The sequence below is a fragment of the Mesorhizobium sp. P3_A8 genome (genome assembly GCF_056402995.1).
Map to the genome: position 1 here is coordinate 166,429 of NZ_JBFUGI010000007.1, position 110,093 is coordinate 276,521.

The window sequence follows — 110,093 nt, forward strand, 5'->3', positions numbered from 1 at the left end:
TGATCCGCTGGCCTCTGGCTGTCCCAGATGCTGGCAAGATTGGCGACGGCGAGCATGAGCTGGAAGTCTACACGACGCGGCCCGACACCATTTTCGGCGCCTCCTTCATGGCCGTCGCAGCTGATCATCCGCTGGCCAAGAAAGCCGCCGAGAACAATCCGGAACTGGCGAAGTTCATAGAAGAGATACGCCATATGGGCACTTCGGTGGCAGCGCTGGAGACGGCCGAGAAGAAGGGTTTCGACACCGGCATCCGCGTCGTCCATCCTTTTGACGACAGCTGGACGCTGCCTGTCTACGTCGCCAATTTCGTGCTGATGGAGTACGGCACCGGCGCTATCTTCGGCTGCCCGTCCGGCGACCAGCGCGACCTCGACTTCGCCAACAAATACGGCCTGCCGGTGATTCCGGTGGTGATGCCCGAGGGAGCCGACGCGAAGACCTTCCAGATCACCGAGGAAGCCTATGTCGACGACGGCGTGATCATCAATTCACGCTTCCTCGACGGCATGGAGCCGGACCGCGCCTTCGACGAGGTGGCGAAGCTGCTGGAGCAGAAGACGATCGGCAACCGGCCTATGGCCGAGCGCAAGGTGAATTTCCGCCTGCGCGACTGGGGCATTTCGCGCCAGCGTTACTGGGGCTGCCCGATCCCGATGATCCATTGCGAGGCTTGCGGCGTGGTGCCGGTGCCGAAGGCCGACCTGCCGGTCAAGCTGCCGGACGATGTCGATTTCGACCGGCCGGGCAATCCGCTCGACCGGCATCCGAGCTGGCGCCATGTGAAGTGCCCGCAATGCGGTGGGGATGCGCGGCGCGAAACCGACACGATGGACACGTTCGTCGATTCGTCCTGGTATTTCGCCCGCTTCACCGCGCCCTGGGCGCATGAGCCGACCGATCCCAAGGCGGCCAATGAGTGGCTGCCGGTCGACCAGTATATCGGCGGCATCGAGCATGCGATCCTGCATCTACTCTATTCGCGCTTCTTCACCCGCGCCATGCGCGAGACCGGCCATGTCGATCTGGCCGAGCCGTTCAAGGGCCTGTTCACGCAAGGCATGGTGGTGCACGAGACCTACCGCGTCGGCTCGGCTTCGAATGGCCGCTGGCTGGCGCCGACCGAGGTCAGGCTGGAGGGCGTCGACGGCGAACGCCGCGCCTTCGACATCGCCACCGGCGAGGCGGTCACCATCGGTCCGCTCGAGAAGATGTCGAAGTCGAAGAAGAACACGGTGAGCCCGGAAGACATCACCGACGGTTACGGCGCCGACACGGCGCGCTGGTTCATGCTGTCGGATTCGCCGCCCGAGCGCGACGTCGAATGGACCGACGATGGCGCCGCCGGCGCGCATCGCTTCATGCAGCGCATCTGGCGCCTGGTGTCGACGGCGGCCGAGACGCTGGCAGGCGTCAAGCCGGTCGCCGCTGATGCCGGCGAGGCGGGAGCGGTCTCGAAGGCCACGCACAAGATCCTGAAGGCAGTCGGCGAGGACATCGAGAAGCTCGGCTTCAACCGTGCCATCGCCCGCATCTATGAACTGGCCAATTTGCTGACCACGCCGCTCAACGCGGTGGCGGAAGGCAAGGCCGATCCGGCACTGCAAGGCGCCTGCCGCGAGGCGGTGGAGATCCTGGTGCATCTGGTCGCGCCTGTCATGCCGCATCTGGCCGAAGAGTGCTGGGAGACGCTCGGCGGCACCGATCTGGTCGCCGAACGGCCGTGGCCAGTCTTCGATCCGGCACTGGTCGTCGACAATGAAGTGACCTATCCGGTGCAGGTCAACGGCAAGAAGCGGGGGGATTTGACAATTGCCCGCGACGCGGACCAAGGTGCGGTCGAAAAAGCGGTATTGGCTCTCGACTTCGTGCAGAAAGCGCTCGAAGGTAAGGCTCCGCGCAAGGTGATCATCGTGCCGCAGAGGATCGTCAATGTCGTTGCCTGATCGGGAAAAGACAGAGCTGAGCCGTTTGCTGCGCCGCGCCGCGCTTGCCGGCCTAATCGGCTCGCTTGCGCTGGTTTCGGCCTGCACGGTGCGGCCGCTCTATTCCAACGCGCCTTTGTCGCCCGGCTCGAACGCGACAGCCAATTCCGAACTAGCGTCGATCGCCATCAAGCCGGTCAAGACGCGCTATGCCCAGCAGGTGCGCAACAATCTGATCTTCGGCTTCGGGCGCGGCGCCGGCGAACCGGCATCGCCGGTTTATTCGCTCGACCTCACCGTGACCGAGGCGGTCGAATCCTCGGCCCTCGTGCAGGTCCAAACCGATCAGGACGAGCCAACCGCCGGTTCGGTGACGCTGACCGCCAGCTATTCGCTGACGGACATGAAAACCGGCGCCGTCGTCACGGTCGGCAAGCGCGCGATCACCTCGTCCTTCGACAGGCCGCGGCAGGAATTTGCCTCCTACCGGGCGCAGATCGACGCCGAAAATCGCGCCGCGCGCGAGCTGGCCGAAGCCCTGCAACTGTCCATCGCCCAGGATCTGGTCCGGCACGGCAAGAAGACTGGCTAGCGCCACTTTTCCTGTCACGGAAGACGCCATCTCGGCCCGCTTTGCGCTGGCCGAGAGCTCCTTCTTTTTAGCCTCACGCATGTCGATCAGTGGATGATCATGGGTGAGGATCGTCGGCTCGAATCCGGCTCGTCCGCCGTCGCTGCGAAAGATGCATTTCGGTCGCTCCAAAGGCGCTGACGGGAAGCAACTGTTAACCACTCGCTCCCTATTGCTCAGCAGACGGTTCAGCGTGAGTCTTGAGAATGGAATCCAAGCGTTTTCCTCGGGTCAATTCATTGACAGTTTCGCCCGATAATCCCGAGGGTGAGCGTTTGAACAACAAGGCGGATGGCCAGCGGGCCGGCGCGGCCAGGGCTGGCAATCCCCCGCCGCCTCTCGATCTCGGCGGCAACGAAAGCCCGGCCTGGCAGGACTATTTCTTCCTGGCGCCCAATGTGCGGTTCACGCGCACGCCGGACTATGAAGCCAGCACACGTCAGCCGCGCCAGATTACCCCCGAGCAAGGCGAACCGCCGGCGCGGCAAGCAGTCGCACAGCCTGCTGCGGCGCCGTCGTCCGCAGTCTCGCCCCCGTCATTGTCGGCGGCGGTGCAAAGCCGGAATTCGGCTTCGGTGGCCGCTCGGCCACCTGCGGACAACAGAGCCGCGACGCATGGGAGGCCGCCAGCACCGGGTGCGGCAGCCGTTCCGCCAAGGCATGTTGGCGAAGATGCACGGGCTGCTGCGCCGGCGGGTGCGAGAACAGCGGTCGCGGCACGTGCATCCGCACCGGCATCGTCTGCCCAGGCAATGGCGGCGCCGGTCAAAACAACAGGTCGCGAAACCGTACGCTGGCCCTATCTGTCGAATCACGTCTTCTTCGAACTCATGGCGCCTTACATGATCGAGAGCCCGTTGCCGGCGCCGCGGGCGGTTCCGGCTTCGCGCCCGGCAGCGCCGGTTGTCTCCCCACGGGTCGACATCCGCGCCGCCACGGCCGATCCGACCGCGTTGTTCCGGATCATTGAATGCCTTCCAGGCCAGCAGGCTCCGTCGACCTTGCCGGAAGTCCGCCCTGCCAACTCGAACGAAGCGGTGGTTCAACCGGCAGCGAGCAGCGCACCGCAACGGACCCGGGTGAAGGTGGCAATTCCGTCTGCTGTCAGCAACGGCGTTCCGGCGCAGGTCACGCAAGGCGCGGAGGAGACCGTGTCTGCTCCGGCAGCACGCGTGTCTTCGCCGCTGCCCGTGGTCGGCAAGATCGTGCCGGCCACGACAGGCGAGGCGTATGAACTTCCCTCGGAAGAGCTGCTGCAGCGGCCGCCGGAGGGACAGGGTTTCTACATGTCGCAGGAGCGGCTTGAGCAGAATGCCGACCTGCTGGAAAGCGTCTTGGAAGATTTCGGCGTGCGCGGCGAGATCATCCACGTTCGCCCCGGTCCGGTCGTCACGCTCTATGAGTTCGAGCCGGCGCCGGGCGTCAAATCCTCGCGTGTCATCGGGCTCGCCGACGACATCGCCCGCTCCATGTCGGCGGTTTCGGCGCGCGTCGCCGTCGTGCCCGGCCGCAACGTCATCGGCATCGAGCTTCCCAACGAGACGCGCGAGACCGTCTATTTCCGCGAACTGATCGAATCGGAGGGTTTCCGCAAGACCAGCTGCAAGCTGGCGCTTTGCCTCGGCAAGACGATCGGCGGCGAGCCTGTCATCGCCGAGCTGGCGAAGATGCCGCATCTGCTCGTCGCCGGCACCACCGGCTCGGGCAAGTCGGTTGCCATCAACACCATGATCCTGTCGCTGCTCTACCGGCTGAAGCCGGAAGAGTGCCGGCTGATCATGGTCGATCCCAAGATGCTCGAACTCTCGGTCTATGACGGTATCCCGCATCTTCTGACCCCCGTCGTCACCGATCCCAAGAAGGCGGTTACCGCGCTCAAATGGGCGGTGCGCGAGATGGAGGACCGCTATCGCAAGATGGCGCGGCTCGGCGTACGCAATATCGACGGCTACAATGAGCGCGCCGCCCAAGCCCGCGACAAGGGCGAGGCGGTCGTCATGACCGTGCAGGCCGGCTTCGAAAAGGGCACCGGCGAGCCGCTGTTCGAGCAGCAGGAAATCGACCTTGCGCCGATGCCCTACATCGTCGTCATCGTCGACGAGATGGCCGACCTGATGATGGTCGCCGGCAAGGAGATCGAAGGCGCCATCCAGCGCCTGGCGCAGATGGCGCGCGCCGCCGGCATCCACCTGATCATGGCGACGCAGCGCCCCTCGGTCGATGTCATCACCGGCACGATCAAGGCCAACTTCCCAACCCGCATCTCCTTCCAGGTCACCTCGAAAATCGACAGCCGCACCATTCTGGGCGAGCAGGGCGCCGAACAACTGCTTGGCCAGGGCGACATGCTGCACATGATGGGTGGCGGCCGCATTTCTCGCGTGCACGGCCCCTTCGTGTCCGACGCGGAGGTCGAGCATGTCGTGGCGCATCTGAAGGCGCAGGGCCGCCCGGAATATCTGGAAACCGTGACAGCCGACGAGGACGAGGAAGAGATCGAAGACGACCAGGGCGCGGTCTTCGACAAGGGATCCGTTGCCGCCGAAGACAGTGATGCCGCCTATGACGAGGCGGTCAAGGTGGTGGTGCGAGACAAGAAGTGTTCGACGTCGTACATCCAGCGCCGCCTCGGCATCGGCTACAACCGCGCCGCATCGCTGGTCGAACGCATGGAAAAGGAAGGGCTGGTCGGCGCGCCCAACCATGTCGGCAAGCGCGAGATCATCATGGGGCGGCGCCCGCCGGTAGCCGCGCCTGACGATGACGGCGCGGAATGATCGGCGGCCCTTTCGGCGATAGGGCTTCTTCTGACGCGTAATAAAAAAGGCCGGTTGCCCGGCCTTTTCTCATTGAAGCAGTGCGACCTCAGCCGATCTTCTGGCCGGTCTTTGCCCAGTCTGCGGCGAACTGGTCCAGGCCCTTATCGGTCAGCGGGTGCTTGACCAGCGCCTTCAGCGTCGCCGGCGGTGCGGTCACGACGTCGGCGCCGATCAGGGCGGCCTGCTTGACATGGTTCACCGTGCGCACCGAGGCGACGAGGATCTCGGTCTGGAAATCGTAATTGTCGTAGATCTGCCGGATCTCCTGGATCAGCTCCATGCCGTCCGAACCGGTGTCGTCGACGCGGCCGACGAAGGGCGAAATGAACGAGGCGCCGGCCTTGGCGGCGAGCAGCGCCTGGTTGGCCGAGAAGCACAGCGTGACGTTGACCATGCGGTTCATCTGGGTGCGGATCGTCTTGCAGGCCCTCAGGCCGTCCAGCGTCAGCGGCACCTTGATGCAGACATTGGGGGCGATCTTGGCCAGCACCTCGGCCTCCGCCATCATGTCCTTGTACTCGCTCGCCACGACTTCGGCCGAGACCGGGCCGGCGACGATATCGCAGATCTGTTTGGTGACGTCGGCGATCTTGCCGCCGGATTTGAGGATCAGCGACGGATTGGTGGTGACGCCGTCGAGCAGCCCCAGATCGTTGAGCTCACGGATATCCTTGATATCGGCGGTGTCGACAAAAAATTTCATGGCGGGTCTCCTGACGATTTCGTCGTGCTTGGGAAGGCACGTTCAGCGTTGCTCTTTGATCTAGACCAAAGTCGGGGCAAGGTCACGCCTCATGATCGAAGATTCGCCCTTTGTCGCAGCCGCACCGGTGCTGGTGCCGATGCCTGCCGAACGCCCCTACACCTATGCCGTGCCGGCCGGCATGCGCGTGGTGCCGGGCTCGATCGTGCGCGTGCCGCTCGGGCCGCGCCAGGTTGCCGGCATCGTCTGGGATGGCGCGGTCGAGAATATCGACGCGAAAAAGCTGCGCCCGATCGAACAGGTTTTCGACTGCCCGCCGATCGACCGCGCCATGCGTCGTTTCGTCGATTGGGTGGCGCAGTACACGCTGTCACCACCCGGAATGGTGGCGCGGATGCTGCTGCGTGCGCCGGAGGCCTTTGATCCGGAACCCTGGATCGAGGGGCTGCAGCGCACGCTCATTGTTCCCGACCGCATGACCGATGCGCGGGCGCGCGTGCTGGAAACGGCCGAGGGCGGGCTGGCCTGGACACGCTCGGGTCTGGCGCACGCCGCCGGTGTGTCGTCGACGGTGATCGAGGGGCTGAAAGCGCAAGGCGTGTTCGAGACGGTGATGATCCCGCCGCGCCCGGTGGTGGCCGCGCCCGACTCGAGCTATGCCATACCGGAATTGATGCCGGATCAGAGCGACGCGGCGCTGATGCTGCGCGCCAATGTCGCGGCTGGCGTGTTCAATGTCGCGCTGCTCGACGGCGTCACCGGCTCCGGCAAGACCGAGGTTTATTTCGAGGCGGTGGCGGCCGCGCTCGACCAGGGCAAGCAGGTGCTGATCCTGCTGCCGGAAATCGCGCTCACCCACGCGTTCCTCGAACGCTTCCAGCAGCGCTTCGGCGCCAAGCCGGGCGAATGGCATTCAGACCTGCCGCCCAGGATGCGCGAAAAAGTCTGGCGGCAAGTGGCGGAAGGCAGCGTGCGCGTCGTTGCCGGTGCCCGCTCGGCGCTGTTCCTGCCGTTCAAGGAGCTTGGCCTGATCGTCGTCGATGAGGAGCACGACCCGGCCTACAAGCAGGAAGACCGGGTCTTCTACAATGCGCGCGACATGGCAGTGGTGCGCGGTCACATCGGCAGCTTTCCGGTCGTACTGGCGTCAGCGACACCTTCGGTCGAAAGCCGGGTCAATGCGAGCCAAGGCAAATACAACAGAGCCGTTCTCTCTGCCCGTTTCGCCGAGGCCGCACTTCCGCAGCTGAAGTCGATCGACATGCGCCGCGCGCCGCCGGCGCGGGGCGGCTTCCTGTCGCCGGTGCTGCTCGACCATATGCGCAAGACGCTGGAAAGGAAGGAGCAGTCGCTGCTGTTCCTCAACCGGCGCGGCTATGCGCCACTGACGCTGTGCCGGGTCTGCGGCCACCGTTTCGGCTGCCCGGTCTGCTCGGCCTGGCTGGTCGAGCATCGCTTTCGCGGGCAATTGGTCTGCCATCATTGCGGGCACAATGAGCGCCGCCCCGAAGCCTGCCCGGAATGTGGCACGCTCGATCATCTGGTCGCTTGCGGGCCGGGCGTCGAGCGCATCGCCGAGGAGGTCGTCACGCATTTCCCCGACGCGCGCACCATCGTTTTGTCATCCGACCTGATGGGTGGGGTGCGGCGGCTGCGGCTGGAACTGGAGGCGATCGCCGATGGCGAGGCTGACATCGTCATCGGCACGCAGCTGGTCGCCAAGGGGCACAATTTTCCCAATATGACGCTGGTCGGCGTCGTCGATGCCGACCTTGGCCTTGCCAATGGCGACCCGCGCGCCGCCGAGCGCACTTTCCAATTGCTCAGCCAGGTCACGGGTCGCGCGGGACGCACCGGCAAGAAGAGCCTTGGCCTGCTGCAAACCTTTCAACCCGAGCATCCGGTGATGCGGGCGATCGTCTCGGGCGATGCCGAGGCCTTTTACGAGCGCGAGATCGCCGAGCGCGAACGGGCGGCCTTGCCACCGTTCGGCCGGCTGGCCGGCGTCATCGTCAGCGCGGTGACGCGGGCTGAGGCCGAGGGCCATGCACGCGGCCTGCGCCGCGCCGCGCCCGAGGCGTCAGACCTGTTCGTGCTGGGGCCGGCCGAGGCGCCACTGTCCTTGCTTGGCGGCCGCCATCGCTTCCGCCTGCTGATCCAGGGCGAACGGCGCGCCGACATGCAAGGCTTTATCCGCGCCATGCTGGCCAACGGACCAAAGCAGCGCGGCTCGGTCAGGGTCCAGGTCGACATCGATCCGCAGAGCTTTTTGTAAGGTCGCGATATCGGCGATACGGTGCAGGCCAGCGAGAAACGGAAGATTACATGAAAACCCTTGGCCTTCTGGGCGGCATGAGCTGGGAATCGACGGCCATCTACTATCGCCTGCTCAACGAGATCGTGCGAGAGCGCCTCGGCGGGCTGCATTCGGCGAAACTGCTGCTCTGGTCGTTCGACTTTGCCGAGATCGCCGAGCGCCAGCATCACGGCGACTGGGACGGCGCCGGCGTGCTTCTTGTCGAGGCCGCGCGCAAGCTCGAGGCGGGTGGTGCGGAAGGCCTGCTTCTGTGCACCAACACCATGCACAAACTGGCCGACCAGGTGCAGACGTCCGTCTCCATCCCGCTGATCCATATCGCCGACGCCACCGCGATCGCGGTCAAGCGTGCCGGCATGCAGCGCCCGGCGCTTTTGGCGACGCGCTTCACCATGGAGCAGGATTTCTACAAGGGCCGGCTCGCCGATAAATACGGCCTGTCGCCAGTGGTGCCCGATGCCGCAGGCCGCGACATGGTGCATCGCGTCATCTATGACGAGTTGTGCCAGGGCATCGTCACCGACGCCTCGAAGACGGCTTACATAGAAGAGGCCGAACGCCTGCGCCGGGAAGAGGCTGCCGACAGCATCATCATGGGCTGCACCGAGATCACCATGCTGATCGGACAGGGCGATTTCGACATTCCGGTTTTTGACACGACACGCATCCATGCCGAGGCGGCAGTGGAATTCGCTCTGGGTTGATGCGGCTTTCCTAAAGTGCCCGGAGCCATCTGGCGCGGCTTTTTTCCTCCGCTAGAATGCCCGCAATTTCAAAACAGGCATTTTGAGGGGATAGTATGGATTTTGCGCTTCCGTGGCCGACGAGCCAGGGCGAATGGCTGGCCTGGTCGAGCGCCGTCTTCACCGTGCTGCTTGGCCTTCTGTTTTTTCTGGCGCCTGGCCTCGCCTTCCGCATCCTGCGCCTGCAGGCCAAGCCCGAGAAAGCAGCGGCGATTGCCGAGGGGCGGGGCAGGATGTCGGGCTTTTATCTCGGTGTCGGCCTGTGCTGCATCCTCTTGGCGCAGCCGCTGGTTTACATGGCGCTCGGCTTCTCCTGGCTGTTCACCGCCTTCGGCCGGCTGCTGTCGATGATGTCGGATGGCGCCAACACACCTTTCAATTGGGTTTCCATTGTGGTGGAATTGGTCTTGGCGGCATTGCCGCTCGCCTTTGCCTTCGGCTTTGTGCCTTGAATCCTTAGCTATTCCGGGGCGCAGGGCGAGACTCTTTTGCCGGATGCGACAATAGTGCCTGAAAACCATGCGGAACGACGCATTGCGGTCTTAAAATGCCTGTGCTAGACGGCAATCGACTTTCGGCCGGGGATAGCGGAAGCCGCGCCTCCGTGCTTGAAAAAATGCAGTAAGGTCAAAGATTTAGCCAGAGTTTTTGCTCGCGCCAACAATCTGCGGCCTGTCAGACAAGAGAAAAGACGGTCCGTGGCTCAATCGTCATCGCCAATCTCAGGTGTTGCAGAACGCTACGCGGGTTCGCTGTTCGAACTCGCGCGGCAGGCAAATTCGGTCGCCAAGGTCGAGGCCGACCTCAACAGTTTCGAAGCCATGCTCGAAGGCAGCGCCGACCTGACCCGCCTGATCAACAGCCCGGTGTTCTCCAGCGAGGACCAAGCCAAGGCTATCGCTGCGATCGCCGACAAGGCGGGGATTACCGGCCTCGCCGGCAATTTCCTGCGCGTCGTCGCCCAGAACCGGCGGCTGTTCGCCGTTCCCGGCATGATCAAGGCGTTCCGCCAGATTGCTGCCGAAGCGCGTGGTGAGACCACTGCTGATGTCACGTCGGCACATGAGCTGACGGCGGCCCAGCAAACAGAACTGAAGGCCGCGCTGAAAAGCGTTGCCGGCAAGGACGTGGCCATCTCCGTCACCGTCGATCCGTCGCTGCTCGGCGGGCTGGTGGTCAAGATGGGCTCGCGCCAGATCGATACGTCGCTCAAAACCAAACTCAATTCGCTCAAGCTTGCACTGAAAGAGGTCGGCTGATGGACATCCGCGCCGCGGAAATTTCCGCAATTCTGAAAGACCAGATCAAGAATTTCGGCAAGGAGGCCGAGGTCTCCGAAGTCGGACAGGTGCTGTCCGTCGGTGACGGTATCGCCCGCGTCTACGGCCTCGACAATGTCCAGGCCGGCGAAATGGTCGAATTCCCCGGCGGCATCCGCGGCATGGCGCTCAACCTCGAAGCCGACAATGTCGGCGTCGTCATCTTCGGTGCCGACCGCGACATCAAGGAAGGCGACATCGTCAAGCGCACCGGCGCCATCGTCGACGTTCCGGTCGGTCCAGGCCTGCTCGGCCGCGTCGTCGACGCGCTCGGCAACCCGATCGACGGCAAGGGCCCGATCAAGGCGACCGAACGCAAGCGCGTCGACGTCAAGGCGCCCGGCATCATCCCGCGCAAATCGGTGAACGAGCCGATGTCGACCGGCCTCAAGGCCATCGATGCGCTGATCCCGGTCGGCCGCGGCCAGCGCGAGCTGGTCATCGGCGATCGCCAGACCGGCAAGACCGCCATCATCCTCGACACCATGCTCAACCAGAAGTCGGTGCACGACAACGGTCCCGAGAAGGAAAAGCTGTACTGCGTCTACGTCGCCGTCGGCCAGAAGCGCTCGACCGTCGCGCAGTTCGTCAAGGTTCTGGAAGAGCGCGGCGCGCTCGAATATTCGATCATCGTCGCCGCCACCGCTTCCGACCCGGCGCCGATGCAGTTCCTGGCGCCGTTCGCCGGCGCCACCATGGGCGAATATTTCCGCGACAACGGCATGCACGCGCTGATCAGCTACGACGATCTGTCGAAGCAGGCCGTCGCCTATCGCCAGATGTCGCTGCTGCTGCGCCGCCCGCCGGGCCGCGAAGCCTATCCTGGCGACGTTTTCTACCTGCACTCGCGCCTGCTCGAGCGCGCCGCCAAGCTCAATGACGATCTGGGCGGCGGATCGCTGACCGCTTTGCCGATCATCGAGACGCAGGCCAATGACGTGTCGGCCTACATCCCGACCAACGTGATCTCGATCACCGACGGCCAGATCTTCCTCGAAACCAACCTGTTCTTCCAGGGTATCCGCCCTGCGGTGAACGTCGGCCTCTCGGTCAGCCGCGTCGGCTCGGCCGCGCAGATCAAGGCGATGAAGCAGGTTGCCGGCTCGATCAAGGGCGAGCTCGCGCAGTACCGCGAAATGGCGGCCTTCGCGCAGTTCGGCTCGGATCTCGATGCCGCCACGCAGCGCCTGCTCAACCGCGGATCGCGCCTGACCGAACTCCTGAAGCAGCCGCAGTTCTCGCCGCTGAAGACGGAAGAGCAGGTCGCTGTGATCTTCGCCGGCGTCAACGGCTATCTCGACAAGCTGCCGGTCAACCAGGTCGGCAAGTTCGAGCATGGCCTGCTCAGCCACATGCGTGCGGCGGGCAAGGACGTTCTCGATGCCATCCGCAAGGAAAAGGCACTGTCGGACGATCTGCGCGCCAAGCTGAAGGCCGAGATCGACGCTTTCGCCAAGACCTTCGCCTGAGCGAAGCGACAAGACGGGATCAGGTTTGAAGCATGCCTTCATTAAAAGACCTTCGTAACCGTATCGCCTCGGTCAAGGCGACGCAGAAGATCACCAAGGCGATGCAGATGGTCGCCGCGGCGAAGCTGCGCCGTGCGCAAGAGGCCGCGGAAGCGGCGCGCCCCTATTCGGAGCGCATGGGTTCCGTGCTGGCCAACATCACCCAGGCGATCGGCGGCGGCGGCGATGCCCCGGCGCTGATGACCGGCACCGGCAAGGACAACGTGCACCTGCTCGTCGTCTGCACCGCCGAGCGCGGCCTGTGCGGCGGTTTCAATTCGCAGATCGCCCGTCTTGCCCGCGACCACATCCGCCGGCTTTTGGCCGACGGCAAGCAGGTCAAGATCATCTGCGTCGGCAAGAAGGGTTTCGACATCCTGCGCCGCGATTACGCATCGATGATCATCGACCGTGTGGATCTGCGCGAGGTCAAGACGCTCCGTTTCGTCAACGCCGACGCGATCGCCAAGAAGGTCATCCACCTCTTCAACGAGGGCGGCTTCGACATCTGCACGCTGTTCTATTCGCAGTTCAAGTCGGTGATCAGCCAGATCCCGACCGCACAGCAGATCATTCCGGCCGGTGTGGCTTCGGCTCCAGCCGAGGCGGTGGATGGCGGTAACGCCGTTTACGAATACGAACCGGAGCCGGGCGAAATCCTCTCCGACCTCATCCCGCGCAACATCTCCGTGCAGGTTTTCCGGGCGCTGCTCGAAAACGCCGCCGGCGAAATGGGCGCCAAAATGAGTGCCATGGACAATGCGACGCGCAACGCCGGCGAGATGATCAACAAGCTGTCGATCACCTACAACCGCCAGCGGCAGGCGCAGATCACCAAGGAACTGATCGAAATCATTTCGGGCGCCGAAGCGCTCTAGGCGCGGTCCGCGGGTCATCGACCCGCGACCGGACCGCGTTAGAAACAAAGGACGAAAAAGGGTAAAGACGATGGCGAAAGCAGCGACCCCCAAGACGGCGGCCCCCAAGGCAGCCGCCGCAAAGACCGCAGCCCCGGCGAAGGCAGCCAAGGCTCCGGCGGCAGCCGCGAAGGCAGCTCCGGCAAAGACGGCGGCAGCGCCGGCCAAAACCGCGGCGGCCAAGACTTCGGCTGTTGCCACCAAGGCAACCGGCGTTGTCGGCAAGGTTCGCCAGGTCATCGGCGCCGTCGTCGACGTGCAGTTCGGCGATCACCTGCCGGCGATCCTGAACGCGCTCGAGACGACCAATGTCGGCAACCGCCTGGTGCTCGAAGTTGCCCAGCATCTCGGTGAAAACACCGTGCGCTGCATCGCCATGGACTCGACCGAAGGTCTGGTGCGCGGCCAGGAAGTGCGCGACACCGGCGCGCCGATCACCGTTCCGGTCGGCCCGGGCATGCTCGGCCGCATCATCAACGTCATCGGCGAGCCGGTCGACGAAGAAGGCCCGGTCGATGCGACCGAAATGCGCTCCATCCACCAGCCGGCTCCGACCTATGTCGAGCAGTCGACGGAAGCACAGATCCTGATCACCGGCATCAAGGTGCTCGACCTGCTGGCGCCTTACGCCAAGGGCGGCAAGATCGGCCTGTTCGGCGGCGCCGGCGTCGGCAAGACCGTGCTGATCCAGGAGCTGATCAACAACATCGCCAAGGCGCATGGTGGTTATTCGGTGTTCGCCGGCGTTGGCGAGCGCACCCGCGAAGGCAACGATCTCTATCACGAATTCATCGAATCCGGCGTCAACAAGAAGGGCGGCGGCGAAGGTTCCAAGGCCGCGCTCGTGTACGGCCAGATGAACGAGCCGCCGGGCGCGCGCGCCCGCGTCGGCCTGACCGGTCTGACGGTTGCGGAATATTTCCGCGACCAGGGCCAGGACGTGCTGTTCTTCGTCGACAACATCTTCCGCTTCACGCAGGCGGGTTCGGAAGTGTCGGCTCTGCTCGGCCGTATCCCGTCGGCCGTCGGCTATCAGCCGACGCTCGCCACCGACATGGGCGCGCTGCAGGAACGCATCACCACCACCACCAAGGGTTCGATCACCTCGGTGCAGGCCATCTACGTGCCCGCCGACGACTTGACCGATCCGGCGCCGGCGACCTCGTTCGCTCACCTTGACGCGACGACGACGCTCAACCGCGCGATCGCCGAAAAGGGCATCTACCCCGCGGTCGATCCGCTGGATTCGACCTCGCGCATGCTCGACCCGCTGGTCGTCGGCGACGAGCATTACGGCGTCGCGCGCCAGGTGCAGTCGATCCTCCAGCGCTACAAGTCGCTGCAGGACATCATCGCCATCCTGGGCATGGACGAGCTGTCGGAAGAGGACAAACAGACCGTGGCCCGCGCCCGCAAGATCGAGCGCTTCCTGTCGCAGCCGTTCTTCGTCGCCGAAGTGTTCACCGGCGCGCCGGGCAAGCTGGTCGACCTCGCCGACACCATCAAGGGCTTCAAGGGCCTCTGCAACGGCGACTACGATCACCTGCCGGAAGCCGCCTTCTACATGGTCGGCGGCATCGAGGAAGCGGTCGAGAAGGCACAGCGCCTGGCGGCTGAAGCAGCTTAATCAAGCGAATAGCGGATAGGGAGTAGCGAATAGGGCAAGGTGAGCCGAGCGAGTTTCTTCCCTACTCGCTACTCACTATTCCCTACTCGCTAAAGTGATCATGGCTGAAGCTTTCAAATTCGAACTGGTCTCGCCGGAACGCCTGCTGGTTTCCGAGCAGGTCGAATCCGTCGTCATTCCGGGCGCCGAAGGCGAGATGACGGTGATGGCGCATCACGCGCCGGTCATGACAACGATCAAGCCGGGTGTCGTCACGGTGAAGACCGCGTCGGGCGGCGAAGAACGCTATGTCGTGTTCGGCGGTTTCGCCGACATTGTTCCAGCCGGCTGCACGCTGCTGGCGGAATCGGCAGTAGCGGTGAAGGATGTCGACCGTGCCGACCTCACGCGCCGCATCCAGGAAGCCAAGGAAGACGCCACTGATGCCAAGGACGATCAGACCCGCAGCAAGGCGGAACAGTTCCTTAGCCAGCTCACTACACTGGAAGGCGCGCTCCTGCCGGCGTAAAAGTCGGTTTGGATGACTTGATGAAAAGCGGGGCCTTGCCTCGCTTTTTTGTTTGTTGGACAGTCCGGCTGACTTGGCGTGGGGGGACAGCCGATGACGCAGGAAGCAGACCAACCAGAAACGGCTTCCAGATCCCGGTGGTCGACGGCGCTGGTGTCGGCCTTTGGCGGACCGTTCGGCGGATTTCTGTGGATCGGCGCCGGCAGGCTGGCGCTCGCCAGCCTGGTGGCGGTCAGCGTCCTCAGTCTCGCGATCATCTACATCGGCTTTCCGGTGCTGCCCGGCGTCGATCTTACCTGGCTGGCCAATCTTTCAAGTATCGGCTTGATGATCTTGTGGGTGGCGCTTGTCGTGCCCTTCGCGTCCCGGTTCAAGCCGGACAAATGGTACGCGCACGGGTTTTGGGTGCTGGTGCTCGTCTTTCTCTCCTCACCCGTGCCCGCAATGGTGATCCGTTCGTTTCTATTCCAACCGTTTTCGATTCCGTCCGGCAGCATGGTGCCGACATTGCAGGAAGGCGACCATCTCTTCGTCTCCAAATTCGCCTACGGCTACAGTCGCTACAGCGTGCCATTCAATCTGCTGCCGATAGAAGGACGCATATTCGGCGCGGAGCCCAAGCGCGGGGATGTCGTGGTGTTCAAATTCCCGCCAGACCCCAGCGCGGATTACATCCAGCGGATCGTCGGTCTTCCCGGCGACAGGATTCAGATCGTCGACGGTGTGCTTCACATCAACGATGTGGCCGTCGGCCTTGAGGATGCCGGCACGTTCTCGTACGAGGAGAGGCCAGCCAAGCTTCAACGGGAGACCCTGCCGGGGGGCGTCAGCCATTTCGTTCTCAACCTGACGGACAACTCGATTGGTGACAATACGCGTGTGTTCGAGGTGCCCGAAGGCCATTATTTCGTACTGGGCGACAACAGGGACAATGCCTCCGACAGCCGGTTCACGGTAGGCTTCGTTCCCTACGAAAACCTTGTCGGCAAGGCCGTGCGATTGTTCTGGAATTCGCAAGGCACGGATTACGCGTCCCGGCAGACGTTGGACGGTTCGGCTGCCAGATAGGCCCAAACCACATTGGGTCCGACTCGACTACTCGCTTCCTATGCCGAGCGCAGCGAAGGCCAGGGTGGGACCATCCCGTCGCAGGTGGACGAGATGCACGGCCACGAGTTCGATCAGCGTCTGGCGCTCGGCGTGCTCCCCAGCGAAGCCGGCAAGGTCGAACACCGCCGTCACGGTCTCATTCGCCGGTAGCTGTTGGCTCAAAAGCGCCGTCAGTGCCGCGTCGAGCGGATCGGTGAAATGGTTTTCGGGCAAGGTGTTTCCGCGCGCGGCGCAGGCGGCGATCCAGGCGGCAACCACCAGAGTGAGATGCACGAACTCGGTACCGGCTTCGAGGCACTCGAGGGCGGACGCGATGATGCGCTGGGGCAGCTTCTGGCTGCCATCATTGGCGATCTGCGCGGTGCGGTGGGCGAGCGCGGTGTTTGAAAAACGCTCGGCAAGCTCGGCTGTATAGGTTTTTGTGTCGAGTCCGGCATCCTCCGGCAATGTCGGGATGGCTTCGGCCCAGAGCCCGTCGACGAACTGCCGGATCGCCGGATCGGCGAAGGCGCGGTCGACCGTGGCGTGGCCGCTGAGCAGGCCGAGATAGGCGATGCCTGAATGCGCGCCGTTGAGCAGCCTGAGCTTCATGTCCTCGAAGGGGGCGACATCCCCAACCATGGTAACGCCGAATTTCTCCCAAGCCGGCCGACCCGCCGGAAAATTGTCTTCGATGACCCATTGGCGGAAGGGTTCGGTCATAACAGGCCAGGCATCCTCGACGCCGAGTTGTCCCGCGATCCGCGCCCGGTCGGCATAGGTTGTCGCCGGCACGATGCGGTCGACCATGCTGGAGGGAAACGCGACTGCATCGGCGATGTGACGGGCGAGCCCGGCATCGCGCAACGCCGCGAATTCGGTCAGCAGCCGGTGCAGTGTGGCGCCATTGGCCGGCAGGTTGTCGCAACACAGCACGGTAAAGGGCGGTGTTCCCGCGGCCAGCCTTCGGGCAAGCGCTTCGGTCAGAAAACCATGCGCGGTCTTTGGCATCCGCGGATTGGCCAGATCGTGGATGATGTCGGGATGGCTGGCGTCCAGTCCGCCGCCCGCCGCCCTGAGATAGGCCTTCTCGGTGATCGTCAGCGTGACGATGCGGGTGCGAGGATCGGTCAGCGCGGCCAGCACCGCACCGGGGTCTTCCGGGGCCACCAGCAGCGACTGGATCGAGCCGATGACGCGCAGCTCCTCCTCGCCACTGCTGCGGATCGCCAGCGTGTAGAGCCCGTCCTGCGGCGTCAGCGCGTCGCGCGTGTCGGGGCTGCGCAAGGAGACGCCAACGATGCCCCAGTCCGTTTCGCCTGCAGCCAGGCAGTCGTCGACATAGGCGGCCTGATGGGCGCGATGGAAGGCGCCGACACCAAGATGCACCATGCCTGGGGTAACCTTGCCGCGATCATATAAGGGGATTTTGGTCCCCTCGGGCAGCTGTTGTAGCGTGGCGTCGGACAGATGGCTTCTGGTCATCACGATACCGGGGCTGAGGGCTTGGGGACGCGGCGGATGACAGGCGGCGTAACACCTGTTTGCGCCTGCCGCAAGGATGCCGCTTTGCCAGCGCACATTGACTTCGCCTTGGCCCGAACGTACCGGTATCCAGACTGGAAGGAGCCGCTTTCCCCATGGTCGCGCTGACCGATCCGGACCTGCTGTTTCCATCCGAAGCGCATTCGCGCTCGCTTGCCCGCGACCTCTATGCCGGCATCAAGAACCTGCCCATCGTCAGCCCGCACGGCCACACCGATCCGCGCTGGTATGCGCTCAACGAGCCGTTCCCGGATCCGGCGCAATTGCTCATCGTGCCCGACCACTACATCTTCCGCATGCTGTTCAGCCAGGGCGTGCGGCTCGAGGATCTCGGTGTGGCGACCCTGGACGGCGCCCCGGTCGAGACCGACGGCAGGACGATCTGGCGGCGCTTTGCCGAGCACTATTATTTGTTTCGCGGCACGCCGACCCGGCTGTGGCTCGATCATGTGCTGGCCGATCTGTTCGGCATTGAAGAGCCGCTGAGCGCCGAGACCGCCGACCGCCATTACGACACGATCGCGACGCTGCTGCAGTGGGAGAATTTCCGCCCGCGCGCTTTGTTCGAGCGCTTCAACATCGAGGTCATCGCGACGACGGAAGGCGCGCTCGACGACCTGAAATGGCACCAGATGATTCGTGACAGCGGCTGGGAGGGCCGCGTCATCACCGCTTATCGGCCGGACGCGGTTGTCGATCCCGATTTCGAAGGGTTTGCGGCCAATCTCGACCGGCTCGGCGAGATCACCGGTTGCGATACCGGCAGCTGGGCTGGCTATCTCGACGCGCATCGCCAGCGCCGCGCCTTCTTCAAGAGCTTTGGCGCGACCTCGTCCGACCACGGCCATCCGACGGCCGAGACCGCCAACCTTTCCGATGCGGCTGCCCAGGAGCTGTTCAACCGCATCCGCCACGGCTCGGACGATGAGCGCGAGCGAAAGCTGTTCCGAGCCCAGATGCTGACCGAGATGGCCAAGATGAGCCGGGATGACGGGCTGGTGCTGCAGATCCATCCTGGCTCCTGGCGCAATCACTCGCCTGGCATCTTCCAGAAGTTCGGCCGCGACAAGGGTTTCGATATTCCGACGCGGACCGACTATGTGACGGCGCTGAAGCCGTTGCTCGACTGCGTCGGACTGGAGCGCGACCTGACAATCATCGCCTTCACGCTCGACGAAACCAGCTACGCACGCGAATTGGCGCCATTGGCCGGCGTCTATCCGGCGCTCCGGCTCGGGCCGGCCTGGTGGTTCCACGACAGTCCGGAAGGCATGCGCCGCTTCCGCGAGATGACAACGGAGACGGCCGGCTTCTACAACACTGTCGGCTTCAACGACGACACCCGCGCCTTTCCCTCGATCCCGGCCCGCCACGATGTGGCGCGTCGCGTCGACTGCGCCTTCCTGGCGCGGCTCGTCGCCGAACACCGGCTGCGCGAAAACGAGGCGCATGAGCTGGCCGGTGAATTGGCCTATACGCTCGCCAAGAAAGCCTATCGGCTCTGATGCATGCCGATGCGATTACCGTTGGCCAGCCGTCGACGATGAGGAGATGACGATGACAAAGATCTTCGCCCATGCCGGCGAGAGCGACTGGACGCCGACGTCTGACGGCAACAGGCGGCGGGTTCTCCTCTCCACCGATGAATTGATGCTGGTCGAATTCGGTTTCGACAAGGGCGGTGTCGGTGCCCTGCATTCGCATCCGCATGTCCAGTCAAGCTATGTCGCCGAGGGCCGGTTCGAGGTGACAATAGACGGCCAAACCGAAATCCTCGGGACAGGCGGCAGCTTCATCGTGCCGTCGGGTCTGGTGCACGGCGTCAAGGCGCTGGAAGCGGGGCGGCTGGTTGACAGCTTCACGCCGCACAGGGCCGATTTTCTCACCTGAAAGCGCGAGCGCCCGCATGGTCACGGCGACCGGCGGCGAGCAAGCGATGCGTGGCCTCGAGAATGGCCTCGACCGGTGCGTCGGCGACGTCAGCCCTGCGTCCGCGTCTCGGCGCCGTCACCACCTCGACCATGTTCGACAGCGGCCGCCACCGCTCCAGATTGGCGCCGTTGTTGACGATCACCGTCGGTGTCATGACCGTGGCGAACAGGTGCCCCAGACCGCCTTCCATGCCGACATAGGCAGCCGCCATTTCGCCGAGCGCCAGCAGGAGATCGCCGAATGCCTCGACATCGAGCCCAAGGTCGGGACCGATCATCGTGAGCCGGCTTTCCCTGGCGGCCAGGCTCTGTGGCGTCGGTCCCTTGCCCGGGGTGACCAGATACAGCACGTGATAGCCGGCATCGATGAGATTGCGGGCAACGGCTGATATCTGGTCCTCGCTCATGAACTTGTTGCCCCTGGCGTTGCCGCCAAGCAGGACCAGCGGACGGTCGTCGGCGCCGACGAGCCGGCGCGCCATGGTCCGGGCGGCCGGCGGAACATCGAGCCTGTGGTCGAAGGGCAGGTGGCGGCCGGCGAGGCGCTCGATCAGCCTGTGGTAGCGCCAGGCGTTGTGTTCGGGCCGCAAGGTCCATCGGGTGCCCCGGCGCAGCGACAGGAGATAGCCGGCAAAATTGGGCTCGTAGTGAACGCCGCGGCCGAGAAGCTGCAATCCGGTGACCATCAAGCCGGGCACGCCCGTCCGGAAGTCGACGACCGTCTTCTGTCTGCCCGGCCGTGCGAATTCAGCGAGAATGTCGGAAAGCGGCTTCAGCCTGAAGTCGTCGACCAGGGGAGCGGCATGCTTGTGCAACATGCCCATGAGCGAAGACTTGCCCTGGCAACCATAGACGATATGGCTTTGTGGGAAGGCCGTTCTCGCCGCCCGCAAGGCCGGGATCCGCAGCAACCCATCCCCGAGGGCGTCGTTGCGGACGTAGAAAATCAGCAGCGGCGCGGGCAAGTCCATGGTCGGGCGGATCCGTTAGGGCTATGGCGTCGAGAGGGGAGCCAGCTTCGGAAAAAATGCAAGAAGACAGCAAACCCCGGCTGAATCCAGAGGGAATATGCGCCAGACGTAACATTATGAGCGATAGCCGGTATCGCCGCCGCCCCGCCTCGTCATTTCGGCATTGATGTCGGTCAGGTGATATGCCGGAGCAGGCCGAAGAGCCGCTCGAACGTCTTGCCATAGGGCGGGCGCAGCAGGGCGCCGGCGCTCAAGCGCGACTGCAGGAAAACCGGCTTCTCCTTGCTGAAGGTGCGGAACCCCCATTCGCCGTGATAGGCGCCCATGCCGCTGGCGCCGACACCGCCGAAGGGCTGGTTTTCCTGCACCAGATGCAGCATGCAGTCGTTGATGGTGACGCCGCCGGCGACGGTCTCGCGCAGGATGCGCTGGCGGTTGCCGCTGTCGTTGCCGAACCAGTAGAGCGCCAGCGGCCGGTCGGCCTGGTTCACATGGCTGATCGCCTCGTCGACGGTGGCGTATTCGACGATCGGCAGCACCGGTCCGAAAATCTCCTCGCGCATCAGCCGCAGGTCCGGGCCGGCATTGCGGACCAGGGTCGGTAGCAGCTTGCGGCTCGTGGTGCCGAGATCTTCGCCGGCTGGGTTGATTTCGATGACATCGGCGCCGGCATCGCGGGCTTCCGCGATCATGGCGTGCAGGCGCTGAAAGTGCCGGTCGCTGATGATGGCGGTATAGTCGGGGTTGTCGCGCAGGGTGGGGTAGAGCTTCGCGATTGCCGTTGCGAGCTTCGCGGCGACCGCGCTTGCCTGTCCCTTCGGCACCAGCAGATAATCCGGCGCGATGCAGGTCTGCCCGGCATTGAGCAGCTTGCCATAGGCGACGCTGGCTGTTGCCGCATCGAGATCGCAGGAGGGGTCGAAGATTGCCGGCGACTTGCCGCCGAGCTCGAGCGTAACCGGGGTCAGGTTGGCGGCAGCGGCCATCGCCACATGGCGGCCGACCGCGGTCGAACCGGTGAACAGCAGATGATCGAAGGGCATCGATACGAAGGCCTTGCCCATCTCGGCATCGCCGGTGATGACGCTGAGCTCATCCGGGGCGAAATGCTCGCCGACAAGTTTGGCGAGCAATTCCGAGAAAGCCGGTGTCAGTTCGGACGGCTTGACCAGCACGCGGTTGCCGGCGGCGAGCGCTGCCGTGACCGGCGCGACGGCGAGCTGAAAGGGGTAATTCCACGGCGAGACGATGCCGACCACACCAAGCGGCTGCGGCAGCAGGCGATTTCGACCCGGCAGGAACGGCAAGGTGGTGGCGACACGACGCTCCCGCATCCAGCCTTTCAGATGAGACAGTGTGTGGCGGATGCCGGCGCGTACGACAAACAGCTCGGCAAGACGCGTCTCGTGTGTCGAGCGGCTGCCAAAGTCGGCGTTGATTGCGGCGCAGATCTCCGCCTCATGCTGCTCGGTCAGCGCCTGCAGGCGCTTCAGGCGGTCTTTCCGAACGCTCAGGTCCGGAAAGGGCCGCTTCTCGAAGGCGGCGCGCTGCAGCTGGAACCGTTCGCCGAGGACGTCCTGTCTCACCTGCAGCATCGTGCCCTCCCTGGCTCGTCTGGCCAAGCTTACATCCTAGCGCGTGAAGGAATCCAGCGGGGGTGCAGGTGTCGTTGGGGAAGGTGAGCCTTCGCTAGCCATGGCCAATCAGTCCTCCGTCGAGATGGAGTGGCCGTTCCGGTTGTGTTCCGAGACCAGCTGCGCTACTCCGAAGGCTCACGCGGAGAGTCTCTTGACCGGTTTCCACATCCTCTCCAATCCTCGCAAAATCGCTTCCCGTCCGGTGTCCGCCTGATGTCGGCGCAGGCAGCTAGCCTTCGGACCGAGGATCCCAAGCGGCGCGTCCTGAAGGACGTGTTCGGCTTCGACGATTTCCGCCCCGGGCAGGCCGATGTCATGGACGCGCTGCTGGGTGGGCGCCATGTGCTGGCCGTCATGCCGACGGGTGCGGGCAAATCGCTCTGCTACCAGGTTCCGGCGCTGGTTCTGGGCGGGCTCACCCTCGTCGTGTCGCCGCTGGTGGCGCTGATGCAGGATCAGGTCGCCGCCTTGCGGCTGGCCGGAGTGTCCGCCGACACGATCAATTCCTCGATCGACCGCGAGGCCAATGTCGCGGCCTGGCGGCGCGTAGCGTCCGGCCAGACGCGGCTGCTTTACCTGGCGCCGGAGCGGCTGATGACCGAGCGTATGCTCGAGGCGCTCTCGAGGCTCGAAATCAGCCTGATCGCCATCGACGAGGCGCATTGCATCTCGCAATGGGGACCGGCGTTCCGGCCCGAATATGAGGATCTGTCGCGGCTGCGGCACGTCTTTCCCAACGCGCCGATCATCGCGGTGACGGCGACGGCGGACGAGAGCACGCGCAGCGATATCGTGGCACGGCTGTTCGCCGAGCGCGTCGAGACCCTGGTGCTGGGTTTCGACCGGCCCAACATCAAGCTGGCGATCGAATCCAAACAGGACAGCAAGCGGCAATTGCTGCGTTTCATCGAACGCCATGCCGGTAAGAGCGGCATCGTCTACTGCCTGTCGCGCAAGAAGACGGAAGAGATGGCGGCCTTCCTCGAGAAGAACGGCGTCACCGCGCTCGCTTATCATGCCGGCATGAGCAAGGAGGCGCGTGAAGCGAATCAGAACGCTTTCATGACGCTGTCGGGCGTCGTCATGGTGGCGACCATCGCCTTCGGCATGGGCATCGACAAGCCTGATGTCGCCTATGTCTTTCACACCGATATGCCGGGCAGCCTGGAAGCCTATTATCAGGAGATCGGGCGTGCCGGCCGCGATGGGCGGGATGCCGAGGCGCATATGCTGTTTGGCCTCGGCGATATCCGCATGCGGCGGCTGTTCATCGACGACGAGGACGCATCAGCCGAGCACAAAAAACGATCGCACCAGCGACTCAACACCTTGATCGGTTATTGCGAGACGGCGCAGTGCCGCCGCCAGGTGCTGCTCGGCTATTTCGGCGAGGAGGCGCAGCCTTGCGGCAATTGCGACAACTGCCTCGACCAGGTGCCGCGCGCCGATGGTGCGGCCGAGGCGCGCATCATCCTGGTGGCCGTGGCGCAGAGCGGCGAGCGCTTCGGCGCCGCCCATGTCATCGACATCCTGCTCGGCCACGAGACCGAGAAGGTGCAGGCCAGAAGCCATCAGAGGCTAGCCTGCTTCGGCAGCGGCGCGGCGCAAAAGAAGGATTTCTGGATGTCGCTGATGCGGCAGCTGGTCGCGAACGGTTTCCTGGAGCCGGACCCGAGCGGCCATGGCGGGCTCGCCATCGCCGAAAAAGGTCATGCGCTTGGCCGCGGCGAGATGCCGTTCCGCTACCGTGTCGAGATGCGCAGCCGCGCCTTGCGCAAGATGCGAGCGGCCGAAGGTTCGGGTGCCGAAGGCGTCGACGCTTCGCTGCTGGCCACGCTCAAGACACTTCGCTTGCGCCTCGCCAAGGAGCGCCAGGTGCCGGCCTATGTGGTGTTTTCCGACCGCACCTTGATCGACATGGCCGAGCGCTGTCCGCGCGACCTCGACGCCTTCGCCGAAGTGAATGGCGTGGGGGCGGCGAAGCTCAAGGAGTTCGGGCAGATCTTTCTGAGCGCCATTGCGGCGCACCAGGCGGGTGGATCGGCCTGAAGGCCGTCCGCGCAATCGTCACATCTGTATCGACATGCCGCCATCGACGGTCAGGACATGCCCGTTGACGAAAGACGCCGCGTCGCTGGCGAGGAAAAGCGCGGCACCGGCGATCTCCTGCCATTCCCAACTATGAGGGCCACCAGCGGGAGCGCGTCCGCGACGGGAAGCTTACGTTTGACCGAAGTGCACCGGAACATAAGTGATCGACAAAGGTTTGAATTCGGCGGGCGGTTCCCTTATTTCGCCTGCCCGAGATCGCGCTCAAGAGGCTAGATCGATCCGCAGCTGCCGTGAGTGGGGCGGCGGGATTCTTGTGTTGGAACTTTAGAAAGCGGCCCGGCATCCTTTGTTGGGATCTAAACGAGACACCGGGCCTAACCCGACGGAGCGGTTTGTGAGGAACGGCGCCGTGGGCTGGCGAATATATGCACCCAGGCTGATATTCTTGAAGTCATACGAATGAAGTACAAGAGCAGCAATTCGGGGGCCAACCGATGGCCCACAAGCCCCGCCGTCCCTGTGGCGGCCCCCCGTCGTCATCTGTCACTTGAGAATGAAATAGAGCGGGACAAGCATTGCGGCGACCGCGGTGAGAAACAGGTCTGTGGTCATGAGCCCCCGCTCGGAATTCCATGGCCACTGACACAATCAATTTAGCCAAGATGCAAGGAATCAAACCATGGTTTTGCGCAGTGGCAACCAACCCCTCCGCTGCTCGTTGACCTATGCTGGGATGATCCCTAGCCACCTCTTGGCCCGCCCTTGATCCCCATTCCGGGCGGGCTCTTTTTGCCTATTGGGCGGCAGCCGATCGAACCTCGCGTCGCAGTAAATGTTCCGGAACTATTTTAGCGTATGCTAATTGAATGGCGATTGTTGCGGTCAGTTTATGCGCTTGGCTGCGAGATTTTCGGGAGGAATAAAAAAGATGAGCGGTAACCCCGATGATCCACCAATTGAACGACGCTCACATCCCCGGGCGGCCGTTCTAAAGGATGGGACCATTGTCACCGAGGATGTGACAATCGCTTGCTCCGTCAGAAACCAGCACGCTCATGGGGCGGAGCTACGGGTGGAGCCGGGCGTGGTGGTTCCCGAGCGGTTCGTCCTGCACATCCATGCCGATGGTGTCGAATATCGTGCCGTGGTGCGGTGGAGGAAGAACGAGCGGCTTGGCGTACAGATCTATTGAAACAGCATGCCATTGGCGAACCGGACGCCGGAACCTAAGCAACTGGTCGAACTTATCGCGTCATGACCTTGCATGAGGTGCTGTTGAGGGCCGTGCGGGAAGTGACCGGTGAAGCAGGTCCCCTACGCTACTTCATAGCTTCAGGCGCAGGAATGGCGGAGAGGGAGGGATTCGAACCCCCGATGGGCTTGCACCCATGCCGCATTTCGAGTGCGGTGCATTCGACCACTCTGCCACCTCTCCGCGGTCATGGTCGGCCGTTGCCGGCGCGGCGCACTAGATAACGGCTGAACGGGCAGGTTACAAGGCCAAATCCGCCGATATTTGGCTTGCCATCCGGCCTGCCGGGCAAGCAGCGGATTCAAGGCGGTATTTGCCGGTCACTGGCCCGGCACGGTATAGGCGGCCTTGGCGGTCATCACCGCCCTCACGCTTTTTTCCAAGGCACCGTAGACCTTGCCGTCGTTCTCGCCGGAAAAGATCACCACGGCGGCGTAGCCGGCTTCGTTGACGAAGAAGAAAGAGCCGCCGGTCTCGGGGTAGTCGGGCATGTGATGATGCAGCAGGCCATCATGATAATACTGGGTGCCACGGGCGGTGCGCTTCATGTAGGCGCCCAGGCCATAGCTCACTTTGCCCGGCAGAGCGTCCAGCCATTGGCGTGTCGTCGGGCCGAGAACGCCGGATTGTTTGTCGAAGGCATAGAGGAATTTGGCATAATCCTGCGCCGAAATATCCCAGCCGCCATTCGGTGTCCGCGCCACCAGCGTGTCGTCGATGACGCCGGCATTTGCGGCCAACCCAAGCCTTGTGAAGACCTTGCCGCAGACGTTGCTATAGGCGTGGTTGGCGAGCACCTGTGCGACGTAGCCCAAAATGAGGTAGCCGCTGTCGCTGTAGGAAGTCGTGCTGCCCGGAGCAAACTCGAGCATGGTCTGTGTCGCCGTCTTGAACGAGGCGCTGACCGAATGGTCGTTCTTGTCGTCGAAGGCGTTCTTTACCAGCCCGGCGCGATGGGTGAGCAATTCGTCGATGGTGATCGCGGTGAAACGCGGATCCTTCGGGGCGTTGGCGCCGTTGTTGCGCCTGAAATAGCCGACGAGCACGCTGCCCAGCGTATCCGTGAACGCCAGGCGCTTGTCATCGACGAGACCGGCGATGCAAACGCCGGTGATCGCTTTCGACAGGCTGGCGATCGGGTGCCGCTCGGTCGGTTTCCAGCCATGGTCGTAGGAGCCGACGAGCGTCTGGTGCAGCGCCACGGCAACCTCGGCATCGGCGATGTGATAGTCCTTCATCCAGGCGGTGACGGCGCTGTCGACGCTTTCGGCGACCGGGTTGGGCGCCGATAGAGCGGGCTGCCATGCCAACAGCATCAAACTCAGGCAAAGTCCCGACCAGCCACGCATCCTCGCCTCCCCCGACGGCAAACGCCTGTGCATGTTGACACGGCCGGTTCGCGCCGGCCAATAACAGTCTCGGCAACGGCTGTTTGCCTTGACTCCCACGCAACCTTCGGTTAGGGACAGCGCGCAATCGGCGTGGAGGGTTCTTCCACGCCGCTTGTTTTTTGAACCCGCAGACTGACAAAAAGACGGCCGAACCGCCTCAGGCGGTTCATCAAGGCCGACCGAACAGCGAAAGGCAAAAAATGTTCGCAGTCATTAAAACGGGCGGTAAGCAGTATCGCGTTGCCGCCAACGATCTCCTGAAGATCGAAAAAGTCGAAGCCAATGTCGGCGATATCGTCGAGATCGGCCACGTGCTCGCGCATGGCGAGGGCGAGAATGTCACGTTCGGCGCGCCGTTCGTCGATGGCGCTCTGGTCACCGCCGAAGTCGTCGAGCAGGGCAAGAACCGCACGGTCATCGCTTTCAAGAAGCGCCGCCGCCAGAATTCGCGCCGCAAGATCGGCCATCGCCAGCTTCTGACCACCGTGCGGATCGCCGAGATCCTGCTGGGTGGCGCAAAGCCGACGAAGACGGCAGCGGTGAAGGCACCGAAGAAGGAAGCCAAGGCCGAGGTGGCCGCCGAGCCGAAGGCCGAGGCCGCACCGAAGGAAGCCAAGGCCAAGAAGGAAGCTGCCCCCAAGGCGGAAGTGACGGCCGAGACGGCTGCAGCGCCGCTGTTCAAGGCGCCGAAGGGCGAGCCGGACGACCTGACCGTGATCAAGGGCATCGGCCCGGTCGCCGCCAAGGATCTCGCCGAGCAGGGCATCATCACCTTCGCGCAGCTGGCCAAGCTGTCCGACAAGGATGTCGCCAAGATCGACGAGCACATGCCGTTCAGCGCCGACCAGATCAAGGACTGGCGCGAACAGGCCAAAGAACTGGCGAAGAAGTAATTTTTCCGGCGATCAGGTCGCCGGATCGGACTTGAAACGGAACGCGAACGCGTTCATAAGGCCTTTTAGGCGCCTTGCGGCGCAACGGAGTTAGTTAGATGGCACACAAGAAAGCTGGCGGCTCGTCGCGCAACGGTCGCGACTCGCATTCCAAGCGTCTGGGCGTGAAGAAGTTCGGCGGCGAAGCCGTCATCCCGGGCAACATCATCATTCGTCAACGCGGCACGACCTGGCATCCCGGCGTCAATGTCGGCATGGGCACGGACCACACCCTTTTCGCGCTCGAATCCGGCGCCGTGACGTTCAACAAAAAAGCCAACGGCCGAACCTACGTATCGGTCAACCCGATTGCCAAAGCCGCGGAGTAGCCGGTTCCGCACTAGAACACCGGCGCCCATCTCGGGGACCGGTGTCTGGCAAAGCCAGGAAAAGGATCAAGGGAGATGGGTTTCCATCTCCCTTTTTCTTTGCCTGGAGGACTTCAAATGGTTGCCGAAGCAGAAGACTCAGAAGACGAAAGTTACGCGATAGACTGCCCGGTGCTGGTCACCGAGCGGCTGGTGATGCGGGCGCCGCGCGAAAGCGACATCGCGCAACTGGTCGAGCTTGCCGACAACCGCCATGTCGCCGAAATGCTGGCGCGCATGCCGCACCCGTATGGCGAGGCCGAGGCGCGCGCCTTCCTGGCCATGACCAAGTCGCGCCGCGCCGGCATTGTCTATGCGCTGACGCTGGCCGGCACCGACACCTTCGTCGGCTGCGCGGGCTTGAACACCACCGATCGCGGGCTGGAGCTCGGCTACTGGATCGGCGAGCCCTTCTGGAAGCGCGGCTATGCGACCGAAGCCGCCCACGCGCTGGTCGACCTCGCCTTCCAGAAGACGTCGATCCAGGTGCTGCAGGCGTCAACGCGGGTCATCAATCCGGCCTCTCGCCGGGTGATCCACAAATGCGGCTTCCAGTATGCTGGCCAAGGCATGCTGAACTCGATCGTCGCCGGCCAGGTGCCCGTCGAGCGCTACCGGCTCGACCGCAAGACTTGGACCAGCCTCAGGAATTGGGTTCACTTCTGATGTATGGCGTTGGTGAAGCCAATGGTTGAGGACAGCAGCGAAATTGAAACGGTCGCGATCGTGCCGTTCGCACTTGGGCATATCGAAAGCTTTCATCACGCGCTCGATGTCGTTTCGCGTGAGCGAAAGTACTTGTCCTTTCTCGAGGCGCCACCGCTGGATCAAGCCAGAAGATTTGTGATGGACCGAATCGCAAGAGGCGATCCAGGCTATGTAGCAGCTGTTCGTGGCGAGGTTGTCGGCTGGTGCGACATCACGCGCCATGATCGGCCCATACACGCTCATCGCGGCGCGCTTGGGATGGGCATTGTCCCGTCTTATCGGGGGCGTGGCCTTGGACGGAAGCTCATCAAGGCAACCGTGGCGCAAGCGCGCAAGGACGGCTTTGTCCGTATCGAGCTTTTCGTACATGCCGACAATGCCCGCGCCATCGCGCTTTACGACAAGGTCGGATTTGTCAGGGAGGGCGTGCAGCGCGACGCGGTCTATATCGATGGGGAATATCGCGATGCGATCATGATGGCGATCGTCGAACGCGAAAACGCAGGCGGATAAAGAGCCATCAGCCCAGTTCGGCCCACACCGGCAGGTGGTCCGAACCGGTTGCCTGGTGGTCGACCCACAGGCGCTGTAGCGATCGGGCAAGCGAGGCGCTGGTGAAGACGTAGTCGATCCGCTTGTGGCGGTCGGTGTTGGCGGGGTCCTTGGGGTCGACCCAACTGACGAGATCGTCGCCGGCGACATCAAGGCGCACGGCGGCATCGACTGCGAAGTCGGCGGTCAGCGGCATGCCGAATTGGTGGTCCGGCCGGCCGGCGAGTTCGACATATTCGGGCGAGCCGGCCAGCATGTTGAAATCGCCCAAGGCCACAAACGCCTCGGGGTGCGGCAATTCCGGCAGGCCGATCTCGGCGACGCCGGACAGCGCGCCGCCCTCAAGCGCATAGTTCAACAGGCGCCGGCGCAGGAACTGGATCTGGCTGGCGCGTTCGACCGGGCTGCGGTGATCGAGATGGATGGAATAGAAGCGGATGAAGCCAAGCGGCGTCTCGATCAGTGCCTCCAGCGCACCGCGCTGGAAGTTCATCATCTCGAAGCTGCGGCTGCGCGGCAAAAGCAGGTTGCGCGACAGATGAATTGGTGTTTTCGACAGCATCATGTTGCCGAGCTGGAAGGTCGTGGTGATGGCGCGGCCGTTCTCGATGCGCGAGCCGATATTGGCCTCGAAATTGCTGCCGTAGACGGCGAAATAGTCGGGCAGCGCCTCGCCGATCTCGGCGACCATGTCACGGCTGCCGTTTCTCGGATTGTTGCGGGTGACCTCCTGCAGCGCGATCACGTCGGCGCCGCGCACGGAATCGGCGATCCGTCCGACATCGTACTGCCCATCAAGACCGATGCCGTACTGGATGTTGTAGGTTACAAGCTTCATACCAACATTTCTCCGGCCGACCCCAAGCGGCCATTGTCACAAAACGGCCTCGCCCTTGGCCGCGCCTTGGTTTAGAGCAAGGCCCAAGGTTTAGAGCAATGCCGCAAGGCCAATAAAAGAAACTGCAATCCCATGAAATTTCTCGATCAAGCCAAGGTCTATGTCCGCTCCGGTGACGGAGGCGCCGGTTCGGTGTCTTTCCGGCGCGAGAAATTCATCGAGTTCGGCGGGCCGGATGGCGGCGATGGCGGCCGTGGCGGCGATGTCTGGCTGGAAGCGGTGAACGGCCTGAACACGCTGATCGACTATCGCTACCATCAGCATTTCAAGGCCAAGACCGGTGTCCACGGCATGGGCCGCAACATGACCGGCGCCAAGGGCGCCGATGTGACGCTGAAAGTGCCGGCGGGAACCCAGGTCTTCGAGGAGGACAACGAGACGCTGATCTGCGACCTCACCGTGGTCGGCCAGCGCTTCTTGCTCGCCAAGGGCGGCAATGGCGGCTTCGGCAACCAGCATTTCAAGACCTCGACCAACCAGGCGCCGCGCCGCGCCAACCCCGGCCTTCCCGGCGAAGAGCTCAACATCTGGCTGCGGCTGAAGCTGATCGCCGATGCGGGGCTGGTCGGACTGCCCAATGCCGGCAAGTCGACATTCCTCGCGGCTGTTACAGCGGCCAAGCCGAAGATCGCCGACTATCCGTTCACGACGCTGCATCCCGGCCTCGGCGTCGCGCGCATCGACGCGCGCGAGTTCGTCATCGCCGATATTCCCGGCCTCATCGAAGGCGCGCATGAAGGCGTCGGCATCGGCGACCGCTTCCTTGGCCATGTCGAGCGCACGCGCGTGCTGCTGCACCTGGTTTCGGCGCAGGAGGAAAATCCGGGCAAGGCCTACAAGACCGTGCGTGCCGAACTCGACGCCTATGGCAATGGGTTGGTCGAGAAGGTCGAGATCGTGGCGCTTTCCCAAGTCGACACGCTCGACGCCGATGCACGCAAGAAGAAGGTTGCTTCGCTGAAGCGAGCCGCCGGACGCGCGCCGATGCTGCTGTCCGCCGTCACCGGTGAGGGGGTCGAGGCGGTGCTGCGGGCGCTGATGAGGGTGATTGCCGAGGCGCGCGCGGAGGCTGCGCCGGTGGTCGAGACGCGCTGGGAAAAGTAAGGCATGCAGTCGCTCAGGAAATACCGGCGCATCACCGTCAAGATCGGCTCGGCGTTGCTCGTCGACCGGGCGAGCGGCTTGAAGCGCGATTGGCTGGCCTCGCTGGCCGACGATATTGCCGTGCTCGCCCAAGGTGGCGCTGAAATCCTCGTCGTGTCCTCCGGCGCCATTGCGCTTGGTCGCACCATTCTGGGGTTGGGCAAGCGGGCGCTCAAACTCGAGGAAAGCCAGGCCGCCGCCGCCGTCGGACAGATCGCTCTCGCCGGCGCCTGGTCGGATGCGCTCGGCAAGGGCGCGCTGAAATCAGGCCAGATTCTTTTGACCCTTGGCGACACCGAGGAGCGCCGCCGCTACCTCAATGCGCGGGCGACGATCTCGACGCTGCTCAAGATGAAGGCGGTGCCGGTCATCAACGAGAACGACACGGTGGCCACCTCCGAAATCCGCTATGGCGACAATGACAGGCTGGCCGCACGCGTGGCGACGATGATGGGGGCCGACCTTTTGGTCCTGCTCTCCGACATTGACGGGCTCTACACGGCGCCGCCAGCCAAGGATCCGGGAGCAAAATTCATTCCGGTGGTCGACCGCATCACGCCCGATATCGAGGCGATGGCGGGAGCGGCCGCGTCGGAGCTGTCGCGCGGCGGCATGCGCACCAAGCTCGATGCCGGCAAGATCGCCACCGCCGCCGGCACGGCTATGATCATCACATCGGGCACGCGGCTGTCGCCGCTGATGGCGATCGAGCGCGGCGAGCGCGCCACCTTCTTCCGGCCGAGCAGCAATCCGGTCAAGGGTTACAAGACATGGATCGCCGGCCAACTTGAACCGGCGGGCCGGCTGACGGTCGATGCCGGCGCTGTCGGCGCGCTCACGTCGGGAAAATCGCTGTTGCCGGCCGGCGTCAAGCTGGTCAGCGGCAATTTCTCGCGCGGCGATACGGTGGCGATCCTGTCGCCCGAAGGCCGCGAGATCGCGCGCGGGCTGGTTGCCTATGATGCCGCCGATGCCGTAAGGATCGCAGGCCTGAAGACGGCCGAGATCGAAACCGTGCTCGGTTACGAAGCGCGTTCGGCGATGATCCACCGCGATGATCTGGTGGTGAGTCATTCCGATGAACAAGTACGGGCTGGAAGCGACATAAGCGGAGGGTGAGCCATGCTGAAGCTGCATGAAAAATCCGGGGACGACACCGTGGCGCTGATGGCCGATATCGGCCGCCGCGCCCGCGCTGCCGCCCGACCGTTGGCCATCGTCACCACCGCGGCCAAGAATGCCGCACTCCGTGCCATGGCAGACGCGATCCTTGCCCGGGAGCAGGACATTCTCGACGCAAACGCCATCGACGTCTCGAATGGCCACGAATCCGGGCTTTCCGGTTCTTTCATGGACCGGCTGAAGCTCAATCCGGCGCGCGTTCGTGCCATGGCCGACGGCATTCGCGAGATCGCCGAACTCAAGGATCCGGTCGGCGATGTGATCGCGGCCTGGGAGCGGCCGAACGGCTTGCAGATCGAGCGCGTGCGCACGCCGCTCGGCGTCATCGGCGTCATCTATGAAAGCCGGCCGAACGTCACGGCGGATGCCGGCGCTCTCTGCCTCAAAGCCGGCAATCCGGTGATCCTGCGCGGCGGCTCGGATTCGCTCAATTCATCCTCCGCCATCCATGCCTGCCTGGTCGAAGGCCTGAAGGAAGCCGGCTTGCCTGAAGACGCCATCCAGTTGGTGCCGACCACCGACCGCGCCGCGGTCGGCGAGATGCTCAAGGGCCTAGGTGGCACGCTCGACGTGATCATTCCGCGCGGCGGCAAAAGCCTGGTCGGACGGGTGCAGAGCGAGGCGCGCGTGCCGGTCTTTGCTCATCTCGAAGGCATCTGCCATCTCTATATCGACCGTTCCGCCAATCTCGACATGGCGGTGAAGATTGCCGTCAACGCCAAGATGCGGCGCACCGGCGTCTGCGGCGCCGCCGAAACGCTGCTGGTCGACCGCGCCGTGGCATCCACCCATCTGGTGCCGATCCTCGACGCCCTGCGCGCCGCCGGCTGCGAGATCCATGCCGACGCCGAGGTGCTGAAGGTGTTTTTCGACGCCAAGCCGGCGACCGATGCCGACTGGGTGACCGAATATCTCGACGCCATTATCGCGGTGAAGCTGGTCGATGGCATCGGTGGTGCGATCGAGCACATCGAAACCTTCTCCTCGCATCACACCGAGGCGATCATCGCCGAGGACGCGAAGGCCGTGGAACGGTTCTTCAACGAGATCGACTCGGCGATCCTGCTGCACAATGCCTCGACGCAGTTCGCCGATGGTGGCGAATTTGGCATGGGCGCCGAGATCGGCATCGCCACCGGCAAGATGCATGCGCGTGGGCCGGTTGGCGTCGAGCAGCTGACCTCGTTCAAATACCGCGTGCGCGGCTCGGGACAGGTGAGGCCTTGAAGCTTTTCGTCCTAAGGGGCTGAAGCTTGCGCCCGGGCACCCCCCTCTGTCCTGCCGGACCCGGCCCTTCGCTGTCGCTCCGGGCGTTCGTCGTTCGGAAAGCCAAGCAATTGGCTTCCCGTCCGCTTCGCGGACCACTCCTCACCCCCCGCAAGGGGGGAGATTGGGTGGCATTTCGGGTTTCGCCAATCTTCAACGTTGCAAGATCTACGCCTTCGTCGAAACTGCTGATCTCCCCCCTTGCGGGGGAGATGCCCGGCAGGGCAGAGGGGGGTGCCTAGCGCGATGCTATCTCCTTCTCCACCCCCCGCCCCCTCGGCCTATCTCCGCATGCCGCACGCCGAAAAAGGCCTCGCCGTCGGCCTGTTCGGCGGTTCGTTCAATCCGCCGCATGCCGGCCATGCGCTGGTCGCGGAGATTGCGTTGCGGCGCCTGGCGCTCGACCAGTTGTGGTGGATGGTGACGCCGGGCAACCCGCTGAAGAGCACGCGCGAGCTGGCGCCGCTGACTGAACGGCTGCAGCTGTCGGAGAAGATCGCCAAGAACCCGAAGATCAAGGTCACCGCCTTCGAAGCAGCGCATCATGTGCGCTACACCGCGGACACGCTGGCGCTGGTCAAGGCGCGCAATCCCGGCGTCGAGTTCGTCTGGATCATGGGCGCGGACAGTTTGCGCGATTTCCACCGCTGGCAGCGCTGGCGTGAGATCGTGCTGACCTTCCCGATCGCGGTCATCGATCGGCCGGGCGCGACGCTGTCATTCCTGTCATCGGTTGTCGCCAAGACCTTCGACTATGCCCGCATCGATGAAGGCGATGCGCCGCTGCTTGCGCGCATGAAAGCGCCGGCCTGGACCTTCATTCACGGCCCACGCTCCTCGCTGTCGTCGAGCGCGATCCGCAAGATGGCGAAGTCATGATCGATCCCGGCCTGCCCTCGGTTCATGCTTTCTGGATCGGCGGGCCGCTCGGGCCGATGCAAGTCGCCTGCCTCAAATCCTTCGTCCGCCTTGGCCATCGTACCGTGCTGCACGTCTATGACGATCCCGGCGACGCGCCGCCGGGCGTGGAGCTTGCGGACGCGACGAACATCCTGCCGCGCGAGCGTGTCATCGTTCACCGCAACGGCAGCTATTCTCTGTTCGGCAATATCTTCCGCTACAAGCTGCTGACCACCGGGGCCGAGATCTATGTCGACTGCGACATGTATTGCATCAGGCCCTTGCCGCGCCGGCCCTACATGTTCGGTTGGGAGAGCCAGACCCGCATCAACAATGCGGTGCTGAGCCTGCCCGCCGGATCGCCGATCCTGGGGGATCTCGCCGACATGGTCGACCATCCCGAGCGGTTTCCGGAATGGTATTCTTGGAGCAAGCGGCTGCGCTTCGGTGTTCGGCGGGCGTTCGGCCGGCTCAAGGGATTCGAGAACCTGCCGCATGCCTCGCTCGGGCCGCCTCTGCTGACTTATCTGGTGCGCAAGCACGGGCTGCTCGACCAGGCGTCGGCTCAGAATGTGTTTTATGCCAATGTCGAGGGTGAAGGCACGTTGCTCGATCCGCAGCGGTCTCTCGCCGACCTGGTCGGTCCAGACACACTGGCGATCCACCTCTGGCGCGGATCGCTGCGCAAGCTGTCGTTCGCCGATGTGCCTGCGACCTCGCCGCTAGGCGAAATTCTCGCCATGTGATCGGCGCCGTCATCTGTCCCAAGATGTCGCTTTTGCGGCGGCTTTTCGCTTTGGGGTGGGCGATGCTGCGCGCATGCTGGATAAGAACCGCACCACGATCGACCCAGAGCATGGCAGTCAGCCCACGCCGCTGATCGCGATTGCCAGCGTCATCGTGTCGATGGCGCTGATCGCCATCGGCAACGGGTTGATGTTTGCCTATATCCCGGTCCGGCTCGGTGCAGAAGGGTTCGATCCGACCTGGGCCGGGTTGATCATTACCGGGCTGTCGGCCGGCGGTCTCGCAGGCTGTATCCTGACCGGACCACTGGTGCGCCGGGTCGGCCATGCCCGCGCCTTCATGGTGCTGTCGGCGCTGATTGCGCTGGCCAATGCCGCCGTTGGTGCTGGACCGCATCCGATTCTGTGGATCGCTGCCCGCGCTCTGTACGGCTTTGCCATATGCGGCCTGTTCATCGTCGCGCAGAGCTGGCTGAACGATGCCGTGGCCAACGCCATACGCGGACGGGTGATGGCGTTCTTCTACGTTGCCTATGTCGCTGGGCTCGGTGTTGGCTATGCGACGCTGGCGCTGGTCGATATCAGAACCGCGGATGCGCCCTTGATCGGCATCGTCTTTACTGCCCTGTCGATCCTGCCCGTCGGCATGACACGGCTGGCGCAGCCGCCGGCGCCGCAGGCGGCCTCGGTGGCGCTGCGCCGGGCCTGGCGGATTTCGCCGGTCGGCGTTGCCGGCATGCTGGCGGTCGGCGGCCTGTCGATGTCGATTGCCGGCTTTGCGCCGATCCATGCCACCGCCAAGGGCTATAGCCAGGCCGATGTGGCGCTCCTGCTTTCGGTGATGCCGCTCGGGACGCTGATCCTGCAGCTCCCATTCGGCTGGATTTCCGATCGCACCGACCGCCGCTATGTGCTGATCGGGGCATCCGGGCTTGCCGCGTTGGCCGGCATTTTCGCGCTCGGCTTCGACGGCGGCGCGCTGCCGGCGCTGCTGGTGATCTATGTCTTGTGGGACGGCGCGGCGGAATCGATCTATTCGCTGTCCAGCGCGCATGCCGCCGACCGTGCCGGCAAGGACGATATGGTGGCGCTGTCCAGTTCGCTTCTGTTTGCCTGGTCGCTGTCGGGCTTCATCGTGCCGGGCATCGTCACCGCGCTGTCGGCCGTCTTCGGCACACAGGCCTTCATCTATGTGGCAATCGTCATTGCCTGCGCCTTCTGCCTGTTCGTGCTGCTGCGCGTGTTCACCACACAGGCCGTGCCTGCCACCGAGACCGGCAGCTTCGCGCCGATGACGGCGCAAGCGCCGCTGCCGGTCGAGCTTGCTTATGCGCCGGACGAGCCTCGGCGCGCGGGTGATTGATTACTGCCGGCGCGCTTCGGGCGTCGGTGCTTCCGGCGGCGGCAGCGGGATCGAAATGCCTTCGCTATCGAACTCCTGCTTGGCGCGTTTGGTGAGATCGATCTGGGTGGCGAAGAAATCGGCTGATGACGTCCAGTAGCGCAAGGTGATGGAGACGGTGCTGTCGCCCAAGGTCGCGACGAAGGCGATCGGTGCCGGTTCGCGACGGATGCGTTTCTCGGCGCCGGCTATGGCAAGCAGTGTCTTCTGGGCGCGGTCGATGTCGTTCCATGAGCCGATCGAGAGGGTGATATCGGCGCGACGCACGCCATTGCGCGAGAAATTGCGCACCGGCTGGTTCCACAGCGTCGAATTGGGCGCCAGGATATAGACGCCGTCGGCGGTCCTGAGCTTGGTGGCGAACAGGCCGATTTCCTCGATCGAGCCTGATATGGAGCCGACCTCGACGGATTCGCCGATGCGGAACGGCCGCAGCGCCAGAAGCATGATGCCGGCGGCGATGTTCTGCAGCGTGCCTTGCAGCGCCAGGCCGATGGCAAGGCCGATGGCGCCGATCGCGGCAATGATCGATGCGGTCTGCACGCCGAACTGGCCGAGCACCATGATGACGACGAGCACCAAAATGGCGTAGCGGACGATCTTGGAGAAGAAATGCCGCAGCGTCTGGTCGAAACCATGGATGTGGCCGAGGCCAGCGAAAATGGAGCGTTCGGCGAGCCCGGCGACGATGTAGCCGACGACAAGCAGAATGACGGCACCAATGGCCGAAAAGGAGTACGAAACAATCAGCGTGCTGAGCTGGGCCAGGCTGGCCTGAACGGTAAGAAGAGCATTTTGCGGGTCGATCGGCATAGTGGAATCCCGGTTGGTCGATGAGCCGATAACCCATGCGGGCGGCCTGAGTTCCGATCTTTTAAGGGGTGCGGCGGAACCACAGGACCAACAAGACGTTAGTGCGCGGCGCGGCTGCGTCTTGAAACTGTCAGGGAACTCTGCCTATCTAAGCAGTGTCACCTGCTTTTGGGGGTGATTTGGTTGTTCTTGCTGCGAAAGGAAATACACTGAGAACAGCACTGCGGAAGAAGGCCGATATCATGCCTTCGCCGGCCAGGATCAGCGTAGACGACGCCGTGTCCCGTGCCATCAAGACAGTCCTTGCCAGTCTGGAAGACTCCAAGGCCGAAAATATTGTCTCAATCGACATTCAGGGGAAATCGAGCCTCGGCGACTACATGGTCGTCGCGTCGGGCCGATCGCACCGTCATGTCTCGGCTGTCGCCGATCATCTCCTCAAGGCGCTCAAGGATGCCGGCCTCGGCACGGCGCGCGTCGAGGGGCTGTCAGGCGCCGACTGGGTCCTGATCGATTCGGGCGATATCATCGTCCATGTCTTCCGCCCCGAAGTCCGCGAATTCTACAATCTTGAAAAGATGTGGCAGGCGCCGGATCTCGAGGAAGAGACCCTTCATTAAGCTGCACTGTGCCGTTGCCCAGAATCGGATTTACCCTTTGGGTGACATGCATTAGCGGCTTATAGAGGCGAGGATGAAGATTTCAGTTCATGCCGTGGGCCGAATGAAAACCGGCCCCGAGCGGGAGTTGGCCGACCGCTATTTCGAGCGCTTTGCCAAGAGCGGGCCAGCGGTCGGGCTTGAATTCTCGGGGATAACCGAGATCGCCGAGGGCCGCGCGCAGAGCGCTGCCGAGCGCCAGCGCGACGAAGGCTCCAGGCTGCAGACGCAGCTGCAGCCTGGCACCGCCCTGATCCTGCTCGACGAGCGCGGCAAGAGCCTTTCCTCGCAGGATTTAGCCAATCGCATCGGACAGTTGCGCGATGGCGGGCGCAAGGCGCTGGTGCTGGCCATAGGCGGCGCCGACGGTCACGATCCGTCACTGCGCGACCAGGCCGATCTGGTGCTGTCGTTCGGCGCGCTCACCTGGCCGCACCAACTGGTGCGGGTGATGCTGGGGGAGCAGCTCTACAGGGTCTCGACGATCCTCTCCGGCCACCCCTATCATCGCGCGTGAGCCTGCCGCTACAGTTGCCGGAAGCTGTGATTCGTCGCCCGTTGCCCGGATTTCCGCCCCAATGCCGCGTAAGATCGAAATCTCAGGTTTTTATGCATGTCGTTTCCCAAAATCGGGACCACTTTTGGGTGACATGCATTCGGGCGGGCTGTTCAAACATGGTTGATGGTTCGTTAACGAAGCCGCGGATAGTATAGATCGCGAATGTCTGAAGGCTGGAAATCGACACCGAGCCCAAAAGGGGGCTCCTGGCGCGCGCGCTGCGGCATCGCGGCAGCGGCGATCCTTCTGTCGCTCCACGCAGCGCGGGCCGAGAACACGCTCGACATGACGCCTGATCCGGACCAGAGCCGTGCCGAATACGAACAGGTTTCCAAGGAAATCACGCTGTCGTCGGAACGGCTGGCCAAGCTCGCCGCCGATATCGCCGCGGTCAAGAAGGACCATGCCTCGATCACCGCCGCACTGATCCAGTCGGCGATGACCGAGCAGAAGCTTGGCCAGGACATCGAGGACATCGGCGCCAAGCTGGAGGGGCTCAAGGCCCAGCAGCAGAAGATCCGTGCCTCGCTGATGGCACGGCGCGACGTGCTGGCCGAAGTGCTGGGCGCGCTGCAGCGCATGGGGCTCAACCCGCCGCCGGCGATCCTGGTCAAGCCGGAGGATGCGCTGTCGTCGGTGCGCAGCGCCATCCTGCTCGGCGCCGTGGTGCCGGAATTGCGCCAGCAGACCGATAGCCTGCTGGCCGACCTCAAGGAACAGACCCGGGTGACGGCCTCGATCGAAGCCGAGCGGGCGCGGCTGACGGAGGCGGTCGGCGAGCAGACGGCGGAAAAGAAGCGGCTCGGCATGCTGCTGGAGGCCAAGCAGAAGCTCGAGGCCGATACGCAGGCGCAGATGGCGACCGAGCAGCAGAAATCCGAAGCGCTGGCGGCCAAGGCCTCCAGCCTTAAGGATCTGATCGCGTCGCTCGAAGCGCAGGCCGACAAGACCCGCAAGGCCGCGGATGCCGCAAAGGCGGCCGCCGCGGGCCAGGGGGGTGACGGTCGGACGGGTGGCGACACAACGGCATCGCTGGCGTCATTGCCGGTTCCCGAAGGCAACAGGCTCACCGCGACGGCGCCCTTTTCAGCGCTGCAAGGGCAGATCGCGTTGCCGGTTACCGGCCGCATCAAACGCCGGTTTGGCGCCGATGACGGTAACGGCGCGGTGATGCTTGGAGACATGCTTGCGACACAATCGGGAGCCATCGTCACCGCACCGGCGGATGGGAATGTGCTTTATGCGGGGCCGTTTCGCTCCTATGGTCAACTCTTGATCCTCAATGCCGGGGACGGCTATCATGTCGTTCTGGCAGGGATGAGCAGAATCAGCGTCGTGACTGGCCAGTCGGTGCTCGCAGGAGAGCCGGTCGGCGCGATGGGAGAGGCCCGGGTGGCAAGCACCTCGGCTTCGAAGAATGGAAATGCCACACCGGAACTCTACGTCGAGTTTCGCAAGGATGGAAAACCCGTCGATCCGGCCCCATGGTGGGCGGACCGTTTTTCTGGAAGGACGTGAAATGATGCGGAAACTGTCGCTTCTGTTTGCCGGTGCGCTGATGGGCGCGTCCGCCATGAGCCTTGTCTATGGCGCTCCTGGCTCGTCGGCGAACGCTGCGGGATCGGAGACCTACAAGCAGCTGGCGATCTTCGGCGACATCTTCGAGCGGGTGCGGGCACAATATGTCACGCCGCCCGACGACAAGTCGCTGGTCGAGAACGCCATCAACGGCATGCTTTCGTCGCTCGACCCGCACTCCTCCTACATGAACGCCGAGCAGGCGCAGGACATGCGCGTGCAGACCAAGGGTGAGTTCGGCGGCCTCGGCATCGAGGTCACCATGGAGAACGACCTGGTCAAGGTGATCACGCCGATCGACGACACGCCCGCTGCCAAGGCCGGCGTGCTGGCCGGCGACTATATCGCCAAGATCGACGGCGAAGAGGTCCGCGGCCTGACGCTGAACGACGCGGTCGAGAAGATGCGCGGCCTGGTCAACACACCGATCAAGCTCACCATCCTGCGCCAGGGCGCCGACAAGCCGATCGAGCTGACGGTGGTGCGCGACATCATCAAGGTCAAGGCGGTCAAGTTCCGGGTCGAGAACGACATCGGCTACATGAAGATCACCTCCTTCACCGAAAAGACCTATGACGACCTCGAGAATGCCATCGACACCATCAAGAAGCAGGTGCCGGACGACAAGCTCAAGGGCTATGTGCTCGACCTGCGCCTCAATCCGGGCGGCCTGCTCGACCAGGCGGTGAGCGTGTCCGATGCCTTCCTGAAGCGTGGCGAGATCGTCTCGACGCGCGGTCGCGATCCGAAGGACGTCACCCGCTTCGACGCCAAGCCGAAGCAGGTCGACGATGTCAACGGCAAGCCGATCATCGTGCTCGTCAATGGCGGCTCGGCCAGTGCTTCCGAAATCGTCGCCGGCGCGCTGCAGGATCTGCGCCGCGTCACGGTGGTCGGCACGCAGTCCTTCGGCAAGGGTTCGGTGCAGACCATCATTCCGCTCGGCGAGAATGGTGCGCTCAGGCTGACGACGGCGCTCTATTACACGCCGTCGGGCAAGTCGATCCAGGGCAAGGGCATCACGCCCGACATCAAGGTCGACCAGCCGCTGCCGCCCGAACTGCAGGGCAGGGATCTGACCCGCGGTGAATCCGACCTCAAGGGCCACATCAAGGGCGCCGACGAGAGCTCGACCGGCTCGGGCTCGGCAGCCTATGTGCCGCCGGATCCCAAGGACGATCTGCAGCTCATCTTTGCCGAGCAGCTGCTGCGTGGCGAGAAGACCGATCCGGCCTTCCCGCCAAATCCGGAAAAGGCCGTGCTCAACCAGTAATGGTTTGGCAGTAACGGTTTGGCCGGCCAGGTCTGGCCGCCTGAACGAAGCAATGCGATGCTGCCGGGACCGAAAGGTTCCGGCAGTTTGATTCGGGGAGGCAAGACGCGGCCTCCAGATGTGGCGCCAGGGATGCGCCCGGGGACAGGGCTTGGCTGATATCGGCAAGGACATCGAACGCCCGCTTGGACAGACCGTCCGGGCGCCGCGCGCTGCCGGCAAGGTCAGCGCGGGCGTGATTGCAGCCAGCGCCGTGGTGCTGGCGGTGGTCGGCGTCTCGGCCGCGATCGCGCTCCGGGAAAAGCCGTTTCGCAAGCCGCAAGAGGTCGCCGTTTCGGCGCCGAAAGTGACGGCGGCCGCCGAGCCCGCCGCTGCACCATCCGCTTTGGCCCCGGTCGCGGCGCCAAAGGTTGAAACGCCGACCAAGACCGGTGGTCCGCAGATCATCCATGTGCAGAAGCAGGAGGGCGATGGTCCTCCGCAGGCGGCCATCGTCATCCGTGACCCCTCAAGCATCGGCCAGAACCTGAAGATCGCGCATATCCCCGACAAGGCGCTGATCGAGACCAGCGACACCGGACCCTTGCCGATGCGCTCCGCCGATGGGCGGCGGCCGTTCGATGTCTATGCGCGGCCGTGGTCCGGCGCGCGCGGTGCTCGCGTGGCGATCGTCATCGGTGGACTTGCGGTCTCGCAGACCGGTACCCAGGCGGCCATTGCGAAGCTGCCGCCGGAAGTGACGCTGGGCTTCGCGCCGCAAGGCAACAGCATCGGCCGCTGGATGCAGGCTGCCAGGCAGGGCGGCCACGAGATCGTCATGCAGGTGCCGCTCGAACCGTTCGACTATCCCAACGTCAACCCTGGCCGCAACACGCTGACCGTAGCGGCGAGCGCTGAAGAGAACCTCAAGAATCTGCACTGGGCGCTGTCGCGGACGACGAACTATACCGGCGTCATGAACTATATGGGCGCGCGCTTTTCCGCCGACACGGCGGCGATGGAGCCGTTCATGGCCGAGCTCGGCAAACGGGGCCTCGCCTATATCGACGACGGCTCGTCGGCACGCAGCCTGGCACCCGATTTGGCGCTGAAGGACGGCGTGCCCTTCGTCGCCGGCGACATGGCGATCGACGCGGTGCAGGATCGCGGCGCCATCCTGAAGAAACTCGACAGTCTCGAAGCCACCGCGCGCGCCAAGGGCTCTGCCGTCGGCATCGGCTCGGCCTTCGACCTGACGGTCGACACCGTCTCGTCCTGGATTGCCGAAGCCAAGAAACGCGGCATCGAGATCGTCCCGATTTCGGCGGTGGCGATCGATCCGCAAAAGGGGTGACGATCTGCTGATCGCACCGAACTTTCCCAAGAACAGCCAGAGAGCGTCAGATGGCTAAAAAGACAGTTGATCGTGAAACGCTGCCCTACCGTCCGTGTGTCGGGCTGATGATCCTCAATGGCGAGGGCCTGGTCTGGGTCGGGCATCGCATTGCCGAGCCCGACAGCGAATTCGCCGGCACGACGCAGCTGTGGCAGATGCCGCAAGGCGGCATCGACAAGGGCGAGGAGCCGCTGCAGGCGGCGGAGCGCGAGCTCTACGAGGAGACCGGCATGCGCAGCGTCTCGCTGCTCGCCGAGGCGCCGGACTGGATCAACTATGATCTGCCGGACCATCTCGTCGGCATTGCCTTCAAAGGCCGGTATCGCGGCCAGACGCAGAAATGGTTCGCCTTCCGCTTCCATGGCGACAGCAGCGAAATCCAGATCAATCCGCCGCCAGGCGGCCACACCGCCGAATTCGACGAATGGTCGTGGCGGCCGATGCAGGACCTGCCCGACCTGATCGTGCCGTTCAAGCGCAAGGTCTATGAAGACGTGGTGGCGGCGTTCAGCCATCTGGCGCGATAGAGCAATTCCAGGAAAAGTGTGAGCGGTTTTCCCGGGAAAAGCGGGTAGCGCTTTCCCTTGGGAATTGCGTTGAAACTAAGAGATAGCAAAGTGAACGGCGGCCTCTGAAACGATCGCGGTTGCCCCACTGGCCCGACGGTCCTATTGATGTCTATCCGCCACAATAAGGGTCGCCATGCACGACGCCCCCAAGAGGTCATCGCCCGAGGATGCTGCCATAAGCGAGGCGGCGGCTGGGGCCATCCTCACCATCGACCTCAGCGCGATCCGTGAAAACTACCGGCGACTGAAGGCGCGGCTGGGCGGCGTGCGCTGCGCCGGCGTGGTCAAGGCCAATGGCTACGGTCTCGGCGCTGCCCAAGTGGCATCGGCGCTGACCCGGGAAGGCTGCGACATCTTCTTCGTCGCCCTGCTGGCTGAAGGCATCGCGCTGCGCAAGGCGATTGGGGCTGGGCCAGACATTTACGTGCTGAACGGGCTGCCGCCAGGCTCTGAGCCGGAGGCGGTGGCGGCGGACCTCTGTGCGGTCATCAACAGTGGCGCGCAGTTGAAAGCCTGGAGTGCTGCGGCACGCGCTGCCGGCCGAAAGCTGCCGGCGGCGGTTCAGGCCGACAGCGGCATGTCGCGGCTCGGCATGGCGCCGGCGGAAGTCGAGGCGCTGGCCGGGGATGCCGGCGCGTTCGACGGAATCGACGTCAGATATGTCATGAGCCATCTGGCCTGCGCCGACGAGCCACGTCATGCGGCCAATGAACAACAGCGGCTGACCTTCGAGCGGCTACGCGCCATGCTGCCCGAGGCGCCTGCCTCGCTCGCCAATTCCTCCGGCATCTTTCTCGGGCCGTCTTACCATTACGACCTCGCCAGGCCAGGGGCGGCGCTCTACGGCATCAACCCGACGCCCGGCGAAGCCAATCCGATGCTTCCTGTCGTGTCGCTGCAGGCCAAGGTGGCGCAGACGCGCCGCGTCGAAAAGGGCACCGGCGTCGGTTACGGCCATACCTATCAGGCGGAAGGCCCACTCAGCTTGGCGACGATCTCGTTCGGCTATGCGGATGGTTGGCTGCGCCGTTCCTCTTCGGCGGCCTGGTTCGAAGGGGCGCGTCTGCCGTTCCTCGGGCGCGTTTCGATGGATTCCATCATTCTCGACATTTCCGCTCTGCCGCCCGGCAGACTGCGCGAGGGCGATCTGGTCGAGCTGCTGGGTCCCTCGCAGAGCGTTGACGATGCCGCCGGCCACGCCGGCACCATCGGCTACGAAATCCTCGCCAGTCTCGGCCCGCGCTTTCACCGGCGCTACGTCAATGGTTAGCCCTTGGGGCTAGCCTCTTGGCGGGCGCGGCAAAATCCGGCAGACAGGGAATGGCATGCCCGGTGTCCGTGGCGGCGTGGAGCGTGATGCGATGAAGATCATGGTGCTGGGCGGCGGTGTCATCGGGGTGACCACGGCCTATTATCTCGCCGAGGCCGGTCACGAGGTGACTGTGCTCGACCGCCAGAAAGGCCCGGCGCTGGAAACCAGCTTCGCCAATGCCGGTGAGATTTCGCCCGGCTATGCCTCGCCCTGGGCCGGCCCCGGCATTCCGCTCAAGGCGATCAAATGGCTGTTGATGAAGCACGGCCCGCTGGTGGTGCGGCCGGCTTTCGATCCGCATATGTGGACGTGGCTGGTCAAGATGCTGCGCAACTGCACCGCGGAGCGCTACGCCATCAACAAGTCGCGCATGGTGCCGCTGGCCGAATACAGCCGCGATACGCTGAAGGCGCTGCGTGAGGCCACCGGCATCAGCTATGACGAGCGCACCCAAGGCACGCTGCAGCTGTTTCGCACGCAAAAGCAGCTCGACGGCACCGGTGGCGATGTCGAGGTGCTGAAGAAATATGGCGTGCCCTACGAAGTCCTCGACCAGGACGGCTGCATCGCGGCGGAACCGGCGCTGGCCGGTGTGCGCGAGAAGTTCGTCGGCGGTCTCAGGCTGCCGCATGACGAGACCGGCGACTGCAAGATGTTTACCGACAAACTGGCCGAACTCTGCGTGGCGCGTGGCGTGACGTTCGAATACGACACGACGATCTGGCGCGTCATCCGCAGCCGCAACCGCATCGCCAACCTCAGCACCAGCAAGGGCTTCAAGTCGTCCGAAGCCTATGTGATGGCGCTGGGCAGCTACTCGGCCGGCTTCATGCGCCGGATGAAACGGTCGATCCCGGTCTATCCGGTCAAGGGCTATTCGATCACCGTGCCGATCAAGGATGCTGGCCTGGCGCCGGTGTCGACCGTGATGGACGAAACCTACAAGGTGGCGATCACCCGGCTGGGCGACCGCATCCGTGTCGGCGGCACGGCCGAGATTTCCGGCTTCGATCTCAGGCTGCACGAATCGCGGCGCCGCACGCTCGAACATTCGGTCGGCGATCTCTTTCCGGGCGCCGGCGCCATGCGCGAGGCGACGTTCTGGTGCGGGCTGCGGCCGATGACGCCGGACGGGCCGCCGCTGATCGGCCGCACCGAGCTTTCCAATCTCTTCCTCAACACCGGCCATGGCACGCTCGGCTGGACCATGGCCTGCGGCTCGGCCAAGGTGCTGGCCGACATCATCTCCAGTCGGGTCCCCGAGATCGATGCCCGTGCGTTGGCGCAGGAACGCTACCTGAAATAACCGCGGCGCGTCTTCTTGGGTGGATGCAATTCCGGACGGAAAACCGCTTCACACTTTTCCTGGAATTGCATCAGAACGCCTGCCTGACCCAGGCCTCGTCGAACAGCAGCCGGTAGGCCCACGGGATCGTCACCTTGGTGGAAACCGGGTTCGAGTGGGCGAGATAGTCGTCATAGACCGGCTTCATCCTGAGGTAGAAGCTGGGATCGAGCACCATCATGCCGTTCTCTGAATCGTGGAAGAAGCTGCGGTTGTTGAGGTTGACCGAGGAGATGGCGACCAGCCTTTCGTCGATCATCATGATCTTGGAATGCAGCACCACGTCGGGCGCCTTGAACTCGCGGATATTGATGCGGTCGCCATATTTCTCGACGAACAGCTTGTTGAGCGCGGTGAGGAACTTGCCGCCAATATCGCCCTTGAGATCGATGCGGCCGACAATGTCGATCTTGACGCCGCGCGCGAGCGCCCGGTCAAAGGCCTGGGCGAGGCTGGGCGTCAGATTGAGGTAAGGGTTGACGATCTGGATATGGTGCTGGGCGGCGTCGACCAACTCGACGAAATAGTCTTCCAGCGCATGGTCGTCCTCATAGGGCACCGAGATGAAATGCCGGGCATTGCCTCGGGGGTGGCCATCGGCGCGGACCGGGATCGAGAAGGGGCGCGCCAGATTGGTGTCGGCGTCGCGCAGCCACACGGTCGATAGGTGCGCGGCAAGCGTCTCGACTGTCGTCCGGTCGGCGAACTCGATGTCGAAGTCGCTCCAGTTCGAATAGTAGTTCAGCGAAAGCCCGTCGGTCTTGCCGTATTGTTCGAGGTCCGGATAGCGCGACAGGTCGATCGGCTGGTGGAACAGGAAACCGTCATGGATGTTGCGGCCGCCGATGATGACGCGCGAACGCGTAGGGTCCTGCGCCAGTGTCGCCAGCATCTTGATGTGAAGGACCTTGTGCAATTGTGAAATCTGCTCGTCGATCGGCGCGCCATGATCGGCGCGCCAGCGATATTCCTGCAATTCGACATTGGGGAATTCGGCCGCTAGCCGGTGCAGCATGGCGTCGTCCTTTTCGCGCTCCAGCACGTCGGTGACCATGATGCGCACCTTGGTGCCCATGGCCGCATGATGGCGGATCAGCCGCTCGATGATGCGGCCGGAAAAGTCGGCCTTGAATTCCAGCGAGGACAGATAGATCAGCTTCAGCCTTGGCGCCCTGGAGAAATCGAGCGGCAGTTCCGGGTCGCCCTTGTCTATGGCCGCATCGGACAGCGGCGCGCCCACCAGCGCCTCGACCTTGGCGTTGAAGCCGTCGCGCGACTTGCGCAGCAGCCTGGGCTCGCCGATCGGCAGGGCGCAGGTCTGCGACAGCCAGCGGCTGGCGTAGAAGGCGCGCTCCAGTGAGTCGAGGCCGGCGCTGCTGGGAACCGGGCAGTGCTGGTACTGGCTATCGAAGCTGGCGAGTGCCGGATCGGCGGTCTCTTCGCGTCGGATGGTGAGCGGCGCGCCGGCCGGCGCAAGGCTGGAGCGGATTCTCGCCGTACAGCGGTTCAGGCTGTCGCTTGGAAACAGGCTGACCGTGTCGTCCTCACCCGACAGGCGAAAGCGGAATGCCGCGCCGGCGGCGATGCTGCGTGACGCTCCGCCGGTGCGGATCGCCAGAGGACCGTCGCAGCTGCCTTCGATGTCGGCCGGCTGCTTGCCCGCCTGGCGCAGGACGATCTCGGTGCTGCGTGCCTGCAGGCCGGAGAAATCGAAAATCTTGGGAGCCAAGGGCCGCGCCGCCGCATCGATGTAGAGCGTCTGCCGCGACACCCGCCAGCGGCCGTCGAAATGGCCATCGCCGCTGCCGCCATTGGCCGGCGGCAGATGCGTCTTGGCGAGCGGCCCGGCGAGTTGCTGCAGCGTCGAATAGGTCGCCTGGAAGTCGCTGTTCTGCACGTCGCGGCGGTTGCGCCCGAACGGGCCGGTGCCGTTGGCGCGATCCATGGCGCCGAGCTGGTTATGAGCAAGCAACGCCAGGAAGCGTCTTTCGTAGTCACTGGCGCCGGCATCGCCAAAAAACTGCGACGCCGCGACTTGCGGCCCGGGCGTGCTGGCCGACAGCGAGGGCCGCGTGCAGGCCTCCTGTCCAGGCAGGAGGTCGCAGGCATTGCGGCCTGCGCCGGCGCAGCCGACAAGCGCGATGAGCACCAGCCCGAACAAAGCGAGGATGATGGGTGCGCGGCCGGTCAACCTGCGGCTCCGGTCTTCATGGCGCTCAATTGCGCCGGGTCGCGCGGCGGCATGAAGCCCTGCGGAAACACCTTGCAGATGGGAATGGCGAAAGTGGCGATCAGCAGTTCCGCCTCGTCGCGCATCTTGCGGGGTGCTGACTTGTCATCGCGGATCGCCCTGGCCGAGGCGACAAGCGCACCGTCGCAGTCGCAATGATTGTGGCGGGCGATGTAGCAGGCGTCGTGGGTCTGGCAAACAGCGTCGAGCCGGTCGACGGGGCGGGCCGACAAATCGCCGGTGCGGGTGCCGGGGCCACAGTAATTGCCGATGACGAAAGGCGAGGGGCGCGCCATGGCGTAACGGATCGGCTTGGGCAATTCGGCTTCCGGCACTTTTGTCCATGGGTTAGCGCAGGCCGAGACGAAAACCAGCGGCAGGATGGCAAGAACGGCTCGCATTTTTATCCGCGCCAGCTTTCTGAACGATTTCCCCACCCGGCGGCCTCGCCGCGTGGCCGACGACCGCATGCCTGATGCCACACTGCCCGGTTTTGTGGCAAGGGAAAGGCGGCGTGTCTGGCTCGGCCGTGTTGCTGTCGCGGCGGCATATCTGCCAGGCGCCTCTGACAGCGCTTCTATTCTACAGGAAAAGGCTTCTTTCCCGCTCTACCGCCTTGGTGATGAAGCTGGCGACGATCTGGACACGGCGTAGCGGCCGGACCGATTCGTGATAGACCAGCCAGTAGGCGCGGCGGATCGGGGCGACGGCCTCAACCGGCACCAGTTCCGGCATCGAGCGGGCGACGAAGGTGTGCAGGATGCCGATGCCGGCGCCCGAGCGCACGGCTTCAGCCTGGCCAAGCGCCGAGGAGATAGCGAAGCTGGTGCGCCAGTCCGCACTGAATTCAGAGGCATAGTCGAGCGAAGGGCTGACGATCAGGTCAGGCACATAGCCGATGAGGGTGTGCTGGCCGAGTTCGGCAGCGGTTTTCGGCAGGCCATTGGCAGCGGCATAGGCACGCGAGGCGAACAGGCCGAGTGAATAGTCGACCAGCTTTCCTGCCACCAGCCGGCCCTCGGTCGGCCGCTCGACGGTGATGGCGATGTCGGCTTCGCGCCGGGACAGCGAAAAGGAGCGCGGCACCGGCACGAGCTGGATCGTCAGTTCGCGATGCAGCGCGGTCAGTTCACCGAGACGCCTGGCCAGGAAGGCGACGCCAAAACCGTCCGGCGCACCGATACGCACGGTGCCGGAGATATCGTCGCCTTCGCCCGATATGGTCGAGCGCGCGGCGATCATGTCGCCTTCCATGCGCTCGGCAATGTCGAGGAAGCGCTCGCCGGCGTGCGTCAGCTCGCTGCCCGTGGTCAGCCGGCGAAACAGTTTCGTGCGCAGCGCGTCCTCGAGTGCAGCGATGCGGCGCGAGACGGTGGCGTGATTGAGCTCCAGCCTTTTGGCGGCGCCAAGGATCTGGCCGGCGCGCGCGACGGCGAGGAAAATGCGGACGTCGTCCCAGTTCATGGGCATCCCCAGGAGATATCTTGAGACCCCCTATTTGCGAGAATTGATGCTCGCCCGTCAATCGATATCTAATTTACGCACAACGGTTGCGTTCTCCCTCGCGTTGCCATCTGCCGACCAAAGGCAGACAATGCAGCATCACAAACAAAGGGAGAGAAAATCATGATCGAATACGGTCATTTCATCGGCGGCAAGCATGTCGCCGGCACCAGCGGCCGCAAGCAGGACGTCATGCAGCCGATGGACGGCTCCGTGCGCGGCACGGTGGCGCTGGCTTCGCAGGCGGAACTGCGCGCAGCCGTCGAGAACGCCAAGGCGGCGCAGCCGAAGTGGGCCGCGACCAACCCGCAGCGCCGCGTGCGCGTGCTGATGAAATTCCTCGAACTGGTCGCCCGCGACTATGACGAACTGGCCGATATCCTGGCGCGCGAACACGGCAAGACCATCGCCGACGCCAAGGGCGACATCCAGCGCGGCCTTGAAGTGGTCGAAGTCTGCATCGGCGCGCCGCATATGATGAAGGGCGAGTTCACCGATGGTGCCGGCCCCGGCATCGACGTCTATTCGATGCGCCAGCCGCTCGGCGTGGTCGCCGGCATCACCCCGTTCAATTTCCCGGCGATGATCCCGCTGTGGAAGATCGCGCCGGCGATCGCCTGCGGCAATGCCTTCATCCTGAAGCCGTCGGAGCGTGACCCAGGCGTGCCGATGCGCATCGCCGAACTGTTCCTCGAAGCCGGCCTGCCTGCCGGCATCCTCAACGTCGTCAATGGCGACAAGGATGTGGTCGATGCGATCCTGGACGATCCCGACATCAAGGCCATCGGCTTCGTCGGCTCGACGCCGATCGCTCATTACATCTATTCGCGCGGCACCGCGGCCGGCAAGCGCGTGCAGTGCTTCGGCGGCGCCAAGAACCACATGATCATCATGCCCGATGCCGACATGGATCAGACCGTCGACGCGCTGATCGGCGCCGGCTACGGCTCGGCCGGCGAGCGCTGCATGGCGATCTCGGTGGCTGTCCCGGTCGGCAACGACACCGCCAACCGGCTGATGGAAAAGCTGATCCCGCGCGTCGAGAGCCTGAAGGTCGGCCCGTCGACGGATTCCTCGGCCGATTTCGGTCCGCTGGTGACGGCGCAGGCGCTGGAGCGCGTCAAGGGTTACGTCGATACCGGCGTCAAGGAAGGCGCCAAGCTCGTCGTCGACGGCCGCGGCTTCTCCATGCAGGGCTACGAGGACGGCTACTACATGGGCGGCTGCCTGTTCGACAATGTGACGGCGGACATGCGCATCTACAAGGAAGAGATCTTTGGGCCGGTGCTCTCGGTGGTGCGTGCGCCGACCTATGAGAGCGCGATCAAGCTCGCCAACGACCACGAAATGGGCAATGGCGTCGCCATCTTCACCCGTGACGGCGATGCCGCTCGCGACTTTGCAAGCCGTGTCCAGGTCGGCATGGTCGGCATCAACGTGCCGATCCCGGTTCCGATCGCCTATTACACCTTCGGCGGCTGGAAAGCATCGTCCTTCGGCGACCTTAACCAGCACGGCCCGGACGCCTTCCGCTTCTACACCAAGACCAAGACGGTGACCTCACGCTGGCCGTCCGGCATCAAGGACGGTGCGGAATTCGTCATCCCGACGATGAACTAGCCGGACGGTTCTTCGTTTGCGCGTCCTCGCCTTCGGCTGCGGGGCGCGCGGCGGGCATCAAGGACGGTGCGGAGTTCGTCATCCCGACGATGAACTGAGGTCTGAGTTTATCTCACAAATTGAGGGCGCGGCTTTTGTCGCGCCCTTTTTTGCGTGGCATCCGGATCCTGTCATGCGCCGATCTCCAGCCGCGTGATCCTGTTGTCGGCCAGCGTGAAGACGTAGTGGAGCGTCGCCGGACTGCCGGGGAAATTGCCCGACACGATGCCGGCGACCCGCCATGCATCGCCATTGGCCGTCGCGTCGGCGACCTCGACGGTCACCCGGTATTTGCGCGTCGTTGCCTCCATCCAGTCGCGGATGGCGGCTGATCCCTGATGCGTCTCGCCTTCGTCCCGGACCTTGGCGTCCGAAGCGAAGGGGACGAGCATACTGTCGATGTCGTGGCTGTTCTTGGCGGCAAAATAGTCCGCCAGCGGCTGGGGTAGTTCTACGGTCATGGCTTTTCTCCGATGCGGTTGCCGACGCTCGTCGAGGCCCGCGGCGCTTGTCCGGCTTCTAAAATGCGATATGCTGGTGAAGTGACAAGAACCGACGAAAAAGTAAGGTACTTACCTGAAAGTAAGGTTTGGCCCGAAAGTAAGCCCGAGATGCTCACTCCACTGTCCGCGGCGAGCGGCGTTGAGAATGTGCTGCGCCTCCTCGAGGGGCGCTGGAAGCTGGTGATCCTGTTTCACCTGTTCGGCGGCAAGGTGCTGCGCTTTTCCGACCTCGAACGGGCGATCCCGGCGATCTCGCAGAAGATGCTGATACAGCAGCTCAGGCAGATGGAGGCCGACGGCATCGTGCGGCGCATCGTGCACCATCAGGTGCCGCCGAAAGTCGAATACTGCCTGACCGATTGGGGCCAGGCATTGTGCCCGGCCCTCGACGCCCTGCTGAAATGGGCAGCACTTCGCGAACCAGCGGAAGTCTGACGCCGACCGTGCCTGCAATGCGCCGCAAAGCTCGCAAAGGTGCTTGTTTTCGGATCGGAGCCTCACCATATCGAATCCTGGGAATGCGATAGAATTCCCTGACGACAGACCGGAAACCAGAAGGAGTGACGTGATGAAGACGTCGAACCCGGCCTGGAGCGTTTCGGTATATTGAGGCTGTCCCATGTGCCTCCCCTTTGCCGGAACGCGAAGGCGAAGGAGGTGCCAAATGGCACGCAAATTTTCGTTTCGATGGATTAGGATAGCCGCGATCGGCACCGCGCTGGCGATGTCGACGCTATCGGCGCAGGCGCAGTTTATCTGCGGCGGCCATACTGACCTTGTCGCGGGACTGGCGCGAGCCTTTCAACAGAAGCAGATCGGCTACGGTTTGGTCGGCCAGGCTGCCATTGTCGAAATCTATGTTTCGGCAAGTGGGACCTGGTCGATGCTGGTGACCGATGTGCAGGGCCGAAGCTGCATTTTCGCGACCGGTGACGGGTGGGAGAGTACCGCCGTCACCGCGGCGCAAGGGATCTGATCGCCGTTCAGCGCGTCGCGGCCACCTCGGCGTGGCCGCGCAGCAGTGCCATCAGCCGCTTGGCGTCCTTGGCGGCCGCCTCCTCGTCGCCGTCGAGGATCGAGCGGATCAGCGCGACGTGGTGCTCGGCTGATTCGGCCAGGCCCGTGTCGGCCTTATAGCGAAACCAGAAGCGGCGGCTGTGGGTCTGCAACGGGGCGGCCAGCCGCGCCGCGAAGGGGTTGTCCGCGGCCATCGCCAGGGCCTCGTCGAGCGCCTTGTCGGCCTGGATGAAGGCAAGCACATTGCCCGAGATGACCGCCTTCTGCATGGCAAGGGCCGCCTCGTGAAACAGGTCGGCGGCCTCGCGGGTGACGAAGCGGGCTGCCGAACGGGCAAGCACCACCTCGACACCGCGCCGGGCGTCGAGCACGCGCAGCCAGTCGCCGGGATGCAGTGGCGCGATCGCGATGCCGGCGCGTGGCCTGACGTCGAGCAGCCCTTCCCAGGCCAGCCGCTGGATCGCCTCGCGCACCGGCGTGCGGCCGAGGTCGAGCTTTTCGATCAACGCACCCTCGGTGACGAAGCTCGCCGGCGCCAACTCCAACGTGACGATCATATGTTCGAGCACGTGGTACGCCCTGGTCGCGGCCGGCTCGGCGGATGCTCTGATGGCTTCGGTGGATATCAACGGCGGGCTCCTGATATATTTTGAATATATCATAGCAGAATCTGCGTTGACAGGTAGTTTCTTAACAGATATACGACTGATATATCAGAAGGAGCAATGACCATGTGGACTGGAGTTTTCCCCGCCGTCACGACCAAATTCACCCCCGACGATCGGCTCGACCATGCCGAGATGGAGCGCTGCTTCAACCTGCAGATGGAGGCCGGTTGCGACGGCATCATCGTCTGCGGCTCGCTCGGCGAAGGGCCGATGCTGTCGCCTGACGAGAAGATAGAAGTGCTGAAGACCGCGCAGAAAGTCGCCGGCAAGAAGCCGGTGCTGCTGACGGTCAACGAGGCGGGCACCCGAGAGGCTGCCAGCATCGCCAAGCGCGCCGCCAGGGAAGGCGCCAATGGCCTGATGGTGGTGCCGAGCCCGATCTACCACACCAACGCGGAAGAGACGGTCGCCGCACTTCGCGCGGTCGCCGAGGCCGGCGATTTGCCGGTCATGATCTACTCCAACCGGCTCGCCTATCGCGTCGACGTCACCGTCGACCAGATGGAGGAACTGGCATCGGACAAGCGCTTCGTCGCCATCAAGGAATCCTCCGACGACATCAGGCGCTCGACCGAGATCATCAACCGGCTGGGCGACCGCTACGACCTCTTCACCGGCGTCGACAATCTCGCCTTCGAGGCGCTGTCGGTCGGCGCCATCGGCTGGGTGGCCGGCCTGGTCGTCGCCTTCCCACGCGAGACCGTGGCCATCTACCAGCTGATGAAGCAGGGCCGCCGCGAGGAGGCGCTGGCCATCTACCGCTGGTTCCGGCCGCTGCTCGATCTCGATGTCTCGACCTATCTGGTCCAAAACATCAAGCTTGCCGAAGTGCTGGCGATTGATACCAATGACCGCGTGCGCATGCCGCGCCAGCCCCTGTCGGGCGAGCGCCGCAAGGCGGTGGAGAAGATCATCCGGGATGCGCTGGCGGTGCGGCCGAAGCTGCCGTCGCTCCAGGCGTCTCCTCTATCGGCGGACAGACTGGTGGCAGCCGAATAAGGGACAGCACCGACGTGCCAGGAAATTCCAAATCCCCGGAACAGGAGCAACGCTCCGCCACTGGGGCACCATCTCCCCGTTCGCGGGGGGAAGGCGAGGACATCGCCATTGTCGGCGGTGGCATCATCGGCATCTGCGCGGCGGCCTTCCTTGCCGAGGCAGGGCTGGATGTGACGGTCTTCGACCGCACCGGCATCTGCGAGGAGACGAGTTCCGGCAATGCCGCCGCCTTCGCCTTCTCCGACGTGCTGCCGCTGGCGCACAAGGGCATGATCAAGAACCTGCCGAAATGGCTGGCCGATCCGCTCGGCCCGCTCAGCATTCCACCGGCCTACCTGCCGAAGCTCGTGCCCTGGCTGATCCGCTTCTGGCGTGCCGGTGCGCCGGCGAAATACGAGGCCAGCCTCGCCGCCCAGGCAGGCATGATGAAGCTCGCCGAAACGGAATGGATGGGTCTGCTCGATCGCTCCGGCACGCGGCCGATGCTGCGCGAGGATGGCTCGCTCGAACTCTACGAGAGCGAGGCCGAGTTTCAGGCTGGGCTGTCCGGCTGGGCCGCGCGCGAGCGTTTCGGCATCGGCTTTCGCCATGTCGAGGGCGAGGACTTGGCGGGCTTGCAACCGGGACTGTCACCGCGTTTCGTCAAGGGCACCTTCGTGCCGGGCTGGAAGACGGTCGCCGATCCAAAACTGCTCGGCAAGGCGGTGTGGGCTTACGCGGAGGCCAAGGGCGCCCGCTTCGAGATGGCTCGCATCGATCGCGTCGCGGCGGACCAGGATGGCGCGACGCTGACGTTGGCCGATGGCACGACCAGGCATGCGCGGCAGCTCGTCGTCGCCGCCGGCGCCTGGTCGCACCTTTTGGCGCGGCAGCTTGGCGACCGCATTCCGCTGGAAACCGAGCGCGGCTACAACACGACCTTGCCCAAGAGCGCCTTCGACGTGAAGCGGCAGCTGATCTTTTCCGGGCATGGCTTCGTCATCACGCCGCTGGAGACGGGCCTGCGCGTCGGCGGTGCTGTCGAACTCGGCGGCATCGAGCGGCCGCCCAATTATGCCAGGTCGAAGGCGCTGCTGCAGAAGGCACAGCAATTCCTGCCGGGCCTCAATCCCTCGGGCGGGCGCGAATGGATGGGGTACAGGCCTTCGCTGCCGGATTCGGTTCCTGTCATCGGCAAAGCGTCGGGAAGCCGGCCGGTGGTCTATGCTTTCGGCCATGGCCATCTCGGCCTGACCCAGGCGGCGGCAACCGGGCGGTTGATCCGGGAAATCATCCTGGGGCAGACTCCGCCTGTTGATCTGACCCCTTTCAGTCCACAACGTTTTTGAGTTCATCGCGGTTTTGAATTTTTCGAGGAACGACATGGCCAAGAAATCCTTCTTCTGCATCGACGGCCACACGTGCGGCAATCCGGTGCGGCTGGTTGCTGGCGGCGGCCCGCTGCTTGAGGGCTCGACGATGATGGAACGGCGGGCGCATTTCCTCGCCGAATATGACTGGATCCGCACCGGCCTGATGTTCGAGCCGCGCGGCCATGACGTGATGTCGGGTTCGATCCTCTATCCGCCGACGCGCGAAGATTGCGACATTGCCATCCTGTTTATCGAAACCTCGGGCTGCCTGCCGATGTGCGGGCACGGCACCATCGGCACGGTGACGATGGCCATAGAACACGGGCTGATCAAGCCGAAGACGCCGGGTGTGCTGAGGCTCGACACGCCGGCCGGCCTGGTCATCGCCGAGTACAAACAGGTCGGCGACTATGTCGAGGAGGTGCGCATCACCAACGTGCCGTCCTTCCTCTATGCTGAAGGCCTGACGGTCGAATGTCCCGGGCTCGGCGAGATCACCGTCGACGTCGCCTATGGCGGCAATTTCTACGCCATCGTCGAGCCGCAGGCGAATTATCGCGACATGGCGGATTACTCCGCCGGCGACCTCATCGCCTGGAGCCCGGTGGTGCGCCAGAGGCTCAATGAGAAATACACTTTCGTGCATCCGGAAAACCCGGGCATCAACCGGCTTTCGCATATGCTGTGGACCGGCAAGCCGACCGTTGAGGGGGCCGATGCCCGCAACGCCGTCTTCTATGGCGACAAGGCGATCGACCGCTCACCATGCGGCACCGGCACCTCGGCGCGCATGGCGCAGCTCCATGCCAAGGGCAAGCTCAAGGCCGGCGACGCCTTCGTGCATGAATCGATCATCGGTTCGTTGTTCAAGGGCAAGGTCGAAAAAGAGGTTACCGTCGCGGGCAAGCCGGCGATCATTCCCTCGATCGGCGGCTGGGCGCGCATGACCGGACTGAACACGATCTTCATCGACGACCGTGACCCGTTCGCGCATGGTTTCGTCGTCAAGTGATATCGGCGGACCACTGATCATCGGCATCGACCGAGACCGCACGGCGAAACCAGTCGGCGAAGGTGAGCGCGGCTGATGAGGCATCCACCGACATCGTCAGAAAATAGCTCTTGTCGCGGTTGGTCGAGACATCCGACAGAACCACCAGGTCGCCGCGCTTCAGTTCGTCACGAAAGACGTCTACCGGACAAAGCGCCACGCCATGGCCGGCAATGACCGCTGTTGCGAGGATATTGAAATCGGCGAAGACGGGTCCGTTGCCGACATCCACATTGGCCAGTCCGGCCTCGGAGAACCACTCACTCCAGCCCTGCCGGTTCTCGTCATGCAACAGGTCCGCGCCGGCGATCGCCGAAGGGGTACGCAACTCCTTGCCGGCCAGATAGTGCGGGCTGCACACCGGCCGGTTGAGGCGTGAAAACAGTTTGAGGCTGGTGACGCCAGGCGTCGGATCGGCTCCGAGCGTGATCAGCACATCATTCTCATCATCTCCGAGCCTGTCCTCGGCCTTGGCATAGGCGACCCGCATGCCGATACCGGGATGGCTTGATGTAAAGTCCGGCAGGCGAGGAACCAGCCAGCGGCTGGCGATGGACGGTATGCAACCTACGGACAGTGTCGCCGATGCCGCATTGCGGCGGATACGCCGGCAGGTGGCGCCAAGCTCTGCAAGGGCGCCACTCGCCGACGCCTGCAGGATCACGCCGGCATCCGTCAGCCGTACCTTGCGTGCGTCCCGGTGGAACAGAGGCACGCCCAACCACTCTTCCAGCCGCCTGATCTGGTGGCTGATGGCCGGATGCGTGACGTGAAGCTCCTCGGCGGCCGCCGAAAAGCTCAGGCGACGGGCGGCGGCCTCGAAAGCGCGGATGGCATTCAACGGGATATAGTCCATCTGTAAAATTTACTAACACATGAGGTGAGAAGCAATCATTTGAATGTCCGCACCCATTGCGCCACTCCTGCATCCATTCCGCCGGCCCCATCGACATTATTGGCGCGGCCACGACCCGCAGGGAAACAAAGCATGTTCACCAGACAATTGGCTGATGTAGAAAAATCTGACTTCTTCGTGGATTGGGGCAATGGCACCAGCCACCGCCTGCTGACACAGCAGGATGGCATGGGGTTCACCGTCTGCCACACCGTCGTGCGCGCCGGCAGCGAATCGCGCCTCCACTACCGCAGGCATTTCGAGGCTTGCTACTGCATCGCCGGTGCTGGTGAGGTGGAAGACATGTCCGGTTCGGTGCATCGCATCGAGCCCGGCACGATCTATGTGCTCGACGACCATGACGAGCATTATCTGCGTGCCGACGCTGCAAGCGACATGATCCTGGTCAGTGTCTTCAACCCTCCCCTTCATGGCACGGAGCGGCATGCGCTGAGCGGGGACGGTGGCTCAGCGTACTGATCCGGCGCAAGGCAATCGTTCCTCGATCGGTAGCTGGACAAGTACAAGCGCATTGAATGGTATCGTCGACGACGACCGCGACCCGCTCAGACATGGTTTGTGGTCAAGCAGGAAGAATCCTGACCCTGCGGAAAGGAGTGTGGCGAAAAAACGAACCGTGTCAGGAACGCAACGATTCCTCTTATCACCTAATTTTGACGGCGATTTCTTCGAAACGGGGCGCATGATACGGCCGAATCGTCAAAGACATTGCGTTATGCCAATGGTAGGGTCCGCGATAGTCCAGGGGTCGGATGGGAGAAAACGGGCAATCGGACGGCGTGCCGACAAAACACGCATGACGATTGAAAAATGACGTTGCAATCCGGGCTCGAAACTTTACGACTAGGGGAAATACGAAAAGGAATGCGTCTGCATGGGCGACATTCCAGGGGAGCCATGTACACATGCAGTACTTTGTCCAGCAGCTTATCAACGGGCTGACGCTGGGATCGATCTATGGGCTGATCGCGATCGGCTACACGATGGTCTACGGCATCATCGGCATGATCAACTTCGCCCATGGCGATATCTTCATGGTGGGCGCCTTCACGGCGCTGATCGTCTTCCTCGTCCTCGGCGCTCTGTTCTATTCGGTGCCCGTGGTCGTAGCACTCCTGGTCATGATGATCGTAGCGATGCTGCTGACCAGCCTCTACAACTGGACGATCGAGAAGGTGGCCTACCGGCCGCTGCGCGGCTCGTTCCGGCTGGCGCCGCTGATCACCGCCATCGGCATGTCGATCGCGCTGTCGAACTTCGTTCAGGTGACGCAAGGGCCGCGCAACAAGCCGATCCCGCCAATGGTGTCGAAAGTCTACGACATCGGCGGCATCAGCGTGTCGCTGAAGCAGATTATCATCGTCGTCGTCACCGCGCTGCTGCTGGCGCTGTTCTGGTACTTGGTCAACAAGACATCGCTTGGCCGCGCCCAGCGCGCCTGTGAACAGGATCGCAAGATGGCGGCGCTGCTCGGCATCGATGTCGACCGCACCATCTCGATCACCTTCATCATGGGTGCTGCCCTTGCCGCCGTCGCCGGCACGCTGTTCCTGATGTACTACGGCGTCATCGCCTTCTCCGACGGCTTCACGCCGGGTGTGAAAGCGTTCACCGCCGCGGTGCTCGGCGGCATCGGTTCGCTGCCGGGCGCGGTGCTCGGCGGGCTGATGATCGGCTTCATCGAAAGCATGTGGTCGGCCTATTTCTCGATCGACTACAAGGACGTCGCGGCGTTCTCGATCCTGGCCATCGTGCTGATCTTCCTACCTTCCGGCATTCTGGGCCGGCCAGAAGTCGAAAAGGTCTGAGATCATGGCCGTCACCGTATCTCCGGAGAGCGACACCGTCGCCACCCCCGTGCAGCGCGCGTTCAAGGAAGCGCTCTATGCCGGCGCCATATCGCTTGGCCTGTTCGTGCTGTTCATCGGCCTGAAAACCGGTCAGAACATTTCCAATGAACTGGTCGTGACGACGCGCTGGGGCCTGCTTGCCGCCGTGGTGATCGCCACGGCCGTCGGGCGCTTCCTCTATGTCGCCTATGGCCAACCCTTCATGGCCAGCCAGAAGATAACCAATGTCGCCACCGGCCTGTTGCCGGCCAGCGTGGCGTCACGGTTCTTCCAGTTGCCGTGGTTCATCGCGGCTGTTGTCGCGGCGGTGCTGCTGTTCGTGTTGAACAGCTCTCTCGCCGGGTGGGTGGGAGAAGAACCGGCCGGCTATCTGCAATTCCTGCGCGCCCTGGCGATCATCTATGTGCTGGCTTGCGTGATCTACTACTTCCGCGCCTTCATCCATGCCAACTTCACCAAATTGGGCATCACGGCGCTGGTGCTGTACCCGATCCTCGTGGTCGCGGTGCTGTCGCTGAACGCCTGGTCGATCACTGGCGGGCTGCAGGGTTCGCTGAAATGGGTCGATAATTTCGGCATCCAGATCCTGATCTATGTGATGCTGGCCTGGGGCCTGAACATCGTCGTCGGCCTCGCCGGCCTGCTCGACCTCGGCTACGTCGCCTTCTATGCACTTGGCGCCTATGCGTATGCGCTTCTCGCCACGCATTTCGGCCTGTCGTTCTGGATCCTGTTGCCGGCAGCCGGCGCCATGGCGGCGCTGTGGGGCGTGCTGCTCGGCTTCCCGGTGCTGCGCCTGCGTGGCGACTATCTGGCGATCGTAACGCTGGCTTTCGGTGAGATCATCCGCCTGGTGCTGATCAACTGGCGCGAGGTCACCAACGGATCGGCCGGCATTTCCGGCATTCCCAAGGTCAGCTTCTTCGGCCTGATGTCGTTCAACGTGTCGGACCCCAACTACATCGCCAAGGTTCTGCACATCGCCCAGTCAGGCGCCTACTACAAGATTTTCCTCTACTACCTGATCCTGGGCCTGTGCCTGCTCACCGCCTTCGTCACCATCAGGCTGCGCCGTCTGCCGGTCGGCCGCGCGTGGGAAGCGTTGCGTGAGGACGAGATCGCGTGCCGCTCGCTCGGCATCAACACGACGACAACCAAGCTGACCGCCTTTGCCACAGGTGCCATGTTCGGCGGCTTCGCCGGCTCGTTCTTCGCCGCGCGGCAAGGCTTCGTCAGCCCGGAATCCTTCGTCTTCCTGGAATCGGCCATCATCCTGGCCATCGTCGTTCTCGGCGGCATGGGCTCGCTGGTCGGCATCGCGGTGGCGGCACTGGTGATGATCGGCGGCACCGAGGCGCTGCGCGAGCTCGACTTCCTCAAGCAGATCTTCGGGCCTGACTTCACCCCGGAACTCTACCGCATGCTGCTGTTCGGCATGGCCATGGTCATCGTCATGCTGTGGAAGCCGCGCGGCTTCGTCGGCAGTCGTGAACCGACGGCCTTCCTCAAGGAGCGAAGGGCTGTCTCCAGCTCCTTCACCAAGGAGGGTCACGGCTGATGAACGCGAACCCGATCCAGAAGAGCAATCCGGGCATGAACGACGCCATCCTGCAGGTCGAACATCTGTCGATGAAGTTCGGCGGCCTGATCGCCATCGGCGACCTGTCCTTCGCTGCCAGGCGCGGCGAGATCACGGCGCTGATCGGCCCCAACGGCGCCGGCAAGACCACCGTGTTCAATTGCATCACCGGCTTTTACAAGCCGTCTGAAGGCATGATCACCCTCAACCGGGCCGATGGGTCGAGCTTCCTGCTCGAGCGGCTGCCCAACCACGAGATTCCGGCGCGCGCCAAGGTGGCGCGTACCTTCCAGAACATTCGCCTGTTCTCGGGCATGACACTGCTGGAGAACCTTTTGGTTGCCCAGCACAACAAGCTGATGAAGGCGTCGGGCTATACGATCCTTGGCCTGTTCGGTTTCAGCGGCTACCGCAAGGCCTCGGCCGAATCGATCGATCTGGCCAGGCACTGGCTGGAGAAGGCCGATCTTGTCGACCGCGCCGACGATCCGGCCGGTGACTTGCCCTATGGCGCGCAGCGGCGTCTCGAGATCGCACGTGCCATGTGCACGGGCCCGGAGCTTCTGTGCCTGGACGAGCCGGCAGCCGGCCTCAATCCAAAGGAATCGGCGGCGCTCAACGAACTGCTGATCGACATCAAGAACACATCAGGCACCTCGATCCTGCTGATCGAACATGACATGTCCGTGGTCATGCAGATCTCCGACCATGTCGTGGTGCTGGAATATGGCCGCAAGATCTCGGACGGCAGTCCGCAATCGGTGCGTACCGATCCGCGCGTCATCGCCGCCTATCTCGGCGTCGACGACGAGGAGGTCGAGCAGGTCCTCACCGAGGTCGGCGACGAGGACGTCATCGAGCAGCTCGATACGGGTCCTGATGCCGCGCATGGCCCTGGGACATCGTCATCGTATCTCGCCGGGCCGGTAACAGACACGGTCGGTCACAGTTCGGGAGAGCGGGTTACCGTTGCGAAGGGCGCTTCAAACGCCGAACAGGTCGATGCCAAGTCGCTCGCCGAGGCAAACAAGGCGGCCGCGCTGACGGCGGCATCGGCTGCAAAGCCCGCTCCTGTAGCGAAAGCAAAGCCTGCTCCGAAACCGGCGTCAAAGGCGGCAACCGGGACGGCGGTGAAGTCGACTGCGGCGCCTGCACCGGCCAAACCGGCAGCCAAGGCTCCAGTGGCCAAGGTTCCAGTGGCTAAGGTTCCAGTGGCTAAGTCTGCTGCGGGCAAGGCTGAGGGAATCTCCAACAGGCTGGCGGCGCCCCGCGGTGGCAAGGCCGACAATCTGACCCGCATCAAGGGCATCGGTACGGTCAACGAGAAGAAGCTCAACGATCACGGCATCTTCCACTTCGACCAGATCGGCGCCTGGAAAAAGGCCGATGTCGAGGCTGCCGAAGCTTACCTGGCCTTCGATGGTCGCATCGCGCGTGAAGAGTGGGTCAAGCAGGCCAAGCTGCTCGGCCAGGGCAAGGACACGGAATTCGCGCGCCGCGTCGATGCCGGCAAGGTGGCGACCAGCCATGCTTCCGCAAAGACCGCCAGCACGACCAAACCTGTGTCGGGCAAACCTGTGTCGGGCAAGCGTGGAGGGGGCAAATAATGGCCGGGACAACGCTGCTCGATATCAAGGGCGTACAGACCTACTACGGCAACATCCGGGCGCTGAACGGCGTCGACGTCACCGTCAATGAGGGTGAGATCGTGGCGCTGATCGGCGCCAACGGCGCCGGCAAGTCGACGCTGATGATGACCATTTTCGGGGCACCGCGCGCCCGCGCGGGAAGCATCACCTTCGCCGGCACCGACATCACCCAGATGCCGACGCACGAGATCGCCCGCATGCGCATTGCCCAGTCGCCGGAAGGTCGCCGTATCTTCCCGCGCATGACGGTGATGGAAAACCTGCAGATGGGCGCCAGCCTCGACAACCTCAAGCACTATGACGAGGACGTCGAGAAAGTGTTCACGCTGTTCCCGCGTCTCAAGGAGCGCATCGCCCAGCGCGGCGGCACGCTCTCTGGCGGCGAGCAGCAGATGCTGTCGATCGGACGCGCGCTGATGGCGCGGCCAAAGCTGCTTTTGCTCGACGAGCCGTCGCTGGGTCTGGCGCCGCTGATCGTCAAGCAGATCTTCGATGCCATCCGCGAGTTGAACCGCACGCAGGGGCTGACCGTGTTCCTGGTCGAGCAGAACGCCTTTGGTGCGTTGAAACTCGCGACGCGCGGCTATGTCATGGTCAACGGCAATGTGACGATGAGCGGCACCGGCAAGGAACTGCTCGCCAATCCCGAAGTGCGCGCCGCCTATCTCGAAGGCGGACACCACTGAGTTCGGAGCGGAATGTGTGGAACGGGTATTCCGCTCCAGGTTGTTTGTTTGTCGCATGACCTCTGTCCGAAAAGTCTGCAACTTTTCGGGATCATGCTAAGGAGACTTCATCATGCAGGGCATTCTCTATGAGGAACCCTCGATCTGGCAGTTCTTCTTCGTCACCTGCCTGCTTGGCGGCTGGGCGGCCTGGATGACGGGCAAGGCCAGCGCCCAGACCTGGCGCAGCTTTCCGCAGCTGTTCGCCTATATGCTGGGTCTCGGCATCGGCATCCGGTTCATTCATCACGCGCTGTTCGGCGGCACGATGTTCTCGCTGCACTACTACATCGTCGACACCATCGTGCTGATGATACTGGGCTTCGTCGGCTATCAATACACACGAACAAACCAGATGGTCACACAGTATAACTGGCTCTACGAAAGAGCTTCAGTCTTGAGCTGGAAACCCAAAGGTTGACGTTCATCATTAACGCCGCGTCAGGGATGAATCGGCGTGACAAGTGCCTGAAAATCGGCAAACTATGCCTTCTGCGATAAGGGTGGGCATCGCATGAAAGCTTCATCCACGCCCACTCCGTTAATGGGAGCGTTTTACATGAGAAAATTACTGTTGTCCGCTGTCGCCGTAGGCGCGCTTGTCGCGTTCGGCGGCGCCGCGTGGGCTGACGTCTTGGTCGGCGTCGCCGGCCCGATCACCGGTCCGAACGCAGCTTTCGGCGCACAGCTTCAGAAGGGTGCGGAAGCGGCTGTCGCCGATATCAATGCCAAGGGCGGCATCAATGGCGAGCAGATCAAGCTCGAGGTTGGTGACGACGTCTCCGATCCGAAGCAGGGCATCTCGGTTGCCAACAAGTTCGTCGGCGACGGCGTCAAGTTCGTGGTCGGTCACTTCAACTCGGGCGTCTCGATCCCGGCATCGGAAGTCTACGCTGAAAACAACATCGTCGAAGTGACGCCGGCTGCCACCAACCCGCAGTTCACCGAGCGCGGCCTGTGGAACGTGTTCCGCACCTGCGGACGCGACGACCAGCAGGGTAGCATTGCCGGCGCTTATCTCGCCGCGAACTTCAAGGACGCCAAGATCGCTGTCGTTCACGACAAGACCACCTACGGTCAGGGCCTTGCCGACGAAACCAAGAAGGCGATGAATGCCAAGGGCCTGACGGAAGTCATGTATGAAGGCATCAATGTCGGCGACAAGGACTTCTCGGCGCTGATCGCCAAGATGAAGGAAGCCGGCGTTACCATCATCTATTGGGGCGGTCTGCACACCGAAGCCGGCCTGATCATCCGCCAGGCGGCTGACCAGGGCCTCAAGGCGACGCTGGTTTCCGGCGACGGCATCGTGTCGAACGAGCTGGCTTCGATCGCGGGCGACGCGGTTGCGGGCACGCTCAACACGTTCGGCCCGGATCCGCGCCTGATCCCTGCCAACAAGGAACTCGTCGAGAAGTTCCGCGCGCAGGGCTTCGAGCCGGAAGCCTATACGCTCTACGCCTACGCTGCCGTGCAGGCGATCGCGGAAGCAGCAACTGCTGCCAAGTCGAACGACCCGCAGGAAGTTGCCAAGGCGCTGCATGCGAACGGCCCGTTCAAGACCGTGCTCGGCGACCTGTCCTATGACGCCAAGGGCGACCCGACGCTGCCCGGCTACGTCATCTACGAATGGAAGAAGGGCGCCGACGGCAAGTACACCTACATCCAGAAGATGTAAGCCCGTCGACTTCGATCAATATGAAATGCCCGGCGCCTCGCGCCGGGCATTTTTCTTTGGCGCGTCCGGCGGCCGATTGCCATCCTTGCCGGCTCTTCCAGCCGGGCAAGATCGCATCCAGGATCGAAATTGTCGCCCTTGTTCCGCCCGTTCGGGCCAAGGCGTGCGAGTGTTGGCCGGATAATTGATTTAAATCGGTTTAAATCAGCGTTGATTTTGTTTGCACTGCAGCATTTTCACGCTAATCATTGGACCGATTTCCCGTTCCTTCCGCTGCTGGAGCCCAGTCCTTGGCCATCACGAAGATCCTCGTCGCCAACCGGTCAGAAATCGCCATCCGCGTCTTTCGCGCGGCCAATGAGCTGGGCCTCAAAACCGTGGCGATCTGGGCCGAGGAAGACAAATATTCGTTGCACCGCTTCAAGGCCGACGAAAGCTACCAGGTCGGGCGCGGTCCGCATCTCAGCAAGGACATGGGGCCGATCGAGAGTTATCTGTCGATCGAGGAGGTGATCCGCGTCGCCAGGCTTTCGGGCGCCGATGCCATCCACCCGGGCTACGGACTGCTGTCGGAAAGCCCCGAATTCGCCGAAGCCTGCGCGCAAGCCGGCATCACCTTCATCGGCCCGAAGCCGGATACGATGCGCCGTCTCGGCAACAAGGTCGCGGCGCGCAACCTCGCCATCGAAGTCGGCGTGCCTGTCATTCCCGCCACAGATCCGTTGCCGGACGATATGGAGGCAGTCAAGAAACTGGCCAAGGAGGTCGGCTATCCGGTGATGCTGAAGGCGTCGTGGGGCGGTGGTGGGCGCGGCATGCGCGCCATACGCGCCGAGGCCGATCTCGCCCGCGAAGTCATGGAAGGCAAGCGCGAGGCGAAAGCCGCCTTCGGCAAGGACGAAGTCTATCTCGAAAAGCTGATCGAGCGCGCCCGCCATGTCGAGGTGCAGGTGCTTGGCGACACCCATGGCAATGTCGTGCACCTGTTCGAGCGCGACTGCTCGATCCAGCGCCGCAACCAGAAGGTCGTCGAGCGGGCGCCGGCGCCCTATCTCGAAATGGCGCAACGCGAGGAGCTTTGCGGCCACGCGCTGAAGCTTGCGCGTGAGACCAGCTATATCGGCGCGGGCACGGTCGAGTTCCTGCAGGATGCCGACAGCGGAAAATTCTATTTCATCGAGGTCAATCCGCGCATCCAGGTCGAGCATACCGTCACCGAGCAGGTCACCGGCATCGACATCGTCAAGGCGCAGATCCACATCCTCGACGGCTTCGCCATCGGCACGCCTGAATCCGGCGTGCCGGCACAGAAGGACATCAGGCTGAATGGCCATGCCTTGCAGTGCCGCATCACCACCGAGGATCCCGAGCACAATTTCATTCCGGATTACGGCCGCATCACCGCCTATCGCGGCGCCACCGGCTTCGGCATCCGGCTGGATGGCGGCACGGCCTATTCCGGCGCCGTCATCACCCGCTTCTACGATCCGCTGCTGGAAAAGGTGACGGCGTGGGCACCGACGCCGGCCGAGACCATCGCCCGCATGAACCGCGCGCTGCGCGAATTCCGCATCCGCGGCGTTGCCACCAACCTCACCTTCCTCGAAGCGATCATCAACCACCCGAGCTTTGCCGACAACTCCTATACGACCAAGTTCATCGACACGACGCCGGAGCTGTTCCAGCAGGTCAAACGCCAGGACCGCGCGACCAAGCTCATCAACTATCTGGCCGACGTCAGCGTCAACGGTCATCCCGAGACGCGCGGCCGGCCGACGCCGAAGGCCGATGCGGCCGCTCCCGTCGTGCCCTACCTCAACGGCAACGTGCCCGGCGGCAGCAAGCAGAAGCTCGACGTGCTCGGTCCGGAGAAATTCGCGGGCTGGATGCGCGAGCAAAGCCAAGTGCTGGTCACCGACACGACGATGCGCGACGGTCACCAGTCGCTGCTGGCCACGCGCATGCGCACGCACGACATTGCCAACATTGCCGGCACCTATGCGCGCGCCCTGCCGCAGCTTCTGTCGCTCGAATGCTGGGGCGGCGCGACCTTCGACGTCGCCATGCGCTTCCTCACCGAGGATCCGTGGGAGCGGCTTTCGCTGGTGCGTGAGGCAGCCCCCAATCTGTTGCTGCAGATGCTGCTGCGCGGCGCCAACGGCGTTGGCTACACCAACTATCCCGACAATGTCGTGCAGTATTTTGTCAAGCAGGCGGCTGCCGGCGGCATCGATCTGTTCCGGGTTTTCGACTGCCTGAACTGGGTCGAGAACATGCGCGTCGCCATGGACGCGGTTGGCGCCGAGGGCAAGCTGATCGAAGCCGCGATGTGCTACACCGGCGACATTCTCGATCCGGCGCGGGCCAAGTACGATCTGAAATATTATGTCGGGCTGGCCAGCGAATTGCAGGCCGCCGGCGCCCATATTATCGCCGTCAAGGACATGGCCGGCCTGTTGAAGCCGGCGGCGGCGCGCGTGCTGTTCAAGGCGCTGCGCGAGGCGACCGACCTGCCGATCCATTTCCACACCCACGACACGTCCGGCCTGTCGGCGGCAACCGTGCTGGCGGCGGTGGAGAGCGGGGTCGACGCCATCGACGCGGCGATGGATGCCTTCTCCGGCAACACATCGCAGCCTTGCCTGGGCTCGATCGTCGAGGCGCTGAAGGGCACCGAGCGCGACCCCGGCCTCGACCCGCAATGGATCCGCAAAATCTCGTTCTATTGGGAAGCGGTGCGCAACCAGTACGCCGCCTTCGAAAGCGATCTCAAGGGGCCGGCTTCGGAAGTCTATTTGCACGAAATGCCCGGCGGACAGTTCACCAACCTCAAGGAACAGGCGCGCTCGCTCGGGCTGGAGACACGCTGGCACGAGGTCGCACAGACCTATCACGACGTCAATTTGATGTTCGGCGACATCGTCAAGGTGACACCGTCGTCCAAGGTCGTCGGCGACATGGCGCTGATGATGGTGAGCCAGGACCTGACCGTCGCCGATGTCGAGAATCCGGCCAGGGACATCGCCTTCCCGGACTCGGTCGTCTCGATGCTGCGCGGCGATCTCGGTCAGTCGCCGGGAGGGTGGCCAGAGGCGCTGCAGAAGAAGGCGCTGAAGGGCGACAAGCCGATCACGGCGCGGCCCGGCTCGCTCCTGAAGCCGGCCGATCTCAAGGCCAGCCGCAAGGAGATCGAGGAGAAGCTGGAGCGCAAGCTCTCGGAATACGAATTCGCCTCGTGGCTGATGTATCCGAAGGTGTTTACCGATTTTGCCGGCGCGCAGGAGACCTACGGCCCGGTCAGCGTCCTGCCGACGCCGACCTATTTTTACGGCATGAAGTCCGAAGACGAGATCTTCGTCGATATCGAGAAGGGAAAGACGTTGGTCGTGCGCTGTCTGGCGATCGGCGATGTCGACGACAAGGGCATGGTCACCGTGTTCTTCGAGCTCAACGGCCAGCCGCGGCGTGTGAAGGTGCCAGACCGGGCGCATGGCGCCTCCGCCGCCAAGGCGCGCCGCAAGGCCGAGCCCGGCAACGAGGCGCATGTCGGCGCGCCGATGCCGGGCGTGGTCTCGGCACTTTCGGTCGCCGCCGGCCAGGCGGTGAAGGCCGGTGACGTGCTGCTCTCCATCGAAGCGATGAAGATGGAGACGGCGCTGCATGCGGAGCGCGACGGCACCGTCGCCGAGGTGCTGGTCAAGGCCGGCGACCAGATCGATGCCAAGGATCTGCTGATCGCATTCGCTTAAGTGCTCGCAGAGAACGCGCAGGCTGTCGGCTTCTGTCGGCAGCCCTTGGTTAGCTGTTCGATAACAGCTTGACCCGCCGCCGCTGGTCGGGCATCGAACCGGCTCAAATTTGCCGCTGCCTTCCGCGAGTCGCGGCATAGAACGAATCTTTGGAGAAAAACATGGCCGACGATATCACCGAGACCAGCCAGACTGTTGCAGCCGGCCAGCTGCGTGCCCTCATCGAGCGCATCGAACGGCTCGAGGAAGAAAAGAAGACAATCGCCGACGACATCAAGGAAGTGTTCGCCGAGGCCAAGGGCACCGGTTTCGACACCAAGGCGATCCGCACCATCATCCGCCTGCGCAAGAAGGACCAGGCCGAGCGCCAGGAAGAGGACGCCATCCTCGATCTGTACATGGCCGCACTCGGAATGGTCTAAGACCACAGCAGTTCTCCGTTTCACACAAACGGTGAACTGCTCTATCTCTTGTTGACGCAATTCCGGACGGAAAACCGTTTGATACTTTTCCTGGAATTGCTTTGGCCGCCCGGCGCCCGATGCGGTGGCCGGGGATACGGTTTGAACCATGAGCGAATTCGACTTCGGCGGTCGCCGCGCCTCGGAATTCCGCCATCGCGGTTTCTGGACGCTGTTCGCTGAACGGCATCCGGAAGAAAGAGCCCGGTTGGCGCGGCGCGGACCCTGGTTCTGGCAGCGCGGGCTGCCCGACTTCGCCCTGGTCCTTTCCATGTATGTCGCGCCGGCGCAGAACCATGTCGGCGTCTTCTTCGGACGTAACGAGAAGTTTGGCGCCACGGAAAGCTGGTCGCGGCTGAAGCCGTTCCAGCCGGCGATCGAAGACAGGCTGAAGCTCAGGCCGGACCAAAGCTGCGAGGGCCTCGGCATCAATTCGATGTGGCGGGTCAACTGTTATGCCGATGACAATTGGCCTGCGATGACCGACTGGCTGGTGACGGAATGCTCGCGGGTCGAGCAGGCCGTCATCGACGTGCTTGGACAGGAGTAGGGCGCCGGTGTTTGCGGATTTCTTCCGCTCGCGTTGGCTTGGCCAGGTGCCGATCGACCGGCTGTTCTGGCGCGACATGCTGCTTGTCGGGACGGGGATCAACGTTGCTTCGTCCGCGGCCGCACTCGTCCTGCTTGGATTGAAAATGTCGCTCGGCCTCGTGCTGGCGGTGCATTTCGCACCGGTGCCCTACAACATCTTTCTCACTGTCGCGGTCTGGCGGACGGCAGAGCAATCGGGCGCCAAGGCCTCCCTGATGCTGTTGGGCTCGGCGCTCTGGCTCGTCGCCACGGTGGCGGTCTGAAGGGACCGAACGCAGCACGAAAAAAGGGCGACCGAAGCCGCCCTTTGCCGAAAGCTTACAACATGCAGTTCAGGCTGCCGGCTCGAATTTCAGCGCCACGCCGTTGATGCAGTAGCGCAGGCCGGTCGGCGGCGGGCCGTCCTCGAAGACGTGGCCGAGATGGCTGCCGCAGCGGGCGCAGTGGCACTCGGTGCGGACCATGCCGTAGCTGCGGTCGATGGTGTTCTCGACCGAGCCGGGGACCGGGTCGTTGAAGCTCGGCCAGCCGGTGCCGCTCTCGAACTTCAGCTTGGATTCGAACAGCGGCTGGTCGCAGCCGACGCAGGAAAATGTGCCGGCGCGCTTCTCGTAGAGCAGGGCGCAGCTTCCCGGCCGCTCGGTGCCGTGGCCGCGCATGACCGCATATTGCTCCGGCGTCAGCCGGGCGCGCCATTCGGCGTCGGTGCGGGTGACGGGGTAGGTGTGGGTGTCCATTTGATCTCCTCAGCCTTGGCGGCTCGTTGTTGATTGCAACCGGATATTCGCTCCAACATAGGCATTTGTTACGGGATTTGCCCACATTTTCAATCGTGCCGTCTTCCTCAGGCGATCGCCGCGAGATAGCGGGCAACCGAAGTGGCGAACGACTTCTTTCCGCCGCCGATGATGTTCAGGTCCCACCATGCGCCGCGGATGTCGTCGAAGTCATATGGTTCAAGGGCTGCCGCGATACGGCGCACGGCCGCCGCGTTGAGCGGTATCTGGTTGGGATAGCTGTACATGAAGCTGACATGGCGGCGCGTCGGCGTCACCTGCACGGTGTCGCCGGTCAGCAGGGCGTTGCCGCCCGCGCGCTGCCAGTGCAGCACCTGGCTGCCGGCAAAGTGTCCGCCGCAGCGGATGAGTGTCAGCGAGGGATTGATGGCGAACGTCTCGCCGCTCCAACTGACGATCGAGGGATGCGGCCGCATGATCCATTGGCGGTCATCGGCATGGAGATAGATCGGCACGCCGCCAAACGCCTCGCTCCAGCGGGCCATCGCCGAATAGAAATGGCAGTGCGAGATGGCGATCGCGGTCAGTCCGCCGCGCCGGTGATCTCGGCCACCGCCTCGTCGCTCACCATCGAGACGCAGTCCCACAGCACATTGCCGTGCGGCGTCTCAACCAGCTGCGCCCGCTGGCCGATGGCGAAGCGCGGCTCGATGCCGAAGGCGAGCACACCGGCATCGTCCCTCATCACAAGCCCATGCCCAGCGGCAAGCTCGTCCGATGTGATCCAGGCCTGGCCCTCCCAGCGCACAAATTGCCGCTCGTCCTCGCAGATCGGGCAGTGTTGCGGCGGTGTCTCCGTCGCCGCGAACTGGACGCCGCACTGCAGGCAAAGGAAGCAGGTCATCGGATCAGTCTTTCAATGCTTTCTGGAAAGCTGCTTCGTCGCGCTTTCCAGCCCGGCCAGCGTCAGCGGAAACATGCGGCCGCCAAAAATGTCGCGGATCATCGCGATGGAATGGGTGTAACCCCAGCTCTTTTCGCTCTCCGGATTTAGCCATACCGCATTCGGCCATTGCTGCAGCAGGCGGCCGAGCCATACGACGCCGGCTTCCGGGTTCCAATGTTCGACCGATCCGCCGGGGTGGGCGATCTCGTAAGGGCTCATCGAGGCGTCGCCGACGACGATCACCTTGTAGTCCGGGCCGTATTTGTGGAGGAGATCGAAGGTCGGGATGGTCTCGGCATGGCGGCGGCGGTTGTCCTTCCACACCCCCTCGTAGAGGCAGTTGTGGAAGTAAAAATATTCGAGCTGGCGGAATTCGGCACGCGCCGCCGAAAACAGCTCCTCGACGCTCTTGATGTGGTCGTCCATCGAGCCGCCGACATCGAAGAACATCAAGAGCTTCACGGCATTGCGCCGTTCGGGCCGCGTCTGCACGTCGAGATAGCCATGTTCGGCGGTGGCGTGGATGGTGCCGGGCAAGTCGAATTCTTCCTCGGCGCCCTCGCGCACCCAGCGGCGCAGCCGCTTCAACGCGATCTTGATGTTACGGGTGCCGAGCTCGACGGCATCGTCGAAATTCCGGAACTCGCGCTTGTCCCAGACCTTTACCGCGCGCCGGTTGCGGCTTTCGTGCTGGCCGATGCGCACACCCTCGGGATTGTAGCCATAAGCGCCGAAGGGCGAAGTGCCGCCGGTGCCGATCCATTTCGAGCCGCCCTGGTGTCGACCTTTCTGCTCCTCGAGCCGCTGCTTCAAGGTCTCCATCAGCTTCTCGAAACCGCCGAGCGCCTCGACCAGTCTTTTCTCCTCGTCGGTGAGGTGCTTTTCGGCGAGCCGCCGCAGCCACTCTTCCGGGATGTTGGCGACGTCGACCGCATCCGGTCCGCCAAGCGCCTCGATGCCCTTGAAGACATGCGCGAACACCTGGTCGAAACGGTCGATATGGCGCTCGTCCTTCACCAGAGCGGCGCGGGCGAGGTAATAAAAACCCTCGACGTCGTAATCGACCAGCCCGGCTTCCAGACCCTCCAGCAGCGACAGATATTCCCGCAGAGAAACGGGAACACGCGCTGCCTTCAGTTCGAGGAAGAAGGGGATGAACATTTTCTATCTACAGCAGATCATACTCGATGAAGCCGGTGCGGCGCGCGACATGATCGTAGAGCTTGCGTGCGGTGGTGTTGGTCTCGTGCGTCATCCAGTAGACGTTCTTGACGCCGATTTTTTCCGCCGCGTCCTGCACCGCCTTGATCAATGCCGCACCGATGCCCTTGCCACGCAGGTCCGGGTCGGCGAACAGGTCCTGCAGGTAGCAGTTGTTTTTCTCCGACCAGCCTGAGCGGTGGTAGAGATAGTGGGTGAGACCGACCGCCTTGCCGTCGAGGGTGGCAATAAACCCCTTCGGCTCGAACTCACCCGCCGTGAACAGCCGTTTCCAGGTGATGGCGTAGACTTCTTCCGGCAGCTTGGTCTCGTAGAAGGTCAGATAGTCGGTCCACAGACGCTTCCAGTCGGCGTGGTCGGACTGTACGAGCGGGCGGACGATAATCTCAGACATTTCATCTCCTCCGAAAGGTTGTGGCCGAAGCTGCCTTCCCGGCCGGCCGACAGCAACGGTCCACAGCCGGGGAAAGCGCTATTGCTGCCTGGCTATTGCTGCCTTCTGGCCATGAAGGCCAGCCGCTCGAACAGATGCACATCCTGTTCGTTCTTCAGCAGCGCGCCATGCAGCTTGGGCAGTGCGTTCTTGGGATCGGCTCGCAAATCCTCGGGCGCGATGTCGTCGGCGACCAGCAGGCGGATCCAATCGAGCGCCTCGGAGGTCGACGGCTTCTTCTTCAGCCCCGGTACCTCGCGGATTTCGTAGAACTGGGTGAGGGCAGCGCGCACCAAATTCTGTTTAATGCCGGGATAGTGGACATCGACAATTCTGTGCAGCGTGTCGACGTCGGGAAAGCGGATGTAGTGGAAGAAGCAACGGCGCAGGAAGGCGTCCGGCAGCTCTTTCTCGTTGTTGGAGGTGATGATGACGATCGGTCGGACAGCGGCGCGGATCGTCTCCCCGGTCTCGTAGACGAAGAACTCCATCCGATCGAGTTCCTGCAGCAGGTCGTTCGGGAATTCGATGTCGGCCTTGTCGATCTCGTCGATCAAAAGCACGACCTTCCTGCCCGCCGCGAACGCTTCCCACAGCTTGCCGCGCTTGATGTAGTTTTTGATGTCGTTGAACCTGCTATCGCCGAGCTGGCTGTCGCGCAGCCGCGACACGGCGTCATACTCATAGAGACCCTGCTGCGCCCGCGTCGTCGATTTGACGTGCCATTCGATGAGATCGAGGCCGAGCGCTGATGCCACCTGGCGGGCAAGTTCGGTCTTGCCGGTGCCCGGCTCGCCCTTGATCAGCAAGGGCCGCTCCAGCGCGATCGCCGCGTTGACGGCCACCATCAGATCCTTGTCGGCGACATAGGCCGCCGTGCCTTCGAAACGCATTTTTGCTCCTTGGTTCATGCCATGAGCGTAAGGACGCCGGTCTGCCTGTGCAAGGGCGAGCCGGCTGCGACGAATGGGCTTGAAACCCGCGATGGAAATATCCGTTGCTAACACGAGGCCGCTTGGCAGGCCGAAGGGCGGCAGCATGAAAGACAAGATATCAGGCAAGACGGCACTGCAGATCGTTGTCGCGGTGCTGGCGGCCACGCCGGTACTGGTCGGCATCGAGGGTATCGTGTCCGGGCCGGAATTCCTGCACGTCATCCATCCATGGCCGATCGATCTCGACAGCCATTTCCGCTTCCTGTCCGGGTTTTTCCTGGCTGTTGGTCTCGCCTGGTACAGCTGCATTCCCAGTATCGAGACGAAGACGGAGCGGTTCCGGCTGCTTGCCGCCTGCACGTTCACCGGCGGACTGGCGCGGCTTGTCTCGCTGCTCCTGGTCGGCGCGCCATCGCTGGGGCACCTTGCCGGGCTCTGCGTCGAACTGCTGGCGGTGCCGGCGCTAGTCTGGTGGCAGGGCCGCGTCGCGAATAAAGCAGCCGAGAGCGCCCGTCTCACTGGCGCTTAGGCAACCGGCGGCCTATATTGGGGAGGACGGTCTGTGCTTCCCGGCAGGAGAACATTTTCCCCGGGGCCTTAACGATCCTTAGGGAGCTGTCCCTGGGAAGACCCGTGGGTTTTCTCATACGGCGCCCACCTACTTTGTAGGTTCCCGGGATCGCTCTCTCCACCGGTTGTGTGGATCGTCACTTCTTGCCCCTGTATCCACGCATTTCGGTGGATCGCGTGGTAGAAAACGTCGCTCCCAAAACGCCATCCAGATCTGACCTTTTCTATCCTGGCCGCATGACATCTCTCAAAGACCTGAAAAAACAGCTGCGGCGCGAAGCGCTTGGGCGCCGCGATGCGCTCGATGAATTCTGGCGGGTCGAAGTGGCGCTCGAAATGGCCGAGACGGCGCGCGATCATCTCGTCATCGAGCCCGGCCAGATCGTCTCCGGCTTCTGGCCGATGCGTTCGGAAGTCGACGTCAGGTCATTGATGTTTGCCTTGCGTGAAAAGGGCGCCAGGCTTTGCCTGCCCGCCATTCTCGACAAGACCACGATCGTCTTTCGCGAGCTGGTGCGCGGCGCGCCGATGGTCGAGATGGGCTTTGGCACGGTCGGACCCCATGCCGAGGCCGAGGTTCTCGATCCCGAGGTGATGCTGGTGCCGCTCGCCGCCTTCGACGCGCGCGGCCACCGCATCGGCTATGGCGCCGGCTATTACGACCGCGCGATCGCGAAGCTTGTCGACAAGGGGCATGCGCCCCGATTGATCGGCATCGCCTTCGACTGCCAGGAGGTGGCGCAAGTGCCGGACGAGAACCATGACGTGATCATCCCGGAAATACTCACCGAGAGTGGGTTGCGCCGCTTCAGCATCGCTTAAAATATCGCGATCTGCTTAATACGTTTCCAAGACATATCGGCTAGTATTCCCTTAATACAGTCCGGGCCGATGGCGACCATGGTTTTTGTCTTTGCACGCTTCCTGCTGATGCCGTTCGTCTTGATCGCGGTGGTGCTGTTGGCGATGGCATTGCACATCGTCGGAACTGCGCTTTACCACCAAGCCGCCTGGAACCGGACGGTCGCCACCGTGACGGATGTCAGTTCCTACACTGAAATGCATAAAAATGGGCCCGCCACAGACGGCATCAATGTCGCCCTCACCTATACGATTGACGACACGCCGATGACCTGGTCTGGAAAAGGAAAGGTGGTCGGCCTTTATAAGGCGTCGATAGGCGATGAGGTTGAATTTTACTACGACCCTGGCGATCCATCGAACCTCGATACCGCGGGAATGAAAGGCTGGCGCGGCATGCTGCTACTCATTGCGGGCACCGGCGGCTTCACCGCCTTCTACGTCTGGTTCTTCTGGCTGCGCGGAATGCGCCGTTGACGTTGCCGCTGTGGCCATAGCGAGCTTGCGTCATGGGTGCGAGCGCAAAGCCGTACTTTCGGCCGGCGTTAGAACCAATCGCGCGGTGCCGCTTGCCTAGCGTCCCTGGCTCTGGATAGAAGTGGATATGAGACTTCTTTTCCTCGGCGACATGGTTGGCAAGACGGGACGCACGGCGGTTTGGGAACAACTGCCTGGCCTTATCTCGGACTTCAAACTCGATTTCGTCATCGTCAATGGCGAGAATGCTGCCGGCGGCTTCGGCATCACCGAAGAGATCTTTCGCGAGACCATCGCGGCCGGCGCCGATGTTGTCACCACCGGCAACCATGTCTGGGACCAGCGCGACGCGCTCGCCTTCGCGCCGCGCGAAGAGCGTTTTCTGCGCCCGTCGAATTTTCCCAAGGGCACGCCGGGGCGCGGTTCCGGCGTCTACATCTCCCGGGGCGGCGCGCGCGTGCTGGTCGCCAACATCATGGGCCGGGTGTTCATGCATCCCGAACTCGACGATCCGTTCCAGGCCGGCGAGCGCGAGCTTGCCGCCTGTCCGCTCGGCGAACAGGCGGATGCGGTGGTGATCGACTTCCACGCCGAGGCAACCTCGGAAAAGATGTGCTTCGCGCATTTCGTCGATGGTCGCGCCAGCCTCGTCGTCGGCACCCACACCCACCAGCCGACCGCCGACCACCAGATCCTCAATGGCGGCACCGGCTATCTGTCCGATGCCGGTATGTGCGGCGATTACGATTCCTCGCTCGGCATGGACAAGGAGGAGCCGCTCAACCGGTTCCTGTCGAAAGTGCCGAAAGGGCGTTTCGAGGCTGCGACCGGACCGGCGACATTGTGTGGGGTTGGTGTCACTATTTCCGATCGTACCGGACTGACCGAGAAGATCGCGCCGTTTCGTCGCGGGCCGCGATTGGAAGAAACGGCTCCATCTTTCTGGTCGTGACATTGATATAGAGGTTTGTAGTACCTAACTGCCGGCGACACTGCTCTAGATCGTAGGGGACGACCTCCATGCAGCTCATTGAGTTCCTGGCGCCGCATTTTCATTTTGTATCCGACCCGACGGCCTGGGTTGCGTTGCTGACGCTGATAGTGCTCGAGATTGTGCTCGGCATCGACAATCTGATCTTCATCTCGATCCTGACCAACAAGCTGCCGGAAGCGCAGCGGGCCCGCGCCCGCCGGCTCGGCATCTCGGCGGCGCTGATCATGCGGCTGGTGCTGCTCGCCACCATCTCGATCATCGTCCAGCTGACGACGCCGGTCTTCACCGCCTTCGGCCATGGCTTCTCCTGGCGCGACCTGATCCTGATCGCCGGCGGCCTGTTCCTGGTCTGGAAGGCGACCAAGGAGATCCATCACACGGTCGATCCCGACGACCACCAGGACACGATGCTGGGCGGGACGCTGCAGATCAGCCTCGCCGGCGCGATCTTCCAGATCCTGCTGCTCGACCTCGTCTTCTCGATCGATTCGATCATCACCGCCGTCGGCATGACCGACGAGATCGCCATCATGTACATCGCCGTGATCGTGGCCGTCACCGTGATGATGCTGGCGGCCGGTCCGCTGGCCAACTTCATCGCCAAGAATCCCAGCATCGTCATGCTGGCGCTCGGCTTCCTGCTGATGATCGGCATGACGCTGATCGCCGATGGCATGGGCTACCACGTGCCCAAGGGCTACATCTACGCGGCGATGGGCTTTTCGGCGCTGGTCGAGGGGCTCAACATGCTGGCGCGGCGGCGCAGGAAGGCGAAGCCTGGCGATGGGCATTGAATATGACTATCAATGACCTTAGCCAGGATCAGCGCGATCAGTTAGCCAAGCTGGCTGATTTGCCTGACCACAAGATCGACACTTCGGACATTCCGGAAGTGCCGTCCAATAATTGGTCTCAAGCTCGCCGAAGCATCCATGTTGGTCTCAGGCAGGAAAAGCGTCGATCCTGAGCGCCTGCCTCGCAACACAGTGCGGCTGGACGAATTGAGCCGATTTATCTATAAGCCGGCCATTCCGACAGAGAACGCCGTGCTTCCGCGAGTTGCAGCTCGGACGCTCTGAAATTTTGAATTCGAGCATTTTTGCAAGGGCGAGGTGATCCACCTGGCTGCAAAATGCTCTAGCCGAGAAGACGACAGGGGTGCCATGGCTGGCCATTCACAGTTCAAGAACATCATGCACCGCAAGGGCCGCCAGGACGCGGTGCGGTCGAAAATGTTTTCCAAGCTGGCGCGCGAAATCACCGTCGCCGCCAAGAGCGGCACGCCCGACCCATCGATGAACCCACGCCTGCGGCTGGCGATCCAGAACGCCAAGGCCGTGTCGATGCCGAAGGACAACATCCAGCGCGCCGTCAACAAGGCCTCGATGGGCGATGCCGAAAGCTACGAGGCCGTGCGCTATGAAGGCTATGGCCCAGGTGGCGTCGCCGTCATCGTCGAGGCGTTGACCGACAACCGCAACCGCTCGGCGTCGAACGTGCGCGCCGCCTTCACCAAGGCCGGCGGCGCGATGGGCGAAACCGGTTCGGTCTCCTTCATGTGGGACCGTGTCGGCGAGATCTACTATCCGGCATCGGTCGGCAGCGCCGACAAGGTCATGGACGCGGCAATCGAAGCCGGCGCCGACGATGTCGAAACCGACGACGAAGGCCATACCATTTATTGCGGTTTCGAGAGCATGGGCGAGGTGTCGAAGGCACTGGAAACCTCGCTCGGCGAGGCAGAATCGGTGAAGCTGATCTGGCGACCGCAGAACAATGTTCCAGTCGACGAGGAGCGGGCACAGTCGCTGATGAAGCTGGTCGCCACGCTCGAGGACGACGATGACGTGCAAAGCGTCTACGCCAACTTCGAAGTCGACGACGAGACCTTGGCCAAGCTCAGCGCGGCCTGAGTTTCTGACCGTCACACGGAAGTGTGTAGGCGAACGCCATAGCCAAGGAGTCCCCACCCAACTTATAGATCAGTCAGTTGTCGGCGGGAGGGGAGATGACTGGCGAAGGGATGGAGCATGCCTCTGCGATGGCTTGGTCTCGCCGCGGTGGCTTCTGGCGTCGGTTCCTTGCTTCGTTTGTCGACTACCTTGTCGTGCTGATACCTCTCTGTTTTCTGGTGGCTGGCTTGTTCCTGCTGACCGACGGTGGGGTGAAAGCTGACTTCTGGCTGTTCTTGCACGTATGCAGACCGGCCAAGGTGCACGGCGGTCCGTCGCTTGAACGTTACGATTGGCAAGTGTGCAGGTCGTCTCTCTTCGGCTTTCCCGTAGCCGATTGGGCAATTGGCACTGCGAAAGCGACCCAATCCGTAGTGCGCGAGACTGTTTCGTTCGATCTTAATTCGAAGGAGAAATCTCGCCCGGCGGCATTGGATCTAGGTTTCCTCCAAGTACCCGCTCTGGCGATCTATCTTCTTGTCATGGAGGCTAGCGGCCGGTCGATCGGCAAGCGGGCTTTGACGCTCGTCGTGTATGACGAGAATGACTGGCGAAGAAGAGGCTTGCCTCTGCAAAAGGCGTTTCGCCGTCAGGTGATCAAGTTTCTCGGCGCTTTCCCTCTGGTGCTGACAGGGGGCTGGTTTGCCTTTCAGACCTGGGGCAGCGTTGCAGGACCCGTGCCGAGCTATGCCTGGTTGGACTTGGTGCTCGCCTTCGTCGCGATTGGCATAGCTTTGCTCTGGCCGGCCTGGATCGGAATATCGATAGCTTTGGGATATGAGCCGATCCATGATCGGGTTGCCGGAACAACCGTTCGCACCCGCGAGACACATGAATGAGCCTTTTGGAAAAACCCCGGATCGTCATCACCTACTGCACGCAATGCCAGTGGCTGCTGCGCGCCGGCTGGATGGCGCAGGAGCTGCTCTCCACCTTCGGCACGGATCTCGGCGAAGTGACGCTGGTGCCCGGCACCGGCGGCATCTTCACCATCTCCTGCAATGACGTGCTGGTCTGGGACCGCAAGCGCGACGGCGGCTTTCCGGACGCGGCAAAACTCAAGCAGCTGGTGCGCGACGTGATCGATCCGAATCGCGATCTCGGCCATTCCGACCGCAAGGGCCACACGCAAAAAGACCCCGCCTGAGCGGAGTCCCTTGCGTTTTGGAAGGTCTCCCTAGAGCAATGCGAAGATAAAGCAGGCCATCGCCCCGATGGCGGTGATGGTGCGGACGTGGTTCCACAGCACCCATTGGCTCAGGTGGTTCGCCCACACGGCGGCGCCGTTGCTGCTGGCCGGGTCGACGGCGGCAAGCGCATCGTTGAGCGGCACGTTGAAGACCATGGTCACAATCGGGTTGCCGATCAGGTAGATCACCGCGCCGGCAAGCAGCCAGTAAGAGCCGGGCTGGCTCCAGCTCATGATGGCGGCGGCGATAAGCACCAGACAGAGCAGTCCGGTGCCGAAGAGCGCCGTCATGAAAGTCGGCGTGATCACCGTGATGTTGATCGAATTCATCGCCGCGATGCCGCTCGGGACGGGCAGCCGGGCAAGTGCCGCCATGACGAAGTTGGAAAAGGCGAAGAACACGCCGCCGACGACGCCCGAGCCGATTGCGGCGATGATGGTGAGGGCGGGAACAAGCTTGGTCATTTCAGTTGCTCCAGATGCCGGTTGCGGCGGTTTCGGTTGCGTAGGCGGAAAAGTCTTTCGGCGCACGGCCAAGCACGCGCTGGACGCCGTCGGTGAGCGACTCGTTGCGACCGTCGAGCACCTGGGTGAACAGCTCGTTGAGCAGCCAGACGATTTCGGGTGGCAGTTCGTACGACGCGACAGCGGCCGTGAACTCATCATGCGAAATTCTGACAAAGCGGATGTCGCGTCCTGCCGCCTTGGCAATCTCGGCGACCGCATCAGTGAAGCTCAACAGCCGCGGCCCCGTGAGCTCATAGAGCTGGCCGATATGACCAGGCTGGGTCAGCACTGCTTCGGCGGAGTCAGCGATGTCATCGGCATCGACAAAGGGTTCGCCGACAGGTCCGACCGGAAGTGCCACCTCGCCAGCCAGCAGTGGCTCGATGAGAAAGCCTTCGCTGAAATTCTGCGAGAACCAGGCACAGCGCAGGATCGTCCAGTCGGCTCCGGACGCTTTCAGCATCTCTTCGGCGCGCTGCGCCTCGTGCTCGCCGCGGCCCGACAAAAGCACCAGCCGGCGAACGCCACGCTCCACGGCAAGGCGGGCGAAGGCATCGATCACTTCGGCGGCGCCCGGCACGGCGATGTCGGGATAGTAGCTGATGTAGACCGCGCTGACGTCCTCGAGTGCAGGAGCCCAGCTTGCAGGAGCGTCCCAATCGAAGCGCGGCGCGGCGGAACGGGAGCCGACCCGTACCGGAATGCCTTGCGCCGTCAGCCGCGCGGCGAGACGGCGGCCGGTCTTGCCGGTGCCGCCGAGGATCAGAATTGGTTTGGTGTCGGTCATGGTGGTTTTCCCTTGGTTGCAAAACATGAGTAATCCTCACATTTGCAAAACGTGATAAACCCTCGTATTTTGCGAGTCAAGCCATTCCCTCGGCGATTTGCCGAATGCGTTGTTGGAGACAGTCCATGGAAGGCACGCCGGCCAATGAGCAGATGGCTTCGCCACGGCGGGCGCCAAGCCAGCAGCGCAGCCGCGAGCGGGTGGAGCGCATGCTGGCGGCTGCCTCGGCGCTGATCACCGAGCAAGGCAGCGATGCCATGCGCATGGGCGAAGTCGCCGAACGGGCAGGGGTGTCGATCGGCTCGCTCTACCAGTTCTTTCCCGACAAGCGGGCGATCATCTGGGCGCTGGCCGAGCGCTACACCGCCGAGAGCCAGGCCTGCATCTCGGCCGAACTTAGGGATGTCGGCGATGCCGAAGGCCTGCGGCGGGCTTTCTCGGACCTGGTCGATATCTATTATCGGCTGTTCCTGGCCGAGCCGGTGATGCGCGACATCTGGTCGGGCACGCAGGCCGACAAGGCGCTGCGCCAACTCGAACTCGCCGACAGCCGGGCCAACGCTGAATTCCTCGTGGCGGTGCTGAAGCGATTGCGTCCGGATGCCGACCCGGTGTCCCTGGAGACGACCGCGTTTCTCGTCTGGCAGATGGGCGAAGCCGCGATGCGGCTGGCGATCTCGGTCGACCGGCAGGAAGGCGACAGGCTGGTCGCCGCCTACAAGCGCATGGCGCTGCGGGAACTGACGGGAGACTGAGTGGCACTGCGCGTGTTCATTTTCCACCCTCCAGCAAAGATGTGGCCGGCAAGGATGTGACCGACATCGCACCGCCTGGCGGCTGATGCTCGAGCCGCCATGCCTTCGGGCTCAGGCCGGTGATGCGCAGGAACTCGCGGTTGAAGTTCGATTTGCTGAGGAAACCGGCGTCGAACATGATGCGGGTGATCGGTTCGTCCGTCGTCGCCAGCAGGCGGCGCGCCTCGGCGATCCGCTGGTTGTTGACATATTGCGACACGCTCGATCGGTGGATGCGATTGATCGCCGACGACACTTGCCGTGCCGGCAGGCCGAGCCGCCTGGCGATGCGCCCAAGGTTGAGATCGACATCCTTGTAGAGTTCCCTCGACCGCATCAGCGCGTCGACCGCCGCCGCGATCGCGGAGTCTTCGCTGGTTGCGGTTTGCAGCTCGGGCCCATCGTCTTCTTCCTCGTCTTCGTCCGGAGCGGTGGCTTCGCTGGCGACCGCGGCAGCCCCGCCGAGAAGCAACAGCGCCAGCACGTTGCCGCCGGCAATCACCGCACCGGAATGAGCTCCCCCGGTCCATTGCATGTCAAAACTGATGATGATGTCGGTGATCGGCGACGCGAGGATCGCCAGCGCCGTCACCCACAGCGACCGGTAGGACCGCAAGACGCCGTCGAGGCGCGATTCGACAAGGACATCCGGGCCGGCCAGCGCAAGCCAAAGAAGCGCGAACCCATATGACAGGAACACAAGGATGATCACCGGGCCGACCGGCTCGCGCCAGAAGACCAGCAGCAAGGCAACCAGGCAGGCCGGCAGCAGATGTGGCCACAGCCGTGCCAGGCGATGCTCCGATCGTTCCTTCGTCAAGCCGCTGAAGGCGATCCAGGCAAGCGGTGCGATCAGCGTCGCCAGCACCGACTGGACCGGCATCATGGCCCTGACATCATAACCCCAGCGGACACCGATCAGCACCGACTGCAAGGCATAGGCGGCCATCAGCAGCATGAAGGCGATGTGTTCGCGCAGATCGGCCTCGTTTCGGCGGATCATCTGCACGAGCAGGATGATGAGCAGCAGAGCGACGACGAAGGGAAGGGGAATGAAGATCATGATCGCAAGCGTGGTTCCAAGGCTGGTAGCGACCGACAATGACCTGGATTGCGTTCACGGTCGTCCCGGATCGCGATCGAGGTCGCCGAAATCGACGTCCCGGGTCATTGCGACAGCGCCACGGTCCAGCCAGGACCGCCACACATGATCGGAGATATCCATGAAATTCGCAATTCTTGGCCTGCTGTCATTCGGCAGCATCGTGCTTGCGTCACCGGCAAGCGGGGATGCCGGCAAGACACTCGATCTCGCCGGTGTGAGCGCCGTCGTCATATCGGGCGAAGCCAGTTCCGTCAGGCTCACCACGTCGGCTTCGGCGCCTTATCAGGCGACGATCGGCAGCCGCCGCGAAGGCTGGTTTTCGCGCTGGTATTCGAGCTGGTTCGCCAATGACTGCAGCCTTGCCAGCGACATGAAGCTGGAGGCCTCGACATTGCGTATCGACGTTGCCCCCTCCTCATGGCTGGATCCCTCCGACTGCAGGGTCGAGATCAACGCCAACATTCAGCCCGAAAGTTCGGTGTCGATCGACCAGGCGGCGCTGCAGGCCAACATGGCGGGGAATTTCTCCACCATCGCCATAACCAGCAAGGCGGCCGATGTTTCGCTGGACGGGCATGCCTCGACCGTCGATCTCAAAGGCGACGCGCTGAAAGCCAATCTCGCCTTCGGCAGCGTCAGGCAGGACGAAAACATCGCCATCACCGGCAAGGCGCTGGATGCCACGCTGGCCTTCGGCCAGGGGGTTGCGATCAGTTATTCGGTCATCGCCACGGCATCCTTCGTCGACAGCGCGCTTGCCAACACCACCGGCGCCAAGCCCTCGGTCGTCCTCAAGGGGGACTTTGTTCGTGCCACCATCCGTTGAACAAAAAACCCGCCTCGAAGGCGGGTTTTTGATCTGCGGCAATGTCTAAATGGCTTAGAGGCCGAAACCTTCGAAACGCTTCTTGAACTTCGACAGACGGCCGCCGCGGTCGAGCAGGGTCTGGTGGCCGCCGGTCCAGGCCGGGTGCGTGGTCGGGTCGATATCGAGGTTCATCGTATCGCCTTCCTTGCCCCAGGTCGAACGGGTCGTGTATTCGGTGCCGTCGGTCATGACGACCTTGATGGTGTGGTAATCGGGGTGAATAGCGCTCTTCATGGCTCGGTTCCTGGCTTGCCGGCGCGGCTGACGGGCATAAGCCTGCGTCGATGCGCCTCTTTTTAAAACTCGAAGCCGCAGCTATTGAGGAGCCACGGCTTCTAAAACGGTCGGCGAGCCTATACATCAGGCGGAATTGAATCACAAGGCCGCGGCAAGCGCATATTGCGGCGCATGAAGCCGAAGCGGCTAGAGGAAACACCGAGATGGCGCAATCAAGCAGCGCAGACGAGCGTCGACGCTCGCTCAAGCCGCTCAGACGCCTGTTCCCCTATATCACTGGATATCGCACGCTGGTCGTCGGCGCGCTTATCTCGCTGGCCATCGCGGCGGCAACGACATTGGCGCTGCCGCTGGCCGTGCGGCGCATGATCGACCATGGTTTCTCGTCGGCCAGCACCACCTTCATCGCCGAATATTTCGCCGCGCTGGTGGCGATGGCCGCCGTGCTGGCGGCAGCATCGGCCGGTCGCTACTATTTCGTCATTACGCTCGGCGAGCGCGTCGTTGCCGACATCAGGCGCGACGTCTTTGCCCATGTGACGACGCTGTCGCCTGCTTTCTTCGACACCGCGCAGTCGGGCGAGATCGTGTCGCGGCTCGCCGCCGACACCACGCAGGTCAAATCGGCCGTCGGCGCCACGGCTTCGGTCGCGCTGCGCAACGTCATCCTTGGCCTCGGCGCGGTCGGAATGATGGTCATCACCAGCCCGAAACTGTCCAGCCTGGTCATAGCTGCCATACCCGTGATCGTTCTGCCGCTGGTCGCCTTCGGCCGTTCGGTGCGGCGCAAATCAAGGCAGGCGCAAGACACACTTGCCGATGCCACGGCCTATGCCAGCGAGCAGATCGGCGCGGTGCGCACGCTGCAGGCCTTCACCAACGAGAAGCTGGTCACCAGCCATTTTTCGGGCGCGGTGGAGGCTGCCTTCGAGGCGGCGCGCTCCTCGATCTTCGCGCGCTCTTTTCTCACCTTCTTTGCCATTTTCACCATTTTCTCGTCCGTTGTCGCGGTGCTCTGGTTCGGCTCGCGCGACGTCCTCGAAGGCACGATATCACCGGGCACGCTTGGCCAGTTCCTGCTCTATTCGGTGTTCGCGGCCGGTGCGCTCGGCGCGCTGTCGGAAGTCTGGGGCGAACTTGCCCAGGCGGCGGGTGCGGCCGAACGGCTGACCGAAATCCTGGCCGAGAAGCCGGCGATCCAGGCGCCGGCCGATCCGAAGCCGCTGCCGGCGGTCGCCAAGGGCGCGATCGTCTTCGACAACGTCTCCTTCTCCTATCCGGCGCGGCCCGACCGTGCCGCCGTCCATGGCTTGAGTTTTCAGGTCATGCCCGGCGAGACGGTGGCCATTGTCGGGCCCTCTGGAGCCGGCAAGAGCACGGTCTTTTCGCTGATCCTGCGCTTCTACGATCCAGAGACCGGCAAGATCCTGATCGATGGCGTCGACGTGCGCGAGGCCGATCCGGTCTCGGTGCGCGAGCGCATCGCCATCGTGCCGCAGGACGTCACCATCTTCGCGGCCAGCGCGCGCGACAATATCGGCTTTGGCCGGCCGGGTGCCGGCAATGCCGAGATCGAGACGGCAGCGAAGGACGCGCTGGCCGACGAATTCATCCTCAAGCTCGAGAATGGCTATGACAGCCAGGTCGGCGAGCGCGGCGTGACTTTGTCCGGCGGCCAGCGCCAGCGTGTGGCGATCGCCCGCGCCATCCTGCGCGACGCGCCGATCCTGCTGCTCGACGAAGCCACCTCGGCACTCGACGCCGAAAGCGAGACGCTGGTGCAGACGGCGCTGGAACGGCTGATGCAGGGCCGCACCACCATCGTCATCGCCCACCGGCTGGCTACGGTGCTGAAGGCCGACCGCATCCTGGTCATGGATGGCGGCCGTATCGTCGAGGAAGGCACACATCAGAGCCTGGTCGCCAAGGGCGGCATCTATGCCAGGCTGGCCAAGCTGCAGTTCGAGACCGGCGCCAGCGCCTTCAGGGGCGCGGCGGAGTAAGCATTTCCACTATACCGGTCAATTCGCCTCGGTTTCGGCATAGCCGAAATTGTAGCTCCATGAGGCGTTATCGCTCATCTTCCTGCGCGACCTCAAATAGGAACCGATATCCTTGGCGGGGACCCGATCGCCGATCGTCTTGAGAAACCAGTCGACCTGGAACTCGGTCGGCGTGCTCGACCAGCGCGCCTTGAAGGCGACATAGGCCGTGATCACGTCATCGGACTTTTCGGGGCCGACAAACGCCGCCTTCAGGTTCCGGACGATGCACTGATGGCGCTTGAACATCGGGCTGCCGAGCCAGATCGGCCCGGCCCGGCCGACCATGTCCGGCTCCGGCAGATTGCTGATGCCGACATCCGCCTTCAGCGGGAAGTTCTTGACGAGATCATCGGCGTCGAGATCCTCGGCCGCAAGCGCGTAGGATTCGACCGTGGTGACGACGTTGCCGTCGCGGTCGTCATGTGTCGACAAAGGTGCCAGGCTGGTCATTCCGGGATACTGCCGGTTGTAATACTGGAGATAGTCGTCGGCGAGCTTGGTGGCCGATTGAGAAACCAGCCTGTAGCGCATGGAGTCGGCATCGGCGTCCCGATAGGTCGTGCTGACCGTCAGCTTGAGTGCCTCGCCCTTGAGTTTGGGAAAGTCGAACGCCTCGTTGACGAAAGTGGTCGGCTGGAAAAGCTCCTTGCGCTCCATCCTCTCCATCTGCGCTTTGCCGGCGATAATCGGCAAGGCAAAGCCATAGTCGGGCGCAACAAGGTTTTCGGCGCGACCGCCCTGCAGATAATTGGTCGCATCGATCCAGTAGGTCTGGCTTTTGATCGTTGCCTTGACGATGACGTGGTCGAAGGCGCGGATCGTCGGCAGCATGTCGCCAAGCGCCAGTCCGTCGTCGAGATCGGTCAGGGCCGGATCGGCCTCAACGCCAAGCCGGCGCAGGCTGGAGGCAAGAAGCAGGGCCTTGTCCTTGCAGTCGCCGAAGCCTGAGGCGATCACGGTGCCGGGGCTGCGGGGAATATAGGAGCCGCGGCCCATCGACAGGCTTACATAGCGGATGGTGTCCTGGACCAGCCGCATTGCCTCGATCATGCGGTCTTCCGGCCTGGCGTATCTGGCGGCGATGTCATCGAGCTTCGATATGAAAGCGGCCGGCAGTTCCTGGTCGAGCCGATAGTAGGGCAACATCGCGTCGACAACGTCCTGCCATTTGGCTGTCGAGGAGATCTGGATCGTCGGATAGGTCAGGAAATCCGCCGGCAGGTTTTCCTCTGATTTGACCGGGGCAGGGTTGACGCTTTGCCAGGTGTAGGATTTCGACGCACCGTCGGTTTTGACATCCGGCTGGATGTCGGTGCGGACCTGGCGGATGTTCAAGGGCTGGTTTGCCGGCCAGGTCACCTGCTCGCGGATGAGCGCGATGGGTTCGCCCCAGGCCATGGCGACCGAGTGGAAAAACAGATCGGCGCCGACGATCGGTGTCCTGACAGTGGTACGGCCATAGTCGATGATGTCGCCGACACGGACATCGTCGACATTCACATAGGCCGTGAGCCAGCCGTCGAACAGTCCTTTCTCGGCGTCCTTTTCGCGCCGGAAGACATCGAACGTGGCTCCGGGCAGCCGCTCGATGACCACGCCGTCGCGGATGATGTTCAGCCAGTTCATCGTGACCTGCGACGTCGCCGGGTCGAACTCGAAATTTATGGCGGCACCGCGCTCGAGGCCGGTGCGGTCGACGATTTTGTAGGCATAGCGGTCGAAGGCCTCGATGCCGCCGGGCTGCTGCCGGATCTGATATTCCGAGACAAGATTGGAGATGCCGTTCTTGATCTGGCTGTCGAAGCGCGGGTCTGCCTTGGGGAGTTCGATCCGGTCGATCCAGGCGCCTGGCCTGCCTTTGTGGATTTCTGGGTCGGCCATGGCCGGCGCGCAGAAAATCGCGAAGGCAATCAAGACGACAAGCCGTGTGATCGCAGAAGATGTCACCGGAAAGTACCCGCCCTTATGATCCGCACGTTCGACAGATATCGGCGGACACCACCAGTGATAGAAAAGTAGCGGCGATCCCGCAAGACATTGGAATTCGGTCGTCGTCCGATAGAGCCTTGTCATCGCCTTGTTGCGGGTTCGTGTCGATGGTCAGCGAAATCGGGATGGCATGACGGCCGATCTCATGCGCCGTAGCGTTGCTTCAGGTGATTGACGAAATACACGGCGTTGAGTTTTTCGCCGGTGGCGCGTTCGAGCAGGTCCGGTGTCGACCAGCGCGACCCCTGCGACCATATCTTCTTGCGGCGCCAGTCGTTGATACCAGCGAAATTCCCTTTCGCCAGTTCGTCGTCGGCGGCGGGATGCTCGCGCGTCAGCGCGGCCCATTGCTGCGCCGCCATCATCGCGCCCAGCGTGTAGGACGGGAAGTAGCCGAAGGCGGCGCCCGGCCAATGCACGTCCTGCATCGGCCCGTCGGCCGGATTGTCGATGGTGGAGAGGCCGAGATAGTCGCGCATCTTGGCATCCCAGGCTTCGGGGAGATCAGCCACCTCCAGCCTGCCCGAGACCAGTTCCTGCTCCAGTTCGTAGCGCAGGATGACATGCAGGGGATAGGTTACCTCGTCGGCGTCGACGCGGATCAGGCCGCGCTCGACGCGATGCACATGCGGCAGGAGATCGTCGAGCGACCAGGCCTCGCCGAGATGCTTTTCCACCACCGGTAGCGCCCAGCGCCAGAAGGCTGGATTGCGGCCGATCTGCTTTTCGACGAACAGGCTCTGGCTTTCATGCACGGCCATGCCGCGCGCCTTGCCGAGCGGCCAGTGCGACCATGCTTTCGGCAGGTTCTGCTCGTAGAGCGCATGGCCGGTCTCGTGCAGCACGCCCATCAGCGCCGACAGGAAATCCGATGTCTTGTAGCGGGTGGTGATGCGCACGTCGCTCGGCACGCCGCCGCAGAAGGGATGGTGCGAGACCGACAGCGAGCCGTGCGTCAGGTCGAAACCGACCGCCGCCATCATGGCAAGGCCAAGCTCGCGCTGCTTGTCGATCGCATAGGTGCCCGAAAGCGGCTTCAGCGGATGCTTGCGCAGCCGCGCTTCCTGAATCGCCAGCGCCTCCGGCACGAAGCCTTTGAGGAAGGCCTTCAGGTCGGCAAAGACGGGGGTGATGTCGGCGGTGCGGTTGCCGGGGTCGAATTGCTCCATCAGCGCATCGTAAGGGGCGAGGCCGAGCACGGCGGAGCGCAGAGCCGCCTCTTCGCGCACCAGCGCCACCACGCCCTCGAGCGCCGGCTGGAAGCCCGCCCAATCGTTCTTGGCGCGCAGGTCGCGCCACAGCTGCTCGCAACGCATGCGGGCCGTCGTCTGGCGTTCGACGAATTCGACCGGCAGGCAGGTCAGGTTGGTGTATTGCCGCCGCAGTTCGGCGAGAGCCGCGCGCTGCTCGTCGTCGAGCGCCTCGCCTTCGGCGGCGGCGATCCAGTCGGCGATTTCCGGTGCGGTTGCCCTGGTGTGGTACATGCCGGCCAGTGCCGCCATCGCCTCGGCACGCTTCTCGCCGCCGCCGACGGCCATATGCGTCGCCTCATCGGCGCCGAGAATGGCCAGCGCATGCTCAAGTGCTTCGAGCTTGTGGCCGAGGTCGTCGAGTTTCTGAAAGGACATGGCGGCTTCCGTGATTGAGGACGGCGCGAAAAGACACCAACGCAAAAGCGTTGGCAACCCTCAGAGCTGCTCACCGTTTCACGGAAACGGTGAGCAGCTCTGACTCTTTGTTTTGACGCAATTCCGGGGGAAAGCGCTACGCGCCTTTCCCGGGAAAACCGCTTCACACTTTTCCTGGAATTGCTCTAGACACCCTCCGTCAGATGCACCTTGCGCAGGCGATACCACGCATGAAATGCTGTCGGCAAACCACGAAGGGGGAGCAAATGATCGGCAACATCCTGGTCGGGCTGGTGGCCTTGATCCATGTCTACATCGTCTATCTCGAGATGGTGCTCTGGGACACGCCGCGCGGGCACAAGACATTCCGCCTGACGCCGGAATTCGCCAATGCCTCGAAGGTGCTGGCCGCCAATCAGGGCCTCTACAACGGATTTCTCGCCGCCGGCCTGATCTGGGGGCTTTATCTCGGCGCCGCCGGCTTTCAGGTCAAGGTTTTCTTCCTGTTGTGCGTGGCGATTGCCGGCCTCTACGGCGCGGCAACGGTCGGCCGCAAGATCCTGTTCATCCAGACCGCGCCGGCGTTGGTCGCCCTGATCGCGGTCTGGCTTGGTTGGTAAGGCAGGCCGGGTTGGTGAGGAAAAAGGGCGCCCGCGGGATTGGGGTCCCGAAGGCGCCAGGTGTCCTTTCCTCTTGAATCGTTTGGGATCGCCTCAGCCGTTCGGATAGTTTCCGCCGTCGGAACCGTCGCCCATCTGGAAACCGCTGCCGGTATCGATCATCAAACGCTGGTCGACACGGTCGAGATGGCTCAGCAGGTCATGATACTGCGCGGCCGGTATCCTGCCGTGATCCGACGCGGCAATCTTCTCGGCCGCCTGGCGGATCTGGTTGGTGCGCATTTCCAGGTGTGCCGCCACGGCCGGGGTGATGTTGTTGGCCTGCCGTGCGTCGACGATGCCCTGGCGGACGCCTTGAGCCTGTTCAATGAGGGCTTCGACACGCGGACCCGTCAAATCGGTCGGGTTGGTGGCATCGAGAGCGCCCTTGTGATGGCCCGCGGCATAGGCGCCGGCGAGCGGAATGGCGATGAAGAATGCGGTCAGTGCTGCAGTTCTGAGCGTGGGGTTAAAAGAGCGCATCGTCGCGTCTCCTCCTGAAGAGAAAGGCAGCGGTTCTTTCGTCTGCCTTCCAGCTGTGGGTCGTCCAGTTCCGTCGCGTCGCGATGGGAGGCATCGCCGGCGGTTCTCGGCCCTGCGCAGCAAGCTAGGAGCGCTTCGGAGTGAAGTGTAATTAAAAAAAGATAATCTTTTCAGGCCTTGCCGGCTCCGGTCTGCGCCCTAGAGTTGAGCTGGCAAACAAGTTCGCGTGACTTTTCCGTGATGGTGAATCACCGTTCGGTGAGCTTCAGTTCAATACGGCGGTTCTTGTTGCGCGCCTCGTCGGTGTCGGCGGGATCGAGCGGCTGGAACTCGCCAAAGCCTGCGGCGACCAGCCGGTTGGCCGGCACGCCGTTCTCGATCAGGAACTTGACCACCGAGGTCGAACGCGCCGTCGACAATTCCCAATTGTCGCGGTAACGGCCGTTGCCGGACAACGGCTTGTTGTCGGTGTGGCCGTCGACGCGCAGCACCCAGTTGATCTCGGGCGGAATTTCCTTCTGCAGTTCGATGATGGCGTCGGCGAGCTTCTTCATCTCGACCTTGCCGGCATCGTTGATCACTTCGGACCCGGTCGGGAAGAGCACTTCCGACTGGAAGACGAAGCGGTCGCCGACAATGCGGATGTTTTCGCGGTCCGCGAGAATCTCGCGCAGACGCCCGAAGAAGTCGGAGCGGTAGCGGTTCAATTCCTGCACACGCTGCGCAAGCGCCACGTTCAGGCGGCGGCCGAGATCGGCGATCTTGGTGTTGGAATCGCGGTCGCGGGTTTCGGATACGTTGAGCGCGTCCTCGAGTGCGCCGATCTGCTTGCGCAGTGCCGCGATCTGCTGGTTGAGGATCTCGACCTGGCTCAGCGCCTGCTGGCTGATCTGGCGCTGGTTGTCGAGTTCGCCGCCCAGCTCCGTGGCTCGCTGGGTGGCGGCGTCGCCGGCGCCGGCGCCTTGCGCCAGCAACTGTTCGAGCCGGCTCTTCTCCGCCTCCGCCGCCGATAGCGACGCCTGCAAATTGGCGAGCGAATCGTCCTTGTCCTGCGCCGTCGAGCGTTCCAGCGCCAGAAGCTGCGTCAGTTCATTGATCTGCGAGTTGAGGCGTGTGAGCGCCGTATCCTTGCCGGAGAGTTCGCGGCCGAGCAGGAATTGCGCCAGCACGAAGACGGTGAGCAGGAACATGATGGCGAGCAGCAGCGTCGACAGCGCGTCGACAAAGCCCGGCCAATAGTCGATGCGGCGATCGGTACGCCGGCCCCTGGCAAGCGCCATGTCAGTGCACCCCGGGCTTCTTCAGGGCTTCGGCAATCTTTTCCAGCGTGTTGCGCATCGCCTTCTGTTCATCGGACTGGGCCTCGACCCAGTCCCGCATGATCTGCTGCTCGGAGCGCATGTTCTTGACCAAGCCGGAAATGCCGTCGGCGAGATTGGCCATGGCGGTGGCGACACGCGGATTGGAGCCGCCGCCATTCTCCTGCATGCTGCGCAGCCGTTCCGACAGCACACGGATCTCGTCGGAGGATTCGGTCTTGGCCGGGTCGGAGACGACGATGTCTGACGACAGATCCGTCACCGAGGACAGCCAGTTCTCAAGCTCGGTGTAGAAGCGGGTCTGGGCGCGGCCCGCCTGCAGGTCGAGGAAGCCGAGCACGAGCGAGCCCGACAGGCCGAACAGCGAGGACGAGAAGGCCGTGCCCATGCCGGCCAGCGGCGCCGACAGACCCTGCTTCAGCGAATCGAGCACCGCCGCCGCGTCACCAGTGCCGGGGTCGAGCGATTCAATGGTCTCGCGGATCGAGCCGATCGTATTCAACAGGCCCCAGAAGGTGCCGAGCAGGCCGAGGAACACCAGCAGGCCGACGAGATAGCGCGAGGTGTCGCGGCTCTCGTCGAGGCGCGTGGCGATGGAATCGAGCATAGTGCGCATCGAACTGGTCGAAAAGGCCGTCGCGGAGGAGCGGCCGATCATCGCCTTCATCGGCGCCAGCAGAATCGGCTCTGTTGTCTCAGAGCCGGCACGGAAGGAGTTGACCCAGCGCACCTCGCGAAACAGCCGCCCGACCTGGGCAAAGGCGAGCAGGATGCCGACCACGAGCACGCCGACGATCAGGCCGTTGAGCCCGGGATTGCTGCCAAAGGCGGTCGAGATCTGGCGGGTCAGGATGGCGGCGATGAAGGCGACGATGGCCAGGAAGATAACCATGGTCAGCAGGAAAACCTGCGGACTCGACAGTTTATGCGGATCATAGATCAGGACGTCGGAGCGCCTGCCTATGCCGAAGGATCTGAGAAAAGCCATCCGTGCCCCGTTTCCGATGCTCTATTTGCCTTTACGCAATTCCGAACGGGAAACCGCTCGCACTTTCCCTGGAATTGCTCCAGCGCCGCCGATCACGCAGTTCGCGACTCTAAACGGAATTGTGACCAAATTGAATGGCGCTTGGCAATATTGCCGTCGGGCTAGTATGCAACGCGTCCGATCTGAGATGGAAACCGAAGTCGGTTTCCATCATCAGAGCCGGTTGATGACCAGACAGTCGACCATGGCCGCCAGATGCAGGCCCGCGCCGGTGACGACGAAGCCATGCCACAGCGCGTTGTGGAAGCGCAGCCCCTTCCAGGCGAAGAAAATGACACCGCAGGAATAGACGACGCCACCGGCGACGATGAGCACGATCGACGTCGTCGGCAGCGTCTCGACGAGTGGCTTGACCAGGACGATGCCGCTCCAGCCGATGGCGAGGTAGAAGACAACAGCCAGCCGGTCGAAGCGGCCGGGGAAAAACACTTTTATGGCAATGCCCATGACGGCCGCCGCCCACACCAGGACGATCATCCAGCTGGCCAATGGCGAGCCATCGAGCTGGGCAAGAAAGGGCGTGTAGGTGGCGGCGATCAAGAGATAGATCGCGGCGTGGTCGAAGCGCCGCAAGATCCATTTCGCCGGCGACGTCACCGGCCAGAGATTGTAGGTCATCGATACCGACAGCACGGTGAGCAGTGAAACCACGAAGAAGGCGGCGGCGATGTATTCGCCCGGCCCGACCCGAAACGCCGCCAGCGCCAGCAGCGCCGAGCCGGCCGCGATCGCCAGCACGATGCCGACAGCATGGACGATGCCGTCGGCGATCATCTCCGCACGGGAATAGTGCCAGCGCCCGACAAAGGGAATTTCGAGTTGCGGCGGTGTGTTGGTCATGCGGAGTCCTGCGTCACCCCTTATCTGGGCAGCCACCGGACAGTATTTCAAGCTTTGGTTGCGGTTTTGCGACTGCGGCGGTTCAGCACGGCGGGCCTTTGCTTGCCTACAATTCCCAGGGAAGCGCTACGCGCTTTTCCTGGGAAAACGCTCCGCACTTTCCTGGAATCGCTTCAGCGGGGTGCGAAGGGTGTTTTCACCGTCTTCAGCAGCGCGCGCTGGATGACTTCATTGCCGGCGACGACCGAGCCGTTGTCGAGCATGTCCTGTCCGCCATCCATGTCGGAGACGAAACCGCCGGCTTCGCGGATCAGGAGCAGGCCGGCGGCGATGTCCCAGGCCGACAGGCCGGTTTCCCAGAAGCCATCCATGCGTCCGGCGGCGACATAGGCCAGATCGAGCGATGCCGAGCCAAGGCGCCTTATGCCGGAAACCTCGGCCATGACGTTGCGCAATTCGACGAGGAAATTGCCGTGGTGGCCGCGTCCCAGATGCGGCATGCCGCAGCCGATCACCGTGTCGACCAGCTTGATGCGGCCGGCGACGCGCAACCGGCGGTCGTTCATGAAGGCGCCGCCGCCGCGCTCGGTCGTATAGAGCTCGTCCATAGCCGGATTGTAGATGACGCCGGCAACGATCTGGCCCTGGCGTTCCAGCGCGATCGAGACGGCAAACAGCGGGATGCCGTGCAGGAAATTGGTGGTGCCGTCGAGCGGATCTACGATCCAGCGGTGCTGGTTGTCGTCGCCTTCCACCACGCCGCGCTCTTCCATCAGGAAACCGTAGCCCGGACGCGCTTTCGACAGCTCGGCAAACAGAATGTCCTCGGCCTTGCGGTCGGCCTGGCTGACATAGTCGCCCGGACCCTTCAGCGAGACCTGCAGGTTCTGGACCTCGCCGAAGTCGCGCGACAGCGAGCGGCCGGCCTTCATTGCGGCCTGGACCATGACGTTGAGAAGGGCTGAGCGTGCCATATCGTTGAAACTCCAAAAGCTTGGGGCGGATCAACTCAAATTGGATCGCGGCCCCGCTTCATCTGCTTGTCTTTGCACGCATGATCTTGTCCGAAAAGTCTGCAACTTTTCGGGACCATGCTCTAGTCGGCGCGGCGCACGTAAGTGATTTCGTTGGTGTCGACGATGATGCGTTCGCCGGCGCCGATAAAGGGCGGCACCAGCACGCGAATGCCGTTTTCCAATATCGCCGGCTTGTAGGAGGACGCGGCCGTCTGGCCCTTCACCACCGGATCGGCCTCGGTGATGGTCAGCGTCACATAATCGGGCAGCGAGATGCCGATCGGCCTTTCCTCATAGAGCTGAACCGTCACCATCATGCCGTCCTGCAGGAATGCGGCGCGGTCGCCGACGAAATCCTTGTTCAGTTCGAGCTGTTCGTAGCTTTGGGTGTCCATGAACACCAGTGCGTCTTCCTGCGCGTAGAGGAAGGAAAAATCCTTCAGGTCGAGGCGGATCTGTTCAACCGTCTCGGCCGAGCGGAAGCGCTCGTTGAGCTTGGTGCCGTTGATGAGGTTCTTCAGTTCGACCTGGTTGTAGGCGCCGCCCTTGCCGGGCTTGACGGTGTTGGTCCTGACCGCCACCCAGAGGCCGCCATCGTGCTCGATGACGTAACCGGGACGGATTTCGTTGCCATTGATCTTGGCCATGATGATGGGATCCGGAATGAGATTTTCGCCTGGACAAGCGATTTAGGGGCTCCCAAGACCACAAATCGCCCGGAGAGGCAAGGGACGCCGGATCGGCTCCAGCCTGCTGGCCGGCATCAGGCCTTGATCGTGATGGCTTCGGCGACGGCCTTTGCAATGGCCTCCGCGGCCTTCGCCAGCCGGTTGAGGTGCGGCGAGCGCAGTGCCACGACCTGCAAGGAAAGGTCGACATCCTCGACATCGACAAGCGCGAGGCCATCGGGAAGTCCTCGCGCCGCGAGCCGCAACGGCATGAGGCCGAGGCCGTGTCCCCGACGTACCCATTCCATCTGCATCGCCGGGTCCTGAATTTCCGCCGCCACAACGAGCCGATGCCGTTCGCCTCCCAAACTGGAGAGGAGCGTCTGACGCGCGTCGCAGGGTTCGGGGCTGAGAACCCAAGGCATAGGGGTCAGAGCGTCCGTGCGCTGGGGAGCGGTGCCGCCAGCCTGGCCTATGATGCAGAGACGTTCGGCGCCGAGCGCGTCCGAGCCTTGATGATCGGCAGGTCGCAGAACGATCGCCATATCGAGCTGACCGCGTTCGAACTGCTCAATGAGTTCCGCGCTCCAGCCGGTCTTGAGCCGCAACGATACTTTTGGAAACGCAGCGGACGCGCCGGCGATGGCGCCCGCAATGCTCGCATCGGACAAGCCATGCGCCAGGCCGACACGCAGCACGCCCTGCGGCTCGGCGTCAGCGGCGAACGCTTTTAGAGCCTCGACCGAAGCCAGTATGTCCTTTGCACGCGCCAGCACCTCCAATCCTGCCGCAGTCAGGCGCGGCGGCTTCTGCCGGCGATCGAGAAGCGTCGTCCCGAGCATCTCCTCCAGTCGCTGCATCTGTCCGCGTGACGGCAGGCTGCGTCAGAGGCAGGCGGCGGGCCACATTCTGGATCGAGCCTTCCTCGGCGAAGAGAACGAGCGTGCGCAGTTCCTCCAGCATTTCAAACTACTCCAGATGCATAATCATTCTGATTATTATGAATTTGAAATCAGGATGCCGGCAAGCGATTTTCCTTTCAACGGATTTCCAAAATGGAAGGGAAGACAATGCAAGCGATCGAATTGCAGGCCTCCGGCGGCATCGACAATCTCAGACTGGTCGAACGGCCGATGCCGGAACCGGGTCGCCAGGAGATGATCATCAAGGTCAGGGCAACCGCGCTCAACCACCGCGACGTGGAGATCGCCCGTGGCAGCTACCACACCGCCTTCGCGCTGCCGCTGATACCGCTTTCGGACGGCGTCGGCGAAGTGGTTGCGGTTGGCGCCGAAGTGACCCGTTTCAAGCTCGGCGACCGCGTCTGCGGCACGTTCTGGCAGCGCTGGGTCGGCGGCAGCTTCGCCATGGCCGAACCGTCCTATCAGCGCGGGGGTCCCATCGATGGTCTGCTCAGCGAGTTCGCGCGGCTGGACGAACAGGCAGCCGTGCTTGCGCCGCCCCATCTGAGCGATGTCGAAGCGGCGACATTGGCCTGCGCCGCGGTCACAGCCTGGCACGCGCTGTTCACCGAAGGCCAGTTGAAGCCGGGCGAGACGGTGCTCAGCCTGGGCACGGGAGGCGTCTCGCTGTTTGCGGTGCAGTTCGCCGCGGCAGCCGGCGCGCGTGTCATCGTCACGTCGAGCAGCGACGACAAGCTCACGCGGGCAAAGGCGCTTGGCGCGCATGACGGCATCAACTATCGCGACAATCCCGATTGGTCGTCAATCGTGCTGGCGCTGACCGACGGCCGCGGCGCCGACCACATTATCGAAGTCGGCGGGCCGCAAAGCTTCGCTCAGTCGCTGAAGGCTTCGGCGCGTGGCGCCCAGATCAATGTCATCGGCTATCTCGGCGGCAGCGACGGGGCGATCAATCCGCTCGATATCTTTCGTCGCCAGATCAGGGCGCGCGGCATACCTGTGGGCTCACGCGAATCCTTCGAGGCGATGAACCGGGCGCTCGCGGTTAACCGGCTGCGGCCGATGATTGATCGCGTCTTCCCATGGACAGAAGCAGCGGCGGCTTTTCACCACCTCGAGCATGGCTCACCCTTCGGCAAGGTTGTCCTCGATCACATGCAATGATTTGGCGAGACGCCGTTAGAGCGTTTCACCGTTTCATGGAAACGACGAACCGCTCTAACTCTTTGTTTTGACGCAATTCCTGACGGAAAACCGCCCACACTTTTCCTGGAATTGCTCTAGGGCAGGCGGTTCGCCTTCTGCAGGGCCTGCTTGGTCTGGTCGTCGCTCAGCCCCTGCAGGAAATCGTCCATGTCGGGGTCGATGAGGCCGGCGCGGCGGGCGACGATGTACCAGGCGCCGGCAAGCACCAGGTCAGGGTCGGTGCCGATGCCTTGCATATAGAGTTTTGCCAGGCGGTTCTCGGCGGCGACATTGCCGCCCTCGGCGGCCTGCTTCGTCCAGCCGAAAGCCGATTTCAGGTCGCGGGCGCCGCCGCGGCCTTCGATCATCCAGGCAGCGAGATCGATCTGCGCGGTGTCGTAGTTCTGCCGTGCGGCCTGCGCCAGCAGGCGCCTTGCCTGCGCGTCGTCGCGCGGCTTGCCGCCGACGCCGTTGGCGTAGATCTGGGACATGGCGTATTGCGCGTCGGCGAGGCCGGTCGCGGCGGCGCGCTCATAGTAGGCGGCAGCCTTGGTCAGGCCCGCGTCGCCGGGATCCTGCTGGACCAGCATCTGCGCGAAATTGAACTGCGCCAGTTGGTTGCCGGCTTCGGCGGCGGCCTGCATCAGGGCGTAGGCCTCTTTCGTGTCTTTCTTGACGTAGCGGCCGTCGAGCAGCATCAGCGCGTATTGGAACTGCGCCTCCGGCACGCCTTGCTCGGCGGCAAGCGCATACCATTTCGAGGCTTCCGCCGCGTTCAACGGCACGCCGAGCCCGCGCGACAGGATCTCGGCCACCAATGTCTGCGCCGCCGGGTCGCCGTTCTGGGCACGCACCAGCGCCAGGTTGTAGGCCGTCTTGTAGAGGCCGCGCTGGAAGGCACCATAGGCCGCGTCCGCAGGCTTGGCCCCGAAGCGGTCGGGATTGATGCTGTCAGCGGAGGGCAGCGGTGCGGGCTCCGCCGTGGTGGCGGGTTGCGGCAGCTGCTTTTCGATCGGCTTGTCGGTGTGCACGCCGATTTCCGGCTTGGGCTGCGGCAAGGGTATGGTTTCGGCGGCGGCGGCCTGGATCATGACCGCTGCAAGCAAGGCCTGAAGGGGAAGCCTTACCGGAGCCACATCAGTCCTCGAAGCGCGGCGCGGTTTCGTCGAGCAGCGCGTTGGCCTTGGCAATCGCCGCTTGCGGATCGACGCCGTCGGCAAACACCGCGCTCGACAGCGCGACGAACTCGGCGCCGGTGGCGGCCACCTCCTCGATGGAAGCCAGATCGGATCCGGCCATGACGATGCAGGGGATCTGGATCATGTCAGCCCACCAGCGCCCCAGCGAGAGGTTGCGCGGGTGCGGCTCGGGCTTGTTGTCGTAGCCGAAGCGGCCGAAGAAGATGTAGTCGGGCCGCGTCTCGCCAAGCTCAAGCGCGTCGTCACGCGTCTTGGCGCCGCCGGCGCCGACCATCATTTTCGCCTGAAAATGTCCGATCGTCTCGGCGAGCTCGGCCTTGGAAACCTCGACATGGATGCCGTCGGCCTGGACCCGGCCCGCTATGCGGGTGTCGCCGGCGATGATGACGGCGACGCCCGCGGCCTGAGCCGCCGGCACGATCTGTTCGGCGAAGGCCTGGAAAGAGGCTTCGTCCATGCCGTTCTCGGGCAGGATCAGCGAAGCGACGTCACCGCCATCGAATGCGGTGGTGATGCGGGCGGCCGGCACGCCGGATGGCGCGATCAGCACGATGCGGCAGCGATTTGGGGGTGTGGCGTCGTTCATGGTTCTTCGATCCCGGGTTTCGCCTATGCCGGGCGAAGATGGTTGGATTGCGGCATAGAACAAACTGCCGGGATTGAACAGGCGTCAGCTGTCAGGCGGCATCAGGCGGGACGAAGACCATTGCGGGCTTTCGTGACGATGTCGAACACCTTCGACGGATCTTCGATGCCAAGGAATTGCGGCACCGGGTCGAGAGCCGGCGACCAACTGGCAAAACTTCGATAACGCGACTGAGGCCAGCCGCCCGGATTTCCGAAGACCGATGTCGCTGCGCCGAACCGCAAACTGCCACGCTTTTCACCCTCGCCGGTCAGCTGGATGTCGGGAAGACGCTCCAGGTCGATCGATGTGAAGTTGGCGAAAGGAGCGGTGCGCATGATGAGAATGCGTTTGTCCGTCACCGCATAGGAGATGCGCCGTCTCAGCCACGCGTCGACCGCAAATCTGCCAAAGACGAAGAAGAGACCAATGCAGATGAACATTGCTCCCCATGCGCCGAAGAAAAGCGGCGCGCCTTGCTTTGTCGCGGTATAGGTCCAGAAGATTGCAAACCCGCACCAGACAAGGCTGAACGGAATGAGAAACATATCCCGGCTGGTGAAGAATAGGCCTTGCGTGGGAAGACCGCTCCACAGGATGTGTTCGCGGGGCAATAGCCGTCCCTGAAAAGATCCGATCGCCACGCCTTTACCCCGTTGCTTTGTGCCCGCATCCACATCGCACGGACGACGATCGCCGCGCAAATCAGCAACGCGTTATCCGCCACGAGATCATGCGTTCGAAAATATCGCAGCAGCGATCCAACATTCGCGGGCTATGCCGGGACTTTCGACTTCCACAGCGACCAGCCGAGATTCATGCCGGCCGCCGCCGTCAGGATCAAAGCGGCGCCGACGATCTGGCTGAGATGCAGCCGATGGCCGAAGGCGGTGACGTCGACCAGGATGGCAACGACCGGATAGATGAAGGACAGCGATCCCTGCAGATGGGTCGGCAGCTTCTGGATGGCGCCGTACATCAATATGTACATCAGGCCGGTGTGGACGATGCCGAGCGTCGCCAGCATGGCCCAGCCCCACGGATCGGTCGGAAGATGCGACAGATTGGCGAAGGGCGCCAGCATGACGACGCCGACGCAAACCTGGATGAGCGCGATCAGATGCGGCGGCGTGCCCTTGAGCTTCTTGGTGACGATGGCCGCGACGGCCCAGAAGAAGGCTGCCGCCAGCGCCATGAGGATGCCGGCAAAATAGTTGGTGCCGACATCGCCGGCGTCGGGCGCGGCCTCGACGATCAGCACCATGCCGGCGAAGGCTATTGCCAGCCATGTCAGCTTGGTCAGTGTCAGGCGTTCGGCGAAGAAGAGCGCGCCGAAGCCGACCAGCATGAAGGGCTGTGTGTTGTAGACGGCGGTGGCAATCGAGATCGAGGCGCGTGAGAAAGCGCTGAACAGGAGCAGCCAGTTGATGACGATGGCAGCGCCGCCAAGCGCGGCGAGGCCGATGACGCGCAACGACAGCCTGTCGCGCAGCAATCCAAGCGAAGCGCAGATGACGAGCAGCGTCACCGCGCCGAATGCGCAGCGCCAGAACACCACATCCATGATCGGCTGTCCGGACATGACGACGAACCATCCGATCGTTCCCAGGATCGCCATTGCGGCCGACATTTCGACCGTGCCGCGTACCGTATCGTTCATGATAGACCTCTGTGTCCGTTGAGGTCGCATAATCTCATCCGATGCCGGAGCTTTCCATCTCTTTGAGAAGGCGATATAGATTAACGGCCTAATTATATTAGGTGATGCCTCCGAATCTGTGGGAAATCTGAAATGCTGGACGATCTCGACCGAAGTCTCCTCGAAATCCTGGTGAGGGATGCACGGACCTCGCTGAAGGAGCTGGCCGCCCAGGTCGGGCTGTCGTCGCCAAGCGTCTCGGAGCGGCTGCGGCGGCTCGAGGAGCGCGGCGTCATCCGGGCGTTCACCGTCGAGATCGATCCGCTGGCACTCGGCTACACGCTGCAGGCGATCGTGCGCATCAAGCCTTTGCCGGGCAAGCTGCACATCGTCCAGAAACTGATCGAGGAGATCGCCGAGTTCGGCGAATGCGACAAGGTGACGGGTGACGACTGTTTTGTCGCCCGGCTGTTCGTGCGCTCGATCGGCGACCTCGATGGCATTCTCGACCGCATCGCCGACAAGGCCGAGACCAGCACCGCCATCATCAAGGCGCAGCCGATCCGGCGGCGGCCGCCACCGCTTGGAGCGCCGTCGGCCTCATCGTCTTGACTCCGCATGGCTGTGGTGGAAATGCCCTGCAGCTCCGCCAGATAATGGACTGAGAGACGAGGACGACATGGCGCAGAATATCTACGACCAGCCGGAGTTCTTCGCCGGCTACAGCCAGCTTGGCCGGTCGGTCGAAGGCTTGGACGGTGCTGCCGAATGGCCGGCGTTGCGCGCGATGCTGCCCGATGTCGACGGCTTGCGAATTGTCGACCTTGGCTGCGGCTTCGGCTGGTTCTGTCGCTGGGCACATGAGCACGGGGCGAGCCAGGTCCTTGGCCTGGACCTGTCGGAGAAGATGCTGGCGCGTGCGAGGGCCGTCGGCCCGGATACAGGCATCACCTATCAGAGGGCCGATCTCGACCAGCTCAGCCTGCCGCAAGGCGGTTTCGACCTCGCCTACAGCTCGCTTGCCTTGCATTATGTCGAGGATGTCGCGCGCCTGTTCAGGACCGTGCATCAGGCTTTGTCGCCCGGCGGGCATTTCGTCTTTTCGACGGAACATCCGATCTACATGGCCCCGACCAGACCCGGCTGGGTGGTGGATGCCGAAGGCCATAGGACGTGGCCTGTCGACCAGTACCTAGTGGAAAGCCCGCGCAAGACCGACTGGCTGGCCAAGGACGTAGTCAAGTATCACCGCACGATCGGCACCACGCTCAACGCGCTGATCCTGTCCGGTTTCGCGATCGGGCATGTCGAGGAATTCTGTCCGACCGCCGCACAGATCGCGGCCAGGCCGGAACTGGCGGAAGAACTCGAGCGGCCGATGTTCCTGCTGGTCTCGGCCCGGCGATAGGGCACGAGCCGGACATTGGCGGGTGTTCGGCAACCGGTCCGGATTTACAGTCGCCCGAAACGCAATTCTGGTTTATTCAGGCGTTGACGCCTTCCCTCCAGATCAGTCCCTCCCCATGTCAGGCCTGCTTCTCGATCCGTGGTTCTACGCGGCCGCCATCCCGGCGGTCATTCTGGTCGGCCTGTCCAAGGGCGGGTTCGGCGGCGCTGTCGGTTTCGTCGGCGTGCCCCTGATGGCGCTGACCATACCGCCGGTGCAGGCGGCCGCCATCCTGTTGCCGATCCTGTGCCTGATGGACATCGTCTCGGTTTGGACATGGTGGGGCGTGTACGATCGCAAGATGCTGGTCGACATGATGCCGGGCGCCGTCATCGGCATCGGCCTCGGCTGGCTGACCGCCGCACTGGTCACCGAGGAGGCGGTGCGGCTCATCGTCGGCGCGGTGGCCATCATCTTCGTGCTGCGCTGGCTTTATCTGCAGTTCCGCCATGGCTCCGACCACGCCGCAGAACCCAACCGCGTGGCTGCCGCGATCTGGGGCACGGTCGCCGGCTTCACCAGCTTCGTCGCCCATGTCGGCGGCCCGCCTTTCCAGGTCTATGCCTTGCCGATCCGGCTCGATCCCAAGGTGCTGTCGGGCACGGCAGCGATCTTCTTCGCCGCGACCAATGCGCTGAAGCTCATTCCCTATTTCGCGCTCGGCCAGTTCGATACCGCCAATCTGACGGCGTCCGCGGTGCTGATGCCGCTGGCGCCGCTGTCGACCATCGCCGGCGCCTGGCTGGTACGGCGCATGCGGCCCGAGATATTCTATCCTTTCACCTACGCGACTGTGGCGGTCGTGGCGCTGAAGCTCTTGTGGGATGGGATCGCCGGCCTGCTGTGACAGGCGCGGCGACTTTGTCGCCGCATGCAGCTCAACGCCAGCGTCAGGCGGCGCTTTCCACCAGCCGGCGGCTTCCGCCGAAGGCCAGCGTGGCGCCCGTCACTAGGACCAGCATCATGCCGGCGAGGATGCCTATGTCATGCGTGGTCGGCTTGAGCACCATGTCGGCGACGATCACCAGCATCACCGCATAGTCGAAGCGTGCCGCGCTCATCATGCGCTGGCCAATGGCCAGCACGGAAGGCGTCACACCCTCCTTGGCGATCATCGCGCCCATGCGCTCGCCGGTCGGCTTGAAGATGAACATGCCGATCGAGAAGGTCGTGGCGTAGCCGACCAGGCCGATCATGATCCACAGGTCGGAGAAGCCGACCCAGAAGGCGCACATGATGAGGCCGAAGAGCAACGTGAGCATCGACATCGGTGCAAAGAAACGCCCTCCCAACTGCCCGCTGGCACGCATTGCCTGAAGCTTGTCCTCGATGTTGCCGGCGCGCTCGGCAAGCACGCCGAGCAGAAACAGCACGAAGCCGCCTCCGACCCACAAAGTGGCTGAGACGATGTGAAGAAATTTGACGATCGAATACCAGTCCATCGGTTGCTCCCGGGATGTTTCTGTTGGGTTTGCGGTGGCGCGGACAGGCGCCGGCCGTCAGAGGAGCGGGCGTTTAGCGTGGCGGGTGTTTCGGAACGATGTCGCGAAAAACTGGCTCTGTTTCGGCGGTTTTCGACGGGCGCGGTTCTCGACAGCAAACTGATGCGCGGTATCATTTTCTGCTATTGTCGGATGCGTCAGGGGAGCGCGACATCGTCTGGAAACACTGCCGATGCTAGTGCGCCGACGCCGGGAGCCCGGCGGCGATCACAATCGCCTGACGATCAACCCATTCCCGAAAACGGGAAAAGGCAATTCGAGGGGACAAGCATGCAAGGGGTAGCACGGAATTTTTTCACACTGGCGATCATCTATGCGTTGTGCGGCATGGCGCTCGGCATCCACATGGCGATCAGCGAAGACCATGGCCAGATGCCAACCCACGCCCACATCATGGTCGCGGGCTGGCTGATGTCGGCGGTCTTCGCCTTCTTCTACCATCTGTTTCCGGCTGTCGCGCAGAAGACGCTCGCTGTCATTCATTTCTGGCTGACGGCGATCAGCGGCATCGGGCTGATGATCGGCCTCTTCGCCCTGCTCGCCGGCAACCCGGCCATAGAGCCGGTGCTGGGGATCGCCTCGATCGGCTTCTATGCAGGCATGCTGCTGTTTGCCTTCATCGCCTTGCCGGCTGTCTGGAAGAAGGCCTGAGCCTGAAGCGGACTTCGGGTCTGTGCTGTTACGGCACAGGATGGCGGTGTTCGGTCAAAAAACATCCGCATCGTTAAGGCTTCATTAAGCTTTACAGGTGTTTACTATGTTCATCCAGTGATCTGGATTCTTACCGAGTGGTTGGAGCCACTTTGTTTGACGCCTCCCTGTTAAACTCCTGAGAGCCGCCTTATCCGCGGCTCTTTTTTTGTCTGCATTCCGGCGGCAACCTGCGTGACGGATGGCTGTTAACCTTCTGTTAAACATGTGCTTGCCTTCACCCCCGGCGAAGCGCATTTTCAAGCTTCAGTCATATAGGCTTCCGGGTGTATCGGCAGTGAGTCGAATCGGCCGGTTGCAAGTGCAGGGGCGTATCAATGAACGAGCCTTCGAAGGGCAGTGCGAAGACCGTGAAGCTGGCGGAGCGTCGGGTTTTTTCGCACTCCTTCAAACCGCTCTACCAGGAAGGCATGGGGCTGGTCGAACAGGCGGCTGAGTATCTCGACGGCAAGGGCCGCGCCGAGGCGAAGAAACTGTCACGGCTTGCGGCCACGCTCTACGCGGCCGAATCGATGCGGCTGACCACCAGGCTGATGCAGGTTGCCTCCTGGCTGCTTTTGCAGCGCGCGGCGAATTCCGGCGAGATGACCCGCGACCAGGTAGCGTCGGAAAAGTCCAAGGTGCGCCTCGACACCGCTTCCGCCCATGACGAAGCCGCCGGCTGGGCCGAACTGCCGGAGGATTTCCTCGACCTCGTCAATCGCTCGCTGCGCCTGCAGGCTCTGGTGCGCCGCATGGACGACGAGATCTACGGCGCCGGCGCCGTGGTCGACATGCAGCCGATGGGCCGCCGGCCCAATCCGGTTTCCGACCAGATCAGCCTGCTCAACACGGCTTTCGCCCGCAACTAGGCGATCTCACTAGATTCTCCTGGCCCGGCAAGGGCATTGTTTCTGGTTTGTTCACATTTCGCTGGCATCGCTGTCCGCCGGAGGTAAACTCGCCGGATGGGGGAAGCGATTCGCATTATCGGTATCGATCCGGGGCTCAGGCGCACCGGCTGGGGCATCGTCGAGAGCCTCGGCAATTCCTTGCGCTTCATCGCGTCCGGCACCGTGCGCTCCGAAGACAAGGCGGCGCTGGCGACGCGGCTGTGCCAGTTGCATGACGGGCTCGCCGAAATCCTGCATCAAGCCATGCCGCACGAGGCGGCCGTCGAGCAGACCTTCGTCAACAAGGATGCGGTGGCGACGCTGAAGCTCGGCCAGGCGCGTGGCATCGCCATGCTGGTGCCGGCACGCGCCGGCCTCGTCGTTGCCGAATATGCGCCCAATGCGGTGAAGAAGGCTGTCATCGGCGTCGGCCATGGCGACAAGAAGCAGATCCACATGATGGTGAAGGTGCTGCTGCCGAAAGCGACCTTCGACACCGAACATGCCGCCGACGCGCTGGCCATCGCGATTTGCCACGCCCATCACCGGCAGAGCGTGGCCTATCGGATGGCGCTTGCCGGTTAGCGATGTTCTTGACTTGTTCACGCTGTGAGAGTAAGTAATACTCCAGAGGTATTACCATGCGCGTGACAACCAAGGGGCAAGTTACAATCCCCAAGCCGATAAGGGACCATCTGGGCATCGGCCCGGGTTCCGAGGTGGAGTTCGTGGCCACCGACGAGGGCGTTCAGCTGGTTGCCGTCAACGAGAATCTCTCCCAGGAGGAGAAATTGCGCAGGTTCCACGATGTCCTCGACCGGATGGAGGGGACGTTGGATCTGGGAGGCATGACCACCGATCAGTACATGGAGTGGTTGAGGGGGCCGCGTGAAGATCTCGACGTTGATTGACACAAATGTCCTGATCGACGTCTGGGGACCGGCCGGGCCGCTGAAAGAATGGTCGGCATCGGCGATCGCCTCCTGCCGCCGCGATGGTGCCTTGGTGCTAAATACAATCATCTGGTCCGAGCTCGCGCCGCTGATCTCCACGGAGACGGCACTTCGAAAAGCCGTCGACATGCTCGAGATGGACCGCGAACTTGTACCCTGGGACGCTGCATTCCTTGCCGGCGTCACACATTCCCGCTATCGCCGGGCTGGTGGCGTTAGGGAAAGAACCTTGCCTGATTTCTTTATCGGCGCTCATGCGACTGTTGCCGGGCATCGTCTTTTGACACGCGACGCCGCGCGTTATCGCAGTTATTTCCCCGACCTCGACATCATCTCTCCGGAAACGCACCCATGAGGGCCCATCTTCCATGAAAGATCTGGCATGATCGGCAAACTCAAGGGCACGTTGGACGAGATCGACGAAGACCATTGTCTCGTCGACATCCACGGCGTCGGCTACGTCGCCTATTGCTCGGCGCGCACGCTGGCGGCACTGCCTTCGCCTGGCGAAGCGGTGGTGCTGTTCATCGAGACCTATGTGCGGGAGGATATGCTGCGCCTCTATGGTTTCCAGTCGCAGCTTGAGCGCGAGTGGTTTCGGTTGCTGATGAACAACGTGCCAGGGGTCGGCGCCAAGGTGGCGCTGGCCATCCTGTCGACGCTGGCGCCGGCCGATCTCGCCAACGCCATTGCGCTGCGCGACATCGCCATGGTTTCCCGTGCACCCGGCGTCGGCAAGAAGGTGGCCGAGCGCATCGTCACCGAGTTGAAGAACAAGGCGCCGGCCTATGCGGGCACTGCCTCCGGTACCATCGGGCTTAAGCAGGAACTCGGTGACGGCGTGGCATCAGCGCCGATCACCGATGCCGTCTCGGCGCTGGTCAATCTCGGCTATTCGCGCGACACCGCCGCCAACGCGATAGCGGCGGCGCTGAAGACTGCGGGCGAGGATGCCGATGCCTCGAAGCTGATCCGCTTCGGGCTGAAGGAACTGGCGCGGTGAGGGCTCGCTTGCCCGGTCCTCTGCCTTATGCGAGGAAGGCCGCATGAGCCTGCCGCCCCGTCTCATTGCTCCGGAAAAACGCGGCGAGGATGCCGAGCAGACCTTGCGGCCGCAGACGCTTGACGATTTCGTCGGCCAGGCTGCGGTGCGGGCCAATCTCAAAGTCTTCATCGAGGCCGCCAAGGGCCGCAACGAGGCGCTCGACCATGTGCTGTTCGTCGGGCCGCCGGGGCTTGGCAAGACGACGCTCGCGCAGATCATGGCGCGCGAACTCGGCGTCAATTTCCGCTCGACTTCCGGGCCGGTCATCGCCAAGGCCGGCGATCTCGCGGCCCTGCTCACCAATCTCGAAGAAGGCGACGTGCTGTTCATCGACGAGATTCACCGGCTGAGCCCGGCGGTGGAGGAAATCCTCTATCCGGCGATGGAGGATTTCCAGCTCGATCTGATCATCGGCGAGGGACCGGCGGCGCGCTCGGTCAAGATCGACCTAGCCCGTTTCACGCTTGTCGCCGCCACCACGCGGCTTGGCTTGCTCACCAATCCGCTGCGCGATCGGTTCGGCATTCCGGTGCGGCTCAACTTCTACACGGTCGAGGAACTCGAGCAGATCGTGCGGCGCGGCGCCCGCATCCTGCAAATGCCGCTCGGCGACGACGGCGCGCTGGAGATCGCGCGACGCGCGCGCGGCACGCCGCGCATCGCCGGCCGGTTGTTGCGCCGCGTGCGCGATTTCGCCTCGGTCGCCGGCGACGGTCATGTCGACCGTAAGATCGCCGATGAGGCGTTGACCCGGCTGGAGGTCGACGCGCTCGGCCTCGACGCGCTCGACCGCCGCTATCTCTCGATGATCGCGCGCAATTTCGGCGGTGGTCCGGTCGGCATCGAGACGATCGCCGCCGGCCTGTCCGAGCCGCGCGACGCCATCGAGGACATCATCGAGCCCTATCTGATCCAGCAGGGTTTCATCCAGCGCACGCCGCGCGGCCGCATGCTGACGGCCAATGCCTGGCGCCATCTCGGCCTCGATGCGCCGAAGGATCTGGCGCAGCAGCAGATCAACCTGTTCCAGGAAGAATAG

Annotated in this window: 109 protein-coding genes, 1 tRNA gene, 1 other RNA gene and 3 pseudogenes (1 of these 114 running past the window's edge); 75 read left to right on the forward strand and 39 right to left on the reverse strand. The window is 63.2% G+C overall.

What is annotated here, in order from left to right:
• From leuS to AC1DX4_RS18245, 3 genes are all read left to right on the forward strand, one after another.
• A protein-coding gene (gene leuS / locus AC1DX4_RS18235) for a leucine--tRNA ligase (RefSeq protein ID WP_477221617.1) crosses the window boundary here: on the forward strand, window positions 1-1,946 show its 3' portion. 694 nt of this gene lie to the left of the window's left edge; only the last 1,946 of its 2,640 coding nucleotides appear in the window; its start codon lies beyond the left edge, outside the window; its stop codon occupies window positions 1,944-1,946.
• Entirely contained in the window at window positions 1,933-2,517 is a 585-nt protein-coding gene (locus AC1DX4_RS18240; protein ID WP_477221618.1) for an LPS assembly lipoprotein LptE, read from the forward strand. Before leuS ends, AC1DX4_RS18240 begins: the two co-directional genes overlap by 14 nt.
• Window positions 2,518-2,762: 245 nt before the next feature.
• A complete protein-coding gene (locus tag AC1DX4_RS18245; RefSeq protein ID WP_477221619.1) occupies window positions 2,763-5,333 on the forward strand; it encodes a DNA translocase FtsK in 2,571 nt (856 codons plus the stop codon).
• A gap of 88 nt (window positions 5,334-5,421) precedes the next feature.
• Here the strand turns inward: AC1DX4_RS18245 and fsa are convergent, their stop codons facing one another.
• Window positions 5,422-6,078, reverse strand: coding sequence for a fructose-6-phosphate aldolase (fsa, locus tag AC1DX4_RS18250; protein ID WP_477221620.1), 657 nt, complete (start codon window positions 6,076-6,078; stop codon window positions 5,422-5,424).
• Between the two features lie 91 nt (window positions 6,079-6,169).
• Here fsa and AC1DX4_RS18255 point away from each other — a divergent pair, with 91 nt between their 5' ends.
• The 9 genes from AC1DX4_RS18255 (at window position 6,170) to lepB (ending at window position 16,085) form a co-directional block, all read left to right on the forward strand.
• Window positions 6,170-8,353 (forward strand): primosomal protein N', encoded by a 2,184-nt coding sequence (locus AC1DX4_RS18255; RefSeq protein WP_477221621.1) that lies wholly within the window; start codon window positions 6,170-6,172, stop codon window positions 8,351-8,353.
• A 50-nt stretch (window positions 8,354-8,403) separates the two neighbouring features.
• A complete protein-coding gene (locus AC1DX4_RS18260; RefSeq protein ID WP_477221622.1) occupies window positions 8,404-9,099 on the forward strand; it encodes an aspartate/glutamate racemase family protein in 696 nt (231 codons plus the stop codon).
• Window positions 9,100-9,194: 95 nt separating this feature from the next.
• Window positions 9,195-9,590, forward strand: coding sequence for an AGROH133_08824 family phage infection protein (locus tag AC1DX4_RS18265; protein WP_069090425.1), 396 nt, complete (start codon window positions 9,195-9,197; stop codon window positions 9,588-9,590).
• Window positions 9,591-9,836: 246 nt separating this feature from the next.
• Window positions 9,837-10,397 (forward strand): F0F1 ATP synthase subunit delta, encoded by a 561-nt coding sequence (locus AC1DX4_RS18270; RefSeq protein WP_477221623.1) that lies wholly within the window; start codon window positions 9,837-9,839, stop codon window positions 10,395-10,397.
• A complete protein-coding gene (gene atpA, locus AC1DX4_RS18275) occupies window positions 10,397-11,926 on the forward strand; it encodes a F0F1 ATP synthase subunit alpha (protein ID WP_172222567.1) in 1,530 nt (509 codons plus the stop codon). Before AC1DX4_RS18270 ends, atpA begins: the two co-directional genes overlap by 1 nt.
• 32 nt (window positions 11,927-11,958) lie before the next feature.
• Complete coding sequence (locus AC1DX4_RS18280) at window positions 11,959-12,843, forward strand: F0F1 ATP synthase subunit gamma (protein WP_027043027.1); 885 nt, start codon at window positions 11,959-11,961, stop codon at window positions 12,841-12,843.
• Window positions 12,844-12,913: 70 nt separating this feature from the next.
• Window positions 12,914-14,509, forward strand: a complete 1,596-nt coding sequence (gene atpD / locus AC1DX4_RS18285) for a F0F1 ATP synthase subunit beta (RefSeq protein ID WP_477221624.1) — start codon at window positions 12,914-12,916, stop codon at window positions 14,507-14,509.
• Between the two features lie 100 nt (window positions 14,510-14,609).
• Window positions 14,610-15,017, forward strand: coding sequence for a F0F1 ATP synthase subunit epsilon (locus tag AC1DX4_RS18290; RefSeq protein ID WP_477221625.1), 408 nt, complete (start codon window positions 14,610-14,612; stop codon window positions 15,015-15,017).
• Window positions 15,018-15,344: 327 nt separating this feature from the next.
• Entirely contained in the window at window positions 15,345-16,085 is a 741-nt protein-coding gene (gene lepB / locus AC1DX4_RS18295; protein ID WP_477221815.1) for a signal peptidase I, read from the forward strand.
• Window positions 16,086-16,112: 27 nt separating this feature from the next.
• Here lepB and AC1DX4_RS18300 read toward each other — a convergent pair whose 3' ends face one another.
• Window positions 16,113-17,591, reverse strand: coding sequence for a mannitol dehydrogenase family protein (locus AC1DX4_RS18300; protein WP_477221626.1), 1,479 nt, complete (start codon window positions 17,589-17,591; stop codon window positions 16,113-16,115).
• A 155-nt stretch (window positions 17,592-17,746) separates the two neighbouring features.
• Here AC1DX4_RS18300 and uxaC point away from each other — a divergent pair, with 155 nt between their 5' ends.
• Both uxaC and AC1DX4_RS18310 read left to right on the forward strand, forming a co-directional pair.
• Complete coding sequence (gene uxaC / locus AC1DX4_RS18305) at window positions 17,747-19,156, forward strand: glucuronate isomerase (protein WP_477221627.1); 1,410 nt, start codon at window positions 17,747-17,749, stop codon at window positions 19,154-19,156.
• A gap of 46 nt (window positions 19,157-19,202) precedes the next feature.
• Window positions 19,203-19,541: a cupin domain-containing protein gene (locus tag AC1DX4_RS18310; protein WP_477221628.1), complete on the forward strand. Its 339-nt coding sequence runs from the start codon at window positions 19,203-19,205 to the stop codon at window positions 19,539-19,541.
• Here AC1DX4_RS18310 and AC1DX4_RS18315 read toward each other — a convergent pair.
• Together AC1DX4_RS18315 and AC1DX4_RS18320 are read right to left on the reverse strand one after the other, a co-directional pair.
• Complete coding sequence (locus AC1DX4_RS18315) at window positions 19,534-20,553, reverse strand: glycosyltransferase family 9 protein (protein WP_477221629.1); 1,020 nt, start codon at window positions 20,551-20,553, stop codon at window positions 19,534-19,536. The genes AC1DX4_RS18310 and AC1DX4_RS18315 overlap by 8 nt on opposite strands.
• 173 nt (window positions 20,554-20,726) lie before the next feature.
• Window positions 20,727-22,148, reverse strand: coding sequence for a coniferyl aldehyde dehydrogenase (locus AC1DX4_RS18320; RefSeq protein WP_477221630.1), 1,422 nt, complete (start codon window positions 22,146-22,148; stop codon window positions 20,727-20,729).
• Between the two features lie 255 nt (window positions 22,149-22,403).
• On the opposite strand from AC1DX4_RS18320, the gene recQ reads away from it, so the two are divergent.
• Window positions 22,404-24,239, forward strand: a complete 1,836-nt coding sequence (recQ, locus tag AC1DX4_RS18325) for a DNA helicase RecQ (RefSeq protein WP_477221631.1) — start codon at window positions 22,404-22,406, stop codon at window positions 24,237-24,239.
• Between the two features lie 18 nt (window positions 24,240-24,257).
• Here the strand turns inward: recQ and AC1DX4_RS18330 are convergent.
• Window positions 24,258-24,356: pseudogene (locus tag AC1DX4_RS18330) on the reverse strand (SDR family oxidoreductase); the annotation flags it as partial.
• A gap of 814 nt (window positions 24,357-25,170) precedes the next feature.
• Here AC1DX4_RS18330 and AC1DX4_RS18335 point away from each other — a divergent pair.
• Complete coding sequence (locus tag AC1DX4_RS18335; protein ID WP_477221632.1) at window positions 25,171-25,434, forward strand: PilZ domain-containing protein; 264 nt, start codon at window positions 25,171-25,173, stop codon at window positions 25,432-25,434.
• Between the two features lie 153 nt (window positions 25,435-25,587).
• Here AC1DX4_RS18335 and AC1DX4_RS18340 read toward each other — a convergent pair.
• Window positions 25,588-25,677 (reverse strand) — tRNA-Ser (locus tag AC1DX4_RS18340).
• A gap of 137 nt (window positions 25,678-25,814) precedes the next feature.
• The gene (locus AC1DX4_RS18345) at window positions 25,815-26,843 is read right to left on the reverse strand and encodes a serine hydrolase domain-containing protein (RefSeq protein ID WP_477221633.1); all 1,029 of its coding nucleotides are present in this window, start codon (window positions 26,841-26,843) and stop codon (window positions 25,815-25,817) included.
• 242 nt (window positions 26,844-27,085) lie between these two features.
• On the opposite strand from AC1DX4_RS18345, the gene AC1DX4_RS18350 reads away from it, so the two are divergent.
• The 4 genes from AC1DX4_RS18350 (at window position 27,086) to AC1DX4_RS18365 (ending at window position 29,406) form a co-directional block, all read left to right on the forward strand.
• Entirely contained in the window at window positions 27,086-27,778 is a 693-nt protein-coding gene (locus tag AC1DX4_RS18350; protein WP_477221634.1) for a 50S ribosomal protein L21, read from the forward strand.
• 98 nt (window positions 27,779-27,876) lie between these two features.
• Window positions 27,877-28,146 carry a 50S ribosomal protein L27 gene (gene rpmA / locus AC1DX4_RS18355; RefSeq protein ID WP_095771984.1) on the forward strand — a complete coding sequence of 90 codons (270 nt, stop codon included), beginning with the start codon at window positions 27,877-27,879 and terminating at the stop codon, window positions 28,144-28,146.
• 117 nt (window positions 28,147-28,263) lie between these two features.
• Complete coding sequence (locus AC1DX4_RS18360) at window positions 28,264-28,851, forward strand: GNAT family N-acetyltransferase (RefSeq protein ID WP_477221635.1); 588 nt, start codon at window positions 28,264-28,266, stop codon at window positions 28,849-28,851.
• A gap of 21 nt (window positions 28,852-28,872) precedes the next feature.
• Complete coding sequence (locus tag AC1DX4_RS18365; RefSeq protein ID WP_477221636.1) at window positions 28,873-29,406, forward strand: GNAT family N-acetyltransferase; 534 nt, start codon at window positions 28,873-28,875, stop codon at window positions 29,404-29,406.
• A 7-nt stretch (window positions 29,407-29,413) separates the two neighbouring features.
• Here AC1DX4_RS18365 and AC1DX4_RS18370 read toward each other — a convergent pair whose 3' ends face one another.
• Window positions 29,414-30,283 (reverse strand): endonuclease/exonuclease/phosphatase family protein, encoded by an 870-nt coding sequence (locus tag AC1DX4_RS18370; RefSeq protein ID WP_477221637.1) that lies wholly within the window; start codon window positions 30,281-30,283, stop codon window positions 29,414-29,416.
• A gap of 132 nt (window positions 30,284-30,415) precedes the next feature.
• On the opposite strand from AC1DX4_RS18370, the gene obgE reads away from it, so the two are divergent.
• From obgE to AC1DX4_RS18400, 6 genes are all read left to right on the forward strand, one after another.
• Window positions 30,416-31,447 (forward strand): GTPase ObgE, encoded by a 1,032-nt coding sequence (gene obgE / locus AC1DX4_RS18375; protein WP_477221638.1) that lies wholly within the window; start codon window positions 30,416-30,418, stop codon window positions 31,445-31,447.
• 3 nt (window positions 31,448-31,450) lie between these two features.
• Window positions 31,451-32,605 carry a glutamate 5-kinase gene (gene proB, locus AC1DX4_RS18380; protein ID WP_477221639.1) on the forward strand — a complete coding sequence of 385 codons (1,155 nt, stop codon included), beginning with the start codon at window positions 31,451-31,453 and terminating at the stop codon, window positions 32,603-32,605.
• A 3-nt stretch (window positions 32,606-32,608) separates the two neighbouring features.
• The gene (locus AC1DX4_RS18385; RefSeq protein ID WP_477221640.1) at window positions 32,609-33,895 is read left to right on the forward strand and encodes a glutamate-5-semialdehyde dehydrogenase; all 1,287 of its coding nucleotides are present in this window, start codon (window positions 32,609-32,611) and stop codon (window positions 33,893-33,895) included.
• Between the two features lie 285 nt (window positions 33,896-34,180).
• On the forward strand, window positions 34,181-34,813 hold the full coding sequence (locus AC1DX4_RS18390; protein ID WP_477221641.1) for a nicotinate-nucleotide adenylyltransferase: 633 nt from the start codon (window positions 34,181-34,183) through the stop codon (window positions 34,811-34,813).
• Window positions 34,810-35,580 carry a glycosyltransferase family 32 protein gene (locus AC1DX4_RS18395; RefSeq protein ID WP_477221642.1) on the forward strand — a complete coding sequence of 257 codons (771 nt, stop codon included), beginning with the start codon at window positions 34,810-34,812 and terminating at the stop codon, window positions 35,578-35,580. Before AC1DX4_RS18390 ends, AC1DX4_RS18395 begins: the two co-directional genes overlap by 4 nt.
• A 73-nt stretch (window positions 35,581-35,653) precedes the next feature.
• Window positions 35,654-36,943, forward strand: coding sequence for an MFS transporter (locus AC1DX4_RS18400; protein WP_477221643.1), 1,290 nt, complete (start codon window positions 35,654-35,656; stop codon window positions 36,941-36,943).
• Here the strand turns inward: AC1DX4_RS18400 and AC1DX4_RS18405 are convergent, their stop codons facing one another.
• Window positions 36,944-37,795 carry a mechanosensitive ion channel family protein gene (locus AC1DX4_RS18405; RefSeq protein WP_477221644.1) on the reverse strand — a complete coding sequence of 284 codons (852 nt, stop codon included), beginning with the start codon at window positions 37,793-37,795 and terminating at the stop codon, window positions 36,944-36,946. It abuts the gene before it with no gap.
• A 242-nt stretch (window positions 37,796-38,037) separates the two neighbouring features.
• Between AC1DX4_RS18405 and rsfS the strand changes: the two genes are divergently transcribed.
• From rsfS to AC1DX4_RS18445, 8 genes are all read left to right on the forward strand, one after another.
• Entirely contained in the window at window positions 38,038-38,415 is a 378-nt protein-coding gene (rsfS, locus tag AC1DX4_RS18410) for a ribosome silencing factor (RefSeq protein ID WP_023777607.1), read from the forward strand.
• A gap of 73 nt (window positions 38,416-38,488) precedes the next feature.
• Window positions 38,489-38,971 (forward strand): 23S rRNA (pseudouridine(1915)-N(3))-methyltransferase RlmH, encoded by a 483-nt coding sequence (gene rlmH, locus AC1DX4_RS18415; RefSeq protein ID WP_477221645.1) that lies wholly within the window; start codon window positions 38,489-38,491, stop codon window positions 38,969-38,971.
• Window positions 38,972-39,175: 204 nt separating this feature from the next.
• Window positions 39,176-40,531: a murein hydrolase activator EnvC family protein gene (locus tag AC1DX4_RS18420; protein ID WP_477221646.1), complete on the forward strand. Its 1,356-nt coding sequence runs from the start codon at window positions 39,176-39,178 to the stop codon at window positions 40,529-40,531.
• A gap of 1 nt (window position 40,532) precedes the next feature.
• Window positions 40,533-41,864: a S41 family peptidase gene (locus tag AC1DX4_RS18425; protein WP_477221647.1), complete on the forward strand. Its 1,332-nt coding sequence runs from the start codon at window positions 40,533-40,535 to the stop codon at window positions 41,862-41,864.
• 151 nt (window positions 41,865-42,015) lie between these two features.
• Window positions 42,016-43,197: a divergent polysaccharide deacetylase family protein gene (locus AC1DX4_RS18430; RefSeq protein ID WP_477221648.1), complete on the forward strand. Its 1,182-nt coding sequence runs from the start codon at window positions 42,016-42,018 to the stop codon at window positions 43,195-43,197.
• Between the two features lie 50 nt (window positions 43,198-43,247).
• Window positions 43,248-43,766, forward strand: a complete 519-nt coding sequence (locus tag AC1DX4_RS18435) for an RNA pyrophosphohydrolase (RefSeq protein ID WP_477221649.1) — start codon at window positions 43,248-43,250, stop codon at window positions 43,764-43,766.
• Between the two features lie 175 nt (window positions 43,767-43,941).
• Window positions 43,942-45,078 carry an alanine racemase gene (gene alr / locus AC1DX4_RS18440; RefSeq protein ID WP_477221650.1) on the forward strand — a complete coding sequence of 379 codons (1,137 nt, stop codon included), beginning with the start codon at window positions 43,942-43,944 and terminating at the stop codon, window positions 45,076-45,078.
• Window positions 45,079-45,169: 91 nt separating this feature from the next.
• Window positions 45,170-46,426 carry a D-amino acid dehydrogenase gene (locus AC1DX4_RS18445; protein WP_477221816.1) on the forward strand — a complete coding sequence of 419 codons (1,257 nt, stop codon included), beginning with the start codon at window positions 45,170-45,172 and terminating at the stop codon, window positions 46,424-46,426.
• A gap of 70 nt (window positions 46,427-46,496) precedes the next feature.
• On the opposite strand, the gene AC1DX4_RS18450 is transcribed toward AC1DX4_RS18445, so the two are convergent.
• The 3 genes from AC1DX4_RS18450 to AC1DX4_RS18460 all read right to left on the reverse strand — a co-directional run bounded on the left by AC1DX4_RS18450 (window position 46,497) and on the right by AC1DX4_RS18460 (window position 50,159).
• Entirely contained in the window at window positions 46,497-48,656 is a 2,160-nt protein-coding gene (locus AC1DX4_RS18450; RefSeq protein WP_477221651.1) for a phospholipase D-like domain-containing protein, read from the reverse strand.
• Window positions 48,653-49,096, reverse strand: a complete 444-nt coding sequence (locus AC1DX4_RS18455; RefSeq protein WP_477221652.1) for a hypothetical protein — start codon at window positions 49,094-49,096, stop codon at window positions 48,653-48,655. Before AC1DX4_RS18455 ends, AC1DX4_RS18450 begins: the two co-directional genes overlap by 4 nt.
• A 181-nt stretch (window positions 49,097-49,277) precedes the next feature.
• Window positions 49,278-50,159, reverse strand: a complete 882-nt coding sequence (locus tag AC1DX4_RS18460; protein ID WP_477221653.1) for a LysR family transcriptional regulator — start codon at window positions 50,157-50,159, stop codon at window positions 49,278-49,280.
• A 162-nt stretch (window positions 50,160-50,321) separates the two neighbouring features.
• On the opposite strand from AC1DX4_RS18460, the gene AC1DX4_RS18465 reads away from it, so the two are divergent.
• A complete protein-coding gene (locus AC1DX4_RS18465; RefSeq protein ID WP_027043084.1) occupies window positions 50,322-51,818 on the forward strand; it encodes a CoA-acylating methylmalonate-semialdehyde dehydrogenase in 1,497 nt (498 codons plus the stop codon).
• Window positions 51,819-51,988: 170 nt separating this feature from the next.
• On the opposite strand, the gene AC1DX4_RS18470 is transcribed toward AC1DX4_RS18465, so the two are convergent.
• Complete coding sequence (locus AC1DX4_RS18470; protein ID WP_477221654.1) at window positions 51,989-52,318, reverse strand: nuclear transport factor 2 family protein; 330 nt, start codon at window positions 52,316-52,318, stop codon at window positions 51,989-51,991.
• 81 nt (window positions 52,319-52,399) lie between these two features.
• Here AC1DX4_RS18470 and AC1DX4_RS18475 point away from each other — a divergent pair, with 81 nt between their 5' ends.
• Window positions 52,400-52,795: a winged helix-turn-helix transcriptional regulator gene (locus AC1DX4_RS18475; RefSeq protein WP_477221817.1), complete on the forward strand. Its 396-nt coding sequence runs from the start codon at window positions 52,400-52,402 to the stop codon at window positions 52,793-52,795.
• A gap of 229 nt (window positions 52,796-53,024) precedes the next feature.
• Window positions 53,025-53,336: a hypothetical protein gene (locus tag AC1DX4_RS18480; protein WP_477221655.1), complete on the forward strand. Its 312-nt coding sequence runs from the start codon at window positions 53,025-53,027 to the stop codon at window positions 53,334-53,336.
• A gap of 7 nt (window positions 53,337-53,343) precedes the next feature.
• On the opposite strand, the gene AC1DX4_RS18485 is transcribed toward AC1DX4_RS18480, so the two are convergent.
• Window positions 53,344-54,039 carry a GntR family transcriptional regulator gene (locus AC1DX4_RS18485; protein WP_477221656.1) on the reverse strand — a complete coding sequence of 232 codons (696 nt, stop codon included), beginning with the start codon at window positions 54,037-54,039 and terminating at the stop codon, window positions 53,344-53,346.
• Between the two features lie 69 nt (window positions 54,040-54,108).
• Here AC1DX4_RS18485 and AC1DX4_RS18490 point away from each other — a divergent pair, with 69 nt between their 5' ends.
• From AC1DX4_RS18490 to AC1DX4_RS18500, 3 genes are read left to right on the forward strand one after another with little or no spacing between them, the layout of a single operon-like run.
• The gene (locus tag AC1DX4_RS18490; RefSeq protein ID WP_477221657.1) at window positions 54,109-55,044 is read left to right on the forward strand and encodes a dihydrodipicolinate synthase family protein; all 936 of its coding nucleotides are present in this window, start codon (window positions 54,109-54,111) and stop codon (window positions 55,042-55,044) included.
• Window positions 55,045-55,058: 14 nt separating this feature from the next.
• Window positions 55,059-56,372 carry an NAD(P)/FAD-dependent oxidoreductase gene (locus tag AC1DX4_RS18495; RefSeq protein WP_477221658.1) on the forward strand — a complete coding sequence of 438 codons (1,314 nt, stop codon included), beginning with the start codon at window positions 55,059-55,061 and terminating at the stop codon, window positions 56,370-56,372.
• Between the two features lie 34 nt (window positions 56,373-56,406).
• On the forward strand, window positions 56,407-57,408 hold the full coding sequence (locus AC1DX4_RS18500) for a 4-hydroxyproline epimerase (protein ID WP_477221659.1): 1,002 nt from the start codon (window positions 56,407-56,409) through the stop codon (window positions 57,406-57,408).
• Here the strand turns inward: AC1DX4_RS18500 and AC1DX4_RS18505 are convergent.
• Complete coding sequence (locus tag AC1DX4_RS18505) at window positions 57,401-58,303, reverse strand: LysR substrate-binding domain-containing protein (protein ID WP_477221660.1); 903 nt, start codon at window positions 58,301-58,303, stop codon at window positions 57,401-57,403. The genes AC1DX4_RS18500 and AC1DX4_RS18505 overlap by 8 nt on opposite strands.
• Before the next feature lie 132 nt (window positions 58,304-58,435).
• Between AC1DX4_RS18505 and AC1DX4_RS18510 the strand changes: the two genes are divergently transcribed.
• From AC1DX4_RS18510 to AC1DX4_RS18560, 11 genes are all read left to right on the forward strand, one after another.
• Window positions 58,436-58,822, forward strand: a complete 387-nt coding sequence (locus tag AC1DX4_RS18510) for an ectoine synthase (RefSeq protein ID WP_477221661.1) — start codon at window positions 58,436-58,438, stop codon at window positions 58,820-58,822.
• Window positions 58,823-59,268: 446 nt separating this feature from the next.
• Window positions 59,269-60,171: a branched-chain amino acid ABC transporter permease gene (locus AC1DX4_RS18515; RefSeq protein WP_172222691.1), complete on the forward strand. Its 903-nt coding sequence runs from the start codon at window positions 59,269-59,271 to the stop codon at window positions 60,169-60,171.
• Between the two features lie 4 nt (window positions 60,172-60,175).
• Window positions 60,176-61,771, forward strand: a complete 1,596-nt coding sequence (livM, locus tag AC1DX4_RS18520; RefSeq protein ID WP_477221662.1) for a high-affinity branched-chain amino acid ABC transporter permease LivM — start codon at window positions 60,176-60,178, stop codon at window positions 61,769-61,771.
• The gene (locus tag AC1DX4_RS18525; RefSeq protein ID WP_477221663.1) at window positions 61,771-63,399 is read left to right on the forward strand and encodes an ATP-binding cassette domain-containing protein; all 1,629 of its coding nucleotides are present in this window, start codon (window positions 61,771-61,773) and stop codon (window positions 63,397-63,399) included. The genes livM and AC1DX4_RS18525 overlap by 1 nt, the downstream gene beginning before the upstream one ends.
• Entirely contained in the window at window positions 63,399-64,127 is a 729-nt protein-coding gene (locus AC1DX4_RS18530; protein ID WP_172222696.1) for an ABC transporter ATP-binding protein, read from the forward strand. Before AC1DX4_RS18525 ends, AC1DX4_RS18530 begins: the two co-directional genes overlap by 1 nt.
• Window positions 64,128-64,239: 112 nt before the next feature.
• A complete protein-coding gene (locus AC1DX4_RS18535; protein ID WP_477221664.1) occupies window positions 64,240-64,587 on the forward strand; it encodes a DUF6867 family protein in 348 nt (115 codons plus the stop codon).
• Between the two features lie 138 nt (window positions 64,588-64,725).
• Entirely contained in the window at window positions 64,726-65,844 is a 1,119-nt protein-coding gene (locus tag AC1DX4_RS18540; RefSeq protein WP_477221665.1) for a branched-chain amino acid ABC transporter substrate-binding protein, read from the forward strand.
• 290 nt (window positions 65,845-66,134) lie between these two features.
• The gene (gene pyc, locus AC1DX4_RS18545; protein WP_477221666.1) at window positions 66,135-69,593 is read left to right on the forward strand and encodes a pyruvate carboxylase; all 3,459 of its coding nucleotides are present in this window, start codon (window positions 66,135-66,137) and stop codon (window positions 69,591-69,593) included.
• Between the two features lie 161 nt (window positions 69,594-69,754).
• A complete protein-coding gene (locus tag AC1DX4_RS18550) occupies window positions 69,755-70,015 on the forward strand; it encodes a DUF2312 domain-containing protein (RefSeq protein ID WP_010912082.1) in 261 nt (86 codons plus the stop codon).
• Between the two features lie 148 nt (window positions 70,016-70,163).
• Window positions 70,164-70,604 carry a hypothetical protein gene (locus AC1DX4_RS18555; RefSeq protein WP_477221667.1) on the forward strand — a complete coding sequence of 147 codons (441 nt, stop codon included), beginning with the start codon at window positions 70,164-70,166 and terminating at the stop codon, window positions 70,602-70,604.
• A gap of 7 nt (window positions 70,605-70,611) precedes the next feature.
• Window positions 70,612-70,908: a hypothetical protein gene (locus AC1DX4_RS18560; RefSeq protein WP_477221668.1), complete on the forward strand. Its 297-nt coding sequence runs from the start codon at window positions 70,612-70,614 to the stop codon at window positions 70,906-70,908.
• Window positions 70,909-70,977: 69 nt separating this feature from the next.
• On the opposite strand, the gene msrB is transcribed toward AC1DX4_RS18560, so the two are convergent.
• From msrB to AC1DX4_RS18585, 5 genes and pseudogenes are all read right to left on the reverse strand, one after another.
• Window positions 70,978-71,382, reverse strand: a complete 405-nt coding sequence (msrB, locus tag AC1DX4_RS18565) for a peptide-methionine (R)-S-oxide reductase MsrB (RefSeq protein WP_013892492.1) — start codon at window positions 71,380-71,382, stop codon at window positions 70,978-70,980.
• A 107-nt stretch (window positions 71,383-71,489) separates the two neighbouring features.
• Window positions 71,490-72,286: pseudogene (locus AC1DX4_RS18570) on the reverse strand (MBL fold metallo-hydrolase).
• A 12-nt stretch (window positions 72,287-72,298) separates the two neighbouring features.
• Window positions 72,299-73,489, reverse strand: a complete 1,191-nt coding sequence (locus AC1DX4_RS18575) for a vWA domain-containing protein (protein ID WP_477221669.1) — start codon at window positions 73,487-73,489, stop codon at window positions 72,299-72,301.
• A 7-nt stretch (window positions 73,490-73,496) separates the two neighbouring features.
• A complete protein-coding gene (locus AC1DX4_RS18580; protein WP_477221670.1) occupies window positions 73,497-73,943 on the reverse strand; it encodes an N-acetyltransferase family protein in 447 nt (148 codons plus the stop codon).
• A gap of 92 nt (window positions 73,944-74,035) precedes the next feature.
• Window positions 74,036-74,875, reverse strand: coding sequence for an AAA family ATPase (locus tag AC1DX4_RS18585; RefSeq protein WP_477221671.1), 840 nt, complete (start codon window positions 74,873-74,875; stop codon window positions 74,036-74,038).
• Between the two features lie 145 nt (window positions 74,876-75,020).
• Between AC1DX4_RS18585 and AC1DX4_RS18590 the strand changes: the two genes are divergently transcribed.
• The 9 genes from AC1DX4_RS18590 to AC1DX4_RS18630 all read left to right on the forward strand — a co-directional run bounded on the left by AC1DX4_RS18590 (window position 75,021) and on the right by AC1DX4_RS18630 (window position 80,918).
• Window positions 75,021-75,446, forward strand: a complete 426-nt coding sequence (locus tag AC1DX4_RS18590) for a DUF4345 domain-containing protein (protein ID WP_477221672.1) — start codon at window positions 75,021-75,023, stop codon at window positions 75,444-75,446.
• A gap of 25 nt (window positions 75,447-75,471) precedes the next feature.
• Window positions 75,472-75,627: non-coding RNA, 6S RNA (gene ssrS / locus AC1DX4_RS18595), on the forward strand.
• A 97-nt stretch (window positions 75,628-75,724) separates the two neighbouring features.
• A complete protein-coding gene (locus AC1DX4_RS18600) occupies window positions 75,725-76,309 on the forward strand; it encodes a 5-formyltetrahydrofolate cyclo-ligase (protein WP_477221673.1) in 585 nt (194 codons plus the stop codon).
• A 78-nt stretch (window positions 76,310-76,387) separates the two neighbouring features.
• Window positions 76,388-76,825: a hypothetical protein gene (locus AC1DX4_RS18605; RefSeq protein WP_477221674.1), complete on the forward strand. Its 438-nt coding sequence runs from the start codon at window positions 76,388-76,390 to the stop codon at window positions 76,823-76,825.
• 127 nt (window positions 76,826-76,952) lie between these two features.
• Window positions 76,953-77,777, forward strand: a complete 825-nt coding sequence (locus tag AC1DX4_RS18610) for a TIGR00282 family metallophosphoesterase (RefSeq protein ID WP_027060352.1) — start codon at window positions 76,953-76,955, stop codon at window positions 77,775-77,777.
• Window positions 77,778-77,845: 68 nt separating this feature from the next.
• Window positions 77,846-78,613: a TerC family protein gene (locus tag AC1DX4_RS18615; protein ID WP_477221675.1), complete on the forward strand. Its 768-nt coding sequence runs from the start codon at window positions 77,846-77,848 to the stop codon at window positions 78,611-78,613.
• A 369-nt stretch (window positions 78,614-78,982) separates the two neighbouring features.
• On the forward strand, window positions 78,983-79,732 hold the full coding sequence (locus tag AC1DX4_RS18620; RefSeq protein ID WP_477221676.1) for a YebC/PmpR family DNA-binding transcriptional regulator: 750 nt from the start codon (window positions 78,983-78,985) through the stop codon (window positions 79,730-79,732).
• A 95-nt stretch (window positions 79,733-79,827) separates the two neighbouring features.
• Window positions 79,828-80,610 carry an RDD family protein gene (locus tag AC1DX4_RS18625; RefSeq protein WP_477221677.1) on the forward strand — a complete coding sequence of 261 codons (783 nt, stop codon included), beginning with the start codon at window positions 79,828-79,830 and terminating at the stop codon, window positions 80,608-80,610.
• Complete coding sequence (locus AC1DX4_RS18630; RefSeq protein ID WP_477221678.1) at window positions 80,607-80,918, forward strand: Rdx family protein; 312 nt, start codon at window positions 80,607-80,609, stop codon at window positions 80,916-80,918. Before AC1DX4_RS18625 ends, AC1DX4_RS18630 begins: the two co-directional genes overlap by 4 nt.
• A gap of 30 nt (window positions 80,919-80,948) precedes the next feature.
• Here the strand turns inward: AC1DX4_RS18630 and AC1DX4_RS18635 are convergent, their stop codons facing one another.
• Together AC1DX4_RS18635 and AC1DX4_RS18640 are read right to left on the reverse strand one after the other, a co-directional pair.
• The gene (locus tag AC1DX4_RS18635) at window positions 80,949-81,425 is read right to left on the reverse strand and encodes an anthrone oxygenase family protein (RefSeq protein ID WP_477221679.1); all 477 of its coding nucleotides are present in this window, start codon (window positions 81,423-81,425) and stop codon (window positions 80,949-80,951) included.
• Between the two features lies 1 nt (window position 81,426).
• Complete coding sequence (locus AC1DX4_RS18640) at window positions 81,427-82,254, reverse strand: NAD(P)H-binding protein (protein WP_477221680.1); 828 nt, start codon at window positions 82,252-82,254, stop codon at window positions 81,427-81,429.
• Between the two features lie 125 nt (window positions 82,255-82,379).
• Here AC1DX4_RS18640 and AC1DX4_RS18645 point away from each other — a divergent pair, with 125 nt between their 5' ends.
• A complete protein-coding gene (locus AC1DX4_RS18645) occupies window positions 82,380-83,009 on the forward strand; it encodes a TetR/AcrR family transcriptional regulator (RefSeq protein WP_477221681.1) in 630 nt (209 codons plus the stop codon).
• A 16-nt stretch (window positions 83,010-83,025) separates the two neighbouring features.
• Here the strand turns inward: AC1DX4_RS18645 and AC1DX4_RS18650 are convergent, their stop codons facing one another.
• A complete protein-coding gene (locus AC1DX4_RS18650) occupies window positions 83,026-84,111 on the reverse strand; it encodes a helix-turn-helix domain-containing protein (RefSeq protein WP_477221682.1) in 1,086 nt (361 codons plus the stop codon).
• Between the two features lie 160 nt (window positions 84,112-84,271).
• Between AC1DX4_RS18650 and AC1DX4_RS18655 the strand changes: the two genes are divergently transcribed.
• A complete protein-coding gene (locus AC1DX4_RS18655; RefSeq protein WP_477221683.1) occupies window positions 84,272-84,979 on the forward strand; it encodes a hypothetical protein in 708 nt (235 codons plus the stop codon).
• 54 nt (window positions 84,980-85,033) lie between these two features.
• Here the strand turns inward: AC1DX4_RS18655 and rpmE are convergent, their stop codons facing one another.
• Complete coding sequence (gene rpmE, locus AC1DX4_RS18660) at window positions 85,034-85,255, reverse strand: 50S ribosomal protein L31 (protein WP_477221684.1); 222 nt, start codon at window positions 85,253-85,255, stop codon at window positions 85,034-85,036.
• Between the two features lie 206 nt (window positions 85,256-85,461).
• Here rpmE and AC1DX4_RS18665 point away from each other — a divergent pair, with 206 nt between their 5' ends.
• Window positions 85,462-87,261: an ABC transporter transmembrane domain-containing protein gene (locus AC1DX4_RS18665; RefSeq protein ID WP_477221685.1), complete on the forward strand. Its 1,800-nt coding sequence runs from the start codon at window positions 85,462-85,464 to the stop codon at window positions 87,259-87,261.
• 18 nt (window positions 87,262-87,279) lie between these two features.
• Here AC1DX4_RS18665 and AC1DX4_RS18670 read toward each other — a convergent pair whose 3' ends face one another.
• Together AC1DX4_RS18670 and AC1DX4_RS18675 are read right to left on the reverse strand one after the other, a co-directional pair.
• Window positions 87,280-89,184, reverse strand: a complete 1,905-nt coding sequence (locus tag AC1DX4_RS18670; RefSeq protein ID WP_477221686.1) for a DUF3857 domain-containing protein — start codon at window positions 89,182-89,184, stop codon at window positions 87,280-87,282.
• A gap of 251 nt (window positions 89,185-89,435) precedes the next feature.
• Window positions 89,436-90,920 carry a carboxypeptidase M32 gene (locus tag AC1DX4_RS18675; protein WP_477221687.1) on the reverse strand — a complete coding sequence of 495 codons (1,485 nt, stop codon included), beginning with the start codon at window positions 90,918-90,920 and terminating at the stop codon, window positions 89,436-89,438.
• A gap of 266 nt (window positions 90,921-91,186) precedes the next feature.
• Here AC1DX4_RS18675 and AC1DX4_RS18680 point away from each other — a divergent pair, with 266 nt between their 5' ends.
• Window positions 91,187-91,540: a DUF1304 domain-containing protein gene (locus AC1DX4_RS18680; RefSeq protein WP_477221688.1), complete on the forward strand. Its 354-nt coding sequence runs from the start codon at window positions 91,187-91,189 to the stop codon at window positions 91,538-91,540.
• A gap of 93 nt (window positions 91,541-91,633) precedes the next feature.
• Here the strand turns inward: AC1DX4_RS18680 and AC1DX4_RS18685 are convergent, their stop codons facing one another.
• From AC1DX4_RS18685 to AC1DX4_RS18720, 8 genes and pseudogenes are all read right to left on the reverse strand, one after another.
• On the reverse strand, window positions 91,634-92,062 hold the full coding sequence (locus AC1DX4_RS18685; protein ID WP_477221689.1) for a hypothetical protein: 429 nt from the start codon (window positions 92,060-92,062) through the stop codon (window positions 91,634-91,636).
• A gap of 248 nt (window positions 92,063-92,310) precedes the next feature.
• Complete coding sequence (locus AC1DX4_RS18690) at window positions 92,311-93,342, reverse strand: peptidoglycan -binding protein (protein WP_477221690.1); 1,032 nt, start codon at window positions 93,340-93,342, stop codon at window positions 92,311-92,313.
• Window position 93,343: 1 nt separating this feature from the next.
• Window positions 93,344-94,369: a MotA/TolQ/ExbB proton channel family protein gene (locus AC1DX4_RS18695; RefSeq protein WP_477221691.1), complete on the reverse strand. Its 1,026-nt coding sequence runs from the start codon at window positions 94,367-94,369 to the stop codon at window positions 93,344-93,346.
• A 213-nt stretch (window positions 94,370-94,582) separates the two neighbouring features.
• The gene (trhA, locus tag AC1DX4_RS18700) at window positions 94,583-95,269 is read right to left on the reverse strand and encodes a PAQR family membrane homeostasis protein TrhA (protein ID WP_477221692.1); all 687 of its coding nucleotides are present in this window, start codon (window positions 95,267-95,269) and stop codon (window positions 94,583-94,585) included.
• A 173-nt stretch (window positions 95,270-95,442) separates the two neighbouring features.
• Window positions 95,443-96,243, reverse strand: a complete 801-nt coding sequence (locus AC1DX4_RS18705; protein WP_477221693.1) for an inositol monophosphatase family protein — start codon at window positions 96,241-96,243, stop codon at window positions 95,443-95,445.
• Window positions 96,244-96,365: 122 nt separating this feature from the next.
• Window positions 96,366-96,932, reverse strand: coding sequence for an elongation factor P (efp, locus tag AC1DX4_RS18710; RefSeq protein WP_013529127.1), 567 nt, complete (start codon window positions 96,930-96,932; stop codon window positions 96,366-96,368).
• A 116-nt stretch (window positions 96,933-97,048) separates the two neighbouring features.
• The gene (locus AC1DX4_RS18715) at window positions 97,049-97,813 is read right to left on the reverse strand and encodes a LysR family transcriptional regulator (protein WP_477221694.1); all 765 of its coding nucleotides are present in this window, start codon (window positions 97,811-97,813) and stop codon (window positions 97,049-97,051) included.
• A gap of 16 nt (window positions 97,814-97,829) precedes the next feature.
• Window positions 97,830-97,916, reverse strand: a pseudogene (locus AC1DX4_RS18720) (hypothetical protein); the annotation flags it as partial.
• Between the two features lie 92 nt (window positions 97,917-98,008).
• Between AC1DX4_RS18720 and AC1DX4_RS18725 the strand changes: the two are divergent.
• Window positions 98,009-99,040: a zinc-dependent alcohol dehydrogenase family protein gene (locus AC1DX4_RS18725; protein WP_477221695.1), complete on the forward strand. Its 1,032-nt coding sequence runs from the start codon at window positions 98,009-98,011 to the stop codon at window positions 99,038-99,040.
• 116 nt (window positions 99,041-99,156) lie between these two features.
• Here the strand turns inward: AC1DX4_RS18725 and AC1DX4_RS18730 are convergent, their stop codons facing one another.
• The 4 genes from AC1DX4_RS18730 to AC1DX4_RS18745 all read right to left on the reverse strand — a co-directional run bounded on the left by AC1DX4_RS18730 (window position 99,157) and on the right by AC1DX4_RS18745 (window position 102,545).
• The gene (locus tag AC1DX4_RS18730) at window positions 99,157-100,152 is read right to left on the reverse strand and encodes a tetratricopeptide repeat protein (RefSeq protein ID WP_477221696.1); all 996 of its coding nucleotides are present in this window, start codon (window positions 100,150-100,152) and stop codon (window positions 99,157-99,159) included.
• Between the two features lie 46 nt (window positions 100,153-100,198).
• Window positions 100,199-100,846 (reverse strand): thiamine phosphate synthase, encoded by a 648-nt coding sequence (locus AC1DX4_RS18735; RefSeq protein WP_477221697.1) that lies wholly within the window; start codon window positions 100,844-100,846, stop codon window positions 100,199-100,201.
• 101 nt (window positions 100,847-100,947) lie between these two features.
• Window positions 100,948-101,529 (reverse strand): PH domain-containing protein, encoded by a 582-nt coding sequence (locus tag AC1DX4_RS18740; protein WP_477221698.1) that lies wholly within the window; start codon window positions 101,527-101,529, stop codon window positions 100,948-100,950.
• Between the two features lie 131 nt (window positions 101,530-101,660).
• Entirely contained in the window at window positions 101,661-102,545 is an 885-nt protein-coding gene (locus tag AC1DX4_RS18745; protein ID WP_477221699.1) for a DMT family transporter, read from the reverse strand.
• A 132-nt stretch (window positions 102,546-102,677) separates the two neighbouring features.
• Here AC1DX4_RS18745 and AC1DX4_RS18750 point away from each other — a divergent pair, with 132 nt between their 5' ends.
• The 3 genes from AC1DX4_RS18750 to AC1DX4_RS18760 all read left to right on the forward strand — a co-directional run bounded on the left by AC1DX4_RS18750 (window position 102,678) and on the right by AC1DX4_RS18760 (window position 104,818).
• Window positions 102,678-103,136 (forward strand): Lrp/AsnC family transcriptional regulator, encoded by a 459-nt coding sequence (locus tag AC1DX4_RS18750; protein ID WP_095201140.1) that lies wholly within the window; start codon window positions 102,678-102,680, stop codon window positions 103,134-103,136.
• 67 nt (window positions 103,137-103,203) lie between these two features.
• Entirely contained in the window at window positions 103,204-103,932 is a 729-nt protein-coding gene (locus AC1DX4_RS18755; RefSeq protein ID WP_477221700.1) for a class I SAM-dependent methyltransferase, read from the forward strand.
• Window positions 103,933-104,047: 115 nt separating this feature from the next.
• Complete coding sequence (locus AC1DX4_RS18760; RefSeq protein ID WP_258588831.1) at window positions 104,048-104,818, forward strand: sulfite exporter TauE/SafE family protein; 771 nt, start codon at window positions 104,048-104,050, stop codon at window positions 104,816-104,818.
• 43 nt (window positions 104,819-104,861) lie between these two features.
• On the opposite strand, the gene AC1DX4_RS18765 is transcribed toward AC1DX4_RS18760, so the two are convergent.
• Complete coding sequence (locus tag AC1DX4_RS18765) at window positions 104,862-105,413, reverse strand: DUF2269 family protein (protein WP_477221701.1); 552 nt, start codon at window positions 105,411-105,413, stop codon at window positions 104,862-104,864.
• A 330-nt stretch (window positions 105,414-105,743) separates the two neighbouring features.
• On the opposite strand from AC1DX4_RS18765, the gene AC1DX4_RS18770 reads away from it, so the two are divergent.
• The 7 genes from AC1DX4_RS18770 (at window position 105,744) to ruvB (ending at window position 110,093) form a co-directional block, all read left to right on the forward strand.
• Entirely contained in the window at window positions 105,744-106,124 is a 381-nt protein-coding gene (locus AC1DX4_RS18770) for a hypothetical protein (RefSeq protein WP_477221702.1), read from the forward strand.
• Between the two features lie 377 nt (window positions 106,125-106,501).
• Window positions 106,502-107,035 carry a protease adaptor protein RcdA gene (rcdA, locus tag AC1DX4_RS18775; RefSeq protein ID WP_096451211.1) on the forward strand — a complete coding sequence of 178 codons (534 nt, stop codon included), beginning with the start codon at window positions 106,502-106,504 and terminating at the stop codon, window positions 107,033-107,035.
• A gap of 96 nt (window positions 107,036-107,131) precedes the next feature.
• Window positions 107,132-107,641, forward strand: a complete 510-nt coding sequence (ruvC, locus tag AC1DX4_RS18780) for a crossover junction endodeoxyribonuclease RuvC (protein ID WP_477221703.1) — start codon at window positions 107,132-107,134, stop codon at window positions 107,639-107,641.
• 56 nt (window positions 107,642-107,697) lie between these two features.
• Window positions 107,698-107,967: an AbrB/MazE/SpoVT family DNA-binding domain-containing protein gene (locus AC1DX4_RS18785; RefSeq protein WP_477221704.1), complete on the forward strand. Its 270-nt coding sequence runs from the start codon at window positions 107,698-107,700 to the stop codon at window positions 107,965-107,967.
• Window positions 107,945-108,364 (forward strand): type II toxin-antitoxin system VapC family toxin, encoded by a 420-nt coding sequence (locus tag AC1DX4_RS18790; RefSeq protein WP_477221705.1) that lies wholly within the window; start codon window positions 107,945-107,947, stop codon window positions 108,362-108,364. Before AC1DX4_RS18785 ends, AC1DX4_RS18790 begins: the two co-directional genes overlap by 23 nt.
• 27 nt (window positions 108,365-108,391) lie before the next feature.
• Window positions 108,392-109,012 (forward strand): Holliday junction branch migration protein RuvA, encoded by a 621-nt coding sequence (ruvA, locus tag AC1DX4_RS18795; protein WP_477221706.1) that lies wholly within the window; start codon window positions 108,392-108,394, stop codon window positions 109,010-109,012.
• 43 nt (window positions 109,013-109,055) lie between these two features.
• Window positions 109,056-110,093: a Holliday junction branch migration DNA helicase RuvB gene (gene ruvB, locus AC1DX4_RS18800; RefSeq protein ID WP_477221707.1), complete on the forward strand. Its 1,038-nt coding sequence runs from the start codon at window positions 109,056-109,058 to the stop codon at window positions 110,091-110,093.

Excerpts from the sequence above, each read along its gene's own strand:
- AC1DX4_RS18615 (WP_477221675.1), top strand. The coding sequence starts at position 77,846 with ATGCAGCTCATTGAGTTCCTGGCGCCGCATTTTCATTTTGTATCCGAC.
- AC1DX4_RS18620 (WP_477221676.1), top strand. The coding sequence starts at position 78,983 with ATGGCTGGCCATTCACAGTTCAAGAACATCATGCACCGCAAGGGCCGC.
- AC1DX4_RS18785 (WP_477221704.1), top strand. The coding sequence starts at position 107,698 with ATGCGCGTGACAACCAAGGGGCAAGTTACAATCCCCAAGCCGATAAGG.
- obgE (WP_477221638.1), top strand. The coding sequence starts at position 30,416 with ATGAAATTTCTCGATCAAGCCAAGGTCTATGTCCGCTCCGGTGACGGA.
- AC1DX4_RS18675 (WP_477221687.1), bottom strand. The coding sequence starts at position 90,920 with ATGTCCTTTCAGAAACTCGACGACCTCGGCCACAAGCTCGAAGCACTT.
- rlmH (WP_477221645.1), top strand. The coding sequence starts at position 38,489 with ATGAAGATTTCAGTTCATGCCGTGGGCCGAATGAAAACCGGCCCCGAG.
- AC1DX4_RS18625 (WP_477221677.1), top strand. The coding sequence starts at position 79,828 with ATGACTGGCGAAGGGATGGAGCATGCCTCTGCGATGGCTTGGTCTCGC.
- AC1DX4_RS18300 (WP_477221626.1), bottom strand. The coding sequence starts at position 17,591 with ATGACCAGAAGCCATCTGTCCGACGCCACGCTACAACAGCTGCCCGAG.
- AC1DX4_RS18395 (WP_477221642.1), top strand. The coding sequence starts at position 34,810 with ATGATCGATCCCGGCCTGCCCTCGGTTCATGCTTTCTGGATCGGCGGG.
- AC1DX4_RS18650 (WP_477221682.1), bottom strand. The coding sequence starts at position 84,111 with ATGATCTTCATTCCCCTTCCCTTCGTCGTCGCTCTGCTGCTCATCATC.
- AC1DX4_RS18535 (WP_477221664.1), top strand. The coding sequence starts at position 64,240 with ATGCAGGGCATTCTCTATGAGGAACCCTCGATCTGGCAGTTCTTCTTC.
- AC1DX4_RS18730 (WP_477221696.1), bottom strand. The coding sequence starts at position 100,152 with ATGATCCAGGCCGCCGCCGCCGAAACCATACCCTTGCCGCAGCCCAAG.
- livM (WP_477221662.1), top strand. The coding sequence starts at position 60,176 with ATGGCCGTCACCGTATCTCCGGAGAGCGACACCGTCGCCACCCCCGTG.
- AC1DX4_RS18755 (WP_477221700.1), top strand. The coding sequence starts at position 103,204 with ATGGCGCAGAATATCTACGACCAGCCGGAGTTCTTCGCCGGCTACAGC.
- AC1DX4_RS18735 (WP_477221697.1), bottom strand. The coding sequence starts at position 100,846 with ATGAACGACGCCACACCCCCAAATCGCTGCCGCATCGTGCTGATCGCG.
- recQ (WP_477221631.1), top strand. The coding sequence starts at position 22,404 with ATGTCGGCGCAGGCAGCTAGCCTTCGGACCGAGGATCCCAAGCGGCGC.
- AC1DX4_RS18500 (WP_477221659.1), top strand. The coding sequence starts at position 56,407 with ATGGCCAAGAAATCCTTCTTCTGCATCGACGGCCACACGTGCGGCAAT.
- AC1DX4_RS18640 (WP_477221680.1), bottom strand. The coding sequence starts at position 82,254 with ATGACCGACACCAAACCAATTCTGATCCTCGGCGGCACCGGCAAGACC.
- AC1DX4_RS18725 (WP_477221695.1), top strand. The coding sequence starts at position 98,009 with ATGGAAGGGAAGACAATGCAAGCGATCGAATTGCAGGCCTCCGGCGGC.
- ruvA (WP_477221706.1), top strand. The coding sequence starts at position 108,392 with ATGATCGGCAAACTCAAGGGCACGTTGGACGAGATCGACGAAGACCAT.
- msrB (WP_013892492.1), bottom strand. The coding sequence starts at position 71,382 with ATGGACACCCACACCTACCCCGTCACCCGCACCGACGCCGAATGGCGC.
- AC1DX4_RS18455 (WP_477221652.1), bottom strand. The coding sequence starts at position 49,096 with ATGCGAGCCGTTCTTGCCATCCTGCCGCTGGTTTTCGTCTCGGCCTGC.
- AC1DX4_RS18350 (WP_477221634.1), top strand. The coding sequence starts at position 27,086 with ATGTTCGCAGTCATTAAAACGGGCGGTAAGCAGTATCGCGTTGCCGCC.
- AC1DX4_RS18645 (WP_477221681.1), top strand. The coding sequence starts at position 82,380 with ATGGAAGGCACGCCGGCCAATGAGCAGATGGCTTCGCCACGGCGGGCG.
- AC1DX4_RS18695 (WP_477221691.1), bottom strand. The coding sequence starts at position 94,369 with ATGGCTTTTCTCAGATCCTTCGGCATAGGCAGGCGCTCCGACGTCCTG.
- AC1DX4_RS18420 (WP_477221646.1), top strand. The coding sequence starts at position 39,176 with ATGTCTGAAGGCTGGAAATCGACACCGAGCCCAAAAGGGGGCTCCTGG.
- AC1DX4_RS18485 (WP_477221656.1), bottom strand. The coding sequence starts at position 54,039 with ATGATATATTCAAAATATATCAGGAGCCCGCCGTTGATATCCACCGAA.
- lepB (WP_477221815.1), top strand. The coding sequence starts at position 15,345 with ATGATCTTGTGGGTGGCGCTTGTCGTGCCCTTCGCGTCCCGGTTCAAG.
- AC1DX4_RS18540 (WP_477221665.1), top strand. The coding sequence starts at position 64,726 with ATGAGAAAATTACTGTTGTCCGCTGTCGCCGTAGGCGCGCTTGTCGCG.
- rsfS (WP_023777607.1), top strand. The coding sequence starts at position 38,038 with ATGCCTTCGCCGGCCAGGATCAGCGTAGACGACGCCGTGTCCCGTGCC.
- AC1DX4_RS18590 (WP_477221672.1), top strand. The coding sequence starts at position 75,021 with ATGAAAGACAAGATATCAGGCAAGACGGCACTGCAGATCGTTGTCGCG.
- AC1DX4_RS18320 (WP_477221630.1), bottom strand. The coding sequence starts at position 22,148 with ATGCTGCAGGTGAGACAGGACGTCCTCGGCGAACGGTTCCAGCTGCAG.
- AC1DX4_RS18480 (WP_477221655.1), top strand. The coding sequence starts at position 53,025 with ATGGCACGCAAATTTTCGTTTCGATGGATTAGGATAGCCGCGATCGGC.
- AC1DX4_RS18680 (WP_477221688.1), top strand. The coding sequence starts at position 91,187 with ATGATCGGCAACATCCTGGTCGGGCTGGTGGCCTTGATCCATGTCTAC.
- AC1DX4_RS18425 (WP_477221647.1), top strand. The coding sequence starts at position 40,533 with ATGATGCGGAAACTGTCGCTTCTGTTTGCCGGTGCGCTGATGGGCGCG.
- AC1DX4_RS18515 (WP_172222691.1), top strand. The coding sequence starts at position 59,269 with ATGCAGTACTTTGTCCAGCAGCTTATCAACGGGCTGACGCTGGGATCG.
- AC1DX4_RS18465 (WP_027043084.1), top strand. The coding sequence starts at position 50,322 with ATGATCGAATACGGTCATTTCATCGGCGGCAAGCATGTCGCCGGCACC.
- AC1DX4_RS18750 (WP_095201140.1), top strand. The coding sequence starts at position 102,678 with ATGCTGGACGATCTCGACCGAAGTCTCCTCGAAATCCTGGTGAGGGAT.
- AC1DX4_RS18525 (WP_477221663.1), top strand. The coding sequence starts at position 61,771 with ATGAACGCGAACCCGATCCAGAAGAGCAATCCGGGCATGAACGACGCC.
- AC1DX4_RS18600 (WP_477221673.1), top strand. The coding sequence starts at position 75,725 with ATGACATCTCTCAAAGACCTGAAAAAACAGCTGCGGCGCGAAGCGCTT.
- AC1DX4_RS18370 (WP_477221637.1), bottom strand. The coding sequence starts at position 30,283 with ATGAAGCTTGTAACCTACAACATCCAGTACGGCATCGGTCTTGATGGG.
- AC1DX4_RS18705 (WP_477221693.1), bottom strand. The coding sequence starts at position 96,243 with ATGGCACGCTCAGCCCTTCTCAACGTCATGGTCCAGGCCGCAATGAAG.
- AC1DX4_RS18585 (WP_477221671.1), bottom strand. The coding sequence starts at position 74,875 with ATGCGTTTCGAAGGCACGGCGGCCTATGTCGCCGACAAGGATCTGATG.
- AC1DX4_RS18670 (WP_477221686.1), bottom strand. The coding sequence starts at position 89,184 with ATGGCCGACCCAGAAATCCACAAAGGCAGGCCAGGCGCCTGGATCGAC.
- fsa (WP_477221620.1), bottom strand. The coding sequence starts at position 6,078 with ATGAAATTTTTTGTCGACACCGCCGATATCAAGGATATCCGTGAGCTC.
- AC1DX4_RS18770 (WP_477221702.1), top strand. The coding sequence starts at position 105,744 with ATGCAAGGGGTAGCACGGAATTTTTTCACACTGGCGATCATCTATGCG.
- ruvC (WP_477221703.1), top strand. The coding sequence starts at position 107,132 with ATGGGGGAAGCGATTCGCATTATCGGTATCGATCCGGGGCTCAGGCGC.
- AC1DX4_RS18365 (WP_477221636.1), top strand. The coding sequence starts at position 28,873 with ATGGTTGAGGACAGCAGCGAAATTGAAACGGTCGCGATCGTGCCGTTC.
- AC1DX4_RS18290 (WP_477221625.1), top strand. The coding sequence starts at position 14,610 with ATGGCTGAAGCTTTCAAATTCGAACTGGTCTCGCCGGAACGCCTGCTG.
- AC1DX4_RS18580 (WP_477221670.1), bottom strand. The coding sequence starts at position 73,943 with ATGTCTGAGATTATCGTCCGCCCGCTCGTACAGTCCGACCACGCCGAC.
- AC1DX4_RS18665 (WP_477221685.1), top strand. The coding sequence starts at position 85,462 with ATGGCGCAATCAAGCAGCGCAGACGAGCGTCGACGCTCGCTCAAGCCG.
- AC1DX4_RS18550 (WP_010912082.1), top strand. The coding sequence starts at position 69,755 with ATGGCCGACGATATCACCGAGACCAGCCAGACTGTTGCAGCCGGCCAG.
- AC1DX4_RS18610 (WP_027060352.1), top strand. The coding sequence starts at position 76,953 with ATGAGACTTCTTTTCCTCGGCGACATGGTTGGCAAGACGGGACGCACG.
- AC1DX4_RS18745 (WP_477221699.1), bottom strand. The coding sequence starts at position 102,545 with ATGAACGATACGGTACGCGGCACGGTCGAAATGTCGGCCGCAATGGCG.
- efp (WP_013529127.1), bottom strand. The coding sequence starts at position 96,932 with ATGGCCAAGATCAATGGCAACGAAATCCGTCCCGGTTACGTCATCGAG.
- AC1DX4_RS18470 (WP_477221654.1), bottom strand. The coding sequence starts at position 52,318 with ATGACCGTAGAACTACCCCAGCCGCTGGCGGACTATTTTGCCGCCAAG.
- AC1DX4_RS18315 (WP_477221629.1), bottom strand. The coding sequence starts at position 20,553 with ATGGACTTGCCCGCGCCGCTGCTGATTTTCTACGTCCGCAACGACGCC.
- AC1DX4_RS18630 (WP_477221678.1), top strand. The coding sequence starts at position 80,607 with ATGAGCCTTTTGGAAAAACCCCGGATCGTCATCACCTACTGCACGCAA.
- AC1DX4_RS18655 (WP_477221683.1), top strand. The coding sequence starts at position 84,272 with ATGAAATTCGCAATTCTTGGCCTGCTGTCATTCGGCAGCATCGTGCTT.
- trhA (WP_477221692.1), bottom strand. The coding sequence starts at position 95,269 with ATGACCAACACACCGCCGCAACTCGAAATTCCCTTTGTCGGGCGCTGG.
- AC1DX4_RS18260 (WP_477221622.1), top strand. The coding sequence starts at position 8,404 with ATGAAAACCCTTGGCCTTCTGGGCGGCATGAGCTGGGAATCGACGGCC.
- AC1DX4_RS18685 (WP_477221689.1), bottom strand. The coding sequence starts at position 92,062 with ATGCGCTCTTTTAACCCCACGCTCAGAACTGCAGCACTGACCGCATTC.
- AC1DX4_RS18385 (WP_477221640.1), top strand. The coding sequence starts at position 32,609 with ATGCTGAAGCTGCATGAAAAATCCGGGGACGACACCGTGGCGCTGATG.
- AC1DX4_RS18765 (WP_477221701.1), bottom strand. The coding sequence starts at position 105,413 with ATGGACTGGTATTCGATCGTCAAATTTCTTCACATCGTCTCAGCCACT.
- AC1DX4_RS18345 (WP_477221633.1), bottom strand. The coding sequence starts at position 26,843 with ATGCGTGGCTGGTCGGGACTTTGCCTGAGTTTGATGCTGTTGGCATGG.
- AC1DX4_RS18405 (WP_477221644.1), bottom strand. The coding sequence starts at position 37,795 with ATGCCGATCGACCCGCAAAATGCTCTTCTTACCGTTCAGGCCAGCCTG.
- atpD (WP_477221624.1), top strand. The coding sequence starts at position 12,914 with ATGGCGAAAGCAGCGACCCCCAAGACGGCGGCCCCCAAGGCAGCCGCC.
- AC1DX4_RS18245 (WP_477221619.1), top strand. The coding sequence starts at position 2,763 with ATGGAATCCAAGCGTTTTCCTCGGGTCAATTCATTGACAGTTTCGCCC.
- AC1DX4_RS18400 (WP_477221643.1), top strand. The coding sequence starts at position 35,654 with ATGCTGGATAAGAACCGCACCACGATCGACCCAGAGCATGGCAGTCAG.
- AC1DX4_RS18510 (WP_477221661.1), top strand. The coding sequence starts at position 58,436 with ATGTTCACCAGACAATTGGCTGATGTAGAAAAATCTGACTTCTTCGTG.
- AC1DX4_RS18390 (WP_477221641.1), top strand. The coding sequence starts at position 34,181 with ATGCTATCTCCTTCTCCACCCCCCGCCCCCTCGGCCTATCTCCGCATG.
- AC1DX4_RS18505 (WP_477221660.1), bottom strand. The coding sequence starts at position 58,303 with ATGGACTATATCCCGTTGAATGCCATCCGCGCTTTCGAGGCCGCCGCC.
- AC1DX4_RS18635 (WP_477221679.1), bottom strand. The coding sequence starts at position 81,425 with ATGACCAAGCTTGTTCCCGCCCTCACCATCATCGCCGCAATCGGCTCG.
- AC1DX4_RS18460 (WP_477221653.1), bottom strand. The coding sequence starts at position 50,159 with ATGAACTGGGACGACGTCCGCATTTTCCTCGCCGTCGCGCGCGCCGGC.
- AC1DX4_RS18575 (WP_477221669.1), bottom strand. The coding sequence starts at position 73,489 with ATGTTCATCCCCTTCTTCCTCGAACTGAAGGCAGCGCGTGTTCCCGTT.
- ruvB (WP_477221707.1), top strand. The coding sequence starts at position 109,056 with ATGAGCCTGCCGCCCCGTCTCATTGCTCCGGAAAAACGCGGCGAGGAT.
- rcdA (WP_096451211.1), top strand. The coding sequence starts at position 106,502 with ATGAACGAGCCTTCGAAGGGCAGTGCGAAGACCGTGAAGCTGGCGGAG.
- AC1DX4_RS18760 (WP_258588831.1), top strand. The coding sequence starts at position 104,048 with ATGTCAGGCCTGCTTCTCGATCCGTGGTTCTACGCGGCCGCCATCCCG.
- AC1DX4_RS18360 (WP_477221635.1), top strand. The coding sequence starts at position 28,264 with ATGGTTGCCGAAGCAGAAGACTCAGAAGACGAAAGTTACGCGATAGAC.
- AC1DX4_RS18310 (WP_477221628.1), top strand. The coding sequence starts at position 19,203 with ATGACGATGACAAAGATCTTCGCCCATGCCGGCGAGAGCGACTGGACG.
- AC1DX4_RS18715 (WP_477221694.1), bottom strand. The coding sequence starts at position 97,813 with ATGCAGCGACTGGAGGAGATGCTCGGGACGACGCTTCTCGATCGCCGG.
- rpmA (WP_095771984.1), top strand. The coding sequence starts at position 27,877 with ATGGCACACAAGAAAGCTGGCGGCTCGTCGCGCAACGGTCGCGACTCG.
- proB (WP_477221639.1), top strand. The coding sequence starts at position 31,451 with ATGCAGTCGCTCAGGAAATACCGGCGCATCACCGTCAAGATCGGCTCG.
- uxaC (WP_477221627.1), top strand. The coding sequence starts at position 17,747 with ATGGTCGCGCTGACCGATCCGGACCTGCTGTTTCCATCCGAAGCGCAT.
- AC1DX4_RS18435 (WP_477221649.1), top strand. The coding sequence starts at position 43,248 with ATGGCTAAAAAGACAGTTGATCGTGAAACGCTGCCCTACCGTCCGTGT.
- AC1DX4_RS18555 (WP_477221667.1), top strand. The coding sequence starts at position 70,164 with ATGAGCGAATTCGACTTCGGCGGTCGCCGCGCCTCGGAATTCCGCCAT.
- AC1DX4_RS18490 (WP_477221657.1), top strand. The coding sequence starts at position 54,109 with ATGTGGACTGGAGTTTTCCCCGCCGTCACGACCAAATTCACCCCCGAC.
- AC1DX4_RS18335 (WP_477221632.1), top strand. The coding sequence starts at position 25,171 with ATGAGCGGTAACCCCGATGATCCACCAATTGAACGACGCTCACATCCC.
- AC1DX4_RS18280 (WP_027043027.1), top strand. The coding sequence starts at position 11,959 with ATGCCTTCATTAAAAGACCTTCGTAACCGTATCGCCTCGGTCAAGGCG.
- rpmE (WP_477221684.1), bottom strand. The coding sequence starts at position 85,255 with ATGAAGAGCGCTATTCACCCCGATTACCACACCATCAAGGTCGTCATG.
- atpA (WP_172222567.1), top strand. The coding sequence starts at position 10,397 with ATGGACATCCGCGCCGCGGAAATTTCCGCAATTCTGAAAGACCAGATC.
- AC1DX4_RS18255 (WP_477221621.1), top strand. The coding sequence starts at position 6,170 with ATGATCGAAGATTCGCCCTTTGTCGCAGCCGCACCGGTGCTGGTGCCG.
- AC1DX4_RS18690 (WP_477221690.1), bottom strand. The coding sequence starts at position 93,342 with ATGGCGCTTGCCAGGGGCCGGCGTACCGATCGCCGCATCGACTATTGG.
- AC1DX4_RS18240 (WP_477221618.1), top strand. The coding sequence starts at position 1,933 with ATGTCGTTGCCTGATCGGGAAAAGACAGAGCTGAGCCGTTTGCTGCGC.
- AC1DX4_RS18265 (WP_069090425.1), top strand. The coding sequence starts at position 9,195 with ATGGATTTTGCGCTTCCGTGGCCGACGAGCCAGGGCGAATGGCTGGCC.
- AC1DX4_RS18530 (WP_172222696.1), top strand. The coding sequence starts at position 63,399 with ATGGCCGGGACAACGCTGCTCGATATCAAGGGCGTACAGACCTACTAC.
- AC1DX4_RS18445 (WP_477221816.1), top strand. The coding sequence starts at position 45,170 with ATGAAGATCATGGTGCTGGGCGGCGGTGTCATCGGGGTGACCACGGCC.
- AC1DX4_RS18605 (WP_477221674.1), top strand. The coding sequence starts at position 76,388 with ATGGTTTTTGTCTTTGCACGCTTCCTGCTGATGCCGTTCGTCTTGATC.
- alr (WP_477221650.1), top strand. The coding sequence starts at position 43,942 with ATGCACGACGCCCCCAAGAGGTCATCGCCCGAGGATGCTGCCATAAGC.